The 115,343-nt window shown below is 62.3% G+C and carries 97 protein-coding genes, 4 tRNA genes and 2 pseudogenes (2 of these 103 running past the window's edge); 54 read left to right on the forward strand and 49 right to left on the reverse strand.

Annotated features, from left to right (window positions below; translation table 11 throughout):
- The 11 genes from JFU04_RS18405 to JFU04_RS18455 all read right to left on the reverse strand — a co-directional run.
- Window positions 1–457 carry the 5' portion of a GNAT family N-acetyltransferase gene (locus tag JFU04_RS18405; RefSeq protein ID WP_240435240.1) on the reverse strand. Its footprint begins 68 nt before the window's first position, so the window shows 457 of its 525 coding nt (coding positions 1–457); its start codon is at window positions 455–457; its stop codon lies beyond the left edge, outside the window.
- Window positions 458–557: 100 nt separating this feature from the next.
- Complete coding sequence (locus JFU04_RS18410) at window positions 558–2,432, reverse strand: SurA N-terminal domain-containing protein (RefSeq protein WP_120449037.1); 1,875 nt, start codon at window positions 2,430–2,432, stop codon at window positions 558–560.
- 231 nt (window positions 2,433–2,663) lie between these two features.
- On the reverse strand, window positions 2,664–2,936 hold the full coding sequence (locus tag JFU04_RS18415) for an HU family DNA-binding protein (RefSeq protein WP_003174819.1): 273 nt from the start codon (window positions 2,934–2,936) through the stop codon (window positions 2,664–2,666).
- Window positions 2,937–3,084: 148 nt separating this feature from the next.
- Window positions 3,085–5,481: an endopeptidase La gene (gene lon, locus JFU04_RS18420; RefSeq protein WP_065901165.1), complete on the reverse strand. Its 2,397-nt coding sequence runs from the start codon at window positions 5,479–5,481 to the stop codon at window positions 3,085–3,087.
- Between the two features lie 162 nt (window positions 5,482–5,643).
- Window positions 5,644–6,927 (reverse strand): ATP-dependent Clp protease ATP-binding subunit ClpX, encoded by a 1,284-nt coding sequence (gene clpX, locus JFU04_RS18425; RefSeq protein WP_010209414.1) that lies wholly within the window; start codon window positions 6,925–6,927, stop codon window positions 5,644–5,646.
- A gap of 112 nt (window positions 6,928–7,039) precedes the next feature.
- Window positions 7,040–7,675: an ATP-dependent Clp endopeptidase proteolytic subunit ClpP gene (gene clpP, locus JFU04_RS18430; RefSeq protein WP_065901167.1), complete on the reverse strand. Its 636-nt coding sequence runs from the start codon at window positions 7,673–7,675 to the stop codon at window positions 7,040–7,042.
- 91 nt (window positions 7,676–7,766) lie between these two features.
- On the reverse strand, window positions 7,767–9,077 hold the full coding sequence (tig, locus tag JFU04_RS18435) for a trigger factor (RefSeq protein ID WP_065901169.1): 1,311 nt from the start codon (window positions 9,075–9,077) through the stop codon (window positions 7,767–7,769).
- Between the two features lie 398 nt (window positions 9,078–9,475).
- Window positions 9,476–9,551 (reverse strand) — tRNA-His (locus JFU04_RS18440).
- Window positions 9,552–9,627: 76 nt separating this feature from the next.
- A tRNA-Leu gene (locus tag JFU04_RS18445) sits at window positions 9,628–9,712 on the reverse strand.
- Between the two features lie 56 nt (window positions 9,713–9,768).
- Window positions 9,769–9,844, reverse strand: a tRNA-His gene (locus JFU04_RS18450).
- Between the two features lie 32 nt (window positions 9,845–9,876).
- Window positions 9,877–9,953, reverse strand: a tRNA-Arg gene (locus tag JFU04_RS18455).
- A 275-nt stretch (window positions 9,954–10,228) separates the two neighbouring features.
- On the opposite strand from JFU04_RS18455, the gene folD reads away from it, so the two are divergent.
- A complete protein-coding gene (gene folD, locus JFU04_RS18460) occupies window positions 10,229–11,083 on the forward strand; it encodes a bifunctional methylenetetrahydrofolate dehydrogenase/methenyltetrahydrofolate cyclohydrolase FolD (protein ID WP_106803348.1) in 855 nt (284 codons plus the stop codon).
- Window positions 11,084–11,292: 209 nt separating this feature from the next.
- Window positions 11,293–12,216 carry a D-alanyl-D-alanine endopeptidase gene (pbpG, locus tag JFU04_RS18465; RefSeq protein ID WP_065901174.1) on the forward strand — a complete coding sequence of 308 codons (924 nt, stop codon included), beginning with the start codon at window positions 11,293–11,295 and terminating at the stop codon, window positions 12,214–12,216.
- 157 nt (window positions 12,217–12,373) lie between these two features.
- Here pbpG and JFU04_RS18470 read toward each other — a convergent pair whose 3' ends face one another.
- Window positions 12,374–13,036, reverse strand: coding sequence for a C39 family peptidase (locus tag JFU04_RS18470; protein WP_201145267.1), 663 nt, complete (start codon window positions 13,034–13,036; stop codon window positions 12,374–12,376).
- A gap of 211 nt (window positions 13,037–13,247) precedes the next feature.
- Here JFU04_RS18470 and JFU04_RS18475 point away from each other — a divergent pair, with 211 nt between their 5' ends.
- On the forward strand, window positions 13,248–13,409 hold the full coding sequence (locus tag JFU04_RS18475; protein WP_162946106.1) for a hypothetical protein: 162 nt from the start codon (window positions 13,248–13,250) through the stop codon (window positions 13,407–13,409).
- On the opposite strand, the gene JFU04_RS18480 is transcribed toward JFU04_RS18475, so the two are convergent.
- A complete protein-coding gene (locus tag JFU04_RS18480; protein WP_065901180.1) occupies window positions 13,406–13,816 on the reverse strand; it encodes a PA0061/PA0062 family lipoprotein in 411 nt (136 codons plus the stop codon). The two genes, JFU04_RS18475 and JFU04_RS18480, sit on opposite strands and share 4 nt — an antisense overlap.
- Before the next feature lie 219 nt (window positions 13,817–14,035).
- Here JFU04_RS18480 and JFU04_RS18485 point away from each other — a divergent pair, with 219 nt between their 5' ends.
- The 3 genes from JFU04_RS18485 to JFU04_RS18495 are packed head-to-tail and all read left to right on the forward strand — an operon-like array spanning window position 14,036 to window position 19,818.
- Window positions 14,036–17,257, forward strand: coding sequence for an efflux RND transporter permease subunit (locus JFU04_RS18485; protein ID WP_201145269.1), 3,222 nt, complete (start codon window positions 14,036–14,038; stop codon window positions 17,255–17,257).
- Entirely contained in the window at window positions 17,247–18,416 is a 1,170-nt protein-coding gene (locus JFU04_RS18490; protein ID WP_106803346.1) for an efflux RND transporter periplasmic adaptor subunit, read from the forward strand. The genes JFU04_RS18485 and JFU04_RS18490 overlap by 11 nt, the downstream gene beginning before the upstream one ends.
- The gene (locus tag JFU04_RS18495) at window positions 18,400–19,818 is read left to right on the forward strand and encodes an efflux transporter outer membrane subunit (RefSeq protein ID WP_201145271.1); all 1,419 of its coding nucleotides are present in this window, start codon (window positions 18,400–18,402) and stop codon (window positions 19,816–19,818) included. The genes JFU04_RS18490 and JFU04_RS18495 overlap by 17 nt, the downstream gene beginning before the upstream one ends.
- Window positions 19,819–20,473: 655 nt before the next feature.
- On the opposite strand, the gene JFU04_RS18500 is transcribed toward JFU04_RS18495, so the two are convergent.
- A complete protein-coding gene (locus tag JFU04_RS18500) occupies window positions 20,474–22,324 on the reverse strand; it encodes a P-loop ATPase, Sll1717 family (RefSeq protein ID WP_242485917.1) in 1,851 nt (616 codons plus the stop codon).
- A gap of 268 nt (window positions 22,325–22,592) precedes the next feature.
- On the opposite strand from JFU04_RS18500, the gene JFU04_RS18505 reads away from it, so the two are divergent.
- Entirely contained in the window at window positions 22,593–22,883 is a 291-nt protein-coding gene (locus tag JFU04_RS18505) for a DUF6124 family protein (RefSeq protein WP_207200667.1), read from the forward strand.
- Window positions 22,884–23,021: 138 nt separating this feature from the next.
- Here JFU04_RS18505 and JFU04_RS18510 read toward each other — a convergent pair whose 3' ends face one another.
- Together JFU04_RS18510 and JFU04_RS18515 are read right to left on the reverse strand one after the other, a co-directional pair.
- Window positions 23,022–24,305: a Zn-dependent hydrolase gene (locus JFU04_RS18510; RefSeq protein ID WP_201145273.1), complete on the reverse strand. Its 1,284-nt coding sequence runs from the start codon at window positions 24,303–24,305 to the stop codon at window positions 23,022–23,024.
- Window positions 24,306–24,482: 177 nt separating this feature from the next.
- A complete protein-coding gene (locus JFU04_RS18515; RefSeq protein ID WP_065901195.1) occupies window positions 24,483–25,970 on the reverse strand; it encodes an NCS1 family nucleobase:cation symporter-1 in 1,488 nt (495 codons plus the stop codon).
- 590 nt (window positions 25,971–26,560) lie between these two features.
- On the opposite strand from JFU04_RS18515, the gene hydA reads away from it, so the two are divergent.
- The 3 genes from hydA (at window position 26,561) to preA (ending at window position 30,805) form a co-directional block, all read left to right on the forward strand.
- A complete protein-coding gene (gene hydA / locus JFU04_RS18520) occupies window positions 26,561–28,000 on the forward strand; it encodes a dihydropyrimidinase (protein WP_120449044.1) in 1,440 nt (479 codons plus the stop codon).
- Window positions 28,001–28,163: 163 nt separating this feature from the next.
- A complete protein-coding gene (locus tag JFU04_RS18525) occupies window positions 28,164–29,531 on the forward strand; it encodes an FAD-dependent oxidoreductase (RefSeq protein WP_201145275.1) in 1,368 nt (455 codons plus the stop codon).
- Window positions 29,531–30,805, forward strand: coding sequence for an NAD-dependent dihydropyrimidine dehydrogenase subunit PreA (preA, locus tag JFU04_RS18530; protein WP_201145277.1), 1,275 nt, complete (start codon window positions 29,531–29,533; stop codon window positions 30,803–30,805). The genes JFU04_RS18525 and preA overlap by 1 nt, the downstream gene beginning before the upstream one ends.
- A gap of 118 nt (window positions 30,806–30,923) precedes the next feature.
- Here the strand turns inward: preA and JFU04_RS18535 are convergent, their stop codons facing one another.
- A complete protein-coding gene (locus JFU04_RS18535; protein ID WP_027606227.1) occupies window positions 30,924–31,544 on the reverse strand; it encodes a TetR/AcrR family transcriptional regulator in 621 nt (206 codons plus the stop codon).
- Window positions 31,545–31,687: 143 nt separating this feature from the next.
- Here JFU04_RS18535 and JFU04_RS18540 point away from each other — a divergent pair, with 143 nt between their 5' ends.
- From JFU04_RS18540 to JFU04_RS18585, 10 genes are all read left to right on the forward strand, one after another.
- Window positions 31,688–32,137 (forward strand): GNAT family N-acetyltransferase, encoded by a 450-nt coding sequence (locus tag JFU04_RS18540; protein WP_201145279.1) that lies wholly within the window; start codon window positions 31,688–31,690, stop codon window positions 32,135–32,137.
- A gap of 12 nt (window positions 32,138–32,149) precedes the next feature.
- A complete protein-coding gene (gene copC, locus JFU04_RS18545; RefSeq protein WP_106803342.1) occupies window positions 32,150–32,515 on the forward strand; it encodes a copper homeostasis periplasmic binding protein CopC in 366 nt (121 codons plus the stop codon).
- A gap of 3 nt (window positions 32,516–32,518) precedes the next feature.
- Window positions 32,519–33,376 carry a copper homeostasis membrane protein CopD gene (gene copD / locus JFU04_RS18550; protein ID WP_106803341.1) on the forward strand — a complete coding sequence of 286 codons (858 nt, stop codon included), beginning with the start codon at window positions 32,519–32,521 and terminating at the stop codon, window positions 33,374–33,376.
- Between the two features lie 860 nt (window positions 33,377–34,236).
- Window positions 34,237–35,499, forward strand: a complete 1,263-nt coding sequence (locus JFU04_RS18555) for an OprD family porin (protein WP_065903880.1) — start codon at window positions 34,237–34,239, stop codon at window positions 35,497–35,499.
- A 187-nt stretch (window positions 35,500–35,686) separates the two neighbouring features.
- Window positions 35,687–36,511 (forward strand): NAD-dependent epimerase/dehydratase family protein, encoded by an 825-nt coding sequence (locus tag JFU04_RS18560; protein WP_201145281.1) that lies wholly within the window; start codon window positions 35,687–35,689, stop codon window positions 36,509–36,511.
- 30 nt (window positions 36,512–36,541) lie between these two features.
- Window positions 36,542–37,417 (forward strand): SMP-30/gluconolactonase/LRE family protein, encoded by an 876-nt coding sequence (locus tag JFU04_RS18565; protein ID WP_201145283.1) that lies wholly within the window; start codon window positions 36,542–36,544, stop codon window positions 37,415–37,417.
- A 50-nt stretch (window positions 37,418–37,467) separates the two neighbouring features.
- Window positions 37,468–38,439, forward strand: coding sequence for a TRAP transporter substrate-binding protein (locus JFU04_RS18570; RefSeq protein WP_106803336.1), 972 nt, complete (start codon window positions 37,468–37,470; stop codon window positions 38,437–38,439).
- Window positions 38,440–38,504: 65 nt separating this feature from the next.
- Entirely contained in the window at window positions 38,505–39,032 is a 528-nt protein-coding gene (locus JFU04_RS18575) for a TRAP transporter small permease (protein WP_106803335.1), read from the forward strand.
- A gap of 1 nt (window position 39,033) precedes the next feature.
- Window positions 39,034–40,314: a TRAP transporter large permease gene (locus JFU04_RS18580; RefSeq protein WP_065903895.1), complete on the forward strand. Its 1,281-nt coding sequence runs from the start codon at window positions 39,034–39,036 to the stop codon at window positions 40,312–40,314.
- Window positions 40,315–40,408: 94 nt separating this feature from the next.
- Complete coding sequence (locus tag JFU04_RS18585; RefSeq protein WP_201145284.1) at window positions 40,409–41,266, forward strand: aldose 1-epimerase; 858 nt, start codon at window positions 40,409–40,411, stop codon at window positions 41,264–41,266.
- 39 nt (window positions 41,267–41,305) lie between these two features.
- Here the strand turns inward: JFU04_RS18585 and JFU04_RS18590 are convergent, their stop codons facing one another.
- The 10 genes from JFU04_RS18590 to pedF form a co-directional block, all read right to left on the reverse strand.
- Window positions 41,306–42,454, reverse strand: coding sequence for an HlyD family secretion protein (locus tag JFU04_RS18590; RefSeq protein WP_106803333.1), 1,149 nt, complete (start codon window positions 42,452–42,454; stop codon window positions 41,306–41,308).
- Window positions 42,451–44,097 (reverse strand): MFS transporter, encoded by a 1,647-nt coding sequence (locus JFU04_RS18595; protein ID WP_201145286.1) that lies wholly within the window; start codon window positions 44,095–44,097, stop codon window positions 42,451–42,453. Before JFU04_RS18595 ends, JFU04_RS18590 begins: the two co-directional genes overlap by 4 nt.
- A gap of 147 nt (window positions 44,098–44,244) precedes the next feature.
- The gene (locus JFU04_RS18600; RefSeq protein WP_201145288.1) at window positions 44,245–45,723 is read right to left on the reverse strand and encodes a DASS family sodium-coupled anion symporter; all 1,479 of its coding nucleotides are present in this window, start codon (window positions 45,721–45,723) and stop codon (window positions 44,245–44,247) included.
- Window positions 45,724–45,809: 86 nt separating this feature from the next.
- Window positions 45,810–47,180: an ATP-binding response regulator gene (locus JFU04_RS18605; protein WP_201145290.1), complete on the reverse strand. Its 1,371-nt coding sequence runs from the start codon at window positions 47,178–47,180 to the stop codon at window positions 45,810–45,812.
- The gene (gene ercA, locus JFU04_RS18610) at window positions 47,164–48,327 is read right to left on the reverse strand and encodes an alcohol dehydrogenase-like regulatory protein ErcA (RefSeq protein WP_065903913.1); all 1,164 of its coding nucleotides are present in this window, start codon (window positions 48,325–48,327) and stop codon (window positions 47,164–47,166) included. The genes JFU04_RS18605 and ercA overlap by 17 nt, the downstream gene beginning before the upstream one ends.
- Before the next feature lie 104 nt (window positions 48,328–48,431).
- A complete protein-coding gene (gene pqqA / locus JFU04_RS18615) occupies window positions 48,432–48,503 on the reverse strand; it encodes a pyrroloquinoline quinone precursor peptide PqqA (protein WP_106805631.1) in 72 nt (23 codons plus the stop codon).
- A 179-nt stretch (window positions 48,504–48,682) separates the two neighbouring features.
- Entirely contained in the window at window positions 48,683–50,203 is a 1,521-nt protein-coding gene (exaC, locus tag JFU04_RS18620) for an acetaldehyde dehydrogenase ExaC (RefSeq protein ID WP_120449056.1), read from the reverse strand.
- A gap of 29 nt (window positions 50,204–50,232) precedes the next feature.
- Window positions 50,233–51,159 (reverse strand): quinoprotein relay system zinc metallohydrolase 1, encoded by a 927-nt coding sequence (locus JFU04_RS18625; protein ID WP_201146427.1) that lies wholly within the window; start codon window positions 51,157–51,159, stop codon window positions 50,233–50,235.
- Window positions 51,160–51,161: 2 nt separating this feature from the next.
- The gene (locus JFU04_RS18630) at window positions 51,162–51,905 is read right to left on the reverse strand and encodes a quinoprotein dehydrogenase-associated SoxYZ-like carrier (protein ID WP_120449058.1); all 744 of its coding nucleotides are present in this window, start codon (window positions 51,903–51,905) and stop codon (window positions 51,162–51,164) included.
- 3 nt (window positions 51,906–51,908) lie between these two features.
- Window positions 51,909–52,370, reverse strand: coding sequence for a cytochrome c-550 PedF (pedF, locus tag JFU04_RS18635; protein WP_065903930.1), 462 nt, complete (start codon window positions 52,368–52,370; stop codon window positions 51,909–51,911).
- 254 nt (window positions 52,371–52,624) lie between these two features.
- Between pedF and exaA the strand changes: the two genes are divergently transcribed.
- Both exaA and JFU04_RS18645 read left to right on the forward strand, forming a co-directional pair.
- Window positions 52,625–54,517, forward strand: a complete 1,893-nt coding sequence (exaA, locus tag JFU04_RS18640) for a quinoprotein ethanol dehydrogenase (RefSeq protein WP_065903934.1) — start codon at window positions 52,625–52,627, stop codon at window positions 54,515–54,517.
- Window positions 54,518–54,660: 143 nt separating this feature from the next.
- Window positions 54,661–55,308, forward strand: a complete 648-nt coding sequence (locus JFU04_RS18645; protein ID WP_065903937.1) for a pentapeptide repeat-containing protein — start codon at window positions 54,661–54,663, stop codon at window positions 55,306–55,308.
- Window positions 55,309–55,438: 130 nt separating this feature from the next.
- On the opposite strand, the gene JFU04_RS18650 is transcribed toward JFU04_RS18645, so the two are convergent.
- On the reverse strand, window positions 55,439–56,065 hold the full coding sequence (locus tag JFU04_RS18650; protein WP_201145292.1) for a response regulator: 627 nt from the start codon (window positions 56,063–56,065) through the stop codon (window positions 55,439–55,441).
- A 153-nt stretch (window positions 56,066–56,218) separates the two neighbouring features.
- On the opposite strand from JFU04_RS18650, the gene JFU04_RS18655 reads away from it, so the two are divergent.
- Both JFU04_RS18655 and JFU04_RS18660 read left to right on the forward strand, forming a co-directional pair.
- Window positions 56,219–56,758 carry a PQQ-dependent catabolism-associated CXXCW motif protein gene (locus JFU04_RS18655; protein WP_201145294.1) on the forward strand — a complete coding sequence of 180 codons (540 nt, stop codon included), beginning with the start codon at window positions 56,219–56,221 and terminating at the stop codon, window positions 56,756–56,758.
- A gap of 27 nt (window positions 56,759–56,785) precedes the next feature.
- Entirely contained in the window at window positions 56,786–57,451 is a 666-nt protein-coding gene (locus JFU04_RS18660; RefSeq protein ID WP_065903944.1) for a response regulator transcription factor, read from the forward strand.
- 19 nt (window positions 57,452–57,470) lie between these two features.
- Here the strand turns inward: JFU04_RS18660 and JFU04_RS18665 are convergent, their stop codons facing one another.
- The 5 genes from JFU04_RS18665 to JFU04_RS18685 form a co-directional block, all read right to left on the reverse strand.
- Window positions 57,471–59,423 (reverse strand): NahK/ErcS family hybrid sensor histidine kinase/response regulator, encoded by a 1,953-nt coding sequence (locus JFU04_RS18665; RefSeq protein ID WP_201145296.1) that lies wholly within the window; start codon window positions 59,421–59,423, stop codon window positions 57,471–57,473.
- Window positions 59,365–60,510, reverse strand: coding sequence for a nitric oxide-sensing protein NosP (gene nosP / locus JFU04_RS18670; protein WP_065903949.1), 1,146 nt, complete (start codon window positions 60,508–60,510; stop codon window positions 59,365–59,367). The genes JFU04_RS18665 and nosP overlap by 59 nt, the downstream gene beginning before the upstream one ends.
- A 120-nt stretch (window positions 60,511–60,630) precedes the next feature.
- Complete coding sequence (locus JFU04_RS18675) at window positions 60,631–61,437, reverse strand: sulfite exporter TauE/SafE family protein (protein ID WP_201145298.1); 807 nt, start codon at window positions 61,435–61,437, stop codon at window positions 60,631–60,633.
- Window positions 61,438–62,682 (reverse strand): NAD(P)/FAD-dependent oxidoreductase, encoded by a 1,245-nt coding sequence (locus JFU04_RS18680; protein ID WP_201145300.1) that lies wholly within the window; start codon window positions 62,680–62,682, stop codon window positions 61,438–61,440.
- 50 nt (window positions 62,683–62,732) lie between these two features.
- Window positions 62,733–63,068, reverse strand: a complete 336-nt coding sequence (locus tag JFU04_RS18685; RefSeq protein ID WP_053256978.1) for an ArsR/SmtB family transcription factor — start codon at window positions 63,066–63,068, stop codon at window positions 62,733–62,735.
- A 94-nt stretch (window positions 63,069–63,162) separates the two neighbouring features.
- Between JFU04_RS18685 and JFU04_RS18690 the strand changes: the two genes are divergently transcribed.
- On the forward strand, window positions 63,163–64,026 hold the full coding sequence (locus tag JFU04_RS18690) for an MBL fold metallo-hydrolase (protein ID WP_106803322.1): 864 nt from the start codon (window positions 63,163–63,165) through the stop codon (window positions 64,024–64,026).
- Window positions 64,027–64,565: 539 nt separating this feature from the next.
- On the opposite strand, the gene bkdR is transcribed toward JFU04_RS18690, so the two are convergent.
- The gene (gene bkdR, locus JFU04_RS18695) at window positions 64,566–65,054 is read right to left on the reverse strand and encodes a Bkd operon transcriptional regulator BkdR (protein ID WP_056861361.1); all 489 of its coding nucleotides are present in this window, start codon (window positions 65,052–65,054) and stop codon (window positions 64,566–64,568) included.
- 195 nt (window positions 65,055–65,249) lie between these two features.
- Here bkdR and JFU04_RS18700 point away from each other — a divergent pair, with 195 nt between their 5' ends.
- From JFU04_RS18700 to JFU04_RS18720, 5 genes are all read left to right on the forward strand, one after another.
- Window positions 65,250–66,485, forward strand: a complete 1,236-nt coding sequence (locus JFU04_RS18700) for a 3-methyl-2-oxobutanoate dehydrogenase (2-methylpropanoyl-transferring) subunit alpha (protein WP_065903960.1) — start codon at window positions 65,250–65,252, stop codon at window positions 66,483–66,485.
- A gap of 1 nt (window position 66,486) precedes the next feature.
- The gene (locus tag JFU04_RS18705) at window positions 66,487–67,545 is read left to right on the forward strand and encodes an alpha-ketoacid dehydrogenase subunit beta (RefSeq protein ID WP_065903963.1); all 1,059 of its coding nucleotides are present in this window, start codon (window positions 66,487–66,489) and stop codon (window positions 67,543–67,545) included.
- Window positions 67,546–68,802: a dihydrolipoamide acetyltransferase family protein gene (locus JFU04_RS18710; protein WP_201145302.1), complete on the forward strand. Its 1,257-nt coding sequence runs from the start codon at window positions 67,546–67,548 to the stop codon at window positions 68,800–68,802. It begins immediately after the preceding gene.
- 4 nt (window positions 68,803–68,806) lie between these two features.
- Window positions 68,807–70,186 (forward strand): dihydrolipoyl dehydrogenase, encoded by a 1,380-nt coding sequence (lpdA, locus tag JFU04_RS18715; protein WP_201145304.1) that lies wholly within the window; start codon window positions 68,807–68,809, stop codon window positions 70,184–70,186.
- 225 nt (window positions 70,187–70,411) lie between these two features.
- Window positions 70,412–71,431 carry a branched-chain amino acid aminotransferase gene (locus JFU04_RS18720; RefSeq protein WP_201145306.1) on the forward strand — a complete coding sequence of 340 codons (1,020 nt, stop codon included), beginning with the start codon at window positions 70,412–70,414 and terminating at the stop codon, window positions 71,429–71,431.
- A 116-nt stretch (window positions 71,432–71,547) separates the two neighbouring features.
- On the opposite strand, the gene JFU04_RS18725 is transcribed toward JFU04_RS18720, so the two are convergent.
- On the reverse strand, window positions 71,548–72,444 hold the full coding sequence (locus JFU04_RS18725) for a GNAT family acetyltransferase (protein WP_083221379.1): 897 nt from the start codon (window positions 72,442–72,444) through the stop codon (window positions 71,548–71,550).
- Between the two features lie 285 nt (window positions 72,445–72,729).
- On the opposite strand from JFU04_RS18725, the gene ctlX reads away from it, so the two are divergent.
- From ctlX to JFU04_RS18760, 7 genes and pseudogenes are all read left to right on the forward strand, one after another.
- Window positions 72,730–73,656, forward strand: a complete 927-nt coding sequence (gene ctlX / locus JFU04_RS18730) for a citrulline utilization hydrolase CtlX (RefSeq protein WP_065903973.1) — start codon at window positions 72,730–72,732, stop codon at window positions 73,654–73,656.
- 11 nt (window positions 73,657–73,667) lie between these two features.
- Complete coding sequence (locus tag JFU04_RS18735) at window positions 73,668–74,714, forward strand: ornithine cyclodeaminase (RefSeq protein WP_065903976.1); 1,047 nt, start codon at window positions 73,668–73,670, stop codon at window positions 74,712–74,714.
- Window positions 74,715–75,091: 377 nt separating this feature from the next.
- Window positions 75,092–75,870, forward strand: a pseudogene (locus JFU04_RS18740) (ABC transporter substrate-binding protein).
- A gap of 169 nt (window positions 75,871–76,039) precedes the next feature.
- The gene (locus JFU04_RS18745) at window positions 76,040–76,741 is read left to right on the forward strand and encodes an ABC transporter permease (RefSeq protein WP_065903981.1); all 702 of its coding nucleotides are present in this window, start codon (window positions 76,040–76,042) and stop codon (window positions 76,739–76,741) included.
- Entirely contained in the window at window positions 76,738–77,451 is a 714-nt protein-coding gene (locus JFU04_RS18750) for an ABC transporter permease (protein ID WP_065903984.1), read from the forward strand. Before JFU04_RS18745 ends, JFU04_RS18750 begins: the two co-directional genes overlap by 4 nt.
- 3 nt (window positions 77,452–77,454) lie before the next feature.
- The gene (locus JFU04_RS18755) at window positions 77,455–78,285 is read left to right on the forward strand and encodes an ABC transporter ATP-binding protein (RefSeq protein WP_065903988.1); all 831 of its coding nucleotides are present in this window, start codon (window positions 77,455–77,457) and stop codon (window positions 78,283–78,285) included.
- Between the two features lie 5 nt (window positions 78,286–78,290).
- The gene (locus JFU04_RS18760) at window positions 78,291–78,788 is read left to right on the forward strand and encodes an Lrp/AsnC family transcriptional regulator (protein WP_065903991.1); all 498 of its coding nucleotides are present in this window, start codon (window positions 78,291–78,293) and stop codon (window positions 78,786–78,788) included.
- Between the two features lie 864 nt (window positions 78,789–79,652).
- Here JFU04_RS18760 and JFU04_RS18765 read toward each other — a convergent pair.
- The 4 genes from JFU04_RS18765 to JFU04_RS18780 form a co-directional block, all read right to left on the reverse strand.
- Entirely contained in the window at window positions 79,653–80,534 is an 882-nt protein-coding gene (locus JFU04_RS18765; protein WP_201145308.1) for a TIGR03915 family putative DNA repair protein, read from the reverse strand.
- On the reverse strand, window positions 80,531–81,751 hold the full coding sequence (locus JFU04_RS18770; protein WP_201145310.1) for a putative DNA modification/repair radical SAM protein: 1,221 nt from the start codon (window positions 81,749–81,751) through the stop codon (window positions 80,531–80,533). The genes JFU04_RS18765 and JFU04_RS18770 overlap by 4 nt, the downstream gene beginning before the upstream one ends.
- Window positions 81,752–81,887: 136 nt before the next feature.
- Entirely contained in the window at window positions 81,888–83,225 is a 1,338-nt protein-coding gene (locus JFU04_RS18775) for a lysine N(6)-hydroxylase/L-ornithine N(5)-oxygenase family protein (RefSeq protein ID WP_065903997.1), read from the reverse strand.
- Window positions 83,226–83,344: 119 nt separating this feature from the next.
- A complete protein-coding gene (locus JFU04_RS18780; RefSeq protein ID WP_065904000.1) occupies window positions 83,345–83,827 on the reverse strand; it encodes a sigma-70 family RNA polymerase sigma factor in 483 nt (160 codons plus the stop codon).
- A gap of 256 nt (window positions 83,828–84,083) precedes the next feature.
- Between JFU04_RS18780 and JFU04_RS18785 the strand changes: the two genes are divergently transcribed.
- The 15 genes from JFU04_RS18785 to JFU04_RS18855 all read left to right on the forward strand — a co-directional run bounded on the left by JFU04_RS18785 (window position 84,084) and on the right by JFU04_RS18855 (window position 101,517).
- A complete protein-coding gene (locus JFU04_RS18785; RefSeq protein ID WP_201145312.1) occupies window positions 84,084–85,253 on the forward strand; it encodes an efflux RND transporter periplasmic adaptor subunit in 1,170 nt (389 codons plus the stop codon).
- 1 nt (window position 85,254) lies between these two features.
- Entirely contained in the window at window positions 85,255–87,228 is a 1,974-nt protein-coding gene (locus JFU04_RS18790; RefSeq protein ID WP_065904006.1) for a MacB family efflux pump subunit, read from the forward strand.
- Between the two features lie 43 nt (window positions 87,229–87,271).
- The gene (locus JFU04_RS18795; protein ID WP_120450779.1) at window positions 87,272–88,636 is read left to right on the forward strand and encodes an efflux transporter outer membrane subunit; all 1,365 of its coding nucleotides are present in this window, start codon (window positions 87,272–87,274) and stop codon (window positions 88,634–88,636) included.
- Window positions 88,637–88,739: 103 nt separating this feature from the next.
- Window positions 88,740–89,489, forward strand: coding sequence for an alpha/beta fold hydrolase (locus tag JFU04_RS18800; RefSeq protein ID WP_201145314.1), 750 nt, complete (start codon window positions 88,740–88,742; stop codon window positions 89,487–89,489).
- Between the two features lie 107 nt (window positions 89,490–89,596).
- Window positions 89,597–90,364, forward strand: coding sequence for a FadR/GntR family transcriptional regulator (locus JFU04_RS18805; RefSeq protein WP_065904017.1), 768 nt, complete (start codon window positions 89,597–89,599; stop codon window positions 90,362–90,364).
- Window positions 90,365–90,574: 210 nt separating this feature from the next.
- Complete coding sequence (locus JFU04_RS18810; RefSeq protein WP_065904020.1) at window positions 90,575–91,777, forward strand: ABC transporter substrate-binding protein; 1,203 nt, start codon at window positions 90,575–90,577, stop codon at window positions 91,775–91,777.
- A gap of 61 nt (window positions 91,778–91,838) precedes the next feature.
- On the forward strand, window positions 91,839–92,699 hold the full coding sequence (locus JFU04_RS18815; protein ID WP_015884776.1) for a branched-chain amino acid ABC transporter permease: 861 nt from the start codon (window positions 91,839–91,841) through the stop codon (window positions 92,697–92,699).
- A gap of 1 nt (window position 92,700) precedes the next feature.
- Window positions 92,701–93,711 carry a branched-chain amino acid ABC transporter permease gene (locus JFU04_RS18820; RefSeq protein WP_065904023.1) on the forward strand — a complete coding sequence of 337 codons (1,011 nt, stop codon included), beginning with the start codon at window positions 92,701–92,703 and terminating at the stop codon, window positions 93,709–93,711.
- Entirely contained in the window at window positions 93,708–94,457 is a 750-nt protein-coding gene (locus JFU04_RS18825) for an ABC transporter ATP-binding protein (RefSeq protein WP_015884778.1), read from the forward strand. Before JFU04_RS18820 ends, JFU04_RS18825 begins: the two co-directional genes overlap by 4 nt.
- Window positions 94,457–95,152 carry an ABC transporter ATP-binding protein gene (locus JFU04_RS18830; protein ID WP_106803310.1) on the forward strand — a complete coding sequence of 232 codons (696 nt, stop codon included), beginning with the start codon at window positions 94,457–94,459 and terminating at the stop codon, window positions 95,150–95,152. The genes JFU04_RS18825 and JFU04_RS18830 overlap by 1 nt, the downstream gene beginning before the upstream one ends.
- Before the next feature lie 13 nt (window positions 95,153–95,165).
- Entirely contained in the window at window positions 95,166–96,434 is a 1,269-nt protein-coding gene (locus tag JFU04_RS18835) for a Zn-dependent hydrolase (RefSeq protein ID WP_201145316.1), read from the forward strand.
- Window positions 96,431–97,828 (forward strand): amidase, encoded by a 1,398-nt coding sequence (locus tag JFU04_RS18840; protein ID WP_201145318.1) that lies wholly within the window; start codon window positions 96,431–96,433, stop codon window positions 97,826–97,828. The genes JFU04_RS18835 and JFU04_RS18840 overlap by 4 nt, the downstream gene beginning before the upstream one ends.
- A gap of 971 nt (window positions 97,829–98,799) precedes the next feature.
- Window positions 98,800–99,663, forward strand: coding sequence for a LysR family transcriptional regulator (locus tag JFU04_RS18845; protein ID WP_065904037.1), 864 nt, complete (start codon window positions 98,800–98,802; stop codon window positions 99,661–99,663).
- 82 nt (window positions 99,664–99,745) lie between these two features.
- The gene (locus tag JFU04_RS18850) at window positions 99,746–100,423 is read left to right on the forward strand and encodes a sterol desaturase family protein (RefSeq protein WP_201145320.1); all 678 of its coding nucleotides are present in this window, start codon (window positions 99,746–99,748) and stop codon (window positions 100,421–100,423) included.
- Window positions 100,420–101,517 (forward strand): SMP-30/gluconolactonase/LRE family protein, encoded by a 1,098-nt coding sequence (locus JFU04_RS18855; RefSeq protein WP_201145322.1) that lies wholly within the window; start codon window positions 100,420–100,422, stop codon window positions 101,515–101,517. Before JFU04_RS18850 ends, JFU04_RS18855 begins: the two co-directional genes overlap by 4 nt.
- Before the next feature lie 59 nt (window positions 101,518–101,576).
- Here the strand turns inward: JFU04_RS18855 and JFU04_RS18860 are convergent, their stop codons facing one another.
- From JFU04_RS18860 to JFU04_RS18885, 6 genes and pseudogenes are all read right to left on the reverse strand, one after another.
- Complete coding sequence (locus tag JFU04_RS18860; protein WP_201145324.1) at window positions 101,577–103,091, reverse strand: hypothetical protein; 1,515 nt, start codon at window positions 103,089–103,091, stop codon at window positions 101,577–101,579.
- 117 nt (window positions 103,092–103,208) lie between these two features.
- The gene (locus JFU04_RS18865; RefSeq protein WP_201145326.1) at window positions 103,209–103,586 is read right to left on the reverse strand and encodes a hypothetical protein; all 378 of its coding nucleotides are present in this window, start codon (window positions 103,584–103,586) and stop codon (window positions 103,209–103,211) included.
- Window positions 103,587–103,588: 2 nt separating this feature from the next.
- Window positions 103,589–104,583: pseudogene (locus tag JFU04_RS18870) on the reverse strand (hypothetical protein).
- A gap of 137 nt (window positions 104,584–104,720) precedes the next feature.
- A complete protein-coding gene (locus JFU04_RS18875; RefSeq protein WP_201145328.1) occupies window positions 104,721–105,785 on the reverse strand; it encodes a lipocalin-like domain-containing protein in 1,065 nt (354 codons plus the stop codon).
- Entirely contained in the window at window positions 105,775–108,237 is a 2,463-nt protein-coding gene (locus JFU04_RS18880; RefSeq protein ID WP_201145330.1) for an FtsX-like permease family protein, read from the reverse strand. Before JFU04_RS18880 ends, JFU04_RS18875 begins: the two co-directional genes overlap by 11 nt.
- Window positions 108,234–108,893 carry an ABC transporter ATP-binding protein gene (locus JFU04_RS18885; protein ID WP_065904059.1) on the reverse strand — a complete coding sequence of 220 codons (660 nt, stop codon included), beginning with the start codon at window positions 108,891–108,893 and terminating at the stop codon, window positions 108,234–108,236. The genes JFU04_RS18880 and JFU04_RS18885 overlap by 4 nt, the downstream gene beginning before the upstream one ends.
- 271 nt (window positions 108,894–109,164) lie before the next feature.
- Here JFU04_RS18885 and pmrG point away from each other — a divergent pair, with 271 nt between their 5' ends.
- Together pmrG and arnT are read left to right on the forward strand one after the other, a co-directional pair.
- A complete protein-coding gene (gene pmrG, locus JFU04_RS18890; protein ID WP_201145332.1) occupies window positions 109,165–109,845 on the forward strand; it encodes a lipopolysaccharide core heptose(II)-phosphate phosphatase PmrG in 681 nt (226 codons plus the stop codon).
- A 185-nt stretch (window positions 109,846–110,030) separates the two neighbouring features.
- On the forward strand, window positions 110,031–111,689 hold the full coding sequence (gene arnT / locus JFU04_RS18895) for a lipid IV(A) 4-amino-4-deoxy-L-arabinosyltransferase (RefSeq protein WP_106803301.1): 1,659 nt from the start codon (window positions 110,031–110,033) through the stop codon (window positions 111,687–111,689).
- Between the two features lie 2 nt (window positions 111,690–111,691).
- Here arnT and JFU04_RS18900 read toward each other — a convergent pair whose 3' ends face one another.
- The 4 genes from JFU04_RS18900 to JFU04_RS18915 all read right to left on the reverse strand — a co-directional run.
- Window positions 111,692–112,612 carry an ATP-binding cassette domain-containing protein gene (locus JFU04_RS18900; protein WP_201145333.1) on the reverse strand — a complete coding sequence of 307 codons (921 nt, stop codon included), beginning with the start codon at window positions 112,610–112,612 and terminating at the stop codon, window positions 111,692–111,694.
- Window positions 112,613–112,757: 145 nt separating this feature from the next.
- A complete protein-coding gene (locus JFU04_RS18905) occupies window positions 112,758–113,594 on the reverse strand; it encodes an alpha/beta fold hydrolase (RefSeq protein ID WP_201145335.1) in 837 nt (278 codons plus the stop codon).
- Window positions 113,591–115,255, reverse strand: coding sequence for an ABC transporter ATP-binding protein (locus JFU04_RS18910; RefSeq protein ID WP_201145337.1), 1,665 nt, complete (start codon window positions 115,253–115,255; stop codon window positions 113,591–113,593). The genes JFU04_RS18905 and JFU04_RS18910 overlap by 4 nt, the downstream gene beginning before the upstream one ends.
- Window positions 115,252–115,343, reverse strand: the final stretch of a protein-coding gene (locus tag JFU04_RS18915) for an ABC transporter permease (RefSeq protein WP_201145339.1). The gene runs 736 nt beyond the window's last position; only the last 92 of its 828 coding nucleotides appear in the window; its start codon lies off the right edge, out of view; the stop codon is at window positions 115,252–115,254. Before JFU04_RS18915 ends, JFU04_RS18910 begins: the two co-directional genes overlap by 4 nt.

Raw genomic sequence — 115,343 nt, forward strand, 5'->3', positions numbered from 1 at the left:
CGCACGACTCATAAAAACCCACCAGGTCACCTGTGCCGCCGGCGTAGCAGTCCACCCGCAGGCGCGTGACACCGGCTGCGCGCGCCTGGTCATCGGCGAATGCCAACAGGCGCCGCCCCAGGCCGCGTACACGGGGGTCGCGCGCGGCGATCAACAATCGCACATACACCTCCGGCTCGGCCGCCGCTGGCACATAAGGCATCGGCTCGCCCAGCACCAGTGCAGCCAGGATCTGCCCCGTGGGGGCCTCTACCACCCAGGCACCCGGCAGTGCGCAGGCTTGCGACACTTGCGCGACTCGACGGGGCGAGGCCGACCAGGGCTCAGTGCCCCATTGATGGTTATTGCCCAGGCGTGCGAACCACTCAATCACCTCGTCAAACACCTGCAGCACCGCAGGAACATCCGCCTCAGTGGCGCGACGGATCACCCAGCCTTCCTGTTCCTGAATCAACACGCGTGAACCTCCTTGCTCGACGATTGCGAACCCCCAGTCTAGCGCACAAAAAAAAGCCCCCGGTCATCGCTGGCCGGGGGCTTTCTTATTCAAACCGCCATCAGTACTTCTTGATGTCGGCCTTGGTTTCCAACTGCTTGCGGTACGCCGCGAAGTCCTGCTGGCCGACACGGGAAGCGAGGAAGCGGCGGTATTGCGCTTTTTCTTCTTCCGATGGGGCTGCGGCTTCATTGACGCCGTTCAAGCGCACGATCACCAGGCTACCGTCAGCCAGGGTCACGGTGGTAAAGGTCGGCTTGTCCTTGGCCGCAGGCTTGGGCATGCGGAACAGGGCTTGCAGCACGGCCGGGTCAATCGCTTCCTGGCTACGGGTAGCCGCTTCAGTGACTTTCCAGGCCTGACCATCGATCGGTTGGTTCAGCGGGGTCTTGCCATCACGCAGGCTGGCGATCAACTCGTCGGCATGCGTCTTGGCAGCGGCGCTGGCGCGCTCCTTGATCATCTGTGCACGGATCGGCGCAGCAACGCTTTCCAGCGGCAGTTGCGCAGGTTTGCGGTGCTCTTTGGCACGCAGCACGATGATGGTTTCCGGGTCGAGTTCGATGGCGCTGCTGTTGGCACCTTCATCCAGGACTTCCGGGCTGAACGCAGCGGTGACCACGGCACGGTTGGCCGCAACGCCTTCGCCACCTTCACGGCCAAACGGCGCGGAGGTGTGCACGGTCAGCTTCAGGTCGGACGCTGGCTGGGCCAGGTCAGAGGCTTCGAATGCCGCATCTTCCAATTGCTTGGTCGCTTCGACAAAACGCTGCTCGACCTGCTGGGTCTTGAGCTCGCGGGTCAGCTTGTCCTTCAGGCTGGCGAACGTCGGCACTTGCGGTGCCTCAACGCCCAACAACTTGATCAAGTGCCAACCGAAGGTGCTGCGCACCGGCGCCGAAACCTGGTCCTTGTTCAACGCGTACAAGGCGGTTTCAAAATCCGGGTCGTAGACGCCAGGGCCGGCAAAGCCGAGGTCGCCGCCATTGTTGGCCGAACCTGGATCCTGGGAGAACTCCTTGGCCAGGGCTTCGAACGACTCGCCCTTGGCCAGACGCGCCTGGATTTCCTCGATCTTGGCCTTGGCTTGCGCGTCGGTGACCTTGTCGTTGACTTCAATCAGGATGTGCGCCGCACGACGCTGTTCAGCGAGGTTGGCGGTTTCTTTCTGATAGGCCGCCTGCAACTCCTCGTCCTTGACCGCAACCTGGTCGAAGAAGGACGACTTCTTCAACTCCAGATAGTCGATGACCACCTGGTCCGGGGTCATGAACTCCTTGGCGTGCTGGTCGTAGTAAGCCTTGACCTCGTCGTCGGTGAGTTTCACCGCGCCAGGGTTGGCCTTGATGTTGACGGTGGCGAAATCGCGGGTCTGCTTCTCCAGACGGGCAAAAGCGTTCACCTCGGCGTCGGTCACGAAACCGCTGCCGGCGATGCCTGCGCGAACCTGGCCGATGAGCATTTCCTGGGTCAGCATCTGACGGAACTGCAGTCGGCTGTAGCCCAGTTGACGGATCACCTGGTCAAAGCGTTCGGCACTGAACTTGCCGTCCACCTGGAATTCCGGCGTCTGCAGGATGACCTGGTCCAGTGCTGCTTCAGAGAAGCCGAACTTGGAATCAGCCGCGCCTTGCAGCAGCAACTTGCGATCGATCAGGCCCTTGAGGGCGGCGTCGCGCAGCAGTTTTTCGTCGAGCAGCGAAGCATCGAAATCCTTGCCCAGCTGTTGCATCAGTTGGCGACGTTGCATGTCGACAGCCTGGCTCAGTTCGGTCTGGGTGATTTCTTCACCGTTGACCTTGGCCACGTCCTGCTTGGTGTTGGTCGAAGCCTGAAAAATAGCCTCGATACCGGTGAACGCCATCAAAGCGACGATGATCCCGATAATGGTCTTGGCAATCCAGCCTTGTGAATTGTCCCTGATATTTTGCAGCATGCGTCCCCCAGAAACGGTTGAACTTCAAAAATTGGCAACCGTGGAGCGTGGGTAGAGTCCGGATAGAAGAAAGGCGCATCCGAGGATGCGCCTTCTCGTAACTGGCGGAGCGGACGGGGGTTTGAACCCACACCCCCGGCGTGGCGACCCGATGGATACGTGGGTCAGCTGCCGCTCCGCTGCCAGGCCAGACCTGCGTCCGACCCGGGTAGGCAAAGGCTTGATCGAAGCTTAGTTAACGGCTTCTTTCAGGGCTTTACCGGCTTTGAAACCTGGTTTCTTGGCAGCAGCGATTTGCAGTGCTTTGCCAGTCTGTGGGTTACGGCCAGTGCGAGCTGGGCGGTCAGTCACAGAGAAAGTACCGAAGCCTACCAGTACTACGGAGTCGCCGGCCTTCAGAGCGCCAGTGACGGATTCGATTACTGCATCCAGCGCACGGCCAGCAGCAGCTTTCGGGATATCAGCGGATGCAGCGATAGCATCAATCAGTTCCGACTTGTTCACTCTAAGTCCCCTTATATATCTATTGAGTATGATTCTAAGTTTTTTGGTGAAAGCAAAAACCAGTGCTGAATGGCCTACAGACACTTAAGAGCCGCTTTATAACAAGGGCTCTAAAAAGCTGTCAAGGAAGCCCCCAGGCTTCAACACATTAATGCGTGCTAATTCTTTCCTTGGAATCAGACTCGCGCTTTTCGTCCTTAGCGACTATCTCCGGAGCCACATCCGGCAAGGGCTCCGGCGCGTATTGCAGCGCAATTTGCAGGACCTCGTCAATCCATTTAACCGGTTTAATCTGAAGATCCTGCTTGATGTTGTCAGGAATTTCCTTCAGATCGCGAACATTCTCTTCAGGAATGATCACGGTCTTGATTCCACCCCGGTGTGCAGCGAGTAATTTCTCTTTCAAACCACCGATAGCCAATACCTGGCCACGCAGGGTAATTTCCCCGGTCATGGCGACATCGGCGCGCACCGGAATACCGGTCAATGCCGACACCAGGGCCGTGCACATGCCTACGCCTGCGCTAGGGCCGTCTTTGGGCGTAGCCCCTTCCGGCATGTGGATGTGGGTGTCGTGCTTCTCGTGGAAGTCCAGGGGGATCCCCAGGCTCCTTGCGCGGCTGCGCACCACGGTCTGCGCGGCGGTAATCGATTCGACCATCACATCGCCCAGCGAACCGGTCTTGATCAACTGGCCCTTGCCCGGGATCACTGCTGCTTCAATGGTCAGCAATTCGCCGCCCACCTGGGTCCACGCCAGGCCAGTCACCTGCCCTACCTGGTCCTGCTGCTCGGCCAGGCCGTAGCGGAATTTACGCACACCCAGGAAGTGCTCCAGGGAGTCGGCCGTGACCTTCACCGAGAAGCGTTTTTCCAGCGCATGTTCCTTGACTGCCTTGCGGCAGATCTTCGCGATCTGGCGCTCAAGGCCGCGCACACCGGCCTCGCGGGTGTAGTAACGAACGATGTCGCGGATCGTCTCGACCTCGAATTCGATCTCGCCCTTCTTCAGGCCGTTGGCCGAAATCTGCTTGGGCGCGAGGTATTTGACGGCGATGTTGATCTTCTCGTCTTCGGTGTAACCCGGCAGACGAATCACCTCCATCCGGTCCAGCAGCGCTGGCGGGATATTCATCGAGTTGGAGGTGCACAGGAACATCACGTCGGAGAGGTCGTAGTCGACTTCCAGGTAATGGTCGTTGAAATTGTGGTTCTGCTCGGGGTCGAGCACCTCGAGCAATGCCGAGGCCGGATCGCCGCGCATGTCGCTGCCCATCTTGTCGATTTCATCGAGCAGGAACAGCGGGTTGCGCACGCCCACTTTCGTCATCTTTTGAATCAATCTTCCTGGCATCGAACCGATGTAGGTACGGCGATGACCACGGATTTCCGCTTCGTCACGCACGCCACCGAGGGCCATGCGCACGAATTTCCGGTTGGTGGCATTGGCAATGGACTCGGCCAGGGAGGTTTTACCCACACCAGGCGGCCCTACCAGGCACAGCACCGGGCCACGAATCTTCTTCACGCGCTTTTGCACGGCGAGGTATTCGAGGATGCGCTCTTTGACTTCTTCGAGGCCGTAGTGGTCGGCATCCAGGATGTCCTCGGCGCGCGCCAGGTCCAGGCGTACCTTGGTCTGGGCCTTCCACGGCACTTGCACCAGCCAGTCGATGTAGGAGCGAACCACAGTGGCTTCAGCGGACATCGGCGACATTTGCTTGAGCTTGTTCAGCTCGGCATTGGCCTTGGTCAGCGCGTCTTTCGGCAGGCCGGCGGCATCGATGCGCTTTTTCAGCTCTTCGATTTCGTTGTGGCCTTCCTCGCTGTCGCCGAGCTCCTTCTGAATGGCCTTCATCTGCTCATTCAGGTAGTACTCGCGCTGGCTGCGCTCCATTTGTTTCTTCACACGACCACGGATGCGCTTCTCAACCTGCAGCAGGTCGATTTCGGCATCCAGCAGCGCCAGCACGTGTTCGACACGGGCCGGCAGGTCGATGATTTCGAGGATGTCCTGCTTCTGCTCGATCTTCAGCGCCATGTGCGCAGCCATGGTGTCGACCAGGCGGCTTGGCTCATCGATGCTGTTAAGCGAAGACAGCACTTCAGCCGGGACTTTCTTGCCCAGCTGCACATACTGCTCGAACTGCGAGAGCAGGCTGCGGACAAAGACTTCGGATTCGCGCTCAGGGGCTTCGACTTCGTCGATCAGCGCCACTTCGGCGCGCAGGTGGCCGTCCACCTCCATGAAGCGCTCGACCGCACCGCGTTGCTCGCCTTCAACCAGCACCTTGACGGTGCCATCAGGCAGTTTGAGCAGTTGCAGTACGGTGGCAATGGTACCGACGCGATACAGGGCATCTTCGCCAGGATCATCATCGGCAGGATTTCTCTGGGCCAACAGCAGGATCTGCTTGTCGCCCGTCATCGCGGCCTCGAGGGCTTCGATAGACTTCTCGCGCCCCACGAACAGCGGGATAACCATGTGCGGATAGACGACGACATCACGCAACGGCAGGAGAGGCAATTCGATGGTTGTCTTCATGATTTCGCCTCTATGACAGTTGAAAAGTACGCTTGAAACCAAGATGGGGGCTGCGTGTAAAAAAAACAAGCTCAATGCTGGCAGTTACACGCAGTAAAAAATCTTCATGAAAAACAAAGGGGCCCCTAAAGGCCCCTTGTTTGTACCGAAACTGCGAAACGCTTACGCGTCTGGCGCAGCCTTGGCAGCCGGCTCACTGTTTTCGTAGATATACAGTGGCTTGGACTTGCCTTCTATAACGCTTTCATCGATCACCACTTTACTCACCTCGGACTGCGAGGGGATTTCGTACATGGTGTCGAGCAACACGCCTTCGAGAATCGAGCGCAGGCCACGTGCACCGGTCTTGCGCTCCAGTGCCCGCTTGGCCACCGATTTGAGCGCGTCGGTACGGAACTCGAGGTCTACACCTTCCATTTCGAACAGCTTCGCGTATTGCTTGGTCAGGGCGTTCTTCGGCTCGGTGAGGATCTGAATCAGAGCAGCCTCATCCAGCTCGTCCAACGTGGCCAGGACCGGCAGACGGCCGACGAATTCCGGGATCAGACCGAACTTGACCAGATCGTCAGGCTCGACTTCACGCAGGGACTCGCCCACTTTCTTGCCTTCTTCCTTGCTGCGCACTTCTGCACTGAAACCGATACCGCCACGGGTGGAACGCTGCTGGATAACCTTCTCCAGACCCGAGAACGCACCGCCACAGATGAACAGGATGTTGCGCGTATCAACCTGAAGGAATTCCTGCTGCGGATGCTTGCGGCCGCCTTGTGGCGGTACGGAAGCGACCGTGCCTTCAATCAGTTTCAACAGGGCCTGCTGCACGCCTTCACCGGAAACATCCCGGGTGATCGACGGGTTGTCGGACTTGCGCGAGATCTTGTCGATTTCGTCGATGTAGACAATACCCATCTGGGCTTTCTCTACGTCGTAGTCACATTTCTGCAGCAGTTTCTGAATGATGTTCTCGACGTCCTCACCCACGTAGCCAGCCTCGGTGAGGGTGGTTGCGTCGGCGATGGTGAACGGAACGTTCAGCAGGCGAGCGAGGGTTTCTGCAAGCAGGGTCTTACCCGAGCCTGTAGGACCGATCAGCAAGATGTTGCTTTTGCCGAGTTCGACTTCGTCGCCTTTCTTGTCACGCTGGTTCAAGCGCTTGTAGTGGTTGTACACCGCTACGGCCAGAACCTTCTTTGCACGCTCTTGACCGATGACATACTGGTCAAGGATGCCGCTGATTTCTTTAGGCGAAGGCAATTTATGCGCGCTGCTTTCGGCCTGTGCTTCCTGCACCTCCTCACGGATGATGTCATTGCACAGGTCGACGCACTCGTCGCAGATAAAGACCGAGGGGCCGGCAATCAATTTGCGTACTTCATGCTGGCTTTTGCCACAGAAGGAGCAATAGAGCAGCTTGCCGTTGTCCTCGCCGTTGCGGGTGTCAGTCATTCGTTCGATCCAAATCCGATAGGCTTGCAACACAAGATGAAGGCTTATGCGGGCTTTTTCAAGCCCGCCGATGATCGGACATGCCGACCAGCCCTATTTTGAGCGGCTTATATTAAGCGGGGCGCTTTTCGATCACTGCGTCGATCAACCCGTAATCACGCGCGACTTCGGCGCTCATGAAGTTGTCGCGGTTGGTGTCGCGCTCGATTTCTTCCAGGGTGCGCCCGCTGTGCTTGGCCATCAGCGTGTTGAGACGCTCGCGGATGAAGAGGATTTCCTTGGCGTGGATTTCGATGTCCGACGCCTGGCCCTGGAAACCGCCCAGTGGCTGGTGAATCATCACGCGCGAGTTCGGCAGGCAGAAACGCTTGCCGTGGGCCCCTGCGGTGAGCAGGAACGCGCCCATGCTGCAGGCCTGGCCGATGCAAGTGGTCGATACATTCGGCTTGATGAACTGCATGGTGTCGTAGATCGACATGCCCGCCGTCACCGAACCGCCAGGTGAGTTGATGTAGAGATGGATGTCCTTGTCCGGGTTTTCCGCTTCAAGGAACAGCAGTTGCGCACAGATCAGGTTGGCCATGTAGTCCTCTACCGGGCCCACCAGAAAGATCACTCGCTCCTTGAGCAGGCGCGAGTAGATGTCGTAGGCGCGTTCGCCACGAGCGGACTGCTCGACAACCATCGGGACCAGGCCGCCTGCGGCCTGGATATCAGAGTTCTGCTGAATATAGGAATTACGGAACATGCTCTGCAGTTACTCCCAAATAGTCATGTCTTGAAAACGCATAAGCCAGCGCGAGGCTGGCTTATGGTTGAATTTCCAACGAGTTGGACAATCAGTCGGCTTGTGCTGCTTCCGCCGGTTTGACTGCTTCTTCGTAAGAGACCGCTTTGTCGGTCACCTTAGCCTTCTGCAGAACAGTATCCACAACTTGTTCTTCCAGCACAACCGAACGTACTTCGTTCAGCTGCTGGTCGTTCTTGTAGTACCAAGCCACGACCTGCTCAGGCTCCTGGTAGGCCGAAGCCATTTCCTGGATCATTTCACGAACGCGATCTTCGTCAGGCTTGAGGTCGAACTGCTTGACCACTTCAGCCACGATCAGCCCCAGCACGACGCGGCGCTTGGCTTGTTCTTCGAACAGCTCGGCCGGCAGTTGGTCAGGCTTGATGTTGCCACCGAACTGCTGCACAGCTTGCACGCGCAGGCGGTCCACTTCGTTGGACAGCAGGGCCTTAGGCACCTCGATCGGGTTGGCGGCCAGCAGACCGTCCATGACCTGGTTCTTGACCTTGGACTTGATGGCCTGGCGCAGTTCGCGCTCCATGTTCTTGCGAACTTCGGTGCGGAAGCCTTCGATGCCGGTTTCCTTGATACCGAATTGAGCGAAGAATTCTTCGTTCAGTTCTGGCAGCTTAGGCTCGGAAACGCTGTTGACGGTCACGGTGAACTCGGCGGCTTTGCCAGCCAGGTCCAGGTTCTGGTAGTCAGCCGGGAAAGTCAGGTTCAGAACGCGCTCTTCGCCCGCCTTCGCGCCAACAAGGCCGTCTTCGAAGCCAGGGATCATGCGGTTGGAACCCAGCACCAGCTGAGTACCCTTGGCGGAGCCGCCAGCGAACACTTCGCCGTCAACCTTGCCAACGAAATCGATGTTCAGCTGGTCTTCGTTCTGGGCAGCACGGTCGACCACTTCGAAACGGGTGTTCTGCTTGCGCAGGATTTCCAGCATGTTGTCCAGGTCGGAATCAGCTACTTCAGCGCTCAGGCGCTCGATAGCGATACCTTCGAAACCTGCCACTTCAAACTCTGGGAACACTTCGAATACGGCAACGTATTCCAGGTCCTTGCCCGCTTCCAGGGACTTCGGCTCGATCGAAGGCGAGCCAGCCGGGTTCAGCTTTTGCTCGACAACTGCTTCATAGAAGGAAGCCTGGATCACGTCGCCTACCGCTTCCTGACGCGCATCAGCACCAAAACGGCGCTTGATTTCGCTCATTGGCACTTTGCCTGGACGGAAACCAGCGATCTTGGCCTTTTGGGCAGTCTGCTGCAGACGCTTGTTGACCGCAGTCTCGATACGCTCTGCCGGCACGGTGATGCTCAGGCGGCGCTCGAGAGCAGTAGTATTTTCAACAGAAACTTGCATGGATATTCCTCGTTGCACAGACGTTAGCCGGCCATTTCCGACCCCAATCAAGGGCATGCATTCTAGTGGGTCAAACTCAAGAAGTCACCCTACTGAGAATACGCCCGAAAACAGCCGGCAATTTATCGGTACGAAGGCACTGATGTACCTCGCCCCGGTGACAAATACAGCCCATCACGCCAGGGCTCTGCGCCGCCCCTTCTATATATAGAAGAAGTCGTCATCCATCTCCCTGACGGCCAACCCTCAAACAGGGCCAGCAGGCAGCGCGGCATCATCGAGACACATAAATACGACGAAACGCCTGCCCTTGCGACCCACTACCTGCAGCCGCCGAATATTCGAACCGCTAAAACCAAAAAAGGCGCCAGACTGTTAAATCTGGCGCCTTTCGAATATGGGGTGGACGAAGGGGATCGAACCCTCGACAACGGGAGTCACAATCCCGTGCTCTACCAACTGAGCTACGCCCACCATATTGCGTTAACAAAGAAACCAAACCACTTCTTTGTCGAGCCTTACCCACCTGACGGAGGGACAAAGCTTTTATTGGTGCGGATGAAGAGACTCGAACTCTTACGCCTCGCGGCGCTGGAACCTAAATCCAGTGTGTCTACCAATTCCACCACATCCGCGCTTGAAGCTCTTAAAGCAAAGGCGCCAGATGATTAATCTGGCGCCTTTCAAAATATGGGGTGGACGAAGGGGATCGAACCCTCGACAACGGGAGTCACAATCCCGTGCTCTACCAACTGAGCTACGCCCACCATATAGCGCTACTTGTGCCAAAGCTGCCTAATGGCGCACCCGGCAGGACTCGAACCTGCGACCATCCGCTTAGAAGGCGGATGCTCTATCCAGCTGAGCTACGGGCGCCTGATTAATCTGTACTCTATAAGGACTACAAACTAAGTGCTTCCAGCCTTGCAGAACAACAATCCTGCTCGACCTTCTTAACCAGTGCTAGGCTGTGCCCGACAAGTGCGACGAATAGTATAGAGGGTCCTGAAACCCGTCAAATCTTTTTTGAAAAAAATTCATTTTATTTAAGGGGTTAGGCCAATTTGCAGACCAAGCGCCTTTGCCCTCACGGCTTGGCATGCGAGAATGCGCGCACTTTTCTTCCCCCTCTCGATGGTTAATCACGCGTAATGACTGCACAACTTATCGACGGCAAATCAATCGCCGCCAGCCTGCGCCAGCAGATCGCCAAACGAGTCACCGAGCGTAGCCAGCAAGGCCTGCGCACGCCTGGCCTCGCGGTGATCCTGGTCGGCAGCGATCCTGCCTCTCAGGTTTATGTCTCGCACAAGCGTAAAGACTGTGAAGAGGTCGGCTTTATCTCCAAGGCCTACGACCTGCCTGCCGACACCACCCAGCAGGCGCTCACCGACCTGATCGACGGTCTCAACGATGACCCGAGCATCGACGGCATCTTGCTGCAACTGCCGCTGCCTGAGCACCTGGACGCCTCCAAGCTGCTCGAGCGCATTCGCCCGGACAAGGACGTCGACGGTTTCCACCCGTATAACGTCGGCCGCCTGGCCCAGCGCATCCCGTTGCTGCGCCCGTGCACCCCCAAAGGCATCATGACCCTGCTGGAAAGCACCGGTGTCGACCTCTATGGTTTGGACGCCGTCATCGTCGGCGCCTCCAACATCGTTGGCCGCCCAATGGCGATGGAGCTGCTGCTGGCCGGCTGCACCGTCACCGTCACCCACCGCTTCACCAAGGACCTTGCCGGCCACGTCGGCCGCGCGGACCTGGTCGTGGTCGCTGCCGGCAAGCCGGGGCTGGTCAAGGGCGAGTGGATCAAGGAAGGCGCGATCGTCATCGACGTCGGCATCAACCGCCAGGAAGACGGCAAGCTGGTCGGCGACGTAGTCTACGAGACTGCCCTGCCCCGCGCCGGCTGGATTACGCCGGTACCCGGCGGCGTTGGCCCGATGACCCGTGCCTGCCTGCTGGAAAACACCCTGTACGCGGCAGAGTCGCTGCACGACTAATAACCAGCCGTGCTGAAAAAGCCCTGCCTTATCGCAGGGCTTTTTATTGCCCGCAATAAAACCTGTTTTTTCTTTGTTTTTAAGTACTTTCGTCTGGTTTTAGAAGAACATTCGACAGTCTCTCGTCCATACTCCTAAAATGTAACGGCATTTGTCATATAACCCGTTTCACAACGGTATTTCCTTACTTTTTTAGCGAGTTCATCCGCGTGAAAATTCGTCTTTCTATTGTCAGCCTATTGTTTGCGTTCACAGGCACCTTCGCGCACGCCGCCGAAACCACCCAGGCCCCGCGTGATACGTCCAAACTGCAAATTGCTTCCGGCAGCGCCATGCTGGTGGATCTGCAGACCAACAAGGTCATCTATTCCAGCAACCCCGACGTGGTGGTGCCCATCGCCTCGGTGAGCAAGCTGATGACCGGCCTGATCGTGCTTGAAGCCAAGCAGAACATGGATGAATACATCGACATCAACATCACCGACACCCCGGAGATGAAAGGTGTTTTTTCGCGCGTGAAGATCGGCAGCCAGATGCCGCGCAAGGAAATGCTGCTGATTGCCCTGATGTCCTCGGAAAACCGCGCGGCCGCGAGCCTGGCGCATCACTATCCGGGCGGTTACGCGGCCTTTATTGCCGCCATGAACGCCAAGGCCAAGGCCCTGGGCATGACCAGCACCCACTACGTCGAGCCGACGGGCCTGTCGATTCATAACGTGTCGACCGCCCGCGACCTCAGCAAGCTGTTGGCGTATGCGCGCAAATTCCCGATGCTCAGCCAGCTGAGCACCACCAAGGAAAAGACCGTAGCGTTCCGCAAGCCCAACTACACCCTCGGTTTCTCCAACACCGACCACTTGATCAACCGCGCCAACTGGGACATCAAGCTGACCAAGACCGGCTTCACCAACCAGGCCGGCCACTGCCTGGTGCTGGTGACCAGCATGGGTAACCGCCCGGTATCGCTGGTGATCCTGGATGCCTTCGGCAAATTCACCCACTTCGCCGATGCCAGCCGTATCCGCAATTGGGTCGAGACCGGCAAGAGCGGCTCGGTGCCGGACGTGGCACTGCGCTACAAGGCCGACAAAAACCTCAAGAACCGTCCGAACGCGGCAGAAGCCAGTCGTTGACCGCACCTTGATGTGAGCGCTGTCTTGTGGGGGCTGGCTCGTGTGGGAGCTGGCTTGCCTGCGATAGCATCACCGCAGTATCACTGCTCCCCCTCAGTGCCCGCATCGCGGGCACGCCCGACTCCCACGCAAGCCGGTTCTCACTGAATGCTTGCGGTTAGTTTTTTTCCGCCAGCACCTTGAGCGCCTGCGCCGCGGCCTGCTCCTGCCCGGCCTGGGCCGTGGCGTTGGCAGCATCTCGCCAGCGCTGAGCGTCGACATTCGCCGGTAACTGGCTTGGGCGCTGGATGAGGATTGCCCAATGCCCGGCGCTGCTCCACTTCGATTCAAAATCACTGAAGCTCATCAACAGCCGCCGGTCCATGCCTGAGCGCAGCAGTATCGTGCTCTTCTGCTGGTTGAACCCGACCACGACCACGTAGTGCGCGTCAGACCACAGCCCGCCGCCAATGCGCGCCATCACCGGGTAACCCGCCGCCACTTGCGCCAGCACCGCCGTCAGCTTGGCATCCAACGGGTACACCATCAGGCCGTACTCACGCGCCAGTACCTGCATGTTGCGTTCAAGGTCGGCTTCACCGCCCGGCAAGTGCAGCGGCTTATCCAGCAAGCCCGGTGTCATGACAATGCCTTGTTGCGACAGCATGCTGGCTAAAGCCGTAGGACCGCTCTGATAAGCCTCGCTGCGAAATGTCGGCACGCCATTGAGCTCGACCCGCTCGGGCAGGCCCGGCAATTTCGAGGGGTGGCTGGAACAGGCCGCAAGCCCTATGGCAACAGCCAGCAACAAAGAGGTTTTAACGTTCGAGCGTAACCGCAATTTTTTACTCTCTTGATCAATGGCCGTTGAAGGCCCTGATCATAGGACGCTCTGCCACACGGGTATAGCCCACAGGCGCAGTAAAGGGTCAGTGATAGAGCAAAGAAGTTGGTTGGACACGACCATTGGTCAATAGCAGGCAACCGCCAGATAGCTAGACTGTCCATTGAGAAGACTGTGTGTGCCCCCTGAGGGGCGAAAGGAGGCCCGAATGAGCCTTGCAACGACGATTTTCCTGTTGATCTGCGGTTGGCTGGCGGTAGCCGGCGCCATGTTGTGGGGGGTGTTGCGCATCACCCGTCGGCACCATCACCCCCACGTCAAACCCGCGGCACCCGCCAAGCCTCACAAGGCCGCGGTGCGCCACGCCTAGCCAGGCATGCAATTGAAGTCCTGAGTGGCAGCAACCTCCTTGCCGTGACCATCCTTGAGCGAGGCGCGCACGGTAGTGCCCAGGCTCGATTCGACCAGGGTGTAATGCTCACCGGCCTTGAAGTTTTTATATTCGACACGCCCCTGGCAATCCTGCTGATTGTCGTCGCCCGGCTCCTCCTCGAATAACGTCACATCCAGCCGATGATCCCCCGGGGTCACCTCGAAGAAGCGTCCGTCATCCACACGCTTGCCGTCCACGCGCTCGGCCATCAGGTCGTTCGGCGCTTCCTCCTTCAAACCAATCCAGGCTTCGCTCGGGTCAGCCTTGGGGATCGGGCCGGCACACGCCGACAACAACAGTACGGCACCAAGGGCAGGAATCAACAACAGCGGTTTAAGTGACATGGCAGGGCTCCAAAGGACATCAGTAAAAATACGCGGCGAAAGGTGTCGCCTCCGATGGGCTACAAGCTTGGGGAGCCATCCTTTGTAGAACAAATGAATACATATGAAACGATCTTCAGCCCTTAACTAAATGTTCCTTCACCTGGCTGAAAGGTGCGTGTTAGGTGGGTCGGGCAAGACTGCCGGGGTTTGCAATCCTGCTCCTCTGGAGGTTCACGCATGCTCGGGCTGGTAAAGACCGCACTGCAAAAGCCGTACACGTTTATCGTGTTGGCCATATTCATCTGCATCATCGGGCCGATGGCGGCCCTGCGTACCCCCACTGATGTTTTCCCCGATATCGGCATCCCCGTGGTCGCCGTGGTGTGGCAGTACAACGGCCTGTCACCGGACGCCATGGCGGGCCGGGTGATCTACACCTACGAACGCTCCCTGAGCACCACCGTCAACGACATCGAACACATCGAATCGCAATCGCTGCCCGGCATGGGCATCGTCAAGATTTTCTTCCAACCGGGCGTCGACATCCGCACGGCCAACGCGCAAGTGACGGCGGTTTCACAAACCGTGCTGAAGCAGATGCCACCGGGCATCACGCCGCCGCTGATCCTCAACTACAGCGCCTCCACGGTGCCGATCCTGCAAATGGCGTTCTCCAGCCCCAGCCTCTCGGAAGCCAAGATCCGCGACCTGGTGCAGAACAACATCCGCCTGCCCTTGAGCGCCCTGCCCGGCCTCGCCATGCCCACGCCAATGGGCGGCAAGCAACGCCAGATCACCCTCGACCTCGACCCCCAGGCGCTGGCTGCCAAAGGCTTGTCGGCACAGGACGTGGGCAATGCCCTGGCCCTGCAGAACCAGATCATCCCGGTGGGCACCGCCAAGCTCGGTCCCAACGAATACACGATCCTGCTCAACAACAGTCCCAAGGCGATCGACGAGCTCAACGACCTGCCGATCAAGACTGTCGACGGCGCGCTGATCACCATCGGCCAAGTGGCCCACGTGCGTGACGGTTCGCCGCCGCAGACCAACATCGTGCGCGTCGACGGCCACCGTGCGGTGCTGATGCCGGCGTTGAAAAACGGCAGCATCTCGACCCTGTCGATCATCGACGGCATCCGCCAGATGCTGCCGCGCATCAACGAAACCCTGCCGCCGTCGCTGAAGACTTCGCTGCTCGGTGACGCCTCGGTATTCGTCAAGCAATCGGTAGGCAGCGTGGCCCAGGAAGGCATCATCGCCGCGCTGCTGACCAGTGCGATGATCCTGCTGTTTCTCGGCAGCTGGCGCTCGACGCTGATCATCGCCGCGTCGATTCCGCTGGCGGTGCTGTCGGCCATCGCGCTGCTGGCAGTCAGCGGGCAGACCCTCAACGTGATGACTCTCGGCGGGCTGGCGTTGGCCGTGGGGATCCTGGTGGACGATGCCACGGTGACCATCGAAAACATCAACTGGCACCTGGAGCAAGGCAAGGCGGTGAAGACCGCGATTCTCGACGGCGCTGCGCAGATCGTCGGCCCGGCGTTTGTCTCGCTGCTGTGCATCTGCATCGTGTTCGTGCCGATGTTCCTGCTGCAAGGCATCGCCGGCTACCTGTTCCGGCCAATGGCGCTGGCGGTGATCTTCGCCATGGCCAGTTCGTTCATCCTCTCGCGTACCCTGGTGCCGACCCTGGCGATGTTCCTGCTCAAGCCGCACGTGCCGGAGCAAGGCGCAGGGCATCATCCGGAAGACCAATTCATCAACCACCACGAAGGTGAGCAGCACCGCAAGCCACGCAATCGCGCGCTGCAAGCGGTGTTGAATTTCCAGCAGGGATTCGAGCGTCACTTCTCGAATATCCGCGACACCTACCACGGCCTGCTGCTGTTGGCGCTGGGCAATCGCAAGCGCTTTATCGTCGGCTTCCTGGCCTGTGTGCTCGCCTCGTTCCTGTTGCTACCAAGCCTGGGCCAGGACTTCTTCCCGGCCACCGATGCCGGCGCCCTGGCGCTGCATGTGCGCTTGCCACTGGGCACGCGCATCGAAGAAAGCGCGGCGGCCTTCGACCGGATTGAAGCGCGGATTCGTGAAGTGATCCCCGCTGAACAGCTGGACACCATCGTCGACAACATCGGCATTCCGCTGAGCGGCATCGACATGGCCTACAGCAGCAGCGGCACCATCGGCCCGCAGGATGGTGACATCCAGGTCACCTTGAAAAAGGATCACGCGCCGACCGCCGACTTCGTGAAGAAACTGCGCGAAGCCCTGCCGCAAAGTTTCCCCGGCAGCCACTTCGCGTTCCTGCCGGCGGATATCAGCAGCCAGATCCTCAACTTCGGTGCGCCGGCGCCGCTGGACGTGAAGATCTCCGGGCGCAGCGATGAAGAAAACCGCGCCTACGCCGTGGAGCTTGAGCGTCGCCTGCAGCATGTACCGGGCATCGCTGACCTGCGCATCCAGCAGTCCACCGGTTACCCGTCGCTGCAGGTGAATGTTGATCGCATGCGGGCCAATGGCCTGGGTATCACCGAGCGCGACGTGACCAACAGCATGGTCGCCTCCCTCGCCGGCAGCTCGCAGACCGCGCCGACCTTCTGGCTGAACCCGGCCAATGGCGTGTCGTATTCGATTGTCGCCGCGACCCCGCAGTACCGTCTCGACAGCCTGCCGTCGCTGGAAGCCTTGCCGGTCACCGGTGCCGATGGCCAGTCGCAGATCCTCGGCGGCGTGGCGAGCATATCGCGCGTGCAAAGCCCGGCAGTGGTGACTCACTACAACATCGAACCGACCCTGGATTTGTACGCCAACGTCCAGGGCCGCGACCTCGGCGGCGTCGCCCGCGACGTGCAGAAAGTGCTGGATGACACCGCGTCCATGCGCCCCAAGGGTGCGGTGATCAGCCTGCATGGGCAGATCGACGCGCTGCATGAAGCCTTCAGCGGCCTGAGCTTCGGCCTGCTCGGCGCGGTGGTGCTGATCTACCTGCTGATCGTGGTCAACTTTCAGTCCTGGGCCGACCCGTTCGTGATCATCACCGCGTTGCCGGCGGCGCTGGCAGGGATCGTGTGGATGCTGTTCCTCAGTGGAACCTCGCTGTCGGTGCCGGCCCTCACCGGCGCCATCCTGTGCATGGGCGTGGCCACCGCCAACTCGATCCTGGTGGTGAGTTTCTGCCGCGAACGCCTGGCCGAACATGGCGACGCCCTGAAGGCGGCCATGGAGGCCGGCTACACGCGCTTCAGGCCGGTGTGCATGACCGCCCTGGCGATGATCATCGGCATGTTGCCGCTGGCCATTTCCGAGGAGCAGAACGCCCCGCTCGGCCGGGCCGTGATCGGTGGCTTGATCTTCGCCACCATTGCCACTTTGTTGTTTGTTCCCGTGGTCTTCAGCCTGGTCCACGGTCGTCACTCTACTCGCGCAGCTGCTGGAGAAACCCCACATGTCGTCTGATCACAAACCCTCGCGCAAGCGTCTGATGCTCATGGGTGTCGGCGGCCTGACACTGGCCGCCCTGTTGGTCGCCAACGGCCTGCATGCCCGCACGATGCACGAACAATCGGTGACCGCGTGGACCGAAACCGCCGCCATCCCGCAAGTGATGGTGTTCCAGCCGCAGCAGAACGCGGCCGGTGACACCCTGCGCCTGCCCGCCCACCTCGACGCCTGGAGCAAGGCGCCGATCCATGCCCGGGTCAGCGGTTATTTGAAGGACTGGAAAGTCGACATCGGCAGCCAGGTCAAGGCCGGGCAAGTCCTCGCCGAAATCGACAGCCCCGACCTCGACCAGCAATTGGCCCAGACCCACGCCCGCCTGATCCAGGAACAAGCCAACGCGCGCCTGGCAGAAACCACCGCCACGCGCTGGCAAAACCTGTTGGCGAGCCACTCGGTGTCGCGCCAGGAGGCCGATGAAAAATCCTCCAACGCCGCGGCGGCCAAAGCCAACGCCGAGGCGGCTGCAGCCGATTACGCACGGCTGTCGGCCCTGGAAAGCTACAAGACCATCCGCGCGCCGTTTGCCGGCACCATCACCGCCCGCAATACCGATATCGGCCAGTTGATCAAGGCCGATACCGACAGCGATCCGGAGCTGTTCAACATCGCCGACACCCACCAATTGCGCCTCTACGTGCCGGTGCCGCAGAACTACGCGGCGGTCATCCACCCCGGACTCGAAGCCGAACTGACGGTGCCCGAGCACCCTGGCGAGCACTTCAAGGCACGCCTGATCGGTGACTCTACCGCCATCGACCGCCGCTCCGGCACGCTGCTCGCGCAGTTCGTCGCCGACAACCCCAACGGCGAATTGCTGCCCGGTGACTACGCCGAAGCCACCTTGCCGATTCCAGCGGATACCCATGGTGTGAGCATCCCGGCCAGCGCGCTGATCTTCCGCGCCCAAGGCACCCAGGTGGCGGTGCTGGACGCACAGAATCACGTGCACTTGCAGGACATCCATATCGGCCTCGACCTCGGCGAGCGCCTGGTGATCGATCAAGGCCTGAAACCCGCCGACCGCATCGTCGACAACCCGCCCGACGCCCTGCGCGAAGGCGACCCGGTGCAACTCGCCGATGCCTCCGGAGGTGCGCATGCGCCCAAGGCTTAAGCCCCTCGCGGCCCTGATGCTGCTGGCGTTGCAAGGTTGCTCGATGGCGCCCACCTACACAGTGCCCACGGTGGACCTGCCGGCCGGCTACCGCGAGCAGACCAGCGACGGCCCGTGGCACAGCGCGCAACCGTCCGATCAATTGGCTCCCGAATGGTGGAAGCTCTACAACGATGCACGCCTGGATGGCCTGCAACAGCAACTGCTCAAGGCCAACCCGGACCTGGCGGCAGCGCTGGCGCACTTCGATGCGTCCCAGGCGTATGCCAGCCAATTGCATGCGGGGCTGTTCCCGCAGATCACCACCAGTGCGCAGCCGTTGCGCCAGCGTCAATCCGACTCGCGACCGCTGCGCGGCGACACGCAGCCTTCGGTGTACAACAGCAACACGGCAGGATTTTCCCTGAGCTACGACCTCGACCTGTGGGGCAAGATCCGCAACCAGGTCGCGGCCGGTGATGCCCAGGCGCAAGCCTCCGGCGATGACCTCGCGGTGGCGCGGCTGAGCCTGCAACATCAACTCGCGAGCCTGTATGTGCAGCTCAACGGGCTGGATGCACAGAGCCGGATTCTCAACAGCTCGCTGGAGGATTTCAGCCAGGCCCTGCAACTGACGCGCAGTCGTTATGAGGGGCAGATCGCCTCCGAGCTGGACCTGACCCGCGCGCAGAATCAACTGGCCGAAGCCAAGGCGCAACTGGATGAAGTGCGCGGGCAACGCAACCTCACCGAGCATGCCATTGGGGAGTTGGTGGGGGTGGCGGCCAGCAACTTCACGTTGCCGCCCAGCAAGCAGTTGATTGCCCTGCCGGGGATTCCGTCGCAGCTGCCGAGCCACCTGCTGCAACGGCGTCCGGACATCGCGGCGGCAGAACGCCGGGTGTTTGCCGCCAATGCGAATATCGGCGTGGCCAAGGCAGCGTGGTACCCGGATTTCAGTTTGACCGGGCTGATCGGCGGCCAGACGCAAGGGGTTGGCAACCTGCTGTCCGCTGGCAATCGGTATTGGGCGCTGGGGCCGTTGGTGAATCTGCCGATCTTTGATGGCGGACGCCTGAGCGCCAATGAACGCCAGGCCAAGGCCGAGTTTGAAGAGGCCTCGGCGCAGTACCGCAGCCATGTATTGAAAGCCGTGCGCGAGGTGGAGGACAACCTCGCGCAACTGCGGGATTTGCAGCAGGAAGCACAGGATGAGCAAGCAGCGGCGGATGCGGCGCAGCATACCCAGGCCCTGGCGATGAACAGCTATCAGGCGGGGGCGGTGAGCTACCTGGATGTGGTGACCGCGCAGACGGCGGCGTTGCAGGCACAGCGGACATTGCAAGCGGTGCAGACGCGGCAGTTGCAGGCGAGCGTGGGATTGGTGACCGCGTTAGGCGGCGGCTGGCAACCCGGCGCCTGACTGATCGCCTCCCTGTGGTGAGCAGACCTGCCCTGCATTGACTGTGGTGAGCAGGCTTGCCCTGCATTGCTGTGGTGAGCAGACCTACCCTGCGTTGCCTGTGGTGAGCAGGCTTGCCCTGCGTTGGGCTGCGAAGCGGCCCCCAATCCAGACATGAGTTCTTTCAGCAAGAACCTCAGCGTCTTTACTGGGGCTGCTTCGCAGCCCAACGCAGGGCAAGCCTGCTCACCACAACAGCCGACTTCGAGTTCGGCGACGAAGATTGTGTCGTGCCCTGCTCCGCTGTTGCAGGTGAGCGTGGGGCTGGTGACGCGTCAGGCGGGGCCTGAGCGCTTCCCTGTGGTGAGCAGGCTTGCCCTGCGTTGGGCTGCGAAGCGGCCCCAATCCAGACATGAGTTCTTTCAGGAAGAACCTCAGCGTCTTTACTAGGGCTGCTTCGCAGCCCAACGCAGGGCAAGCCTGCTCACCACAACAGCCGACTTCGAGTTCGGCGATGAAGAGCGCGTCGTGCCCTGCCCCGCTGTTGCAGGCGAGCGTGGGGTTGGTGACGGCGTTAGGCGGCTGGGAACCCGGCGCCTGACAAGCATGATGAGGTAATGAAATGTAAAAGAGGCCTCACTAACCATTACAAAGGGAGGCTATGAAAAATGCATTATCAGTCCAGAGCTTCGGCCTCGTAAATTTCATGCTGATCCGCAATAATGTCTAACGCTCGGTGAAGCATTTTGTGAACTTTTAGATGTTCCGCGCGTTTAATTTCACCTCTAGTTGCTGAAGTCTGGTCAACATAGGACCAGATATAGGTCTCCCCCGCACTAGCCTTTATCCCTATAGCCCCAACCCGATACAAGCAAGACAGTAGACTTATCAGAACATCTGACTCTTTGATTCCAGAAGCCCCGTAATACTTTTTAACCATTACCACGCACGGATCAACTACTTTTCCGTCATCTAGAGAAATCATGACTTCTTCTAACCTTGCCTCTTTGATCATAGACTTAGTAAAAGTCGCTTTAACACCCCGAATAATCTCGACCGTATCGTCAAAGCTAGGATATATCTCACCCCACTCTTCCTTTAATGATTTAAGTCTCTTCCCAGAATACTGAGCCTCCGCGGCCAGTAGGGCTCTCCAAGAAATACGTTCCCGCTCAGACGCAATCAAAAAGCTTTCGTTGACAAACTGCAAAATATCTCTTGGCCGACGAAGAGTACGCTCTATAATAAAGTCCATAGAAGTTTGCCCACCACCTTTCCGGGGCTTAGGAAAAACATCATCAAACGTTACTAAGGCTTTTGTATATTGGCTCTTGAAAACTTCATTAATTCTAAGCTCAACTAGCCTAGTCAGCTCTTCGGGAGACCAAGTCAAATTCAAAATATACGACTCATATTTTTCCTCCTGAAAACCAGAGTCTCGAGTCATATCAAAAACAAGATCAAGTAAATCCTTTCTAAGCGCGGCAATTATCTTAATCTGCCGAATTTTCCGAAACGTCTTTATCTCCTCAATCAAAGCTCTAATGAAACGAACTCTGGTTTCTGTGGCAGCCCACTCTTCGTCCAACTGATCAATTAGCAAATAAAACTTTTTTTGCGGATCAGAGAATGAATACTCAGAAAGAAGGTCTAAAACTTCATTAAGCTTTTTAATCTGAAGACCACTAACGACTTGGCTAGCCCTCTGTCTTATTTCGATCTTCTCTCCTTCGCTAAGCTTTTCGACACCGGCGTAAGTCAAACTAAGACCGGAATACGCAGCTCCGATAGACGCCTTGGTGTCAGATTCTAACTTCTTCGTAATCTCCTTCAGATGCTCCTCTGTATCCAGCCAAAACTTATTACCCCACTCATTGAAATACTCAATTGCCTTCCTCTTAGCGAGATCTCGACTAAAAGAGTTCAATAAACTTTCGACAAAGCCCCGACTATCACATTCTGACTTTATATCATATCGAAGCTTTAAAAGTTCAACAGTTAATACATGCCTCCACAACAGCCGATAAAACAAGTCCAGCTTAATCCCTAAAGCATCAAAAAACTGAATAATATCCGAATACTCTAAAAACCTGATTGAGATATCATTCGGATCAAGTTTTACAGATTTTTGCGCTGTAGCTGCAACCTTATAAAGCAGAGCGCTTTTCCCAGACCCAGTCCTTCCAAGAACAATCGACTCAGGGGAGTCAACATCTAATAGCTGTCGTAAATATCCATTATCAACAAAACAACGGCTTAGCAACTCTGTATCAGCCTCAGCATCCAGTGCGCCAACTCTTAGATTTCGAGATATTTTTATTTTCTTCTCGTCCATCACTACCCCCTGCCCATAAGGCGATAAGCCACTATAGACCGCAACACCAATAAAGCCATTTTTCGGAATGATTTTCTGCACACACAAATGTTTCAAAAAATTTTGAAGACTTTCTCGCATGAGAAAACATGATTTTGCATTTTCTACAATCGCGCTTTTGAGTGATTTTAGAACAAAGATTCCAAGCTCCAAAGGAGCGATTTTTCCGACAAACTTTTAGGCTTGCCGCTTGGAATCCATATCCCCAATCTTCGTCAGTCGCTGCCAATTCAGCGACCGGACGTGAGAAATCCGAATTATTCCATTGGCCCAAAAGCGCTCACCGTATACAGTGCAGGCGCTTTTTCTGTGCTCGATGTTATGGCGGCTGTGCGCGGGCACGCTTCGGCGTTGCCGGGTTCCTGAAGGCTTGGTTTTCTCACTCAGCGTACAGCTGCCACCCACTGTCCTTGAGAAAGACTTGGTGGTAGCCCTTAATTCTCCAGGAACTACAATCTTCATCAAAGACAGCCCAAACCCGCCCTCAGATTCAAACCTCCTCTTCACCCTTCGCCCCGACTTCGACACCGAAACCCTGCTGGTCAATGCCTCCCAGGATCTCGATTCCATCAATGCCATCGCCGCGAACCTGGCGTTTGAAATTGAAGGACCACAACGCAATGTAGTGCTGGGGATTTGTCGGATGGTCGAGGGAGTTCGACTGTCGGTGGATCGAGTAGTAGATGGCACCAGCCAGGCACGGAAGCAGTAACAGCGTCTCCTGTGTTGATCATTCCCACGCTCCGCGTGGGAATGCATCCTGTGACGCTCTGCGTCACGACCTCAAGAACCGACGCGAAGCGTCTGGGGGCATTCCCATGCACAGCGTGGGAACGATGATGACGGCCTTTCAGGCAGCGAGTTTGCCGCTGGCAATCGCCGCCGACGCCGCCACCATCGCCCGCAACAACACCGCGCAGCCCGCCGCCAGGTCATCCGGCGCGGCGTTCTCGATTTCGTTGTGGCTGATCCCGCCTTCGCACGGTACGAAGATCATCCCCGCCGGGCCGAGTTCGGCGACGAAGATTGCGTCGTGCCCTGCCCCGCTGACGATGTCCATGTTCGACAGGCCCAGGCCATTAGCGGCGTCGCGCACAGCGTCCACGCAGCCCTTGTCGAAGTACAGCGGAGGGAAGTCGGCGGTGGGTTCCATCTCGAAACTCAGGCCGTGCTTGGCACAGGTCTCATCGATCACCTTGCGCACCTGGGCAATCATCGAATCCAGGCGCGCCGGTTCCAGGTGACGAAAGTCCAGGGTCATGCGCACTTCACCGGGGATGACATTGCGTGAGCCTGGATAGGCCTGCAGGCAACCGACGGTCCCGCAGGCATGCGGCTGATGCCCCAGCGCCGCCGCATTCACCGCCGCCACCACTGCCGCCGCGCCGACCAGGGCATCCTTGCGCAGGTGCATCGGCGTTGGCCCCGCATGCGCTTCGACACCGCGCAGTTTCAGGTCAAACCACTTTTGCCCGAGGGCGCCGAGCACCACGCCGATGGTCTTTTTCTCATCCTCGAGAATCGGCCCTTGTTCGATGTGCGCTTCGAAATACGCCCCGACCTTGTGGCCGCTGACCTCCCGCGTGCCGGCATAGCCAATCGCGTTCAGCGCATCGCCAACGCTGACGCCGTCCACGTCGACCTTGGCCAGGGTGTCCGCCAGGCTGAATTTCTCGGCGAACACCCCGGAGCCCATCATGCACGGCGGGAAGCGCGAGCCTTCCTCGTTGGTCCACACCACCACTTCCAGCGGCGCCTCGGTTTCCAGCTTGAGATCATTGAGGGTGCGCAGCACTTCCACGCCCGCCAGCACGCCGAAGCAACCATCGAACTTGCCGCCGGTGGGTTGGGTATCGATATGGCTGCCGGTCATCACCGGTGGCAGGTTGGGATTGCGCCCGGGGCGGCGGGCGAAGATATTGCCGATGCCGTCGATAGTCACCGTGCAGCCGGCATCTTCGCACCACTGCACGAACAGGTCGCGGGCCTTGCGGTCGAGGTCGGTGAGGGCCAGGCGGCACACGCCGCCCTTGGGGGTGGCGCCGAGCTTGGCCAGGTCCATCAGCGACTGCCACAAGCGATCGCGGTTGATGTGCTGATGGGTCGATTGCAGAACGTCGAGGGCAGCGTTCATGGGGATCTCCTCAGGCTGTATTTGTTATGAATAGACTCGATTCCAACCATGGAATGGGGTCACACATGTGGAAGCGGGCCTCTCGCGAAGAGGCCGTGACAGTCGCCGCAGATATCGCCTGCAAGACCGCATTCGCGAGCACGCCCGCTGCCACATTTGGATTGCATTTCAACGCCTTTAAAGCGGGGATTTGGCCGTAACCGGACTGATGCCACGCTTGGCATTCAGGCCGTAATACAACAAACCGCCCAACGCCGAGCCGGTGAACCAGCCGTAGCTGTAGAACCAGCTGAATGCATCGCTGCCCAGCGACAGCAAGGTCAGTACCACCGGCACGCCGAAGGCGATAAAGCCACTCCAGTTCCACGCCGGGTACACGTCGTCGCGGTACAGGCCCGCCAGGTCCAGCTGCTGCCGCCGGGTGATGAAGTAGTCCACCACCATGATCCCGGCGATGGGGCCCAGCAGGCTCGAGTAGCCCAGCAGCCAGTTGGAATACACGGTTTCCAGGCTGACGTCGGAGACAATCAGGCCGAGCTTTTTCAGCAGTTCATGGCCCATCAGTGCCAGCCCGACCAGCCCGGTGAGGATCACCGCCGTGGTGCGGTTGATCAGCTTGGGGGCGATGTTCTGGAAGTCGTTGGTGGGCGAGACGATGTTCGCCGCCGTGTTGGTGGACAGCGTGGCGATAATGATCAGCGCCATGGCGATGGCCACCCACACCGGGCTCTGGATATGGCCGATCAGGGTCACCGGGTCGGACACGCTGACGCCCACCAGTTTCACCGAGGCGGCGGTCATGATCACGCCGAGGGCAGCGAACAGGAACATGGTCAGCGGCAGGCCGAAAATCTGCCCGAGGATCTGGTCCTTCTGGCTCTTGGCGTAGCGGCTGAAGTCGGGAATATTCAACGACAACGTGGCCCAGAAACCCACCATCGCAGTGAGGCCGGCCATGAAGTAACCGGTGAGGCTCGCCCCTTCAGGCCGCTTGGGTGGAATCGCCATCAGCTCGCTGATCGACACGTTCGGCATCGCCCACACCAGCAGGCCGATCCCCACCGCCACCAGCAACGGCGCCGACAGGGTTTCCAGGCGCTTGATCGACTCGGCGCCGCGCAGCACCACCCACAGGTTGAGGGTCCAGAAGATCATGAAGCCGATCACTTCACCGGTGCCGCCGAGGGATTTCCAACCCTCGAAAATCGAGCCGAGAAACAGGTGGATTGCCAGCCCGCCAAACATCGTCTGGATACCGAACCAACCGCAGGCCACCAGCGCGCGAATCAGACACGGCACATTGGAGCCGAGGATGCCGAAGGACGACCGCAGCAGCACCGGGAACGGAATACCGTACTTGGTGCCAGGGAACGCATTGAGGGTCAGCGGGACCAGCACCACGATATTGGCCAGCAGGATCGCCATCAGCGCCTCGCCCACCGACAAGCCGAAATACGCGGTAAGCACGCCGCCCAAGGTGTAGGTCGGCACGCAGATCGACATGCCCACCCACAACGCGGTGATGTGCCACTTGTTCCAAGTGCGCTCATGCACCTTGGTCGGTGCCATGTCGTGGTTGTAGCGGGGGCTGTCGAGGACGTCGGGGCCGGCGTCGAGTTCGTACAGGCCGTTGCGTTCAATGACTTGCGATCTGTTCTGTTGCATGGCCGCTCCACGGTTTTTTCGAATTATTGTTGCTCGCCTGCACTTCAATGCAGGCGGCCGGAGTACCTCGTGAACAACATGACATCACGGGTCCGGCCAGCCGCCACTGCACTCAATAACCGTGCCGACAACCGTAACCGAACCCACACCGCTTATATAACGTGCTGATGTTAATCAGCTTTCCGATTGCGCCTTCGGTACTTGCCGCGTTACTCAGGCTAAATAACGTGGAAGTTGCCCGAACGATCAGGAGTCAATCTGGTGCACCACAATTATTTTTATTTCCCACTGCCGTCAAGCGGCATATCTCAAGCGTCTGATTTGCAATAAGAAATGTTGCTCAATTTACGAACCTGTCAAGTGCGTCAAAATGGTGAGACGCCGCTACATTTTGGTGACTTTGATATTTTATCTTTATAAATCAGTTACTTATTTAAGTTATAAGCTTAAGAAAAATCTTCTTGCTCAATCGAAAAACTCGGGCTAGTTTCTATTCCTGTCACCGATGACAGGAATTAACCGACCATCGGCAAGCAGCATTACAACACTTAGAACTGGCACAAGCCGGTCAAGCCTGTGAGGAACTCGACATGTCGCTGTTGATCCGTGGCGCCACCGTAATTACCCATGATGAAAGTTACAGAGCCGACGTGTTATGCGCAGGCGGTCTAATCCGCGCTATTGGCACTGATCTGGATATTCCCGCCGGCACCGAGATACTCGATGGCAGCGGCCGATACTTGATGCCCGGCGGCATCGATCCCCACACCCATATGCAACTGCCCTTCATGGGCACCGTGGCCAGCGAAGACTTTTTCAGTGGCACGGCGGCGGGTCTGGCGGGGGGCACCACGTCGATCATCGACTTTGTGATCCCCAACCCGCAGCAGTCCTTGCTGGAAGCCTTTCACCAGTGGCGCGGCTGGGCAGAAAAGTCGGCCGCCGACTACGGTTTTCACGTGGCGATCACCTGGTGGAGCGAACAGGTGCGCGAGGAAATGGCCGAGTTGGTCAGCCACCACGGCATCAACAGCTTCAAGCACTTCATGGCCTACAAGAACGCGATCATGGCGGCCGATGACACCCTGGTCGCCAGCTTCGAACGCTGCCTGGAACTCGGCGCGGTGCCCACCGTGCATGCGGAAAACGGCGAGCTGGTGTACCACTTGCAGCGCAAGCTGATGGCCCAGGGCATCACCGGCCCGGAAGCGCATCCGCTGTCGCGGCCGTCCCAGGTGGAAGGCGAGGCAGCCAGCCGCGCCATCCGCATCGCCGAGACCATCGGCACGCCGCTGTACCTGGTGCATGTGTCCACCCAGGAAGCGCTGGATGAAATCACCTACGCCCGTGGCAAAGGCCAGGCGGTGTACGGCGAAGTGCTCGCCGGCCATCTGCTGCTGGACGACAGCGTCTACCAGCATCCCGACTGGCAGACCGCCGCCGGCTACGTGATGAGCCCGCCCTTCCGCCCGCGCGGGCATCAGGAAGCCCTGTGGCGCGGCCTGCAGTCGGGCAACCTGCACACCACCGCCACCGACCACTGCTGCTTCTGCGCCGAGCAGAAAGCGGCTGGCCGTGACGACTTCAGCAAGATCCCCAACGGCACCGCCGGTATCGAAGACCGCATGGCGCTGCTGTGGGACGAAGGGGTCAACACCGGGCGCCTGTCGATGCAGGATTTCGTCGCGCTGACCTCTACCAACACCGCGAAGATCTTCAACCTCTACCCGCGCAAAGGCGCGATCCGTGTAGGCGCCGATGCTGACCTGGTGCTGTGGGACCCCGAGGGCACCCGGACTATTTCGGCAAAGACCCATCACCAGCAGGTCGACTTCAACATCTTCGAAGGCAAGACCGTGCGCGGTGTGCCGAGCCACACCATCAGCCAGGGCAAGCTGGTCTGGGCCGATGGCGACCTGCGCGCCGAGCGCGGTGCCGGGCGCTACGTCGAGCGGCCGGCGTATCCGGCGGTGTTCGAGCAACTGAGCAAGCGGGCCGAGCGTTCCAGGCCCACTGCTGTGAAACGCTGAAAGCGGCCTTCGGCCGATCGCGGGCAAGCCCAGCTCCCACATTTCCTGAAGTGTGAACACATTCAAATGTGGGAGCTGGCTTGCCTGCGAAGAGGCCGGCACAGGCAACAAAAAAACGATTGCCCATCAGAGGCAGCACCTCAATAACCGTGAGGCCACTACCGTGATCCAGACCCTGACCCACCTCCCCCATCCCCATGAAGATGGGCCGACACTCGCCAGCCATTTCACCGACCTGGCGCCGCCGCTGAACGCCCGCCAGGCCCAGCTGGAAGCCTCGCGCTGCCTGTATTGCTACGACGCGCCGTGCGTCAATGCGTGTCCCAGCGAGATCGATATCCCGTCGTTCATCCGCAATATTCACACCGAAAACGTGCAAGGCGCGGCCCAGAAGATTCTCTCGGCGAATATCCTCGGCGGCAGCTGTGCGCGGGTCTGCCCCACGGAGATCCTGTGCCAGCAGGCCTGCGTGCGTAACAACGCCGAAGAGTGCGCCCCGGTGCTGATCGGCCTGTTGCAACGCTACGCCATCGACAACGCGCACTTCAGTGAACACCCATTCCAGCGCGCCGCATCGACCGGCAAGCGCATCGCCGTGGTGGGCGCAGGACCTGCCGGTCTGGCCTGCGCCCATCGCGCGGCGCTGCACGGCCATGACGTGGTGATTTTCGAAGCCCGCGAAAAAGCCGGCGGCTTGAATGAATACGGCATCGCCAAATACAAACTGGTGGATGACTTCGCCCAGCAGGAACTGGATTTCCTCCTGCAGATCGGCGGTATCGAAATTCGTCACGGCCAACGCCTGGGCGACAACCTGACCTTGAGCGAACTGCACCAGCAATTCGACTCGGTGTTCCTCGGCCTCGGCCTGGCGGCAAGCAAACAGCTGGGCCTGCCCCATGAGGACGCCCCCGGCCTGCTCGCCGCCACCGACTACATCCGCGAACTGCGCCAGGCCGATGACCTCACTCAACTGCCACTGGCCGACCGCTGCATCGTGCTTGGCGCCGGCAATACCGCGATCGACATGGCCGTGCAAATGGCTCGCCTCGGTGCCCGCGATGTCAACCTGGTGTACCGCCGTGGCCTGACTGACATGGGCGCCACTCACCATGAGCAAGACATCGCCAAGGCCAATCAGGTACGCCTGCTGACCTGGGCACAGCCCGAAGCCGTCTTGCTGGACGATCAGGGCCAGGTACGCGGCATGCGTTTTTTGCGCACGCGCATGGAAAACGGTCGACTGCAGCCTACCGGCGAAACCTTCGAGCTGGCCGCCGATGCCATCTTCAAGGCTATCGGCCAGGGCTTCGACAACGGTGCGCTGCAGGATCCACTCGCCCAGCAACTGCATCGCGTGGGCGAGCGGATCTTTGTCGATGAACAGCTGCAAACCAGCATTCCCGGGATCTATGCCGGCGGCGACTGCGTCAGCCTCGGTCAGGACCTCACCGTGCAGGCGGTGCAACACGGCAAGCTGGCCGCCGAAGCCATGCACGCCCAACTCATGCTGAATGTGGAGGCTGCGTAATGGCCGATCTCTCGATTGTGTTCGCCGGTATCAAGGCCCCCAACCCATTCTGGCTGGCTTCCGCGCCGCCCACCGACAAGGCCTACAACGTGGTCCGCGCCTTCGAAGCGGGCTGGGGCGGCGTGGTGTGGAAGACCCTGGGTGAAGACCCGGCGGCGGTCAATGTGTCGTCACGCTACTCGGCGCACTACGGCGCCAACCGCGAAGTGCTGGGTATCAACAATATCGAACTGATCACTGACCGCTCGCTGGAGATCAACCTGCGGGAAATCACCCAGGTGAAAAAGGACTGGCCCGACCGCGCGCTGATCGTGTCGCTGATGGTGCCGTGTGTTGAAGAGTCCTGGAAAAACATCCTGCCGCAGGTGGAAGCCACCGGATGCGACGGCATCGAGCTGAACTTCGGCTGCCCCCACGGCATGCCCGAACGCGGCATGGGCGCGGCGGTGGGCCAGGTGCCGGAATATGTGGAACAGGTGACCCGCTGGTGCAAGACCTATTGCTCGCTGCCGGTGATCGTCAAGCTCACGCCGAACATCACCGACATCCGGGTGGCGGCGCGTGCAGCGTATCGCGGGGGTGCGGACGCGGTGTCGCTGATCAACACCATCAATTCCATTACCAGCGTCGACCTGGAGCGCATGGTCGCGCTGCCGGTGGTCGGTACCCAGAGCACCCACGGCGGCTACTGCGGTTCAGCCGTGAAGCCGATTGCACTGAACATGGTCGCCGAAATCGCCCGCGACCCACAGACCCAGGGCCTGCCGATCTGCGGCATTGGCGGCATCGGCAACTGGCGCGATGCAGCAGAATTCGTCGCCCTCGGCTGCGGCGCGGTGCAGGTGTGCACAGCGGCGATGCTGCACGGGTTCCGCATTGTTGAAGAGATGAAGGATGGGCTGTCGCGGTGGATGGACAGTCAGGGTTACCAGAGCCTGCAGGAATTTTCCGGGCGAGCGGTGGGCAACACCACGGACTGGAAGTACCTGGACATCAACTATCAGGTCATCGCCAAGATCGACCAGGCCGCCTGTATCGGCTGCGGGCGTTGCCATATTGCCTGTGAGGACACTTCGCACCAGGCCATCGCGAGCTTGAAGTTGGCCGATGGCACGCACCAATACGAGGTGATCGACGATGAGTGCGTGGGCTGCAACCTGTGCCAGATCACCTGCCCGGTGGCGGACTGCATCGAGATGGTGCCGATCGAGACGGGCAAGCCGTTCCTGAATTGGACGCAGGATCCGCGCAACCCCTACCGGGAGGCGGTGTAGCCCTTTATATGATCGTTCCCACGCTCCGCGTGGGAATGCCTCACTGGACGCTCTGCGTCCGCGCTTGCAACGCGCAGCGCCCCTGGCTCAATTCCCGCGCGCAGCGTAGGAACGAGCATCACGGCTCCAACCCGATCCCACGCAAAATCACACTGGTCACCGTCTGAATCGCCTTTTCGAACTGCATGTCCGACAGCGGCTGGTGATCATTCAGAATCTTCACCTGATGATCGAAGTCGGCGTAGTGCTGGGTCGACGCCCAGATCATGTACAGCAGGCTCGACGGTTCCACCGGCAGGATGCGTTTGTCCTCCACCCATTGGCGAATTTTCGCTTCCTTCATCTTGGCCCAGTCGTACAGGCTTTCATCCAGTGCCTCACCCAGTGTCGGCGCGCCGTGGATGATTTCGTTGGCCCAGACTTTCGAGCCATACGGCCGCGTGCGCGAGCGTTGCATCTTGGCGCGGATGTAGCTGCTGAGCACGACGCGCGGATCATCGAAGGTCTCGAAGCTCAGTGCATCCTGCTTCCACACTTCCAACAGGTCGAACAGCACCGCGCTGTACAGCTCGCTTTTGGTGGTGAAGTAGTAATGCAGGTTGGAGCGCGGCAGTTGCACTTCTTCGGCGATGTCGGCCATGGCGGTGCTGCCATAGCCCTTTTCGGCGAAGATTTTCTCCGCCGCCAACAGGATTTTTTCGACGTTGACCCGACGAATTCCACTCTTGTGATTGCCCATAAGGGCTCCCTGACAACAACTTGGCTTAAAGACTACCATCGGCTCTAGATCGCGGCGACAGGCCACAATGAAACTTCTTACGCGAAGCTTTCGCGCATAAATAGGATTGGTTAGGATCGCGATCCCTATGAAGGATCATTGCCATGAGTATTCGACCTCGCCTGGCCACCGACGACCCCGTGCTGGGCGCACTGTGGGAGCGTTCGGTGCGGGCCACCCATGACTTCCTCCCCGAGGATGACATCCAGCGTTTGCTGCCGCTGGTGCGCGACACTTACCTGCCGATGCCGGCACTCGACACGTGGGTGTTCGAGGATGACGCCGGCATCGCCGGCTTCATCGCCACCGGCGGACACAATGTGGAGATGTTGTTTATCGACCCCGACCGCCGTGGCCAGGGCATCGGCCGCCAACTGCTGGACCACGCCCGCGCCCGTCACGATACCCTCACGGTGGACGTGAACGAACAGAATCCGCAGGCCGTGGGCTTCTACCTGCACTATGGTTTCATCCAGGTCGCGCGCTCGCCGCTGGATGGCGAAGGCAAGCCCTTTCCCTTGCTGCACATGGCTATACCGACTCATCAACCCTGAAGGTACTGAACAATGCTGATCAAGAACACGTTGACCGCCGTCGCCCTGCTCGCCTCGCTGCTGGGCGCCTCGGCGGCGTTCGCGCATGCGCACCTCAAGAGTTCGACGCCAGCGGCTGACAGCACCGTCGCCGCGCCTGCCGACCTGCGCCTGAGCTTCAGCGAAGGTGTCGAAGCCACGTTTACCAAAGTCTCCCTGAGCAAGGACGGCACCGAAGTCGCGATCAAGGGCCTGGAAACTCCCGACGCCGACAAGAAGACCCTGGTAGTCACCCCTGCCGCCCCGCTGGCAGCCGGCAATTACAAAGTGGTGTGGAATGCCGTGTCGGTCGACACCCATAAGAGCAACGGTGAATACAGCTTCAAGGTCGGCCAATAACCCATGGCAACGCTGCTGGTGCTGTGCCGTTTTTTGCATTTCATCGTCGTGCTGCTGATGTTCGGGGCCTGTGCATTCAGGCCCTGGCTATTAGGCGCTGGAGCGCAACCGACACTGGACCGGCAGCTATTGCGCATCACGCGCGCCCTCGCCTGGCTGGGCCTGGGCTCCGGCGTGGCGTGGTTGCTGTTGATCACCGCGAGCATGGCCGGCAGTTGGCAGGCAGCCCTGCAACCGGCCACCGTGCAATTGGTGCTGGGCAAGACCTTCTTTGGCCAAGTGTGGGTCTGGCACCTGTTGCTGAACCTGTTGCTGGTGATTGCGCTGCTCAAACCCTGGCCCGCCCTGCGCCTACCGTTGACCGCCTTGCTGCTGGCGACCCTCGCCCCGGTCGGCCATGGCGCCATGCTCGATGGGCTCAGCGGTCAATTGTTGATCCTCAACCAGGTGGTGCATCTGGTCTGCGTGGGCGCCTGGCTCGGTGGATTGTTGCTGCTGGTGTTGATCCTCAGGCAACCGCAAAGGCCCAGCCTGGAACCGATCCTCAGGCGTTTCAGCGGCGTCGGTTATGGCCTGGTCGCCGGTTTGCTGGTGACGGGCTTGATCAACGTGCGCGTGCTCACCGGGCAACTGTGGCCCACGCCGTTGTTCAATGGCTTCGCGCTGATCCTGTTGATCAAGGTGATGCTGGTCCTGGGCATGTTGGCGCTGGCCTTGCTGAACCGATTGCGCCTTGATCGCGGCGAACAGCACCTGGGCAGTTTGAAAGCCAGCGTGATGCTGGAATGGTTACTAGGTGTTTCAGCAGTAGCCGCCGTTTCCCTGCTCGGCACCCTTCCGCCGATGGTCATGGCCAACTGAATCCACGGCAGGCGCGTGTCGTACTCGATCAAATGTGGGGCGTGCCCGGGATATTGCCGGGCCTTGCGCGGCCGGCGTGGACGCCGCATTCCCCCATGCGGGAGCGGGCTTGCTCGCGAAAGCGCTGGTTCAGTCGATATTTCCGGTGACTGATACACCGCCTTCGCGGGCAAGCCCGCTCCCACATTTTTGAGCGGTGTGAAGCCTCGGGCGTGGTTGCGCGGTTGAAATCGCCAGGCCTTGCGCCGTAAGCATGGACGACCCATTCCCCAATGTGGGAGCGGGCTTGCCCGCGAAAGCGCTGGCTCAGTCGATATTTCCGGTGACTGATACACCGCCTTCGCGGGCAAGCCCGCTCCCACATTTTTGAGCGGTGTGAAGCCTCGGGCGTGGTTGCGCGGTTGAAATCGCCAGGCCTTGCGCCGTAAGCATGGACGACCCATTCCCCAATGTGGGAGCGGGCTTGCTCGCGAAAGCGCTGCTTCAGTCGCTATTTCCAGTGACTGACACACCGCCTTCGCGAGCAAGCCCGCTCCCACATTTTTTGATCGGTGTGAAGCCTGGGGTTAGGTTGCGCGGTTGAAATCGCTGAGCCTTGCGCCGCAAGCATGGACGACCCATCCCCCAATGTGGGAGCGGGCTTGCCCGCGAAAGCACTAGTTCAGTCGCTATTTCCGGTGACTGACACACCGCCTTCGCGAGCCCCCCTACTCCCACCCCGTCGGTGTGTGTCTCGGCTCAATCACGCAGTCATCGTATAACTTCTGCTTGACACCCCTCGAAAACCTCGCAAATATTCGCTCCAATGTTGTACGACGACGTACGACAAATAATAAAAACAACAAAAAGGGAGCTTCACTGTGAGTCAATTCGCCCGCAATTCCTCCGCGCGTATCGGCCTGATCGGTCTTGGCAGCCTGGCATTGACCCTGCCCCTCGGTGCCCAGGCAGAAGGTTTTCTCGACGACGCCAAGGCCACGCTCAACCTGCGCAACGCCTACTTCAACCGCAACTTCACCAACCCGACCAACCCCCAGGCCAAGGCCGAAGAGTGGACGCAGAACTTCATTCTCGACGCCAAGTCCGGCTACACCCAGGGCGCTGTCGGCTTCGGGATCGACGTGCTGGGCCTGTACTCGCAGAAGCTCGATGGCGGTAAAGGCACCGCGGGCACCCAGTTGTTGCCAACGCACGACGACGGCCGCCCCGCCGATAACTTCGGGCGCCTGGGCGTAGCGCTGAAAACCAAGCTGTCGAAGACCGAACTGAAAGTCGGCGAATGGATGCCGGTGCTGCCGATCCTGCGCTCCGACGACGGCCGCTCGCTGCCCCAGACCTTTCGTGGCGGCCAGGTCACCTCGAATGAAATCGCCGGCCTGACCCTCTACGGCGGGCAATTTCGCGGCAACAGCCCGCGCAACGACGCGAGCATGGAAGACATGTTCATGAACGGCAAAGCGGCGTTCACTTCGGACCGTTTCAACTTCGGCGGCGGCGAATACACCTTCAATGACAAACGCACCCAGGTCGGCGTGTGGTACGCCGAACTCAGCGATATCTACCAGCAGCAGTACATCAACCTGACCCACAGCCAGCCGGTCGGCGACTGGACCCTGGGCGCCAACCTCGGCTTCTTCAACGGCAAGGAAGACGGCAGCGCCCTCGCCGGCGACCTCGACAACAAGACCGCCTTCGCCCTGCTCTCGGCCAAGTACCTGGGCAACACCTTCTACGTGGGCCTGCAGAAGCTCACCGGCGACAGTGTGTGGATGAAGGTCAACGGCACCAGCGGCGGCACCCTGGCCAACGACAGCTACAACGCGAGCTACGACAACGTGAAGGAAAAGTCCTGGCAGGTACGCCATGATTTCAACTTCGTGGTCCTCGGCATTCCCGGGCTGACCATGATGAACCGCTACATCAGCGGCAGTAACGTGCACACCGGGGCGATCACCGACGGCAAGGAATGGGGCCGCGAATCGGAGCTGGCCTACACCGTGCAAAGCGGTGCGCTGAAGGACCTGAATCTGCGGTGGCGCAATGCGACCATGCGTCGGGACTTCAGCAACAACGAGTTCGATGAAAACCGGATCTTCATCAGCTACCCGATCTCCCTGTTGTAACCCGCGGATACACTTTAGGTAGGCGCGGGCTTGCCGGCGATGGCAGCTCAATAGTCACCACCGACCGTGGGGCCACCATCGCTGGCAAGCCAGCACCGGCAAGGAAGGCGTGTGTTGACAAGCCAGGGAATCAATCACGATACTTCCACCTAGTCATACGACAACCTACAACAACAATGGAACCCCCATGATCACGACCACCTCCACACCCGTTCCATTCAACCGCCTGCTGCTCACCGGTGCCGCTGGCGGCCTGGGCAAAGTCTTGCGCGAACGCCTGCGTCCGTACGCCAAGGTGCTGCGCCTGTCGGACATCGCCGAGATGGCTCCGGCCGCGGATGCTAGCGAAGAAGTGCAACTTTGTGACCTCTCCGACAAACAAGCGGTGCACCACCTGGTGGAAGGCGTCGATGCCATCCTGCATTTTGGCGGGGTGTCGGTAGAGCGTTCGTTCGAGGAAGTGCTCGGGGCGAATATCAGCGGGATTTTCCATGTCTACGAAGCCGCGCGTCGCCACGGCGTGAAGCGCGTGATCTTCGCCAGTTCCAACCATGTGATCGGCTTCTACAAGCAGGGCGAAAAAATCGACGCACATTCCCCGCGTCGCCCGGACAGCTACTACGGCTTGTCCAAGTCCTACGGCGAAGACATGGCCAGTTTCTACTTCGACCGCTACGGCATCGAGACCGTGAGCATCCGCATCGGCTCCTCGTTCCCGGAACCGCAGAACCGCCGGATGATGCACACCTGGCTGAGCTTCGATGACCTGACCCAACTCCTCGAACGCGCGCTGTATACGCCGAATGTCGGCCACACCGTGGTCTACGGCATGTCGGATAACCTCGACACCTGGTGGGACAATCGCTACGCCGCGCACCTGGGTTTCGCCCCCAAGGACAACTCCGAAGTGTTTCGCGCCCAGGTCGAAGCCCAGCCACCGGTAGCCGCCGATGACCCGGCCAAGGTCTACCAGGGCGGCGCGTTCTGCGCGGCGGGGCCGTTCGGTGACTGAAGCCAGACCAACCCAAGGGAATGAGTGGCCATGACTGCAGAATTGATTGTCGACGCCCGCAATGCCGTGGGCGAATGCCCGGTGTGGGTGCCTGAAGAAAACGCCCTGTACTGGGTGGATATCCCCAACGGCGGCCTGCAACGCTGGGGCGCCGCGACCGGGCATATCGCCGCGTGGAAAGCCCCGCAGGCACTCGCCTGCATCGCGCGCACCAGCGCCGGCAACTGGGTCGCCGGCCTGCAAAGTGGCTTCTTCCAGCTTACCCCGCACAACGACGGCAGCCTCGACACCACGCCCCTGGCCAGTGTCGAGCACCCGCGTGCGGACATGCGCCTCAACGATGGCCGCTGTGATCGCCAGGGCCGCTTCTGGGCCGGCAGCATGGTGCTGGACATGAGCCTGAACGCAGCCGAGGGCATCCTCTACCGCTTTGCCACCGGCAGCGCACCGCAGGCGCTGCTGGATGGGTTCATCACCCTCAACGGCCTGGCCTTCAGCCCCGATGGCCGCACGATGTACGCCTCGGACTCGCACCCGCTGGTGCAGCAGATCTGGGCCTTCGACTACGACACCGAGACCGGCACGCCGTCCAATCGCCGCGTATTCGTCGACATGCACCAGCACCCCGGCCGCCCCGACGGCGCGGCAGTGGATGCCGAGGGCTGCTACTGGATCTGCGCCAACGACGCCGGGCTGGTTCACCGCTTTACCCCCGACGGTCGTCTGGACCGCTCCCTGAGCGTGCCGGTGAAGAAACCCACCATGTGCGCCTTCGGCGGCAGTCGCCTGGACACCCTGTTCGTCACCTCGATCCGCGACGATCAGAGTGAGCAGTCACTGTCAGGCGGCGTGTTCGCCCTCAACCCCGGCGTTACCGGATTGCCGGAGCCCACCTTCACCCTCTAGCTGCATTGCTGTGCCTTGAATACAACAATAACAAGACGGAGACACACCCCATGGACTTCAAACGCACTTTGCTCGTCGCTGCACTTCCCCTGACGTTCCTCTTCACCGGCGCGGCCCACGCGCTGGAAATCAAATTCGCCGACATCCACCCCGCCGGCTACCCCACCGTGGTTGCCGAAGAAAACATGGGCAAGGCCCTGACCAAGGAAAGCAACGGCGAACTGACCTTCAAGTACTTCCCGGGCGGCGTCCTGGGTTCCGAGAAGGAAGTGGTCGAACAGGCCCAGGTCGGGGCGATCCAGATGACCCGCGTCAGCCTCGGCATCGTCGGCCCGGTGGTGCCGGACGTGAACGTGTTCAACCTGCCGTTCGTGTTCCGCGACCAGGCGCACATGCGCAAGGTCATCGATGGCGAGATTGGCGACGAGATCCTTGCCAAGATCACCGACTCCGAGTTCGGCCTGGTCGCCCTGGCCTGGATGGATGGCGGCACGCGCAACCTCTACACCAAGAAACCGGTGCGCAAGATCGAAGACCTCAAGGGCATGAAGATTCGCGTGCAGGGCAACCCGCTGTTCATCGACGCCTTCAATGAAATGGGGGCCAACGGCATCGCCATGGACACCGGCGAGATTTTCAGTGCCCTGCAGACCGGGGTGATCGACGGCGCGGAAAACAACCCGCCGACCCTGCTGGAACACAACCACTACCAGAACGCCAAGTACTACACCCTCACCGAGCACCTGATTTTGCCCGAGCCCATCGTGATGTCGAAAATCACCTGGAACAAGCTCACCCCCGCGCAGCAGGTCATGGTGAAAAACGCCGCCAAGGTCGCCCAGGCCGACGAGCGCGTGCTGTGGGACAAGAAGTCCGCCAGCAGTGAGGAGAAACTCAAGGCCGCCGGCGTCGAGTTCATCACCGTCGACAAAAAACCGTTCTATGACGCGACCGCTCCCGTGCGCGCCAAGTACGGCCAGGCGTACGCCGACATCATCAAGCGCATCGACGCCGTCGAGTAATCACCCTCCTCCTCCAGCAAGGCCAGGCGCGGTCGGCATCGACGCGCCCGGTTACGGTGAACGCCATGAAGAATTTGCTGCTGCGCATCAATGATCGCCTCTACATGACCTGCATCTGGGTCGCCGGCCTCTCGGTATTGGGAGTGGCACTGATCATCCCCTGGGGCATCTTCGCCCGCTACATCCTCGGCACCGGCTCCAGCTGGCCGGAACCCACCGCCATCCTGTTGATGCTGGTGTTCACCTTCATCGGCGCCGCTGCGAGCTACCGCGCCGGCGCGCACATGTCGGTGGCGATGATCACCGACCGCCTGCCGCCGCGCCAACGCCAGGTAGTCGGCATCGTCTCGCAACTGTTGATGGCGACGATCTGCCTGTTCATGACGATCTGGGGCAGCAAGCTGTGCCTGTCCACCTGGAACCAGTTCATGAGCGCCATCCCGACCCTGCGCGTGGGCATCACCTATATGCCGATCCCGATTGGCGGGCTGCTGACCCTGGTGTTCGTGCTGGAAAAACTCCTGTTGGGCGACCAGAGCCAGCGGCGCGTGGTGCGCTTTGACCTGGTAGAAGAAAGCGAAGGGGCGGCTTGATATGGATGCGTTGATTCTGTTGGGCAGCTTTATCGCCTTGATCCTGATCGGCATGCCGGTGGCCTACGCCCTCGGGCTGTCGGCGCTGATTGGCGCGTGGTGGATCGACATTCCCTTCCAGGCCCTGATGATCCAGGTGGCGGGCGGGGTGAATAAATTCTCGCTGATGGCGATCCCGTTCTTCGTCCTGGCCGGGGCGATCATGGCCGAGGGCGGCATGTCGCGGCGGCTGGTGGCGTTTGCCGGCGTGCTGGTCGGGTTTGTGCGCGGTGGCCTGTCCCTGGTGAACATCATGGCCTCGACGTTCTTCGGCGCGATCTCGGGTTCGTCGGTGGCCGACACGGCGTCGGTCGGCTCGGTGCTGATCCCGGAAATGGAGCGCCGTGGCTATCCACGCGAATTCGCCACCGCGGTGACCATCAGCGGCTCGGTACAAGCGCTGCTGACCCCGCCCAGCCACAACTCGGTGCTCTACTCGCTGGCCGCCGGCGGCACCGTTTCCATCGCCTCGCTGTTCATGGCCGGCGTGGTCCCGGGCTTGCTGATGAGCGCGTGCCTGATGGTGCTGTGCCTGATCTTCGCGAAGAAACGCGATTACCCCAAGGGCGAAGTCATTCCCTTGAAGCAGGCACTGAAAATCTGCGCCGATGCACTGTGGGGCCTGATGGCCATGGTGATCATCCTCGGCGGCATCCTCTCGGGTATCTTCACTGCCACCGAGTCCGCCGCGATCGCGGTGCTGTGGGCATTCTTCGTGACCATGTTCATCTACCGCGACTACAAATGGAGCGAGCTGCCCAAGCTGATGCACCGTACGGTGCGCACCATTTCCATCGTGATGATCCTGATCGCCTTCGCCGCCAGCTTCGGCTACATCATGACCCTGATGCAGATCCCGGCGAAGATCACCACGATGTTCCTGACCCTGTCGGACAACCGCTACGTGATCCTGATGTGCATCAACATGATGCTGCTGTTGCTCGGCACGGTGATGGACATGGCGCCGCTGATCCTGATCCTTACGCCGATCCTGTTGCCGGTAATCCTCGGCATCGGTGTCGACCCGGTGCACTTTGGCATGATCATGCTGGTCAACCTCGGCATCGGCCTGATCACCCCGCCGGTGGGCGCGGTGCTGTTCGTGGGTGCGGCGGTGGGCAAGGTCAGCATCGAGAAAACCGTGAAGGCGCTGCTGCCGTTCTATGCCGTACTGTTCCTGGTGTTGATGGCGGTGACCTACATTCCGGCGTTGTCGCTGTGGCTGCCAAGCGTGGTGTTATAACGCTCTGCGTAGGAATACAGCCTGTGACGCCCTCCCCTGCAGGCGCCGGCAAGCCAGCGCCTGCAGGCAGCTTTCATTTCGAGGTGAACCTGTGATGCTGGAACTCAGAGACGACCTGACCGTGCTGACCCTGGCGCCCGCCGTAGGGGGCAGCATCGTCAACTGGAGCGTGCGCGCCAGCGGGCAGCCGCTGCTGCGGCATAGCGATGAGCAGGCGATCGCTACCGGGTTGCCGGGCAAGCTGGGGTGCTATCCGTTGGCGCCCTGGTCCAATCGGATTGCCGAAGGCGGTTTCGACACCCCGGATGGCTGGCTGGCGCTGACACCGAACAGCCCGCTCGACCCGCTGCCGATTCATGGTTCGGCCTGGCAGCAGGTGTGGCAGGTGGTCAGCCAGTCGGCGGATGAGGTGGTGCTGGCGGTGGAGTGCGACACACCGTTTGCCTATCGCGCCGAGCAGCGGTTTCGCCTGGGCGGCGGCGAATTGAGCATCGAACTGCGCGTCACGCATCTGGCCGACAAGGCCGCGTGGCATGGGTTGGGCTTGCACCCCTACTTACCGCGCCGGCCGGCCACGCGCTTGCAGGCCAACGCCGAGCAGGTGTGGATGAGTGATGCATCCAAGCTGCCGACGGGGCTCGCTCCGCTGCCGGCGGACTGGGATTTCCGCCAGCTCAAGGCGCTGCCGGAGCGCCTGGTGGACAATGGCTTTTGCCAATGGGATGGGCAGTGCCGGATCGAGCAGCCGGAGCTGGGCTATGCGCTGGAATGCCGAGCCACCGGCGCCGACTACTTCCTGCTGTTCTGCCCACCGGGGCTGGGATTTTTCTGCATCGAACCGGTAAGCCATCCGGTGAATGCGCATCACCTGCCGGGACGGCCCGGGTTGAAACTGTTGGAACAGGGCCAATCGACTCAACTCGATTTCACCCTTAAATACCTTCCCCTGTAGGCGCCCGGCTGGCCGACTCCTACAGGGTGGCTGGGGTGGTCAGGGCGGGCTGTTTTTCAGGCGCCCTGCCGTGTCGATACTCACCACCACCGACAAACCCGGCCGCAGCCGCTCGCTCTCGGCCTGATCCGGATCCACGGTAATCCGCACCGGCACCCGCTGGGCGATCTTCACGAAGTTGCCGGTGGCGTTGTCCGCCTGCAACAGGCTGAACTCCGAGCCGGTCGCCGGGGAAATATGCTGCACCGTGCCGCGAAACTTGCGGTGGTTGAGCGCATCCACGGTGAAGGTCACCGGCTGGCCGACCTGCACATTGTCCATCTGGGTTTCTTTCATATTGGCGATCACCCACAACTGGTGGGGCACCAGCGCCATCAACTGCGCGCCGGAATTGACGAAGGCGCCAAGGCGCACGCCAATCTGCCCCAGCTGGCCGTCACGCGGCGCGGTGATGCGGGTGTTGGACAAATCAATCCGCGCCAGCTCCACGGCCGCCTCGGCACTGGCCACCGCCGCTTCCAGGGAGCCGCGATTGACGATCACCGTCTGCAGGTCCTGCCGCGCAATCTCCAGGCTGGCCTGGGCCTGGGCCACGGCGGCGATGGTCTGCGCATTCGCGGCACGGGTCACGTCCAGCTCGCGCTTGGACACCGAACCGTCGCTGATCAGTTCTTCATTGCGGCGCAGGTCGGCGGTGCTCTTGCGCGCCTGGGCCTGGCTGTCCACCAAGGCGGCCTGGCGCAGCTTGATGGTCGCTTCGGCACTGTTGCGTTGCTGCACCACATTGGCCAGCGAAGCCTTCTGCACCGCCAGTTGCGCCAGCGCCTGGTCGAGGCGCTGCTTGTAGATGCGGTCATCGAGGCGCACCAGCAGGTCGCCGGCCTTGACGTACTGGAAGTCCTGCACCGGCACTTCGAACACATACCCGCTGAGTTGCGGGCCGATGATCGTTACCTGGCCGCGCACCAGGGCGTTCTCGGTGGTTTCCACGGCGCTGCTGAACGGCGGCAATTGCCAGGCATACAACACGATCAGCACGCCGATGATGGCAATCGCGGCGAAGCCAAGCGACGAGATGATGCGCACCCGCAGCGAGCGCGGCTCAGTCACGCTCGCGCCGGGCGGCGCGGTGCCTTCCGGGGTGGAGGCAATGGCATTGGTGGTCGTGGTGGTGGTCGTTTCGGTCATGAAGTGGCGCCGCTGGGTTGAACGGAAGGGGCTGCTGCCTTGGTGGTGCTCATCAGCCACAGACTGCGGATAAAGATCCAGATCATGGTGAGGATAGCGATGATCGCGATCAGCATGAACACATCGTTGTAAGCCATCACATTCGCCTCACGCGTGGCCGCCGTGGCCAGGCTGCGAATGCCCATGAGGTTGCGCAATTCCGGGTCGGCGATCACCCCGCCGTAGGCCGAGCCACCGCTCTGCACCCGCGCGGCCACACGCGGGTCGAGCAGGCTCAGGTGCTCGACGATCATGCTCGAATGGAACTTCTCGCGCACGATCTGGAAGGTGCCGAGCAACGCTGCGCCAATCAGGCCGCCGAGGTTCTGGCAGATCCCGAACATCACCGAGAAACTCACCAGGTTGCGCGGGTTGGTCAGCACGTTGCGGGTGCCCAGCACCATGGTCGGGCCCAGGAAGAACGTGCCGCCAAAGCCTAGCAGGAACTGGCTGATGTACATGTTCTGCGGCCGGGTCAGGTTGCTGGAAAAACTGTCCATCACCGACCCCACGGCCATCAGCGCCAGCGAGATGATCAGCGGCATCAGCAGGTGCGCCGGGTTGATCGTCAGCGCACTGACGACCAGCCCGGCAATCGCCCCGGCCAGCATCACCACGTACAGGGTGTGCATCTGCTCGTAGCTCATGTTCAACATCTGCATGAACCCCACGGCGCCGGTGGACTGCTCCGACAGCACCATGCGAATCAACACCACGGCGAGCGCCAGGCGGATCATCACCCCACTGCCGAGCCAACGGGTCATCAGCAACGGGTTGGCGCGGTTATGCTCGATCGCCAGGCCGGCCATGATCAGCACCAGCGAACAGGCCGAGGCGACGCCGATCCACGGTGCTTCCAGCCACCAGTCGATGCGCCCCAGCGACAACACGGCGCAGAGCAAGGCGACCCCGGTGGCAAGGATGCCGAAGGTCAGGAAATCGAGTTTTTCAAAGGTCTTGAAGCGATCGCCAGGCGGCAACTTGAGCAGGAACACGCACCCCAGGCAGATCAGGGCCATGCCCAGTTCGAACAGGTACAGGCCACGCCACTCGGCGATTTGCAGCAAATCCTCGGAGAACAGCCGCGCCAACGGCAGCGCCAGTTGCGCGGTGCCCAGCCCCAGCACCAGGGCTTTCATCCGCCATTTGGCCGGGAACGCCTGGATCATGTAGTACAACCCCAGCGAACTGAGCGCCGCGCCGACCATCCCGTGGGCCGCCCGCACCGCGATGGCCGAGCTGAGGTCGTTGACGAACAAATGGCCGAAGGTCACCAGCGCATACAGCACCAGGAACACTTCGGTGAACGCGCGCAGGCCGAACTGCTGGCGAAACTTCACCAGCAGCAGGTTCATGCACACGTTGGTCATCACATAGGCGGCGGGCAGCCAGGCCATTTCCGCCGTTGTCGCGCCCAGGGCGCCTTGCAGGTATTGCAGGTTGGCGATGACCAGCGCATTGCCGAGTCCGCCGGTAATCGCCACCAGCACGCCGACCAGCGCAAACAGCCAGCGTTTGTGCGTGGGGTGCAGCGGCGTCGACGGCGAGCCAGGCAGGCTCGGTCGCTCGTGGGGCTGCCAGGTGTGGGGGGTGTATTTGTCCATTCGGTGACCTAGATGACCCGGCGGGGGACGCCGGTAAAACCATTACTCAGGGAGTAGTAAACCTGAGCGGAGTTCATCTTGCCATCTCGAGGGTGCAATTGATCCCAGCAGCGCGCCTGCCAGACAAATGCCGGCGCAGATTCCAGCTCAGATCCAGCCGAGCCAACTCCAGTACGTGGCGGCGAAGATCAGCATGAGGCCATAGCCGAGCAGCGTCACCAGAATCCCCACCTTGGCAAACTGGCGCGCCGTGAACGTGCCGGTCCCCAGGCACACCATGTTCTGCGGCGCATTGATCGGCAGGATAAACCCGTAGCTCATCACAAACCCGAGCAGCATGGTCATCCCCAGGCGGCTGAACTCACCCGGCAAGGTCTGCAACACCGCGATCAGGATCGGCAACAACGCCGAGGTCAAGGCCGTGGCACTGGCAAAGCCCAGGTGGATCACAATCAGGAAGGCCCCGAGGATGGCGAATACGCCCAGCGGCCCGAGCTGATCCAACCCGGTGTGCGTCACCACCTGCGCGCCCAGCCACTGCCCGGCCTGGGTGGTCAGCAGCGCCGTACCGAGGCTGATGCCGACGCCAAACACAATCACCGTGCCCCACGGAATACGCGACTGCACGTCCTTCCAGGTCATCACGCCCAGCCCCGGCAGCAGCAGGAACACCAGGCCTGCGTAGGTGGTCGAGGTGGTGTCGAAACTGTGCAACCGGCCCTCGGTGGCCCACGCCAGCAACAGCAGCACCGAGACACTCAATAGGCGCTTCTGCGGCCCGGTAATCGGCCCGATGTCCACCAGCGACTGCGCCACGGCCTCCTGGCCGCCGGGGATGCTGTCGGTTTCCGGCGGCAGCAACTTGAGCACCAAAAACAGCAGCACCGCCGACATGATCACCGCCCACGGCGCGCCGGCGATCAGCCAGTCGAGCCACGACACACGCTGGCCGAGCATCTTGTCCATGAAGCCGACCGTCAGCAGGTTCTGTGCCGCGGCAGTCTGGATGCCGACGTTCCAGATGCTGGTGCCCTGCGCGACCACGATCATGATCCCGGCGGCAATGTTCGAGCGCTTGTCGACGCCGAAGGCGGCAATCACACCCATCATGATCGGCACCACGCAGGCACTGCGCGCGGTAGCGCTGGGCACCACCAGACTGAGCAAAATGGTCACCGCAATCGCCCCCAACAGGATGCGCCGGGTACTGGTACCGATGCGGCTGAGGGTGACCAGCGCGATACGCCGATCCAGGCCGGTGTGGGTCATCGCTGCGGCAATGAACAGCGCCCCCGCCACCAGCGCCAGCGCCGGGTTGGCGAAGCCGGTCAGCGCCATGCTGATCGCCGGGCTGGAGCCGATCAGGTGCGCAGGGTCCTGCAGCGACGGCGCGGTGCCGAGCAAAAACGCCATCAGCGAAGTGATCATGATCGCGCTGGCTTCATAGGACACCGCCTCGGTGATCCACACCACCACGGCAAAGGCGAGGATCGCCAGCATCCGGTGCCCGGCCACCGGCAAGTCCGCCGGCAGCGGCAACAGCAGCACGCCGACCATCACCAGCACGGCGACCACCAGGCCCAGGGGCAACTTGAAGGATGCAGCGGTTGTTGCGGGGGCGTTCATGCGGTACTCCGTAGGCCTTCCATTCAGGCCGGGAGCATGGCGCATAAGGTCGCAGGGTGTGTTGACGGGTATCAACGCGCCGGGCGTCAGGCGAGTAATTGGCTCAATACCGCGCGCAACTTGCCGGGCTTGACCGGTTTATTCAGCAGCGGCGCCTCCAGGCGGCGCAGCGCGCGGCGGCACTGGTCGGTGCGATCGGCGGTGATGATCACCGCCGGGATCTTCTGCTCGAAGTGCTCACGCAGATGATTGACCACTGCACAGCCGACCACCCCATGGTCAAGGTGATAGTCGGCCAGGATCAACTCCGGCGCCCTGCCCTGCAGCGCCAGCAAGGCCCCCGCCTGATCAGTGGCGGTGACCACCTCGCAGCCCCACTGGCCGAGCAGCGCGCGCATGCTTTCGAGGATGCTCACTTCGTTGTCGATCACCAGCAAGCGCCGTCCCGGCAGCGGGTTACCGGTGCTGGGCGCGACGGGCAGTTGGCTGATCGCCAGTGGCATTTCGTCGCTCAGCGGCACCTCGATACTGAACATCGAACCGCGCCCCGGCCAGGACCGCACCGCCACCGGGTAGCCGAGAATATCGGCGATACGCTCGACAATCGCCAGGCCCAGCCCTACCCCCTTGCGGTCCGACGCGCGACCGACGTCGAGCTGGTTGAATTCCAGAAAGATCGAACCCAACCGATCCGCCGCAATCCCGCGCCCGGTGTCCCACACCTCCAGGCGCAGGCGATCACCGCGCCGGCGCGCGCCAAGGAGGATGCAGCCCTCATCGGTATAGCGGCAGGCATTGCTGAGGAAGTTGCGCAAAATCCGCGTCAACAGCCGCAAGTCGGTACGGATCGCATACCCGCCGGTACGCGCGCGCAGGTTGAGGCCGGCTGCCTGGGCCACCGACTGGAACTCCGACACCAGCGGCGCAAACAACTCATCCAGGCGATACAGCGCCACGTCCGGCTTGACCGCCGCCTGGTCGAGCCGCGAGATATCCAGCAGGTCGGTGAGCAAGTCCTCGGCGCCCTCCAGGGCCTGGTGGGTGCGTTCCACCAGTACCTGCTCGACGCTCGGCAAGTTGCGCTCGCGCAAGGTCGAGATCAGCAGCCGCGCGGCGTTCAGCGGTTGCAGCAGGTCATGGCTGGCGGCGGCGAGGTATTTGTCCTTGCTGCGATTGGCGGCCTGGGCGGCGTCGCGGGCGTCGCGCAGGTCCTGTTCGATCTGCTCGCGCTGGGCGATCTGCTGTTGCAGGTTGAGGTTGGCCTCCAGCAGCTCGTCGGTGCGCGCGGCGACCCGCTGCTCCAGTTCGTCGTTGAGGCGGATGTAGCGATTGCGCTCGGCCTCCAACTCGTCGAGCCGCGCGGTGAGTTCCGGGTAATGGCTCTTGCGCGCCGACTGGTCGCCCAGCCCCAGCAGCCCGGCCAGGGCGCGCTGTTGCGCGTCAGAGAGCTTCGCCATAGACGACCTCGACATCACGCTGGCTGGACTCGCGCGGGTTGGTGAGGATGCACGGGTCATGCATCGCATGCTGGGACAGAAACGGGATGTCGGCCATGCGCACGCCGTGCAGGCCGAGCGTCTCGTTGAAACCGATCGCGTGCTTGAGCGCAATCAGGTGCTCTACCAGCCGCGCGCAGATCTGCCGATGGTTGAGGCCACGGCAGTCGATGCCGAAGGTCTCGGCAATCACCTTGAACCGCTCCGGCGCCGAGCTGTAGTTGAACGCAACGACGTGCTCCACCAATACCGCGTTGCACAGGCCGTGGGGCAAGTCGAGGAAGCCGCCCAGGCTGTGGGACATGGCGTGCACCGCGCCGAGGATCGCATTCGAAAACGCCAGCCCGGCCTGCATGCTGCCGAGCATGATTTTCTCGCGCAGGGCAATGTCGCCGGGGTTGGCGATCATCTGCACCAGGTTGCCGTTGATCAGGCGCATCGCCTCGAGCGCGTGAGGGTCGGTAAGCGGGCCATGCCCGGTGGAGACGAACGCCTCGATGGCATGCACCAGCGCGTCGATGCCGGTACAGGCGGACAGGAACGGGTCCATGCTCGCGGTGGTTTCCGGGTCGATCAGCGACACGTCCGGCACCACCGCCTTGCTGACGATGGAGAACTTCATGCGTTCCTGTTGGTTGGAGATGATCACGAACTGCGACACGTCCGCCGAGGTGCCGGCCGTGGTGGGAATGAGGATCAAGGGCGGGCTGGGCACGCGAATGGTGTCCACGCCTTCGAACTCGAGGATGCTGCGCCCATGGGCGACCACAATGCCGATGGCCTTGCCGCAGTCCATCGGGCTGCCGCCGCCGATGGCCACGATCACGTCGCAATGATTTTCGCGGTACACCTCGGCACCGAGCATCACTTCTTCGACGCGCGGGTTGGGCGATACGGCGGTGTACAGGCAGTAGTCGATACCGAGGGCTTGCAGGCTGGCTTCGACATCGGCGACCCAGCCGGCGGCAATCACGCCGGGGTCGCTGACCACCAGCACCTTGCGCGCGCCGAACGTCTTGGCGTAATTGCCGACGTTATGCCGGCAGCCGGCGCCGAAGATGATTTCAGGCGAGACGAATTTACGCAGGAGGCTCAGGTTTGGGCTCATTGTTAAGCCTGTTTCTTATTATTTTGGAAGATGCGCTCCACACTAACCGATCCGGCCGCGAAAGCAATCAGACCAAAGAGGCATCTTCCCTGCAGCACGCCAGATCAGCGGCTGGCGAAGTACATCGTCACTTCGAAGCCGATACGCAGGTCGGTGAAAGCGGGTTTGATCCACATGGGGAGCGTCCTCTTGTTGTGCCGGAAGATTCCGGTGAATCCATTAATGCACGCAGGATGGGCGAGGCGAATGCTACTTTCGAAGCAACCCTCACCCTGCATTAGTCGCGCAGGTACAACGATCGAATGGTAGGAGCCGGCAAGCCGGCTCCCACAGGTGCTTGCCCTTCAGGTCAGGATCAGAAGAAACCCAGCGGGTTGATGTCATAGCTCACCAGCAGGTTCTTGGTCTGCTGATAGTGGTCCAGCATCATCTTGTGGTTCTCACGCCCCACACCCGACTTCTTGTAGCCACCGAACGCCGCGTGCGCCGGGTACAGGTGATAGCAGTTGGTCCACACCCGACCCGCCTTGATCGCCCGGCCCATGCGGTAGGCACGGTTGATGTCGCGGGTCCACAGCCCGGCGCCCAGGCCGAACTCACTGTCGTTGGCAATCGCGAGTGCCTCGGCCTCGTCCTTGAAGGTGGTCACGCCCACCACCGGGCCGAAGATTTCTTCCTGGAACACGCGCATCTTGTTGTGGCCCTTGAGCAGGGTCGGCTGGATGTAATAGCCGCTGGACAAATCCCCCTCCAAGCGCTCGGCCGCGCCGCCGGTCAGCAGCACCGCACCCTCCTCCTGGGCGATTTTCAGGTAGGAGAGGATCTTGTCGAATTGCTGCTCGGACGCCTGCGCGCCGACCATGGTCTCGGTGTCCAGCGGGTTGCCACGCTTGATCTTGACGATCTTCTTCATGACCTCGGCCATGAACGCTTCGTAGATCGACTCCTGCACCAGCGCCCGCGACGGGCAGGTGCACACTTCGCCCTGGTTGAAGAACGCCAGCACCAGCCCTTCGGCGGCTTTTTCGATGAATTGCGGCTCGGCCTGCATGATGTCTTCGAAGAAAATATTCGGCGACTTGCCGCCCAGCTCCACGGTGGACGGAATGATGTTCTCGGCGGCGGCATGCATGATGTGCGCACCCACCGGAGTCGAGCCGGTAAAGGCGATCTTGGCGATGCGCTTGCTGGTGGCCAGTGCCTCGCCCGCCTCGCGGCCAAAGCCCTGGACGATGTTCAGCACGCCCGGCGGCAGCAGGTCGCCGACCAGCTCGGCAAACACCATGATCGACAGGGGCGTCTGCTCGGCCGGCTTGAGCACGATGCAGTTGCCGGCAGCCAGCGCCGGGGCGAGTTTCCACGCGGCCATCAGCAGCGGGAAATTCCACGGAATGATCTGCCCGACCACGCCCAGCGGCTCGTGGAAATGATAAGCGGCGGTCAGCTCGTTGATCTCGGCGGCACCGCCTTCCTGGGCGCGGATGCAGCCGGCGAAATAGCGAAAATGGTCGGCGGCCAGCGGCACATCGGCGTTGAGTGTTTCGCGCACGGCCTTGCCGTTGTCCCAGGTTTCGGTCACGGCCAGCACTTCGAGGTGCTGCTCGATGCGGTCGGCGATCTTCAGCAGCACCAGGGCACGGTCCTGGGCCGAGGTCTTGCCCCAGGCGTCGGCGGCGGCATGCGCAGCGTCGAGGGCCTTGTCGATATCGGCGGCGGTCGAGCGCGGGAATTCGGCGATCGCCTCACCGGTGACCGGCGAAGTGTTGGTGAAGTACTCGCCATTGACCGGCGCGACGAACTCACCGCCGATGTAGTTGCCATAGCGCGGCTTGAAGCTGACGACGGCGCCGGGGGTGCCAGGTTGTGCGTAGATCATGGTGAGGCCTCTGTCTGTTGTGGGTATTGTCAGGGGTTGATGCGTTGCATCTGCGTGCGTTCGTATTGCGGGTACAGATGGGTCACGCTGCGGACCAGTTCATAGCGGCTGAGGTTGATCGCCGCGAAACGTGCAGGGATCGGGCTGCGGATCAGCTCCGGCATGTCACTGCCGCGTGCAGCGGCGTCACGCAGCAATTGATCGAGCCAGGTGAGGTAGTCGCGCATCTGCTCCAGCGGTTTGGCGTCGGTCGCCACGGGGCCGTGGCCAGGCACGATCAGGGTCCAGGGCAAGCCTTGCAGGGTGGCGATATCGCTCAGCCACACGGCCAGGCCCGGAGAGTGCGGGGTGGTGAGCGCACGCTGGTAGAACACCAGGTCACCGGCGAACAACACCCCCGTCTTCCGGTCGAGGATCGCCAGGTCCGCGCCGGTATGACCGCGTAGCTGCAGCAATTGCAGATCGTGACTGCCGAAGGTCTTCACACCCGGCTGCAGGGTTTCACCGGGCAGCACCACTTCGGTGCCGCGCATCCAGTCACCGACCAGGCGATAGAGGTTCTCGGCCAGGCTGTCGCCCTGTTCGTGCAGTAACGCGGTGGTGCCGGCGAGTGCACCAATCGGCACGTCCTTGAACGCCTGGTTACCCAGGGCATGGTCGGGGTGGTGGTGAGTCAACAACACCTGGATCACCGGTTTGTCGGTGACCCGGGCGATGGCCTGGCGCAACGCTTCGCCGTAGCGCCGGGACGGCCCGGTGTCGATCACCACCACACCGGGCTCGGTGACGATAAACCCGACATTGACGATGTTGCCGCCATTGTCCTTGGCGAAATTGTCGGTGCTGCCTTCGAGCAACCAGGTGTTGTCGGCGATCAGCCGCGGCTTGAGGGCGTAATCCAGCTCGGCCAGCACCGGCAGGCTGAACAGGATCAGCCATAAGAGTGTCCAGCGCAGGGTCATGGGATGGCCGCCTCGAACTGGCTGCCGCTGGTGTCGCGCAGGGTCAGGCGCGTGGGGCCGGTCGCCTGGATATCAAAGGCAAGGCTGGGGTTTTCGCTGACAGCGGGAAACAGCTCCAGCGTCGCCAATAACTGACCGTCGGCGCCGCGGAGTTCGGCCATGTTGATAAAGAATTCGGGAATGCCGCTGACCATGCCGTTATCCATCGGGTGCGCGACTTGCAACTTGACGCGGCTGAATTCGGCGCGCGGGTAGCGTCCGCCGAACACTTCGCCGAGGTGCTCTTCCCAACCCGCCTGGGTGCGCACCACGCTGGGTGCGGTGCAGCCGCCGCCGGCTGCATCGATCAGGGTCGAGCCGACATGCCAGAGGCCGTCCCTGGTCAGCACCGCTGCGCGCAACGGCGTGGCCTGTTCGATGCGAATCCGGATCGACAGCCACGGCAGCACACCCTCGCGGGGCTGGAAGTCGACGATTTTCGGCAACGGGTTCAACTCGGCCCAGGCGAGGATTTTCACCACCTCGCCCTTGAACGCGCGGGCGTCGATTTCCAGCGGCACCTGGCGCGCATCTTCGGCGAACGGCGGGGCCAGCAGCTTGACGCGCGCGTCGAACACGAAGGGCGCATTGTCGAGAAACCGCTGGTGGTAGTAATCCCACATCACCGACGGCACCGGGTCCACGGGCGCGCCCCAGGCCAGCATCGGCAACCAGCAGATCCACACCCCGCGCAGGCGCATGCCCTACTCCTCGACGTGCACGCTGTCGAGGTAGGTGCGCACCGCCCACAGGGCTTCCTGGCTCAGGTAGTCGGCCATTTTCGGCATGTAGACCCGGCCATCGCGCACCGCACCGTGGCGCACCCGTTCGACAAACCATTCATCGCCGGCGTCGCCCACATCGAGCATACGCAGGTCGGGTGCGATCCCGCCGGACTTGGCTTCCAGGCCATGGCAGGCGGCGCAGTTCTGGTTGTAGGCCGAGGCACCGACTTCCACCGCCTTGTCGTGCTCGGGCGAGGTGCGATAGGGGTTGGTGGCGGCCCAGCCATCGGCGTCCAGCGGCACGCCGGCGTCCTTGATCGGGGTCAGGCCCTTGGTTTCCACGGCGGTCGGTGTGACGTTGCCGTGGGCCATGACGGCACCGGCACCGAGTACCCCGGCAAACAGGCAGGCGGTCATCCAGGCGTTGCGTTTTGTTGTCATTATTTTTTCCCTCAGGAGTGCACGCAAAACCTCTTGGCAGAGGCTATGGCAACCATCTTAGGAAGCGCTCGGCGGCACCCGTATGCTGCTTTGGTGGTCGGGTTCTCATCCGTTGGTAGCAGGCCTTGTGGGGCACTGCTAAATCAGAGGCGGTTCGGGAAATTGTCCCGGCAACACCGGGACTTTTTCCGTATTCGCACGCCCATGGACGTCGCACCCTGTGCAGGCCAAAACCTCCACTGGGAACTGCAACCATGACAATAAGATCGCTACCCGCCCTCTCACCCTTGAGCCTTGCCCTGCAAGCCTTTCTGCTGGTGGGCAGCCTGTCCCTCAGTGCTGCCAGCCATGCCGCTGCCGAACCCGCGAAGCAGACGCGCAACGTCACCTGGGAAGACATCGCCAACGACCACCTGACTACAAAGGACGTGCTGCAATACGGCATGGGCACCAACGCCCAGCGCTGGAGCCCGCTGGCCCAGGTCAATGACAAGAACGTGTTCAAGCTCACGCCTGCCTGGTCCTACTCGTTCGGCGACGAGAAACAGCGCGGCCAGGAATCCCAGGCCATCGTCAGCGACGGCGTGGTCTACGTCACCGGTTCCTACTCCCGCGTGTTCGCCCTCGACGCGAAGACCGGCAAACGCCTGTGGACCTACAACCACCGCCTGCCCGACAACATTCGCCCGTGCTGTGACGTGGTCAACCGTGGCGCGGCGATCTTCGGCGACAAGATCTACTTCGGCACCCTCGATGCGCGCCTGATCGCCCTCGACAAGAACACCGGCAAAGTGGTGTGGAACAAGAAATTCGGCGACCACGCCGCCGGCTACACCATGACCGGCGCCCCGGTGCTGATCAAGGACAAGGTCAGCGGCAAGGTGCTGCTGATCCACGGCAGCTCCGGCGATGAGTTCGGCGTGGTCGGCCAGCTGTATGCGCGCGACCCGGACACCGGCGAAGAAGTGTGGATGCGCCCGTTCGTGGAAGGCCACATGGGCCGCCTGAACGGCAAGGACAGCACCCCGACCGGCGACGTCAAGGCGCCATCGTGGCCGGATGACCCGACCACCGAAACCGGCAAGGTCGAGGCCTGGAGCCACGGCGGCGGCGCACCTTGGCAGAGCGCGAGCTTCGATGCCGAGACCAACACCATCATCGTCGGCGCCGGCAACCCGGGCCCGTGGAACACCTGGGCGCGGACCTCCAAGGACGGCAACCCACACGATTTCGACAGCCTCTACACCTCCGGCCAGGTCGGCGTCGACCCGAGCACCGGCGAAGTGAAGTGGTTCTACCAGCACACCCCGAACGATGCCTGGGACTTCTCCGGCAACAACGAACTGGTGCTGTTCGACTACAAGGACAAGGACGGCAAAGTCACCAAGGCTACCGGCCACGCCGACCGCAACGGCTTTTTCTATGTGGTCGACCGCACCAACGGCAAACTGCAGAACGCTTTCCCGTTCGTCGACAACATCACCTGGGCCAGCCATATCGACCTGAAGACCGGGCGTCCGGTGGAAAACGAAGGCCAGCGTCCGGCCAAACCGCTGCCGGGTGAAACCAAGGGCAAGCCGGTGGAAGTCTCGCCGCCGTTCCTGGGCGGCAAAAACTGGAACCCCATGGCCTACAGCCAGGACACCGGCCTGTTCTACATCCCGGGCAACCAGTGGAAAGAGGAATACTGGACCGAAGAGGTCAACTACAAGAAAGGCTCGGCGTACCTGGGCATGGGTTTTCGCATCAAGCGCATGTATGACGACCACGTCGGCACGTTGCGCGCGATGAACCCGACCACCGGCAAAGTGGTGTGGGAACACAAGGAACACCTGCCACTGTGGGCCGGCGTACTGGCAACCAAGGGCAACCTGGTGTTCACCGGCACCGGCGACGGCTTCTTCAAGGCCTTCGACGCGAAAACCGGCAAGGAGCTGTGGAAGTTCCAGACCGGCAGCGGCATCGTCTCGCCGCCGATCACCTGGGAACAGGATGGCGAGCAGTACATCGGCGTCACCGTCGGTTATGGCGGCGCGGTGCCGTTGTGGGGCGGCGACATGGCCGAGCTGACCAAGCCGGTGGCACAAGGGGGTTCGTTCTGGGTGTTCAAGATCCCGAGCTGGGACCTGAAAACCGCCCAGAAGTAACCCCTCAGAGAATGCGGGGTCGCCTTTTGTGGCGAGCGGGCATGCCCCGCGCTGGGCTGCGAAGCGGCCCCGGCATTCTTCCTGTCGCATCGGCTGCTGCGCAGTCGGTGCGACAGGTACCCCGCCACCTTCGAGGTCTCGTCATGAAATACCTGCCCTTGTTACTCCTGCTGTCCCTGCCCCTGGCCCACGCCGACGATGGCGACGACGCGCCCCTGGTGATCAACGGCTGCACCATCGCCGAACACAGCCAGTGCCCTGGCGCCAATCTCAAGGGCGCCAACCTGAGCAATCAGAACCTGAGCAAGATGAACCTGGCCGGCGCTGACTTGCGCGAGGCCGATCTGCGCCACGCCAACCTCGACCTGGCCAACCTGGAAAAAGCCCAGCTGCAAGGCGCCAACCTGACCCGCGCGAGCCTGCAGCAGAGCAACCTGCGCCTGGCCAATTTCACCGACGCGACGTTGATGGCGATCCAGGGCTGGGGCCTCTTCGCCCAGGGGGCGCAATTCGAGAATGCCAACCTCAGTGCGGCCTACCTGCAATTTGCGCGGCTGTCCGGAGCCAAGCTGCACAAGGCCAACCTGCGCGCGGCGGACCTGGAAATGACCTGGCTGAGCAAGGCCGACCTGCAAGGGGCGGACCTGCGCGATGCAAATCTGCAGGAAGCCAAGTTCGGTGAAAGCAATCTGGAAAACGCCACCCTGACCGGTGCGCGCCAGCATTACGGGAACTTCCAGGACGCGAACATGGAAGGCTGCAAGGACTGCCCCACCACCTGGGATCGCTAGAACGCCGCGGATCAACATGTGGGAGCGGGCTCGCTCGCGAAAGCGCTGGGTCAGTCAGCACTCCTGATACTGACACCGCGTATTCGCGAGCAAACCCGCTCCCACAGGGGCCGCGTGCATCAGGTAGAGATCAGCCCGCCACTCGTACTACGCCCATATCGATGCCCAGGTGGACCAGTTCGGCATGGGAACTCACCTGCAATTTACTCTTGAGCAAGGTCAGGTGGTTGGACACGGTCTTGCTGCTGATACTCAGCTGGGCCGCGATCGAGCGTGCCGGGGTGCCTTTGGCGAGCATCAGGAAAATCTCCAGCTCGCGCTGGGTCATGCCTTGCAGGCGACGGTCGGTGGGGTGATAGGCCAGTTGCGTGGCCAGGTCCTGTTCGATGTAGGTGTGGCCGTCGAGGATGCGCTGCACCGCCTCAAGCATCACCGCCGGCGAGGCGTTTTTGGTCAGGTAACCGGCGGCGCCGGCGTCCAGGGCCTGGCGCACCACCGGCAGTTCCGCGTGCTGGCTGAAGAACAATACGCGCAACTGCGGCAGGCGCTGGCGCAGGCGGCGGGTGGTTTCCAGGCCGCTGATCCCCGGCAGGCCGAAGCCGATGATCACCAGCGCGGGCACCGCCTCGTGCACCCGCGCCAGGGCCTCCTCGCCGCTCGCCGCTTCACGGACCACCACGCCCGGCAGCCCGGCGCGCAGCAGGCCGGCATACCCCAGGCGGACCACGGCGTGATCATCGACCAGCAGGATGTTCATAGTGCCTCCAATGGCAGCGTATCTTCCCCATGCTAGAACCCCGGGGTCTGCCGCGACCTACTACTTTGGTACTGGTTTTGCTGTCTATCGTCGCATTCCCAAGGCAGCGCGACTCACGTGTAATGGGCGCATAACGATAAGGATTGCCTTGCCATGCTGCCCGCTCGACTGCCCCTCGCGGCACTGCTGTGCCTGTTCGTCGGCTACACCTGCGCCGACACCCCGCTGTTTTCCGCCGAAGGCTACCGTCTCAGCCTGTACCGCAGCCCTACGCCCGACCAACTGCCAGGCGCGACGATTGTCGACACCCCGGCCCTGCAAACCCTGCTGCGCCAGACGCCCGCACCGGTGCTGGTCGATGTGTACCGCCGCCAATGGCTGCAAGGCCGCTTCATCGAGGACCAGCCGCATGCCAACGTGCCCGGCAGCCACTGGCTGGCCAATACCGGCGACGGCGACCTCACGCCGGAATGGCAGGGTTATTTCGTGCGGCACCTGTACAAATACACCCACGGCGACCTGAACCGGCCGCTGGTGTTCTACTGCCGCGCCGATTGCTGGCTGAGTTGGAACGCGGTAAAACGAGCCGCCAACCTGGGCTATACCTCTGTGTATTGGTACCGCGATGGCTTGGACGCATGGGAAGCGGCGAAACTGCCAGTGACGGCTGCAGCACCCGAACCCTTTGAATAAAAATCCACAACAAGAAGGTGAACGGCCATGTACAAAATTCTGATTGCCGACGATCACCCGCTGTTTCGCGAGGCGATCCATAACGTCATCAGCGACGGGTTCCCCGGCAGCGACGTGATGGAAACCGCCGACCTTGACAGTGCCCTCGCCCTGACCCAGGAACACGACGACCTCGACCTGATCCTGCTCGACCTGAACATGCCCGGCATGCACGGCCTCAATGGCCTGATCAACCTGCGCAACGAATCGCCGACCATCCCGGTGGTGATTGTCTCCGCCGAGCAGGACAAGCAGATCGTGCTGCAGGCCATCACCTATGGCGCCGTGGGATTTATCACCAAGTCTTCGCCGCGCCTGCAAATGACCGAGGCGATCCAGCAGATTCTCAACGGCAATGTGTACCTGCCACCGGACATCATCCGCACCCAGAAGCCCGGCACGCACCGGCGCCTCAACGAAAACCCCGGCTTCGCCCCCGAGCTACTGCAAGCCCTGACCCGCAAGCAGCTGCTGGTGCTGGAGCGCATGACCAAGGGCGAGTCGAACAAGCAGATCGCCTACACCCTGGAGATTGCCGAGACCACGGTGAAGGCTCACGTGTCGGCGATCCTGCGCAAATTGAATGTGCATAACCGGGTGCAGGCGATCCTCAGTGCCGGCGACATTGATTTCGGCTCGTACCTGCGCCGCTGATCCTGCCCAACTCCCCGGCCTACAGGGCGACGTGTTGGCCGAGCAAGTGACTCATCGCCGTCTTGAGCTTCATCGGCCGCACCGGCTTGTGCATCAGCGTGTGCCCCAGCTCGCGGATCTGCAGCTTCAACTCATTGCTGTAGTTGGCGGTGATCATCATCGCCGGGATCGCACGACCGCGCCGGGCGTTGATGCGGGCGACGGCGTCCACGCCGTTCTGGTCGTGGTCGAGGTGGTAGTCGGCGATCAGCAGGTCCGCCTCGGCATGGTAGTTGTCCACTTGCCGCGCCAGGTCCTGCTCTGACAACGCCGTCACCACGCAACAGCCCCAGCCTTCGAGCAAGGTGCGCATTCCCGCGCAGATCGCCGCATCGTTATCCAGCACCCACACCCGCGCGCCCTGCAGGCGCTCCAGCAGCGGCTCACTCATGCACGGTATCGGCAAGGACCTGGGCGCGGTGGTGCTCAACGGCACCTCCACCGAAAACATCGAGCCCTGGCCCGGCCAGGACCTGACGCTGATGCGATGGCCGAGTATCCCGGCGATTTTCTCCACGATCGCCAGCCCCAGGCCCAAGCCGCGATCCTGGTCCGGGCGCTGCACATCACCGCGCTTGAACTCCTGGAAAATCTCCTCCAGCCGCTCCTCGGCAATGCCCATGCCGCTGTCCCACACCTGGATCAACACGCGCTGGTGCTGGCGCCGGCAGCCCAGCACCACGCGGCCCTTGTAGGTGTAGCGAATCGCGTTGCTGAGCAGGTTGCGCAGGATCCGCGCGAGCAGCTGGATGTCACTGTGCACCAGCGCCGAGCAGCCGACAAAATGCAGCTGCAGGCCTTCGCTGCGGGCCAGCTCGGTGTACTCCGCCGCCAGGTTATCGAGCAATTCGCTCAGGGCGAACGGGGCGATATCGGCCTTGATCACCCCGGCATCCAGCTTGGAAATATCCACCAGGGTGCCCAGCAGGTTTTCCACGTCTTCCAGGGAATTGCTCACGTTGCGCACCAGGGTTTCGCTGGGGCGTTCCAGTAATGCACTGGTAAACAGCCGCGCCGCGTTCAGCGGTTGCAAGAGGTCGTGGCTGACGGCGGCGAGGAATTTGGTTTTCGACAGGTTGGCCTGCTCGGCCTCGCGCTTGGCCTCGCGCAGGCGTGCTTCCATGCGCCGGCGCTCATCGATTTCCTTCAACAACTGGCCGTTGAGCGAGGTCAGTTCCGAGGTGCGCTGGGCCACGCGCTGCTCCAGGTGCTGATAGGCCTGGTGCAGGGCTTCGGCGGTGCGCCGGCGTTCGGTGATGTCGCGGATCAGCACGAAAATCCCCACCACTTCACCGTTGGCGAGCATGTTCGGCACATAGGAGCGCAGCATGTAGCGCTCCTGGTTATTGATGTTGGTCTCGGCGAACTCAAAGGTCACGCTTTCCCCGGCCAGGGCGCGGGCGACGTAGGCATCCAGGCGTTGGCAATGCTGCTCGCTGTGGACTTCGCGCAGGCTCTGGCCAAGCATCATCCCGCGCGGCCAGCAGTACCATTCTTCATAGACTTTATTGGTGAACTCGTAGACCAGGTCGGCATTCAGGTAGCCGATCAGGGCCGGCACGTTGTCGGTGATCAGGCGAATCCAGCGCTCGCTGGCCTGGGCCTGCTGCGCCGCTATCTGTTCGCCGCGCAGGGCTTCGGCACGCAGCCGGGCGTTGATCAGCAGGTGGTTGCTGGCCTTGAGTTCGGCCATCGCCTGATTCAGCGCGTCGGTGCGTTCGCGGACTTGCTCGGCCAGCACCACCGAATGCTGAAAGGTGGTGTAGGGGTTGTTGCCCTGGGCCATGCCGGACTCGATGCGCTCGATCAGCGCCGCATTGATCCGCGCCAGCTTGTGGTTGTCCTGTTGCAGCCGGACGACCTCGGCGAGCAGCTCAGCGCCGGCCACGGGCAATGGCGACCCCGGTGAAGGTCTGGTTGATGTGCATGCCATTGAACTGTTCTCCGTAGGTGTTGAACCCCATCACCCGCTGGTCACGCAGCAAGCCACCGATCTGTTCCAGGGTGCCGGTGTCTTCCAGCTCCAGGCGGCGCAGGAAGCAGTCGCAGCCGATGGTCAGCAGCAGGTCGCCGAGGCGCGCGTGCAGGCCATCGAACAGGCCTTGCAGGTTCGGCAGGATCGGCCCGGGCTTCATCACGGTGAGGACGATGCCGTTTTCCACCGCGCAGTAGAAACTCAGGCTCAGGTCGGCGTGCACTTGCTGGATCGCGCGCACGTAGTACTGGTCGTGGATGCGCACCGCGAGGGGGTGGGCGGCGAAGAGGCGGTGGTCGAGGTCGGCCACGGCCACGCCGATGTGCCGCGCGTACTCCTCGGCGGCGGGTTCGGCATTGAGCTCGAACACCCGGCGTGACGGGCTGTCGGCGCCGGTCACCACCAGCTTCTCGGTGCGCGGCAGGATGTGGTGGGTGGTGAAGACCTCGAAGTCCAGCCAGGTGTTGACCAGCACCACCACTGCCGCGCCGCTGTGGAAGGCGCCGTTGAAGTACACGTGGGTGTCGGTGAGGAAGTTGTCATCACCGGCCGAACCGCCGAAGTGCGGGATGTCGCCGAGCGCCGCGCTGAGGGCGGCGAGCACCATTTCTTCACGGCTGGACAGGCCATCGAGCAAGGTCAGGGCGAAGGTATTGCCTTTGATCGGCGCCAGGGTATTGCTGCGACAGCCGCCGACCAGCCGCTCGACCATGTCCTGGGCGTTGATCAGGCTGAAGTGTTCAACCTGGTCGATGAGTTCGGTGGCAATGGAGAAGTGCGCGTGATTGAACCCCACCGCCGTGATGCAATTGCGGCCATAACCTTGGGGCGTGATCTCGCCGGCACTGGTGCAACCCACCACACGCACACTGCCAAAGCACTGCTGCAGGGCCTGGCCGAGTGCCTGGAGGTCGTAGGAAGCGGAACAGAAAAACAGCACGAACCCCAGGTACGGATGCAGCAGTTGCCGCGCCAACTCCTCGGCCGCCTGCCCGGCATCGGCGGCCTGGGACATGGCACTGACTACGCCTTCACTGTTGTGCATCGCTGGTTCCCCCTCTGAAGCATGAGTGTACGAAGGCCTGGGGGTGGGACCTATGCTACTTGGGTACTGGGTGGGGGGATGCGATGGGATGAATTGGCGTGGCGTCGCAGGCGTTTCACATCAGACCGCCGCCTTGACCAACATGCCGGCCGCCACCAGCACGCACAGGCTGGCAAACCCGACCTGCAGGGTCCGCGCGGGGATCACCGAGCACAGGCGCCGGCCGATCAACATGCCGACAATGCTCGCGGCGATGAACACCCAGCCCATCGGCTCGATGCGCACACCGGCGTGGAACGCGCCGACCACGCCGATCAGCGAGATCAGGCTGATCACCATCAGCGAAGTGGCGACGATGCCGCGCATCTGCACATCGGTGAGTTGCTTGAACGCCGGCACGATCAGGAAGCCACCGCCGACCCCGAGCAGGCCGGACACGGCGCCCGTGACCGCACCAAGGGCGGCGAGTGTCGCGCTGCACTTGGCGGTCCAGGCCAGGCGCCCGGTCTGCTGGTCGAGCATGCAGTTCTTCTGGCCCCAGGACGCGGCGCCATGGTCACTCGGCCCGGCGTCGACCTTTTCGCGCTGCAACATGCGCCAGGCCACCAGCACCATCAGCGCGCTGAACAGGCCCATCAGCAGGGCTTCCGGCATCTGGTGGGCAAGGAACACCCCCAGCGGCGAGAACAGCGCGCCGAGCAAGGCGATCAACAGCGCGGCACGGTACCGCACCAGGCCATGGCGCAGGCCGTCAATCGCGCCCACCGCCGCCGCTGCGCCCACCGCCAGCAAGGACACGGGCGCGGCCTGGGTCATGCTCAGGCCCAACCCGAGCACCAACGCCGGCACGCCAAGGATGCCGCCGCCCGCGCCGGTCAAGCCCATGACCAGGCCCATCAAGATGCCTAAAACACTCGCCAGCAGCATTCAGTCCACCTTGCTCAAGCGGGTCAGCCACTCGCGACCCTTGAGCATGCCGTTCCAGTAGAACCACGGCAGCAACGTCGCCTTGAGGAACCACATCGAACGCCGCGCGCGGGTCGGGTCGAGGGGAAAGGTCGGCAACAGCTTGCCGCCATAACCGAACTCGGCCAGCACCACCTTGCCCTTCTCCACCGTCAGCGGGCAGGAGCCGTAGCCGTCGTATTTGAGCGGCAATGGCGCCTGTTTGCGCAGGGCGAGCAGGTTTTCGGCGACCACCACGATTTGCTTGCGCACGGCGGCAGCGGTCTTGGCATTGGTGGTGCCGCACACATCGCCCAGCCCGAAAATGTGCGGGTAGCGCAGGTGTTGCAGGCTATGGGGGTTCACTTCGCACCAACCGGCGGCGTCGGCCAGCGCGCTCTGGTGGATAAACTCCGGTGCGACCTGGGGTGGCACCACGTGCAGCAGGTCGAAGGATTTCTCGACCACGGTGACGTTGCCCTCGGCATCCTTCACGTCGAACCAGGCCTTGCGTGCCGGGCCGTCGACTTTCACCAGGTTGGCATTGAATGCCAGGCGGGCGTTGTACTTCTCCACGTATTTCATCAGCGGCGGCACGAAGGTCGCGACCCCAAACAGCGCCGCGCCGGCGAGGTTGAATTCGACGTCGATATTGTTCAGATGGCCTTGCTTGAGCCAATGGTCGCAGGACAGGTACAGGGCCTTCTGCGGTGCGCCCGCGCATTTGATCGGCATCGCCGGCTGGGTAAAGATCGCCTTGCCGCCCTTCAATTGCTGCACCAACTGCCAGGTGTAGGCCGCGTACTGATAGCTGTAGTTGGAGGTCACGCCATTGCGGCCCAGCGTGTCCTGCAGCCCCTCGATCTTCTCCCAGGCCAGGCGCAGGCCGGGGCAGACGATGAGGTTTTGCCAAGTCACGCGCTGGCCGTTGTCGAGTATCAGGGTGTGTTCGTCGGGCAACAGCTCGGTGACCGCAGCCTGCACCCAGGTCACGCCATTGGGCAGCACATCGGCCAGCGGGCGGCGGGTCTTTTCCAGGTCATAGGCACCGCCGCCCACCAACGTCCAGGCCGGCTGGTAGCAATGGTGGTCGCTGGGTTCGATCAGGGTGATGTTCAGGTGGGGGTCGCGCTTGAGCAGGCTGGCCAGCAGGCCGATGCCTGCCGAACCGCCGCCGATGACTACGATATCGCCACTGATGGTAGGGCCCCAGTGTTGGTCATTCATGGTCGATCGCCTTTCTTATACATGCACACAAGGGTCGCTGCCGGATGGCGTCACGCCCAGCTTTTCATGACCGCGCCGCAGTACAGCCCGGACAAGGTCTTCATCACTTGGATCACTTCGTGGCTGGCCAGCCCGTAGAAGATGTATTTGCCTTCCCGACGGGTGGCGACCAACCCTTCATCGCGCAAGATGCCCAACTGTTGTGACAGCGTCGGTTGGCGCACGCCGGTCATGGTTTCCAGCTCGCCGACGTTGCGCTCGCCCTGGGTCAGCTGGCAGAGGATCAACAAACGGTCCTCGTTGGCCAGCGCCTTGAGCAAGGAACAGGCCTTGGACGCCGATGCGCGCAACTGGGCGACTTCGCCCTCACTCAGAGTAGATTCCATTTGCCTCGGGTCCTTTCTGTCACTTAAGCTCAAAACATTATGTGTAAATGTAAACTGATTGTAACCACTTTTTTCTTCACCAGGGACCGCCGCCATGCCAGCGTTGATTCAAGCCTTTCTGGACGAGGCATCGTCGACCTACACCTACGTCGTGCATGAAACCGACGGTGGCCCCTGCGCCATCGTTGACTCGGTGCTCAACTACGACCCGGCTTCGGGGCGCACCGACACGGCCCAGGCCGACAAGGTCATCGCCTTCGTCCGCGAGCACGACCTGCACGTGCAATGGCTGCTGGAAACCCACGCGCACGCCGATCACCTGTCCGCGGCGCCGTACCTGCGTCGCCTCCTGGGCGGCAAGATTGCCATCGGCGCGTCCATCAGCAAGGTGCAGGGCGTCTTCAAGCACCTGTTCAACCTGGAGCCGGAGTTTCGCGTGGACGGCTCGCAGTTCGACCACCTGTTTGCGCCGGACGAGGTGTTTCATATCGGTAACCTCAAAGCCCAGGCGCTGCACGTGCCGGGGCATACGCCGGCGGACATGGCTTACCTGATCGACGACCAGTTGATCCTGGTGGGCGACACGTTGTTCATGCCGGACGTGGGCACGGCGCGCTGCGACTTCCCCGGCGGCGATGCGCGGCAGTTGTATGCGTCGATGCGCAAGCTCTTGGCGTTTCCCCCGCAGACCCAGCTGTATGTGTGCCATGACTATCCGCCCGAGGGCCGCGAGGCCAAGTGCCTGACAACCGTAGCCGAGCAGCGCGCGGGCAATATTCATGTGCATGACGGGGTCGATGAGAATGCGTTTGTCGAGATGCGCACCACGCGCGATGCCGGGCTGGGGATGCCGACATTGCTGCTGCCGGCGATCCAGGTGAACGTGCGCGCGGGCAATCTGCCGCCGGCTGAGGAGAATGGCGTGACGTACCTGAAGATCCCCCTCAACCAACTGTAAAAACATTGATCCCGAGTGGGAGCTGGCTTGCCTGCGATGGCGGTGTATCAGGTGCAGATAAGCTGGCTGGCCCAGCGCTTTCGCAGGCAAGCCCACATTTGATCTGCTTACACCCGGGAGCTCGAGGCATACGGATCCCCCTGTGGGAGCGGGCTTGCTCGCGAAGGCGGGCTGGCAGTTGATGCAGTGGGTGCCTGACCCACCGCTTTCGCAGGCAAGCCAGCTCCCACATTTGATCTCCATACACCCGGGAATCCGAGTCATACCCGGATCCCCCTGTGGGAGCGGGCTTGCTCGCGAAGGCGGGCTGTCAGTTGATGCATTCGGTGCCTGACCCACCGCTTTCGCAGGCAGCCAGCTCCCACCGTTGATCTGCGTACACCTGGGAGCCCCGAGTCATACCCGGATCCCCTGTGGGAGCGGGCTTGCTCGCGAAGGCGATCCGTCAGGTGGTGCATTCGGCGACTGATCCAGCGCTTTCGCAGGCAAGCCAGCTCCCACATGTTGGGCTGTGTTTGGATCTGTGAGAGCGGTGTCAATCAGTTGCCGAGGCTGATGCCATTGGCCGGCAGCGGCAGCGCGGTTTTGTAGCGCACTTGCTTGAGCGCAAAGCTGGAGCGGATGTTGGCCACGCCCGGCACCTTGGTCAGGAAATCCATCATGAAGCGCTCCAGCGACTGGATCGTCGGCACCAGCACGCGGATCAGGTAGTCCGGGTCGCCGGCCATCAGGTAGCACTCCATCACCTCGGGACGGTCGGAAATCGCCCCCTCGAACTGCTGCAACGCCAGTTCGTTCTGCTTTTCCAGGCTCACATGGATGAAGACGTTGACGTGCAGCCCCAGCAGGTCGGCATCGAGCAGCGTGACCTGGTCACGAATCAGCCCAAGTTCCTCCATCGCCTTGACTCGGTTGAAACACGGCGTCGGCGACAGGTTGACCGAGCGGGCGAGGTCGGCGTTGGTGATCCGCGCATTCTCTTGCAGGGCGTTGAGAATGCCGATATCGGTACGGTCCAGTTTGCGCATGAGACAAAATCACCTGTTTATTATGTTTATGCAGTTTTTTTATCCGCAAATGATCCCGAGCGCAATGAAACACAGATAAATATTCTTCTACGCCACGCCTATGATTGTTGTAGGACAAGATTTCTTCTACCCGAAGACTGATTGTCAGCTAGCGCGCCCACTACAAGAAATTCACAAGATAGAGCGTAGAAAGCCATGACCCAGCAGTACGAACCACTGCGCCTGCACGTGCCTGAACCCTCAGGCCGCCCCGGCTGCAAGACCGACTTTACCTACCTGCGCCTGACCGACGCCGGCCTGGTGCGCAAACCCGCCATCGACGTAGAACCCGCCGACACCGCCGACCTGGCCAAGGGCCTGATCCGCGTCCTCGACGACCAGGGCCAGGCCCTGGGCCCGTGGGCCGAAGGTGTACCGGTGGAGATCCTGCGCAAAGGCATGCGCGCGATGCTCAAGACGCGCATCTTCGACAACCGCATGGTCGTCGCCCAGCGCCAGAAAAAAATGTCGTTCTACATGCAAAGCCTTGGCGAAGAAGCCATCGGCAGCGCCCAGGCCCTGGCCTTGAACATCGATGACATGTGCTTTCCCACCTACCGCCAGCAAAGCATCCTGATGGCCCGCGACGTGCCGTTGGTGGACCTGATCTGCCAACTGCTGTCCAACGAGCGCGACCCGCTCAAGGGCCGCCAGCTGCCGATCATGTACTCGGTCAAGGACGCGGGTTTCTTCACCATTTCCGGCAACCTCGCCACCCAATTCGTACAAGGTGTGGGCTGGGGCATGGCCTCGGCGATCAAGGGCGATACCAAGATCGCCTCCGCCTGGATCGGCGACGGCGCCACGGCCGAATCGGACTTCCACACCGCCCTCACCTTCGCCCACGTCTACCGCGCGCCGGTGATCCTCAACGTGGTCAACAACCAATGGGCGATCTCCACCTTCCAGGCTATCGCCGGCGGTGAAGCCACCACCTTCGCCGGACGCGGCGTGGGCTGCGGCATCGCTTCCCTGCGGGTCGACGGCAACGATTTCATCGCGGTGTACGCCGCCTCCGCCTGGGCCGCCGAGCGTGCGCGCCGCAACCTCGGCCCGACCCTGATCGAATGGGTCACCTACCGCGCCGGTCCGCACTCAACCTCCGATGATCCGTCCAAATACCGGCCTGCCGACGACTGGAGCCACTTCCCGCTGGGCGACCCGATTGCCCGTCTCAAGCAGCACCTGATCAAGATTGGCCAGTGGTCCGAAGAGGAACACGCGGCGGTCAGCGCTGAACTGGAAGCCGAAGTGATTGCGGCCCAGAAAGAAGCCGAACAGTACGGCACCCTGGCCGGTGGCCAGATTCCAAGCGCCGCGACCATGTTCGAAGACGTCTATAAAGAGATGCCGGAGCACTTGAAGCGCCAGCGTCAAGAGTTGGGGATCTGACATGAACGATCACAACAACAGCATCGAATTGGAAACCGCCATGACCACCACCACCATGACCATGATCCAGGCCCTGCGCTCGGCCATGGATGTGATGCTTGAGCGTGACGACAATGTGGTGGTATTCGGCCAGGACGTCGGTTACTTCGGCGGCGTATTCCGTTGCACCGAAGGCTTGCAGACCAAGTACGGCAGTTCGCGGGTGTTCGACGCGCCCATCTCCGAAAGCGGCATTATCGGCGTTGCCGTGGGCATGGGCGCCTATGGCCTGCGTCCGGTGGCAGAAATCCAGTTCGCCGACTACGTCTACCCGGCGACCGACCAGATCATCTCCGAAGCCGCGCGCCTGCGTTATCGCTCGGCCGGCCAGTTCACTGCGCCGCTGACCATGCGCATGCCTTGCGGCGGCGGCATCTACGGCGGCCAGACCCACAGCCAGAGTATCGAAGCGGTCTTCACCCAGGTCTGCGGCCTGCGCACCGTGATGCCGTCCAACCCGTATGACGCCAAGGGCCTGCTGATCGCCTCGATCGAAAACGATGACCCGGTGATCTTCCTCGAGCCCAAGCGCCTGTACAACGGCCCGTTCGACGGCCACCACGACCGCCCGGTTACGCCGTGGTCCAAGCACCCGCAAGCGCAAGTGCCGGACGGTTACTACACCGTGCCGCTGGACGTGGCCGCCATCGTGCGTCCGGGCTCGGCCGTCACCGTGCTGACCTACGGTACCACCGTGTATGTGTCGCAAGTTGCCGCCGAGGAAACCGGTATCGATGCCGAAGTCATCGACCTGCGCAGCCTGTGGCCACTGGACCTGGAAACCATCGTCAAGTCGGTGAAAAAGACCGGCCGTTGCGTGGTGGTGCATGAAGCCACCCGCACCTGCGGCTTTGGTGCCGAGTTGGTGTCGCTGGTGCAGGAGCATTGCTTCCATCACCTGGAAGCGCCGATCGAACGCGTCACCGGTTGGGACACCCCCTACCCGCACGCGCAGGAGTGGGCGTATTTCCCAGGGCCGTCCCGAGTGGGCGCGGCGTTGAAACGGGTCATGGAGGTCTGAATGGGCACGCACGTTATCAAGATGCCGGACATTGGCGAAGGCATCGCGGAAGTTGAACTGTCGGTATGGCACGTGAAGGTCGGCGACATGGTCGTCGAAGACCAGGTGCTGGCAGATGTAATGACCGACAAGGCGATGGTGGACATTCCCTCGCCGGTGCACGGCAAGGTGATTGCACTCGGCGGCGAGCCGGGTGAAGTCATGGCCGTGGGCAGTATCTTGATCAGTATTGAAGTCGAAGGCGCCGGTAACGCCAAGGAAGCGCCCGCGGTAAGTGAACCGGTGAAAGCCGCTGCCGTGGTCGAAGCCAAACCGGCGCCGGTTGAAAGCAAGCCGGCACCGGCAGTCATCAAGGCCCAGGCGCCCGTGGCGCGTGAAGCCGACGAACGCCCGCTGGCCTCCCCCGCCGTGCGCAAGCATGCGCTGGATGCCGGGATCCAGCTGCGCCTGGTCCAGGGCTCCGGCCCGGCGGGGCGCATTCTGCACGAAGACCTGGAAGCGTACTTACTGCAGCGCCCGGCGCACCATCACAGCGCTGCCAACCCCTACGCCGAACGCACCAGCGAAGAACAGATCCCGGTGATCGGCATGCGCCGCAAGATCGCCCAGCGCATGCAGGATGCCACCCGGCGCGCCGCGCATTTCAGCTACGTGGAAGAGATCGACGTCACCGCCCTCGACGAGCTGCGCGTGCACCTCAACGAGAAGCATGGCGCCACCCGCGGCAAGCTGACCCTGCTGCCGTTTATCGTGCGGGCGATGGTCGTGGCGTTGCGCGACTTCCCGCAGATCAACGCGCGCTATGACGACGAAGCCCAGGTCATCACCCGCCTCGGCGCGGTGCATGTGGGTGTCGCCACCCAGAGCGACGTCGGCCTGATGGTACCGGTGGTGCGACACGCCGAAGCCCGCAGCCTGTGGGGCAACGCCGAGGAAATCGCGCGCCTGGCCACGGCCGCACGCAATGGCAAGGCCAGCCGCGATGAATTGTCGGGTTCGACCATTACCCTGACCAGCCTGGGCGCGCTCGGCGGCATCGTCAGCACCCCGGTGCTGAACTTGCCCGAAGTGGCCATCGTCGGCGTCAACCGCATCGTTGAGCGGCCGATGGTGGTCAAGGGCCAGATCGTGGTGCGCAAGATGATGAACCTCTCCAGCTCCTTCGATCACCGCGTGGTCGATGGCATGGACGCGGCGCAATTCATCCAGGCCATCCGTGGCCTGCTCGAACAACCCGCCAGCCTGTTCCTGGAGTAAGGGCATGACTCAGACATTGAATACCACGCTGCTGATCATCGGCGGCGGACCTGGCGGTTATGTAGCAGCGATCCGAGCTGGCCAGCTGGGCATCCCGACCATCCTGGTGGAAGGCCAGGCGCTGGGCGGCACCTGCCTGAACATCGGCTGCATCCCGTCCAAGGCCCTGATCCACGTGGCCGAACAGTTCCAGCAAACCATCCACCACAGCCAGGGCTCGCAACTGGGCATCGAAGTGGACGTGCCAACCCTGGACATCCGCAAGAGCGTGGAATGGAAAGATGGCATCGTCGACCGCCTGACCACCGGCGTTGCCGCGCTGCTGAAGAAGCACAAGGTGCAGGTGATCCACGGCTGGGCCAAGGTGGTGGACGGCAAGACCGTCGACGTCGGCGACCAGCGCATCCAGTGCGAGCACCTGCTGCTGACCACCGGTTCGAAAAGCGTCAACCTGCCGATGTTGCCGATTGGCGGGCCGATCATTTCCTCCACCGAGGCCCTGGCGCCAACTCGCGTGCCCAAGCGCCTGATCGTGGTCGGTGGCGGTTATATCGGCCTGGAACTGGGGATTGCCTATCGCAAGCTTGGCGCGCAAGTCAGCGTCGTCGAAGCCCAGGACCGCATCCTGCCCGCCTACGACGCCGAGCTGACCCAGCCGGTGGCCGAATCCCTCAAGCACCTGGGCGTGAAGCTGTACCTCAAGCACAGCGTCACCGGGTTCGACGACAATAGCCTGCAGGTCCGCGATCCGAATGGCGACACCGTGTCGCTGGACGCCGACCAGGTACTGGTTGCCGTGGGTCGCAGACCCAACACCCAGGGCTGGAACCTCGAGGCACTGAACCTGGAAATGAATGGCGCCGCGATCAAGATCGACAGCCGTTGCCAGACCAGCATGCGCAATGTGTGGGCGATCGGCGACCTCAGCGGCGAACCGATGCTCGCGCACCGCGCCATGGCCCAGGGTGAAATGGTCGCCGAACTGATCAGCGGCAAGTCCCGCGAATTCAACCCGGCCGCCATCCCGGCTGTGTGTTTCACCGACCCCGAGCTGGTGGTGGTCGGCAAGACCCCGGACGAGGCCAAGGCGGCCGGACTGGATTGCATCGTGTCGAGTTTCCCGTTCGCGGCGAATGGCCGGGCCATGACCCTGGAGTCGAAAACCGGCTTCGTGCGGGTGGTGGCGCGGCGGGACAATCACCTGATCGTCGGCTGGCAGGCCGTGGGCGTCGGCGTGTCCGAGCTGTCCACCGCCTTCGGCCTGAGCCTGGAAATGGGCGCGCGCCTGGAAGACGTGGCCGGCACCATCCACGCCCATCCGACGCTCGGCGAAGCCGTGCAGGAAGCCGCTTTAAGGGCCCTGGGCCACGCGCTGCACCTTTAACAACCGCGGTGAGGCCATCGCAGGCAAGCCAGCTCCCACAGGTAAAATGCATTGCAAATGGGGGCGCTGGCTTGCCTGCGATAGCGGTGGATCAGCCAATACAGCTGCTGAATGGCCCGCCCACCCGCTCCCACACCGGCCAAGAATGAAGTATTGTTGCGCCCATCCAGAAAAAACCGACAAGCCTGCCTTCGACCAGGCGGTTGACCAGAGATAGAGGGTGTCATGGGTAACGAAAGCATCAATTGGGACAAGCTGGGTTTTGACTACATCAAGACCGACAAACGGTTTCTCCAGGTCTGGAAAGACGGCGAGTGGCAAAAAGGCACCCTGACCGACGACAACGTGCTGCACATCAGCGAGGGCTCCACCGCCCTGCACTATGGCCAGCAGTGCTTCGAAGGCCTCAAGGCCTACCGTTGCAAGGACGGCTCGATCAACCTGTTCCGCCCGGACCAGAACGCCGCCCGCATGCAACGCAGCTGCGCCCGCCTGCTGATGCCACATGTGTCGACCGAAGACTTCATTGAAGCCTGCAAACAAGTGGTCAAGGCCAACGAGCGCTTCATCCCGCCGTACGGCAGTGGCGGCGCGCTGTACCTGCGCCCGTTCGTGATCGGCACCGGTGACAACATCGGCGTGCGTACCGCGCCGGAGTTCATCTTCTCGGTGTTCGCGATCCCGGTCGGTGCCTATTTCAAGGGCGGCCTGGTACCGCACAACTTCCAGATCTCCACCTTCGACCGCGCCGCGCCACAGGGCACCGGTGCCGCCAAGGTCGGTGGCAACTACGCCGCCAGCCTGATGCCGGGTTCCGAAGCGAAGAAATCCGGCTTCGCCGACGCGATCTACCTGGACCCGATGACCCACTCGAAGATCGAGGAAGTCGGCTCGGCGAACTTCTTCGGGATCACCCACGACAACAAGTTCATCACGCCGAAGTCGCCTTCGGTGCTGCCAGGCATCACCCGCCTGTCGTTGATCGAACTGGCCAAGACCCGCCTGGGCCTGGAAGTGATCGAGGGCGAAGTGTTCATCGACAAACTGGCGGACTTCAAGGAAGCCGGCGCCTGCGGCACTGCCGCCGTGATCTCGCCAATCGGCGGCATCCAGTACAACGGCAAGCTGCACGTGTTCCACAGCGAAACCGAAGTCGGCCCGATCACCCAGCAGCTCTACAAAGAGCTGACCGGCGTGCAAACCGGCGAGATTGAAGCCCCGGCGGGCTGGATCGTCAAGGTCTGACAGCCCACAGCCGGCTGAGCCACACGACCCTGTAGGAGCCGGCTTGCCGGCGATGGCTACCTTGAATACTGAATTGGATTCAAGGGCCTCATCGCCGGCAGCCGGCTCCTACCGGTTTATGCCCCGCTCTTGGGGATGTTCGCGGCAATCTTCTTGCCCATGCTTATCCTCGCCTCCACCCCATACCCCAACGCCTCGTAGAACCCCGCCACCGCCTCGTTGCCACTGGTGACCTGCAGATTGATCTTCATGCAGCCCAGGGCCGTCAATGCCTGCTCGGCATAGCGCACCAGCGAGGAACCCAGGCCATGACGCCGATAATCAGCGTGCACGGCTACCGAATACAGCCAGCCGCGATGGCCGTCGTAGCCGGCCAGAATCGTGCCGATCACCACCTTCTTATCCGTTGCCACGAAAAACAGCCCATCGTTGACGGCCAGCTTCTTATCAATAGCCAGGGTTGGCAGGTTGTGCGCGGTGTCATACCCGAATGCCTCCTGCCACAACGCCACCACCTGCGCCCGGTGCTGGCGGTCGCGATAAAGCCCGATGGGATGGCGCGACAACAGCGTCTTCTCCATCACCAAGGTGCGCTCGTTGCCGTGGTAAACATCGCGGACCGTTTGAAACCCCAGCTTGGTATAGAACGGTTCGGCGGTCAGCGAAGACGGCACACTCAACACCGTCACCCCGGCCTCGCGGGCGCGCACTTCGATTTCAATCATCAACAGCCGGCCAATGCCCTGCCCTTGCAGCGCCGGATTGACGAACACCGAGCGCACCACATTGGCGTCCAGGGCGGCCGTGGCGACAATCACCTGCTCCTGCACCGCCACCAGCACCACCCGGCGCGTCAGCAATGCCAGCACTGCATCGGGGGTGAAGTTAGCCGCTACCCGGGCAATCACATCCGCGGGGTAATCCCGCGCATTGCTGCTGTGCAAGGCCGCCAGGATGACCTGGCTGATTCCCTCGGCATCGGCGGGTTGGGCAGTACGGACAGCGGTCGACATAATTGCTCCTTGCTGCGGCGGTTTGGCAGACGCCACCATACCAATGTGGGAGCGGGCTTGCTCGCGAATGCGCAGTGTCAGTCAGCCAATCCAGTACTGACAGCCCCCATTCGCGAGCAAGCCCGCTCCCACCTTTCGACCCTGCTCCACCCCTTACAGCCGATTCGGCTGCCTCACCCACCTTTTCAGCTTTCCCGGCTGAGCCACCCCTTCGTTTCAGCCGGGATTCATCCCGCACAAGCGACAAAATAGCGCCACTGCTCAACCCCATGGATCCGTGCACCCATGCAAACCACCAACACCGTCCTGATGATTCGCCCGGCGCGCTTTGCCTTCAACCCGGACACCGCGATCAACAACCGTTTCCAGCGCCCGCCCCTGGACCCGCTCAGTGCACAGCACAAAGCGCTGGAAGAGTTCGATGGCTATGTCGACACCCTGCGCCAGCATGGCGTGGAAGTCCTGGTGGTGCAGGACACGCCGGCGCCCCACACTCCCGATTCGATTTTCCCCAACAACTGGTGGAGCAGCCACGCCGACGGCAGCCTGGTGCTGTACCCGATGGAAGGCCAGAACCGACGACTGGAGCGCAACAAAGGCGTGCTGCAAGTGCTGGAACAGCGCTTTGCGATCAAGCACACCATCGACCTGAGTCACCTCGAACAACAGAACATCTTCCTCGAAGGCACCGGCAGCATGGTGCTCGACCGCCAGCATCGCATCAGCTACGCCTGCCACTCCGGGCGCACCCACCACGACGCCCTGCGCCAGTTCGCCGAACGCCTCGACTACCAACTGTGCGTGTTCCACGCCGTCGACCGCCACCACGCGCCGATCTACCACAGCAACGTGATGATGAGCGTCGGCCGCGACCTCTCGGTGGTGTGCCTGCAAGCCCTGCCCCATGCCGACGAGCGCCAGGCCCTGGAACGCTCCCTGCGTGACACCGGCAAAGACATCCTCGCCCTCGACTTCGACCAGCTCGAAGCCTTCGCCGGCAACATGCTTGAAGTCCACGACCGCGACGGCCAGCCGCTGCTGGTGATGTCGGCCAGCGCCTGGGGTGCCCTACAACCGGCCCAGCGTGCGCACGTGGAACGCCACACCCGGCCGGTGGTGGTGAACATCGACAACATCGAACGCATCGGCGGCGGCAGTGCCCGCTGCATGCTGGCCGAAGTGCATCTGCCGGCCCGTCCCTCATTTCAATAAGGAGTCTTGCCATGACCCGTTATATCGACGTCAACGATCTCAGCTACCTGGTCTCGCAAAAAGGCCTGCAAACCTGCATCACCGAGATGGCCGAGTACATCCGCGCCGACTACCTGCGCTGGCAGGATTTCGAGAAGTGCGCGCGCCTGGCCAACCACTCGCCGGACGGTGTGATCGAGCTGATGCCGGTCTCGGACGCCTCGCTGTATGCCTTCAAGTACGTCAACGGCCACCCGAAGAACACCCTGGCCGGAATGCTCACCGTCATGGCCTTCGGCGCCCTGGGTGACGTCGACACCGGCAAGCCGGTGCTGCTGGCGGAGATGACCCTGACCACGGCAATCCGTACCGCCGCGACGTCGGCGCTGGTCGCCCGCTACCTGGCCCGCGACAACAGCCGCAGCATGGCGTTGATCGGCAATGGCTCGCAGAGTGAGTTCCAGGCCCTGGCCTTCCACGCCATGCTCGGCATCAACGAAATCCGCCTGTTCGATATCGACCCCAAGGCCACCGCCAAGCTGGCGGCCAACCTCAAGGCCTTCCCGGCGATCAAAGTGATCCTCGCCGGCAGCGTGGCGGAAGCGGTCAAGGGTGCGGACATCGTCACCACCGTCACTGCCGACAAGGCCTACGCCACCATCCTCACCGATGACATGATCGAACCCGGCATGCACCTCAACGCCGTGGGCGGCGACTGCCCGGGCAAGACCGAGCTAGACCGACGTATCGTCGAGCGCGCCCGCGTGATCGTCGAGTACGAACCGCAAAGCCGTATCGAAGGTGAAATCCAGCACATGCCGGAAGATTCGCCGGTGACCGAGCTGTGGCAGGTGATCAACGGCCAACAGCCCGGCCGCGAGAATGCGCGCCAGGTAACCCTGTTCGATTCGGTCGGTTTTGCCATCGAAGACTACTCGGCCCTGCGCTACGTCCTGGACGTGGCCAAGGCGCTGGACGTGGGCAGCGAACTGGAACTGGTACCGGACCTCGCCGACCCGAAAGACCTGTTTGCGCGCTTGGCCCAACAACCCCGCGTACAGCAGAAAAAGCGCGCCTGAGACCGCTCTGGCCTGCCGCTTTGCGCCGGGGGCAGGCCAGAATTGAGGGGGTCAAAAGCCGATTCAGCGGGTGCGGCAGCCGATTCCGCTGCATTGGCAGTTTTAACAGCGCAATTTGCGCTTTAACCCCCAACCAAACGACACAAAAAACGCACCACTATGAAGCATTCTCTGTGCCGAGCGGGTTGCCCGCCACGGGCAGTGAAGCTGCCCGTACATGCAACACGAACGACTCAAAAGACGCGGTGACAGGATTGAGGACTGCTGCGCAGTCCAAGGGGGGCGAGCCCCCTCGCCACGAAGAGCCCTGCACCCTGGAAAACATTGCTTGATCCGTTTACTGCCCTGACATCAATTACAAAATATAGGGAATACACATGACTCCACTGCGATCACTTTTCGCTGCATTGCTGTTGCCACTGTGTGCAACCGCTGCCCACGCCCAGGATTGGCAAGAAATCCGCTTCGGCGTATTCCCCGAGTATCCCCCTTCGAATCCGTGGCCGCCGATGGCAGCCTGCAAGGCTTCGATATCGAATTGGGCAACGCCATCTGTGCCAAGCTCGAGGTCAAATGCACCTGGGTGCACAACGAATTCGACGGCATGATCCCGGCCCTGCGCGCGCGCAAATTCGACGCCATCATGTCGTCCATGGCCGTGACCCCGGCACGCGAGAAAGTCATCGACTTCAGCGACCGGTTGTTCCTCAGCCCAACGTCGGTGATCACCCGCAAAAACGCCGACTTTGGCGACACCCCGCAATCCCTCAAAGGCAAGCAGGTCGGCGTGCTGCAAGGCTCGCTGCAGGAAGCCTATGCCCGCGCGCAACTGGCCAAGCTGGGTGCGCAGATCAAGGCGTACCAGTCCCAGGAGCAAAACTACGCCGACCTGCAGAACGGCCGCCTCGATGCCACCCTGACCGACAAGCTCGAAGCCCAGCTCAACTTCCTGTCCAAGCCTGAAGGCGCCGACTTCAAGACCGGCCCGGCCTTCAAGGACCCGACCCTGCCGCTGGACATCGCCATGGGCCTGCGCAAGAACGACCAGGCGTTGCGCGAGCTGATCAACAAAGGCATCGCCGCCGTCCAGGCCGATGGCACCTACGCCAAGATCCAGAAGAAGTACTTCGGCGACCAGGACATCTACAACGAGTGATGCCAACGCCTCACCCCTGTAGGACCTGGCCGGTGCGCAAGGAGCTTGCCGCCGATGACGGCGTGTCAGTCGACACTGGTATGGACTGACCCACTGCTATCGGGGGCAAGCTCCCTCACGCATCAGCCGGCTGCTACAAGGGTCGTCTGCGCCCTTTAGAGACTCTCCCATGAACGAATTCCTCAACCTGCAAGGCTACGGCCCGATGCTGGCCCAGGGCGCCTGGATGACGCTCAAGCTGGCGTTCCTCGCGCTGGCCCTGAGCCTCTCCCTCGGCCTGATCGCGGCTGGCGCCAAACTCTCCAGCGCCAAATGGCTAAGGGTGCCAGCCACGCTCTACACCACGCTGATCCGCAGCGTGCCGGACCTGGTGCTGATCCTGCTGATCTTCTATAGCCTGCAACTGTGGCTCAACGACCTGAGCGAAGTGTTCGGCTGGGACTACTTTGAAATCGACCCATTTACCGCCGGGGTCATCACCCTGGGCTTTATCTACGGCGCGTATTTCACCGAGAACTTTCGCGGTGCGATCCTCAGCGTGCCGGTCGGCCAACTCGAAGCGGCCACCGCCTACGGCCTGAGCCGCTGGCAGCGCTTTCACCTGGTGCTGTTCCCGCAACTGATGCGCTTTGCCCTGCCGGGCCTGGGCAATAACTGGCTGGTGCTGCTCAAGTCCACCGCGCTGGTGTCGATCATCGGCCTGTCAGACCTGGTCAAGGCCGCGCAAAACGCTGGCAAGACCACCAACGAGCCGCTGTATTTCCTGATCCTCGCCGGCCTGGTGTACCTGGTGATCACCACCCTGTCCAACCGCATCTTCAAGCGCCTTGAGCGGCGCTACAACCTCGGCATCAAGGGGATGGCGCGATGATCGAACTGTTCCAGCAATACGGCCTGGCCTATCTGTTCAGTGATGGCGCGGGGCTGTCCGGCGTCGCCATGACCCTGTGGCTGTTCATTATCTCGGTGGTGTTCGGCTTCGTCCTGTCGATCCCGCTGGCACTCGCGCGCGTCTCGGAGCACTTCTGGCTGCGCTGGCCGGTGGAGGTCTATACCTACCTGTTTCGCGGCACGCCGCTGTATATCCAACTGCTGATTTGCTACACCGGGCTGTACAGCCTGGAGGTGGTGCAGGACAACGCCCTGCTCAACCAGTTTTTCCGCAACGCGCTCAACTGCACCTTGCTGGCGTTCGTGCTGAATACCTGCGCCTACACCGTGGAAATCTTCGCCGGCGCAATCCGCAACATTCCCCATGGCGAAATCGAAGCCGCACGCGCCTACGGCCTGCACGGCTGGCGTCTCAACCTGTTTGTGGTGGTCCCCGCTGCCTTGCGCCGTGCGTTGCCGGCCTACAGCAACGAAATGATCCTGATGCTGCACGCCACGTCGCTGGCGTTTACCGCCACCGTCGCCGACATCCTCAAGGTGGCCCGCGATGCCAACGCCGAGACGTTCCTGACGTTCCAGGCCTTCGGCATCGCCGCCCTGCTCTACATGCTGCTGTCCTTTGCACTGGTGGGCCTGTTCCGACTGGCCGAACGTCGCTGGATGCGTTTTCTTGTTCCTACCCGAGGCTAACCCATGAATCAGTCCGCGCAGGCCCTGGCCACTTATCCGGTCGACATACCCGTCAGCAAAACTGCAACGGCGGCCGTCAAGCTGCAAGTCGAAGGCATCCATAAACGCTACGGCGAACACGAAGTGCTCAAGGGCGTGTCCCTCAACGCACGCAACGGCGATGTGATCAGCCTGATCGGCGCCAGTGGCTCGGGCAAGAGCACGATGCTGCGCTGCATCAACTTTCTCGAACAACCCGATGCCGGGGTGATCACCCTGGACGGCATCAGCATCGAAATGCGCCAGGGCCGCGCCGGCACCCGCGCGCCGCACCAGGAGCAACTGCAGAATCTGCGCACGCGCCTGGCCATGGTGTTCCAGCACTTCAACCTGTGGAGCCACATGACCGTGCTGGAAAACATCACCATGGCGCCGCGCCGGGTGCTTGGCGTGAGTGCCGCCGACGCGGAAAAACGTGCACGCATGTACCTCGACAAGGTCGGTCTGCCCGGCCGTGTGGCGGATCAATACCCGGCGTTCCTGTCCGGTGGCCAGCAGCAGCGCGTGGCTATCGCACGCGCATTGGCGATGGAGCCGGAAATCATTCTGTTCGATGAGCCGACGTCGGCACTCGACCCGGAACTTGTAGGAGAAGTCCTCAAAGTCATACAGACGTTGGCCGAGGAAGGTCGTACCATGCTGATGGTCACCCACGAGATGGGCTTTGCCCGCCAGGTGTCCAGCCAAGTGTTGTTTTTGCACCAGGGTCGGGTCGAGGAACAAGGCGGCGCCGAGATTCTCGACCACCCCAGCAGTGAGCGCTTGCAGCAATTCCTTTCCAACCGTTTGAAGTGAAACCCATGGATACCAAGGCCAACGGACCCCATTCTTCCCCTGCGCTGGACCGCATCGACGAGGCAATCATCGACGTACTGCGCCATCAGGGACGTATCACCTACGAAAAGCTCTCGTCGCTGGTGCACCTCACGCCCAGGCCCTGCCTGGAACGGGTGCGCAAGCTGGAGCGACGCGGGGTGATCCGTGGATATGGGGCGATCATCGATGTGCAGATGGTCTCACCGGGGCTGTCGCTGCTGGTGCTGGTGGCCTTGTCCAACCAGAGTGGCCGCTCGGCGCAAAAGGCTTTCGAAGCCTGCATCAAGGCCTGTCCGCAGGTGTTCGAATGCCAGTTGATCAGCGGGCCGTTCGACTACAGCCTGCGCATGCGCTGCCGCGACATGGAACACTACCGGGTGCTGACCGAGACCTGGTTGAACAATGATGAATTGCACATCGACAAGCTGGTCGCGCACCCGGAGTTGGCGGTGGTCAAGAACACCGCCACCGAACTGACCTGAGGCCCCCCCTGCCTGGACCATGAAGATCCCGTATGTGTGTATGTGGGATTGGGTGCCGACCAATATCCGAGCGGGCGATACCACCCGGTTCCAACCTTGGAACACAACTAAAGGTGGGAGCGGGCTTGCTCGCGAAGGCGGTAGATCAGCCAGCTTCTTCAGCGACTGATACACCGCCTTCGCGGGCAAGCCCGCTCCCACAGTTTTGATCACTGTTCGGGCTGGGGATTGGGGCTACATCCGAGCTGGCGACACAACCCGGTTCTGACCTTGGAATACAACCCAATGTGGGAGCGGGCTTGCTCGCGAAGGCGGTAGATCAGCCACCTTCTTCAGCGACTGATACACCGCTTTCGCGAGCAAGCCCGCTCCCACAGTTTTGATCGCTGTTCGGGCTGGGGATTGGGGGCTTGCCAATATCCGAGCTGGTGATACAACCCGGTTCCAACCTTAGAATACAAGCAAAGGTGGGAGCGGGCTTGCTCGCGAAGGCGGTAGATCAGCCACCCTCTTCAGCGACTGATACACCGCTTTCGCGGGCAAGCCCGCTCCCACAGTTTTGATCACTGTTCGGGCTGGGAATTGGGGGGCTTGCCAATATCCGAGCTGGCGATACAACCCTGTTCCAACCTTGGAATACAACTAAAGGTGGGAGCGGGCTTGCTCGCGAAGGCGGTAGATCAGCCACCTTCTTCAGCGACTGATACACCGCCTTCGCGGGCAAGCCCGCTCCCACAGTTTTGATCGCTGTTCGGGCTGGGGACTGGGGGCTTGCCAATATCCGAGCTGGCGATACAACCCGGTTCCAACCTTGGAATACAACCCAATGTGGGAGCTGGCTTGCCTGCGATAGCGGCGCACCCGTCAACGTTGATCCAACTGACCCGCCGCCATCGCCGGCAAGCCAGCGCCGCCATTGATCGGATTGGCTATTCTCTTTCCGGGTCGGGCTCCAATCAGCTTTGCCTGCCCATCCTTCTGCTTGCCCGTGCGCGCCTCGCTGATCAATCCCGGGATCAACTTGCCCTCCGGCAGGTTCTTCCAGAACCGGCTGGGCAAGTGGCCTTCCATGACCTTGGGGTTCAAGCGCGCCGGGTTGAAGATGTGGCTGTAGTAGGTCAACCACATGGCACTGTGCGGGTCTTCGATATTCTGCGCCAGTTGCTGCCAGGCCTCGGGGCACTCGCGCTGATGAATCAACTGTTCGCCGTCGTAATACACCCCATCCAGCGGCGTAGCGATCATCCAGCGATGGCGTCCCATGCGCCCGATAAAGTGCTGGCTCGCGCTTTTCAGGATGTCATGGGCCGGCTCATGCCAGGCGACGTACTCCGGCAACTCCGGGCCCGCCTCTGCTGGCACGGCGATAAAGCGCACAAACGCGTGCAAGTGATGGGCCTCGCGACTCACCTGCTTGATCCGCCGCTGCAGCTCGCTGCCGAGCTTGTCCCCCGCCAGCATCGCGGTGCGGTCGCCATGGCTGACGCGCCATAACACCTCATACAACAGGCTCCAGCGCTGATCGCCGTGGTAACAGGCAGCCGATTCGAGCAACTCCAGGAGTGCCTTGGGAATCCGCGCCTGGAACGGACCAAGCCCCGCCGGAATCGGCTCGTCGGTGGCAAACAGGTCCGCCACCTCGGCCTCGCCCCAGCTCACCTGGCTGGGGTCGACCTGATGGCTGAGCAACCAGCGCGCCTGCTCGCGCCAGGTGCTGAAGAGGTTGGCGCATTCGAGGCTGATCATCCCCACAGCCCCATCTGTTGCGGTTGCGGGCGGTCGCGCAATTGTTCGCGCAGCAGCACGCTGGTGCTGTCGGCCTGCTGCGGGTGGTAATCGCTGGTGATGAAAAACGGCTTGGCCTTGGCCAGCACGCAGCGCATGCGCGCCAGGTCTTCGAAGCGGATCTTGCGCTCACGCCGCAGGTCGACCAGGCGTTGGGTGGTGCGCAGGCCAATGCCGGGAATACGGGCGATGAGCGTCGGCTCGGCGCGGTTGAGGTCCAGCGGGAACACGTCGCGATGTTCCAGCGCCCAGGCCAACTTGGGGTCGATGTCCAGGGCCAGGTGGCCGGGGCCCTGGAACAACTCACCGGCACTGAAGCCGTAGCTGCGCAGCAGGAAGTCCGCCTGGTACAAGCGGTGCTCGCGCATCAATGGCGGCGCGGCCAGCGGCACGCTTTTCGGGCTGTTGGGGATCGGGCTGAAAGCCGAGTAATACACGCGGCGCAGCTTGAAGTTGCCGTACAGCGCCTCGGCCCCATGAAGGATGGTGCTGTCGTCGGTATCATCGGCGCCGACGATCATCTGCGTGCTCTGCCCGGCCGGGGCAAAACGCGGCGCGCGCGGTTCGTTGAGCACCGTCTGTTCGCCGGTGAAGATGGTCTGCATGGCCTGCTTGATCGAGCCGATCTGTTTCTCCGGCGCCAGTGTCTGCAGGCTGGCATCGGTGGGCAACTCGATATTCACACTCAGCCGATCGGCGTAGCGCCCGGCCTCGGCGATCAGCGCCGGATCAGCCTCGGGGATGGTCTTGAGGTGGATGTAGCCGCGAAAATCATGCTCTTCGCGCAGCAATTTGGCCACGCGGACGAGCTGCTCCATGGTGTAGTCGGCCGAACGGATGATGCCCGAGCTGAGAAACAGCCCGCTGACGCAATTGCGCCGGTAGAAATCCAGGGTCAGGGTCACCACCTCCTCCGGGCTGAAACGCGCGCGGGGCACATCGCTGGAACGGCGGTTGACGCAGTATTGGCAGTCGTAGAGACAGAAGTTGGTGAGCAGCACCTTGAGCAGCGACACACAGCGCCCGTCCGGGGTATAGCTGTGGCAGATGCCCATGCCGTCGGTGGAACCCAGCCCCGCCTTGCCCTCCGAGCTGCGCTTGGGCGCGCCGCTGCTCGCGCAGGAGGCGTCGTACTTGGCGGCGTCGGCGAGGATGCTGAGTTTTTCGATCAACTGCATGGAGGGCTACCGATACTGGTTTTTTGTACAGTATCAGCGAGCAATCCCGAATACCAGCCTGGAATGATGACTGGTAGGCGCGGGGCTCGTCGTATCGTCGCACCGCGGCGATTCGACAAGCCAGGCTTCTAAAGTGTCAGCTGGCGGTGGCGAGCAACAGGTCCTGCACCGAACGCGCGTTGCCGCGATGCCGGTCCAGCGCATGCAGCGACGCCGCGATCTCGTCCGCGCGGATCGGCAGCACCGACAGCAAGGTATCGCTCAAGCCGTGGCTGGCCTGGCTGAAGCCCTGGATGTAGATGCCGGCCTTGCAGCGCTCGTCGGTGACGATACGGTAATCGCGGCTGACTTCGAAGTCGCCCATATAGGCTTCCAGCGGTGCCAGCAGTTCGCGGTGCATCTGGCGCTCGTAGCCGGTGGCCAGGATCACGGCGTCGTAATGGTGGACGCTGGTTTCGCCGTTGGCGTTGTTGCGCAAGGCCAGTTCGATACCCAGCGGACCCGGCGTGGCCTTCTCGACCACGGTCATGGTGCGGAAGGCCTGGCGGGCGATGCCGGAGACTTTCTGGCGGTAGAAAATCCCGTAGATGCGCTCGATCAGGTCCAGGTCCACCACCGAATAGTTGGTGTTCTGGTACTCGGCGACCAGTCGCTCACGCTCCGCGCCGACTTGCTGGAACACCAGGTCGGTAAAGGCCGGCGAGAACACTTCGTTGACGAACGGGCTGTCGTCGGCCGGCTTCAGCGCCGAGCCGCGCAGGATCATGTCGACCTGCACCGACGGGAAGCTGTCGTTGAGGTCGATAAAGGCTTCGGCCGCGCTCTGGCCACCGCCGATGATCGCAATGCGCATGGCCTTGCCGTCGACGCAGGGCTGCGAGGCCATGCGCTCCAGGTATTGGGAGTGGTGGAACACCCGGCTGTCGCCCTTGAGCGCCTTGAACGCGTCGGGAATACGCGGCGTGCCGCCGGCGCTGACCACCACCGAACGGGTGGTGCGCACATGCTGCTCGCCCAGCGCATCGCGGGAGATCACGCGCAACGCCTCGACGTGCTGCTGGTGCAGGATCGGCTCGATCGCCAGCACTTCCTCACCGTAGCGCGCCTGGGCCTGGAACTGCCCCGCGACCCAGCGCAGGTAGTCGTTGTACTCCATGCGGCACGGGTAAAAGGTGCCCAGGTTGATGAAATCCACCAGGCGGTCGTGGGCTTTCAGGTAATTGACGAAGGAGTACGGGCTGGTGGGGTTGCGCAGGGTTACCAGGTCCTTGAGGAAGGAAATCTGCAGCTCGCTCTGGGTCACCAGGGTATTGCCGTGCCAGCGGTAGTCAGCCTGTTTGTCGAGAAACAGCACGTCCAGTTTGCCCTGGGCCTTTTCGCGCTCCTGCAGGGCGATGGCCAGCGCCAGGTTCGAAGGGCCGAAACCGATACCGATCAGGTCGTGAACCGCGGGCGAAGCAATTGCCTGTGTCATTCCAGTGTCCTCTGGATAAGCCCCTTGGCGGTGGGGCGGGAATACCTTCAAGACCTGCACAACAGGTCATGTGTTGATAGGAAACGAGGACAGTGAAATAAAATTTAACTGATCGGTGATCAGTGCGCGTCCCACTCGCGCATCCGCACCCGGCAGTGCTTCATCGCGTTGACGATGTGTTTTTCCACCAGCGCACGGGAAATGCACAGGCGCTCGGCGATCTGCACGTGGGTCAATCCGTCGAGCTTGCGCAGCATGAAACTGTCGCGGCACGCCGCCGGCAGCTCGGCGAGGGCGCGTTCGAGCAGTTCCAGGCGCTGGCCGTGGTCGTGGGTGGCGTGGGGCGAACAGGGGGCGAAGCGTTCTTCGCTGTCCAGCACATCCAGCGGCTCGACCTGGCGCAAGGCGTTGCGCCGATGGCCGTCGATCACCAGGTTCAGGGCGGTGCGGTATAAAAAGGCGCGGGGTTGTTCGATGGGGGTGTCGCTGGAACGTTCCAGCACCCGGACATAAGCGTCATGCACCACATCCTCGGCAACCTGGCGGTTGCCCAGCTTGGCGTTGAGGAAACACACCAGCTCGCGATAGTAGTTTTCCAACATGACTCCCGACCGCCGAGTGGCGGCATTAGGTCCTTGAGTGCGAAAAAGACAGCGTATGAGGTAATGGCAGTTTGGGTGCGTGCAATTTATAGTAATTCTCATCTACTTTTAAAGCAGACTTGCACCGATGGACGATTATTTTTCTTCAAAGGACCTGTAACCGCGTGTGTAACAGCCTAAATCCCCGGGCAATTCTCTCGTTTAACTGTCAGCTCTGCGCAACTGCGCTCCGAACTTTCCTGGCTGGAACCTAAGCATGAAACGCCCTCGCCCTGCCCGACGCGCCTTGCTTGTTATCGCGTGCCTGATCCCCCTCATCGCCGTTGCCGCCTGGCAAGTGTTGCCGCCGGGGCGTGACACGCTCACCACCGTCACCGTCAGCCGCGGCAATATCGAAAACAGCGTCACGGCCCTCGGCACCCTGCAACCGCGTCGATATGTGGACGTGGGCGCCCAGGCCTCCGGGCAGATCCGCAGGATTCACGTCGAAGCCGGCGATCAGGTCCAGGAAGGCCAGTTGCTGGTGGAAATCGACCCGTCCACGCAAAAGGCCAAGCTCGACGCCAGCCGCTACGCCATCGAAAACCTCAAGGCCCAGTTGCAGGAGCAGAAAGCCCAGCACGAACTGGCGCGCCAGAAATACCAGCGCCAGCAGCGCCTGGCGGCCGGCAACGCGACCCGTGAAGAAGATGTGCAAACCGCCAAGGCCGAATTGAGCGCGACCCAGGCGCGGATGGACATGTTCCAGGCGCAGATCCTCCAGGCCCAGGCCAGCCTGCGCAGCGACGAAGCGGAACTGGGCTATACGCGCATTTATGCGCCGATGACCGGCACCGTGGTGGCGGTGGACGCGCGGGTCGGCCAGACCCTCAACGCCCAACAGCAGACGCCGTTGATCCTGCGTATCGCCAAGTTGTCGCCGATGACCGTGTGGGCGGAAGTCTCGGAAGCCGACATTGGCCACGTCAAACCCGGCATGACCGCCTATTTCACCACCCTGAGCGGCGGCAACCGGCGCTGGACCAGCACCGTGCGGCAAATCCTGCCGATCCCGCCCAAGCCGTTGAATGAAACCCAGGGCAGCGGCAGCCCCAACAGCTCCAACAAAAGCGGCAGCGGCCGCGTGGTGCTCTACACCGTGCTGCTGGATGTGGACAACAGCGACAATGCCTTGATGGCCGAAATGACCACCCAGGTGTTCTTTGTCGCGGGCGCCGTGAAGGACGCGCTCACCGTGCCGGTCGCTGCGTTGCAGGGCACCTCGAGCGCCGATAGGCAGATTGCCCGCGTAGTGGCGGCAAACGGGCGCATCGAGGAGCGCGAAGTGCGCCTGGGCATCAGTGATCGCCTGCGCGTCGAAGTGCTCGACGGCCTGCATGAAGGCGATCACCTGCTGATCGGCCCGGCCGACGGCAACGGGGGTTGAGGTGACCACGCCCCTGATCGAACTCAAGCACATCCGCAAATCCTACGGCGGCGGCGACAGCCCGCAGGTCGACGTCTTGCGCGGCATCGACCTGTCGATCCACGCCGGGGAATTCGTCGCGATTGTCGGCGCGTCCGGCTCCGGCAAGTCCACTTTAATGAATATCCTCGGCTGCCTCGACCGGCCCACAACCGGCGACTACCTGTTCGCCGGCGAAAATGTCGCGCACCTGGACAGCGATGAGCTGGCCTGGCTGCGCCGTGAAGCGTTCGGCTTCGTGTTCCAGGGCTACCACCTGATCCCGTCGGGTTCGGCCCAGGAAAACGTCGAGATGCCGGCGATTTATGCCGGCATCAGCGCCGCCGAACGGCACGCGCGCGCCAAGGCCCTGCTCACCCGCCTGGGCCTGGCCGACCGCACCGGCAACCGTCCGCACCAGTTGTCCGGCGGCCAGCAGCAGCGCGTGTCGATTGCCCGCGCCTTGATGAATGGCGGGCACATTATCCTCGCAGATGAACCCACCGGCGCCCTCGACAGCCACAGCGGCGCTGAGGTGATGACCTTGCTCGATGAGCTGGCGAGCCAAGGCCACGTGGTGATCCTGATCACCCATGACCGCGAAGTCGCGGCGCGGGCCAATCGCATCATCGAGATTCGCGACGGCCTGATCATCAGCGATTCGGCCGAGGCCGACAGCTACGTCCCCGCACCCGCCAGCAACGGCGCCTTGCAGGCCGTGGACCTGCGCCAGCGCCTGGCCGACGGCGCCGAGCACAACGGCGCCTGGAAAGCCGAACTGATCGACGCGGTGCAGGCCGCCTGGCGGGTGATGTGGATCAACCGTTTCCGCACGGCGCTGACCCTGCTGGGCATCATCATCGGCGTGGCGTCGGTGGTGGTGATGCTGGCGGTCGGTGAAGGCAGCAAGCGCCAGGTCATGGCACAGATGGGCGCGTTCGGCTCCAACATTCTTTACCTCAGCGGTTCGTCGCCCAACCCGCGCACGCCGCTGGGTATCGTCACCCTCAATGACGTCGCGGCGCTGGCGGCACTGCCGCAGGTCAAGCGCATCATGCCGGTCAACGGCACCGAGGCCGGGGTGCGTTTTGGCAATGTCGACTACATGGCCTATGTGGGCGGCAATGACACCAACTTCCCGGATATTTTCAACTGGCCGGTGGTTGAGGGCAGTTATTTCACCGCCGCCGATGAGCGCGCCGGTGCCACGGTGGCGGTGATTGGCCACCGCATCCGCGAAAAGCTGTTCAAGGGCCAGGTCAACCCGATCGGCCAGTACATCCTGATCGAGAACGTGCCGTTCCAGGTGATCGGCGTGCTCGCGGAAAAAGGCGCCAGTTCCGGCAACAAGGACAGCGACGACCGCATCGCCATCCCCTACACCGCCGCCAGCGTGCGCCTGTTTGGCAGCTACAACCCCGAATACGTGGTGATCGCCGCCGCCGATGCGCGCAAGGTCCACGAGGCCGAGGTGGCCATCGACGCGCTGATGCAAAAGCTGCACAACGGCAAGCGCGACTACGAGTTGACCAACAACGCCGCGATGATCCAGGCCGAGGCGCGCACCCAAAACACGCTGTCGTTGATGCTCGGCTCGATTGCGGCGATTTCGCTGTTGGTCGGCGGCATCGGCGTGATGAACATCATGCTCATGACGGTGCGCGAGCGGACCCGCGAAATCGGCATCCGCATGGCCACCGGCGCGCGCCAGCGCGACATCCTGCGCCAGTTCCTCACCGAGGCGGTGATGCTCTCGGTGGTCGGCGGCCTGTGCGGCATCGCCCTGGCCCTGCTGGTGGGCGGCGTGCTGGTGCTGGCCAAGGTGGCGGTCCAGTTTTCCCTGGTGGCGGTCCTTGGCGCATTTGGTTGCGCGCTGGTCACCGGCGTCGTATTCGGCTTTATGCCGGCCCGTAAAGCTGCCCGGCTCGATCCGGTTAAGGCATTGACCAGTGAATAAACCATCCCTGCCCACGCACCTGTCCCTGCTCAGCCTGTGCCTGATGTTGAGCGCCTGCACCGGCAGTCCTGGCGCCATCGACAGCGGTATTGCGCCGCCGGCCGCCTGGCAATTTGCCGAGCGCGACGCGACCCAGGCCACCAACCAGCGCTGGTGGACGCACTTTGGCAGCCCGCAACTCAATCGCCTGGTCGACCAGGCGCGGCGTGACAGTTTCGACGTCGCCGCCGCCATGGCCAGGGTCCGCCAGGCCCAGGCCAGCGCAGTGATTGCCGGCGCGCCGCTGCTGCCCGAGGTCAAGCTGAATCTCGACACCAGCCGCCAGAAACTGCTGCGCGGCAAGGGCGGACCGAGCCTGGACGCGTCGCAAAGCGATGAGGTTGTCGACAACTTCGGCGCCAACCTCACCGCCAGTTATGAAGTGGATTTCTGGGGTGGCCGCGCGGCTGCGCGCGACAGCGCCCTGCACAGCCTGCGGGCCAGCGAGTTTGACCAGGCGACGGTGGAACTGACCTTGCTTGCCAATGTGGCCGACCGCTACGCGCAAACCCTGGCAGCCGTTGAGCGCGAACAGATTGCCCAGCTCAACCTGGCGAACGCGCGCAACGTGCTCGACCTGGTGCAGACGCGCTACGACGCCGGCTCCGCCACGGCCCTGGAACTGGCCCAGCAGAAAAGCCTGGTGGCCAGCCAACAACGGCAATTGCCGCTGATCGAGCAATTGGCCGAAGAGTCGCGGATCACCCTCGCGGCGCTCCTCGGCCAACCGGTGCAAGCCCTCGACCTGGGCGCCGAACCATTCCAGGCACTGAGCTGGCCGACCATCGGCGCTGGCCTGCCCAGCCAATTGCTCAGTCGGCGCCCCGACATCGCCAAGGCCGAGGCGCAGCTGGCGGCGGCACAAGCCGACGTCACCGTGGCGCGGGCGGCCATGCTGCCGGCCGTGACTCTCGGTGCGACCCTTGGCTCGGACGCCTACAAAGCCGCAGAAATGCTGCGCAGCCCGTACTACACGCTGACCGCCGGGCTGGTCGGGCCGATCTTCAACAACGGCCGTTTAAGCGCCGAGCGCGACAAGGCCCGCGCCCGCCAGGATGAACTGCTGCAAACCTATCGAGGCGCGATCATCAACGGCTTTGCCGATGTGGAAAAAGCCCTCAGCAGCATCACCCGCCTCGACCAGCAGCGCGAATGGCAAAGCGAAGAGCTGCAACAGGCGCAGACCGCGTTCCAGATCGCCGAGAGTCGCTACCAGGCAGGCGCCGAGGACTTGCTGACAGTGCTGGAGACCCAACGCACGCTGTACGCGGCCCAGGACTTGAACGTGCAACTGCGGCTGTCGCGCCTGCAGGCCAGCATCGCCTTGTACAAAGCGCTGGGGGGCGGCTGGGAGACTGATATCCGCTAAACAAAACTCCACTTTCGTACACGAGCTGTTTTCTCGACCTACATTCTTCAACCCAGGTCCTTGGTAAAAAAGCCGCCATCACACGGCTGCCCAGGACCTCCTGATGACTGTTGCAAAACACCTCGCTTGTGGCGGTATCTGGCTGATGGCAAGCACCGCCCTGGCCCAGCCACTCATCACCGAAAGCGCCATCGACTGGCTGCTCGACTGCCCCATCCCCCAGGTCGAACACCTGGACCCCGAAGTGCTGGCGCGCACCCAATGCGGCGTCGTCAGTGTCCCGCGCAACTACGCCGCGCCGCGCCAAGGCAACCTGCGCCTGTATGTCACCCGTGTCGGCGCGCGCGATCCGCTGAGCCGTGAAGGCGTAGTGTTCGCCCAGGCTGGCGACACCACCCGGCGCAACCGCAGCGGCACCTTCGCCGTGCAACTGGCCAGCCGCTGGGGTGCCTATTCCAACCAGGCTTATCGCACGCTGCTCAATCGCTATGACGTGATCGAACTCAGCCCGCGCGACCTCAAGCACAAGAATGGTCTTGAGCAGGCCGTGCGCGACATGGAATTCGTGCGGGCCCAACTCGGTGACGCGCAGCTGCACTACCTCGGTAACGCCGGCGCCACGCGCTTGGGCAGCCGCTACGGCGCGCTGTTTCCCGACCGCGTCGCGCGCATGGTGCTGGTGAATGCCGCGCCCGGCGAAAAGGCCGCGCCCCGGGTTGCACAATTGCACCTCAAGGACACCGCCACGCCAGGCCCCAGCGGCTGCGTCAACCAATGGGTGGGCGACTTCCTTGCCTATGGCAAGCAGCCGCCGGCGTCGACGCGCTGCCTCGATTCAGGCGCTTGGGAGTAGCGCGCCGTTTGCGACCTGTTGCGGCCGAAAACGACACCCTGCGTTGACGCTGCGACCCAATCGTTATTAAGTGCTATTTATCCGCATTAATACGATAAATCGAACCCATGCTAAGCCGCCCGCTACGACGCAAACGCCAGAAGCTGTCCGATGTGATTGTCGAGTCGGTCAAGCGCTCTATCGTCACCGATGCACTCAAGCCCGGCGATCGCCTGCCCACCGAGCGCGAGCTGATGGAAAGCTTCCAGTGCTCCAAGGGCTCGGCCCGCGAGGCGCTCAAGGCGCTGGAAGTCGAGGGCCTGGTGAGCACGCGCACCGGCCCCAGCGGCGGCGCCTACCTCAACCAGGCGGGCACCGAGCCGGCCAGCCGCGCCTTGCGCAACTACCTGCACTTCCAGCATCTGGATGGCGAGCAGGTCTACCAGTTGCGCAAGGTCATCGAAGTGGAACTGGCCGTCTCGGTACTCGGGCGCCTGAGTGAAGACGACTACCAGGCCCTGCAGGACAACGTGGATTTCTGCAGCGCGCCGGAAGACAGCGAGGCCGGCCAGCGTGAACAGCGCCTGGCGGAACTGGAGTTCCACAACCTGCTGGCCAAGGCATGCCCCAACCCGTTGCTGAGCTTCATGGCGCAGTTCCTCAATGACCTGCTGCGTGACCTGGTGGTGCTGAAAAAGGCCTACAAGCCCAAGCGCAAGCAGTTCGACGCGGCCAACCTCGACTATCACAAACAGTTGCTGAGCGCGTTTCGCGCCGGCGATGAAAAAGCCGTGCGCAGCCTGATGCACGAACACATGTGCGACGCCGAACACCACATGACCGCGCTGGAAGGCCAGGTCAGCCCGCATTTTCTACTGGAGTTCGATCACTCTTAACAACACCACAGACCCAGTGTGGGAGCGGGCTTGCTCGCGAATGCGCGGGGTCAGCAAAGCATCCGGAGACTGATGCACTGCATTCGCGAGCAAGCCCGCCCGCACATTTTCTGACCGCGTTTCGCCTCAATAAAAAGGCCTGCCCACAGGCCCTGCTCCACCGTATCGCCATTGCTACTCCTGCCAATAACTAAACCAGGGAGTCACCCCATGCAGCGTCGTACGTTGTTGAAAGCCAGTCTCACCGCCGCCGCCGCCCTCAGCCTTCCGCTGAGCGTGCGTTCGGCATTCGCCGCCGAGCCCTTTACCTTTTACGGCCTCAAGTCCATGTCCGGCGCCTTTGCCAGCTATGGCAAGTTTGCCGACATGGGTTCGCGGCTGGCGGTGGAACAGCACCCCGAAGTGCTCGGTCGCCCGCTGAATTACAAGGTGATCGACACCGAAGGCAACGCCGGCAAGGCCGTGCGCAAGGTCCAGGAAGCCATCCAGCAGGACGGCGCGCGGTTCTTCCAGGGGTGCACGCTGTCGTCGTCGGCGCTGGCCGTGGCCAAGGAAGTGGACAAGGTCGGCGGCGTGTTCATGACCCCGGTGGGTGCCGACGAAGTCACCGGCAAGGACTGCAACAAGGCGACGTTCCGCTGGTCGGTGCCGACCTACGGCGCGATCCGCGAAACCATGGTGCCGCTGATCAAGCTGCTGCCGGACGCCAAGCGCTGGTACACCATCACCCCGCAATACGTGTTCGGTGAAGCCCTGCTCGAAGGCGCCAAAAATGTCCTCAAGGAACACGGCCTGGAGCACGTGGGCAACAGCTATCACTCGTTGCAGGAACAGGAATTCTCCGGCTACCTGACCAACGCCATCTCCACCAAGCCCGACGTGCTGGTGCTGCTGAATTTCGGCAGCCAGTCGTCCAACACCCTGCGCCAGGCGGTGAACTTCGGCATCAAGGAGCGCATGAAAGTGCTGCTGGTGTGGTCTGCCGGTCTCGATCAATTCCAGGAACTGGGCAGCGATGTGCTCGAAGGCGTGTATCTCGGCGCGCAGTACTGGCACCAGGTCGACACCCCGCTCAACCGCGAGCTGGTCAAGCTGACCCAGGCCAAGTACGGCATCAACCCCACCTACCCGCTGGCCGCTGACTACATCAGCACCAAGGTCATGCTCGAAACCATCATCGCCACCGGCAGCTTCGACGGGCCGACCGTGGCCAAGGCCATGCAAGGCCTGAGCTACGAAGGCCCGACCGGCAAGGAATCGATCCGCGCCGGCGACCACCAGGTGATCAAGGACTACTACCTGCTGATCGGCAAGGCCGCCGGCGACATGGCCGACAAGGACGACCTGGCCAAGGTGCTCAGCGCCGGCCAGTCCTTCCCGCCGGTGGACGCCACGGGCTGCACGCTCGCCTGACCCGCTGACTCGCTAAACACGACAGGGCCGCGTTCGCGGCCGCCTGTCCGAGGGTTTCTGCATGCTTAATCTTTATCTGTTCCAGATACTCAACGGCCTGGGATTGGGGATGATCTACTTCCTGATCGCGGTCGGGCTGACGATAATTTTCGGCCTGCTCAACTTCGTCAACTTCGCCCACGGTGCGTTCTTCCTGCTGGGCGCCTACATCTGCTACACCGCCGTGAGCCTCACCGGCAACTTCTGGCTGGCCCTGCTGATCGCGCCGCTGGTGGTGGCTGCGTTGGCGTGGGTGATCGAGCGCCTGTTAATCCAACGGATTTACCACCTGCCACACATGTTCCAGATCCTCGTCACCCTGGGGATCGCGCTGATCATCCAGGAAGCCAGCGTGATGATCTGGGGCCCGGTGGGCAAGAGCGTCGCCGTGCCGGAACTGCTGCGCGGGGTGCTGGTGGTCGGCGACTTCGTCTACCCCTACTACCGACTGTTCCTCATCGTGTTTTCCGGGCTGGTCGGCCTGGGCCTGTGGCTGCTGCTGGAACGCACGCGCTTCGGCGCACTGGTGCGCGCCGGCAGTGAAAGCACCGAAACCGTGTCGCTGCTGGGCACGAATATCTTCCGCCTGTTTTCCATGACCTTCGCCCTCGGCGTGGCGCTGGCCGGTGTCGCCGGCGTGCTGTTTGCGCCGTTGCGCGGCGCGCAGCCCTTTGTCGGCCCGGAGATCCTCGGCGTGGCCTTCGTGGTCGTGGTGATCGGCGGCATGGGCTCGTTCAGCGGTGCGCTGGTCGGCGGTTTGCTGGTGGGCGTGGTGCAGAGCCTGATGACCACACTCTGGCCCCAAGGCGCGAGCCTGATGATCTACGGCGCAATGGCCGTGGTGATTCTGGTGCGCCCTTACGGCCTGTTCGGGAGAGCCTGACATGAGCGAGAAAAATCCGCTGCCGTTTGCCAAGACCCAATCCAAAGCCATGTTGCTGTGGGTACTCGCGGTGCTGATCGGCCTGCCCTTGGTGCTGCCCTCGGCGACCCTGGCCACCGAGATCCTGATCTTTGCCATGGCCGCCCTCGCCTGCAACCTGTTGCTCGGCTACACCGGGCTGCTGTCGTTTGGCCAAGGCATCTTCTTCGGCGCCGGCGCCTATTGCGCGGCGCTGCTGATGATTCATCTGCAACTGGGCCTGTTCACCGCGTTGCTCGGTGCTGCCGTGGCCGGTGGCTTCCTGGCCTTGCTGGTGGGCGCCCTGGCGATCCGGCGCACCGGCATCTACTTCGTGATGCTGACCTTGGCGTTCAGCCAGATGGCCTACTTCGTGGCCTACACCTTGAGCGACTGGACCGGTGGCGACAACGGCCTGCTCAGCGTGCCGCGCCCGGAAATCCGCCTCGGCGACACCGTGCTGCTGTCGCTGGCCGACGCCCGTGCGTTCTATGGGTTTGTCGCGGTGCTGTTCCTGCTGATCTTCATCGGCGCACGCCGGGTGATCGCTTCGCCATTCGGCAGCACGCTGATGGCGATCCGCGAAAACGAAACCCGCGCCTCGGCCATCGGCTACGACACCCGCCACTTCAAGATCCTGGTGTTCGTGCTGTCCGGCGCGGTCACCGGCATCGCCGGCGCGCTGTACGCGATGCTTCTGCACTTCGTGCCGCTGTCGAATATCGACCTGGCGATGTCCGAGAACATCCTGATCATGACCATCGTCGGCGGCACCGGCTCGCTGTTCGGCTCATTGCTGGGGGCCGGTTCCATCGTACTGCTGGGGGATTTTCTCTCCGACCTGTGGCCGCGCTGGCTGATGCTGCTGGGGGTGATCCTGATCCTGGTGGTGATCTTCATGCGCGGCGGGTTGTGGGGAGGCCTGGCGTCGCTGTTCGAGAAGGTGCGAGGCCCGCGCAAGGCCGCTGTCATCACCAAGGAGGAAGTGCTATGAGCATCCTGCTGGAAACCAAAGACCTGGAACTGGCCTACGGCGCGTTCCATGCGGTGAATGGCGTGAACCTCAAGGTCGAAGCCGGCACCATCCACACCATCATCGGCCCCAATGGCGCGGGCAAGACCAGCCTGTTTCATTGCCTGACCGGTGAGCGCCAGGCCACTGCCGGGGCGATCCACTTCGACGGCAAGAACCTGATGCGCAAGCCCGCCCACGGCCGCGTCGGCCTGGGCATGGCGCGCTCGTTCCAGCTCACCAGCCTGTTCCAGAACCTCAGCGTGCGCGAGAACCTGCGCCTGGCTGCACAGGGTCGCGACGGTGCCCGCGCGCTGAACTTCTGGCGCCGGGTCGACAGCAAGCGCGAACACCTGGAGATGGCCGACCAGGTGCTCGAGCGCCTGCAGCTCAGCGCGCGTGCCGACACCTTGGCCGGCGAGCTTTCCCATGGCCAGCAACGCGTGCTGGAGGTGGGCATGTCGATCTGCTCGAAACCGAAACTGTTGATGCTCGACGAGCCCACCTCGGGCATGGGCATCGATGACATTCCGATCATGACCCAGCTGATCAGCGACCTCGGCCGCGACCACACGGTGCTGCTGATCGAACACAACATGAGCATTGTCATGTCGATCAGCCAACGCATCACGGTGATGAGCCACGGGCAGATCCTGGTGGAAGGCACGCCGGAATTCGTGCGGGCCGATGAACGTGTGCGCACGGCTTATCTTGGGGAGGCTGCCTGATGCTGATCGTCGACAATATCCATTCCTACTACGACAAGAGCCACGTGCTCGAAGGCGTGTCGCTGACCGTCAACCCCGGCGAGCTGGTGACGCTGCTGGGGCGCAACGGCGCCGGCAAGACCACCACGCTGCGCAGCATTCTCGGGATCATCTGCCCACGCCAGGGCCAGATTCACTTCAACGGCCAGGCACTGGTGGGCCAGAAGATCTTTGAAATCGCGCGCCAGGGCTTGGCACTGGTGCCGGAGAACCGCGGGATTTTCCGCCTGCTCACCGTCGAGGAAAACCTGCGCATCGCCGCGCGCAAGACCAGCCGCTGGCAGCTGGAAGACGTCTACGGCATGTTCCCGCGCCTCAAGGAGCGGCGCAAAAACGCCGGCCACGCGCTGTCCGGCGGCGAGCAGCAGATGCTCGCCATCGCCCGCGCCCTGCTCAACGATCCCAAGCTGCTGATCCTCGACGAACCCACCGAAGGCCTCGCCCCGGTGATCGTCGACGAGCTGGTGAAGATCCTGCGCAAGGTCAAGGACGACGGCCTCCCCGTGCTGCTGGTGGAACAGAACCTGATGGTCTGCGACAAGCTCGCCGACCGCCATTACGTGCTCGAACAGGGCCGCGTGGTCTACGAGGGCAGCGCCGCCGCCTTCCGCGCCGACCCGACCATCAAGAACCGCTACCTGGCCCTGAGCGCCTGACCGGAGAACACTGATGAATAGCTTTGCGCAACCGCTCCAGAGCAATGCCCCACTGATCAATCGCGACCGCCTGTGGCAATCGCTGATGGACCTCGCCCAACTCGGCGCTACGGTCAAGGGCGGCGTGTGCCGCCTGGCCCTCACCGACCTCGATCGCCAGGCCCGCGACTTGTTTGTGCAGTGGTGCGAGGCCGCCGGGTGCAGCGTGAGTGTCGACGCCATCGGCAATATTTTTGCGCGTCGCCCTGGGCGCAACCCGGCCCTGGCGCCGGTGATGACTGGCAGCCATATCGACACCCAGCCTACCGGTGGCAAGTTCGACGGCTGCTACGGTGTGATGGCCGGGCTGGAAGTGATCCGTACCCTCAATGATCTCAACATCGAAACCCAGGCGCCGATCGAGGTGGTGGTCTGGACCAACGAGGAAGGCTCGCGCTTTCCGCCCTGCATGATGGGCTCCGGGGTGTTTGCCGGGAAATTCGACCTGCAGGACACGCTCGACAAGCTCGACGACCAGGGCCTGTCGGTGGGCGCCGAGCTGCAGCGCATCGGCTATGCCGGTTCCCGTGCGGTGCTCGGCCATCCCGTGGGGGCGTATTTCGAGGCGCATATCGAGCAGGGCCCGGTGCTGGAAGACCAGGCCACCACGATTGGCGTGGTGATGGGTTGCCTGGGCCAGAAGTGGTTCGACCTGACCCTCACCGGCGTCGAAGCCCACGCCGGCCCGACGCCGATGCACCTGCGCAAGGACGCCCTGGTCGGCGCCGCCGAGGTGGTCAGCGCGGTCAACCGCATCGCTCACCAGCAGCAACCTCACGCCTGTGGCACCGTCGGCTGCCTGAGCCTGCACCCCGGCTCGCGCAATGTGATTCCCGGCCAGGTGCACATGACCCTCGACTTGCGCCACCTGCATGCGGACAAGCTGCAAGCGATGGTCGATGAAGTGCGCAGCGTGATCGAAGCCAGCGCGGCCCGGCATGGGTTGACGTTCGAGCTGACGCCGACCGCCGACTTCCCGCCCCTGGACTTCGCCCCGGCGTGCGTCAACGCCGTGCGCGACGCGGCAGGCGCGCTGGGTTTGAGCCACATAGACATCGTCAGCGGTGCCGGGCATGACGCGATTTTCGTCGCCGAACTCGGCCCGGCCGGGATGATTTTCGTGCCGTGCGAAGGCGGCATCAGCCACAACGAAATCGAAAACGCCGCGCCGGATGACCTCGCGGCAGGCTGCGCGGTGCTGTTGCGCGCCATGGTCAATGCGGCGCAGGGGGACCGGGCATGAGTGAGATGGGCCAACTGACGGCGGTGCAACTGCTGCAGCATTTTCGCGACAAGACCTTGTCACCAGTGGACGTCACCGAGGACGCCCTGCTGCGTATCGAACGCTACAACCCGGTGGTGAACGCCTACTGCCACGTCGACCCCGAAGGCGCGCTGCAGGCTGCGCGAGCCTCGGAACAGCGTTGGTTCAGGGGCCAGCCCTGCGGCGCGCTGGACGGTGTACCGGCGTCGATCAAGGACCTCACGCTGACAATCGGCATGCCCACCCGCAAGGGCTCGCGCACCTCATCCGCCGAAGGGCCGTGGGACGTCGACGCGCCGTTCTCCGCCTTGATGCGCAAGGCCGGCGCCGTGCTGCTGGGCAAGACCACCACCCCGGAGTTCGGCTGGAAAGGCGTGACCGACAACCCGCTGTACGGCATCACGCGCAACCCGTGGGACACACGCACCACGGCGGGCGGTTCGTCCGGCGGCGCCGGTGCAGCAGCGGCGTTGAACCTCGGCGTATTGCACCAGGGCAGCGATGCCGGCGGCTCGATCCGGATTCCGTGCGCGTTTACCGGCACTTTCGGGATCAAGCCGACGTTCGGTTATGTGCCGCAGTGGCCGGCCAGTTCCATGACGATTCTGTCGCACCTGGGGCCGATGACCCGCACCGTGGAAGACAGCGTGTTGATGCTGCAGACCATCGCCCAGCCGGACGCGCGGGACGGCCTGATCGGCGCGCCGCGGACGACGCCCTGGTTGACGGGCGCTGCGGACCTCAAAGGGTTGCGCGTGGCCTATAGCCCGACGTTCGGCTATGTGAAGGTCGATCCGCAGGTTGCGAGGGTCGTGGCCCAGGCAGTCGAGGGATTGGTGCAATTGGGCGCCCATGTCGAGCAGATCGATCCAGGCTTCAGCGACCCACTGGAAGTGTTCAATACCCTGTGGGCCGCCGGTGCCGCGCGCCTGACCGGCGCCATGAGTGATGCGCAAAAACAGCTGCTGGACCCCGGTCTGTTGCGCATCGCACAACGCGGTGAACAGCTAACCCTTGGCGACTTCAACGACGCCCTCGAAGCCCGCGCGGCGCTGGTGGCGAAGATGGCCGCGTTCCATGAGCATTACGACATACTGGTGTCGCCGATGCTGCCGATCACCGCGTTCGACGCCGGGCACAACGTGCCGCCGGCTTCCGGGATGCAGGCATGGATGGAGTGGACGCCGTTTACCTACCCGTTCAACCTGACCCAGCAACCGGCGGCATCGGTGCCATGCGGGCTGGCGGCGAATGGTCTGCCGGTAGGGTTGCATGTGGTGGGCGCGCGGTTTGCCGATGAACAGGTACTGAAGGTCTGCCAGGTGTACGCCAAAGCGTTCCCCACACCGCACTTGCAAGCGCCGCAGACCTGAAGTGGACTCAACTGGGGGGGCTTTCGGAGGTGGCAGGTCAGCCAACCCCCCTATCGCCCATGCCGCCGCCTTCGTAGCCTCGCCAAGGCTCGGCAGCTCCCACACTTGAGCTGCGTCGCGCCGGCTACTGCGATGCCACAGGGGATTGAAATAAGGCCGACACCGCCAACCCCCTGTGGGAGTTGTCGAGCTTTAGCGAGGCTGCGAAAGCGGTGTGCCAGGCGCAGAAAACGCCAGCAATACCGCCGCCTTCGTAGCCTCGCTGGGGCTCGACAACTCCCACACTTGAGCTTCGTCGCGCCGACTACTGCGATGCCACAGGGAATTGAAATAAGCGCGACTCCGCAAATCCCCTGTGGGAGTTGTCGAGCCCCAGCAGGCTGCGAAAGCGGTGTCTCAGGCGCAGAAAATGCCAGCAATACCTCCACCTTCGCAGCCTCGCCAAGGCTCGACAACTCCCACACTTGGGCTGCGTCGCGCCAACTACTGCGATGCCACAGGGAATTGAAATAAGCGCGACTCCGCAAATCCCCTGTGGGAGTTGTCGAGCTTTAGCGAGGCTGCGAAAGCGGTGTCTCAGGCGCAGAAAATGCCAGCAATACCGCCGCCTTCGCAGCCTCGCCAAGCCTCGACAACTCCCACACTTGAGCTGCGTCGCGTCTTACATGGCGATCACACAAGGGGTTGAAATCAGGCCGACACCGCCAATTCCCTGTGGGAGTTGTCGAGCTTTAGCGAGGCTGCGAAAGCGGTGTCTCTGGCGCAGAAAATGCCAGCAATACCGCCGCCTTCGCAGCCTCGCCAAGGCTCGACAACTCCCACACTTGGGCTTCGTCGCGCCGGCTACTGCGATGCCACAGGGGATTGAAATCAGGCCGACACCGCCAATCCCCTGTGGAAGCTGTAGTGGGCACCGGCCCCGGTCTTGATCGCATTCCATTACACTGTGCCCATTCATTCCCGGGGGTTTCATGGACATCGAACTGGCACGCACTTTCCTCGAAATCACCCGCTGCGGCAGTCTCGCCGCCGCGGCCGAGAAGCTGCACGTTACCCAGACCGCCATCACCGCGCGGGTCAAGAGCCTGGAAAGCCAGTTGGGCAGCACGCTGTTTATCCGCAACCGCGCCGGTGCGCGTCTGACCGCCGACGGCGAGGCCTTTGTGGTGTACGCCAACCAGCTGCTGCAAACCTGGGAAGCCGCGCGGCGTGACCTGCCGTTGCCCGATGGCTATCGCAACGTGCTGCATATCGGCGGTGAGGTGAGCCTGTGTAACCCACTGATGCTCGGTTGGGCCCAGGCCCTGCGCGAACAGATCCCTGGGCACGCGCTGCGCACCGAAGTGCGTGAGGGCGAATACCTGCTGCGCCAACTCGAACTCGGTGTGCTCGATGCCGCGCTGGTGTTCCAACCCCAATATTGGCCTGGGCTGCAGGTCGAGCAGGTGCTGGAAGAAAAACTCATCCTGGTGCAGTTGGTGAGCAAGCCGGACCCGTACGTGTACATCGACTGGGGCCCGGGCTTTCGCCAGCAGCATGACGCCGCCCTGCCCGACCGGGCCCGTGCCGCGCTGAGTTTCAACCTCGGGCCGCTGGCGTTGCAGTACATCCTGGAGAATGGCGGCGCCGGCTACTTCCGCACGCGGGTGGTGCAAAGCTACCTGGACAGCGGCGTGATGCAGCGCGTGCCCAAGGCCCCGGAATTCAACTTCCCGACCTTCGTGGTGTATTCGCGGGCGCGCGACTCGGCAGTGCTGCAACAGGCCCTGGCGTTGCTGCGTGACGTGGTCAAGGCCGAGAGTGACTGGTCGCAACGCTGGGACCCCTTGATTTAACCCGCGCACGGGGCAAAAACTCGCACAATTGCGCGCACCAACTAAGCTCAGTTTCCAATAAAAAAACCCTGAGCTGCCCGCCATGCCCCATCCCACCGAGACCTTCCGCGCACGTTACCGCGCGGCCGTCAGCCCCCTCTACAACCCCTGGCTGCACGCCAGCTTCGTCCTCGGTTATGGGGCGTTGTGCATCACCCTGGCCTGGTCCTCCACGGAAAACATCACCGCGCTCCAGTGGCTGAGCGTTCCCCTGACCCTGGTGTTTTTCAACCTGTGCATCTACCTCGTGCACCGTCACCTCGGCCACCACAAACACGCCCTCGCCCGCTTGTTCTACGCCCGCCACACCGGCGATCACCACAGTTTCTTCACCCCCGGGCACATGACCTACGACAGCCCCAGGGACTGGCGCGTGATCCTGTTCCCGGCCTGGCTGATCGTGCTGCACAGCCTGGCAATCACGCTGCCCGCCTGGTGGCTGCTCAAGCAACTGAGTCCCAACGTCGCCGGGCTGTTTGCCGGCTGCATGATTCTCGGCTACTTGCTGTACGAAGTGTTCCACGCCTGCGAGCACTTGCCTGTCGAGCACCCGCTGGTGCGCCTGCCGTGGATTCGCCAGATGCACCGCCTGCACGCGCTGCATCACCGCCGCGAGCTGATGCAGGGGCGCAACTTCAATATCGTCATGCCGCTGATGGATTACCTGTTCGGCACCCTGTACTGGGAGCCCGGCGCCCACGACAACCAGGAATCGTCATGAGTACCCGTCCCAGAAAACTGCGTCATCTGCTGTTTGTGTTGCTGCTGGTGGTGATCGCGTTTCTGCTGCTGATGCCCACCAAGGTGCAACCGGTGAACTGGACACCGCCCAAGGCGCCCTCCCTGCAGGACGGCGCCTACGCGGAAAACCAACGCCTCAAGGGCGTGCAGAAAATCGGTGCCCAGGGCATCGACGGGCCCGAGGCGTTGCTGATGGATGCCCAGGGATTGCTGATCAGCGGGCTGCACGACGGGCGCATCATCCGTACCTCGCCCGACAGCCGCAGCCTGGAAGTGCTGGCCAATACCGGCGGGCGCCCGCTGGGCATGGCGCTGCACCCGGATGGGCGCTTGATCATTGCCGACGGGATCAAGGGCTTGCTCGCACTCGACGCCCATCGCCAACTGACGTCGCTGAGCACCGCCGCCAATGGCGTGCCCTTTGGCTTTACCGATGACGTCACGGTGGATGCCAGCGGGCGTTATGCCTACTTCAGCGATGCTTCAAGCCGCTGGGGTTATGGCCAGGACGGCGAGGCAGTGATCGAGCACGGCGGCGACGGCCGGCTGCTGCGCTATGACTTCAGCAACGGCAACACCGAGGTATTGCTCGACCAGTTGCAATTCGCCAACGGCGTGGCCCTGGGGCCGGAGGAAAACTATGTACTGGTAAATGAAACCGGTGCCTATCGCATCAGCCGCTATTGGCTCAAGGGCGAGCGCGCTGGGCAGCACGACCTGTTTATCGACAACCTGCCCGGTCTGCCGGACAACCTCAGCTTCAACGGCCAGGACCGCTTCTGGGTGGCACTTTACTCGCCGCGCAATCCACTGCTGGACAGTTTTGCCGGCTACCCACTGCTGCGCAAAGTCATGGTGCGGGCGCTGATGGTGGTGCCCAAGCCGATCGAGCGCAAAGCCTTCGTGCTGGGGCTGGACACCGACGGTAACGTCATCGCCAACCTGCAGGATGGCAGCACCGGCAATTACTCGCCGATCACCACCGCCCGGGAGTATGGCGAGTGGCTGTACCTGGGTTCGCTGAAGAGCACGAGCATGGCGCGCCTGCCGTTGAAGCTGGCGTTGGCGCCATAACGCAAAAAGGGCATACAGGCGCCTGGCCTGTATGCCCTGGGTACTACGGGTCAATCATGTCAGCTCTTGGTGCTGCTCAGCAGGGTCTGCTTGCACAGGTGGCCAAAACTGACGAACTGGGTATTCTCGCCACCGACACCGATGCCCGGGTATTCCAGCACTTCCATGCGCCACACGCCGTAGTTGAAGTCGGTACGCCAGGTGTTGTTGTAGCCCTGGGAGTAATCGACAAAGGTGGTCTGGAAATCACCGCCGCTGCACGCGCCCACATTGATCGTGCCAGAGGCTTGCCCCGAGCTGTCGGTCGCTGCCGAATACGCCTTGTAGACGATGTCGCCGTTGGCCGGGTCGATCCGCTGGTCGAGATAGACGATCGGGTGCAGGCCCACCAGCGGTGCACCGGTGCTGTCCGACAGGCCCATGGTCCAGGTCAGGTCCCGATAGGCTTGGGTGGTCATGTAGCCATAGCCCACGTTGGAAGCCGAATACGGGATGCGCAACACGTTCGCCTCGCCCTTCACATCCGGGCTGTTGACCCGCGGGTTGGAACCAAACGACAGGTTGTACTTGCCCGTCGCGCTCCACGGCTCATTGGGGTGCTGGTTCGGCCGCACACGCACCTTGACTACGCCACCGACGCCCGGGCTGGGGATCGAGGTCGACACGACGTTGGCACCCACGGTGACCCACTGGCCGCCATCGAAACGCTCGAGGATCCACTTGTTACGCGTGCTGCCACTGGCCGCATCGGCCGTCAGCGCAATACCGACACTTTGCCCACGGACGGCGGTGAAATCGAAGTAATCGACGTCATCCAGGCTGTCGGCATTGCCGTTGATGTAGTTCAGAGTGTCCGGCAGTTGGAAGGCTGTGTCCGGGGTGTCATTGGGCTCATAGGCGTCGAGGTTGGTATCGACCGCAACCCCGAACTGAAAGCTCGACCCCTGGACCGCCGCGTTGGCCTCCATGAACCAGTAGTAGTCACCGGCCGGCACCACGCCGCCAAGGCTTTCATCGCCGGTGCCGGGGTTATTGGAAGTGCCCAGGGGCAGCGGATTGCCCTGGCCATCGTCCTGGAACAGCGACAACGACATATCGGTGCCTGCGGTCTGGTTGACCAGCAGAACGTTGATCCGCGCTTTCTGCGGCAGGTTGAAGTGGTAGCACAGCAGGTCGCCGGTTTGTACGCCATTGATCGTGTAGAGAGAGTTGATATCCAGCGTCTGTTCACAACCCTGGACCAGCGCGGCCTGTACGGCGGGTGCCGACTGGGCCGTGGCTTTTTGTACCTTGGTCACCCTGGCCGGCGCGGTGTTGTCTTCGACCACCGAATCGGCTTTCGCCTTGGCGGCAAACAATGGTTTCTTCTGCTGGGCCCCCGCCAGCAGTTGCTGCTTGAGGGCAGCCGTCGCCTTGTTGGCGTTGATCTTCACAGCGCTTTTCAAGCTGTGCTTGACCGTGGGAGAAGCCGCTTGCGCAGCCAGGTGAGGGTATTGTTCAGCGAGGGCAAAGGCCGAGACAAAGCAGGTGGCCGCCATGGCCGCGCCCAGCATGAGAGCTTTTTTCGATTTCATTTTTTATCCATCCATAGTTAAAAACTGAAGGTCAGGTGACATCCGGTCACCTGGGATGGAATGTAGGATAAGACTGGATGGATGTACAGTATTTTTATGAAAAAAATGCAGCCCCTTTCAGATGGGGATGTCGGCCCATCTACGCCAAACAGTCCAAACGACTGTTGCGATAACCCAAATAAAGCCAACGTAATAGGGCCACAACACCCAACGCTTCAGTCCTAATGGAACAGACGCCAGCTCGGCCTCGGTCACAACACCTGCTTTCACATAGCGTGCCGAGTCAGATAGGAAATCAAACATCAACAGCATGCGGTATTGCCTGTCGATCCATCGGTTTCGTCTCCAGAATCGCTTATTGGCGCGGACCCTTTCGTTATGACTGAAATAACCTTCCACCTCGTCGAGTTTTGTATATTCGGCAAACAGCGCCAGCCCCAAAACGACAAACGCCCCAACAAAATGCACAATGGTGAAGGCAAGAAAAAACGACACGATTAAGCCCCCTCTGGCTCGAAGATCAAATCACCGTTGACCTCCAGGATCTTTCCACCCAATAAGGCACCTTCATCACCTAGACCAGAGCCTACCGCCTGCCCACCCGCAGCGCCGCCAATAACTGCGCACGCAAGCGCACCTTGGCCCTTCATCGAAATACCCAAAAATAGGTGACAAGCACGAAGAGCGAAGGCTGCACCATACTTTCCCCCGACAGCCGCCCCCGCCACTCCCCCACCAACCTCCCCGTCTCAACATATTTCGCCCTTCTGCACTGCGCCTCCCGTCCCGTCACACACGCCTCCTTGATCTCCAGCCCGGTCACGCCCACATCCAGCGCGATGCCAATGAAAGTCCCTTTACCCAACCACTTCGACATCTGCGCAATCTCGCGCATGCGCTGTGCATATCCCGCAATCTCGCCTTTATGCAGATAGCTCCTGGTCGAAATCCCCAGCACCTTCTTCAACGACTCATTGCCCTGCAACCCCGTGCCGAACCGTGCCGCGCCTTGCAGTTGCAGATCCAAGCGCCGGAACAAGGCCTGGCGCTGTTTGATAAAGCCGTCCCGGTCCAACGCACCGTCCTTCAAGCGCTGATGCAACCGCTCGATGCCCTCCAGGGTCTGCGCCATCTCATTCAGATGCCGCGACCAGGCCGATGTCGCACTGCCGATACCCATCGAGCCGTAGGCCATGAAGCTCTGCAGCAAGTCATAGTTGCCGATCAATTCCCTGCCCGCCGAGGTATCCATTTCCAGGTTGCGGCGAACGGTTTCGGCATGGCGCATCAACCAGGCTTCCTCGCCCGAACAGCTCACGCTGTACGGATCGGGAATAATCACCAATTGACCCGGCGCGACCAGGCCGGGGCGCAGGTGACGGTTGAGCACATCAAAATGATCGGAGCGCTGCTGGCTCGGAGCGCCGCCCATGAGGCGGGATTTCAAATGGGTGTAGTCCGTTGTGCGGTCGTTGATATAGCTCTGCGCCATGCCCTACATCCGAGATGCAAAGAAGATGGCGTCGAAATATAAGCAAGCACCTACGCCCCGAACACAAGCGCAGGTGGGTCGAATTGCATTTGGGAAGTTGCCTACTTCACGAAGAAACAGCGCCTACAGAAACAACCCTAATAACCGGTCATTTCCAGGTAACCCACCCCACCGTCGAACCGCACGGGTCCTTCCCAGTACGGAATGCTCAGGTTCATCCAGGCGTTGGGGTTGACGGCCTCAGGGGTGATGTCGAGGTGCTTGCCGGGAATTTTCAGGGACCAGCGCGTAGGCAGCTTGCGCCCGTCGAGCGTCGTGGTGTCCAACGGGGTCAGTTGGATATCGGCGTTGTGCAGGGTTTGCGTGTGGCCTTCGTGGTCGATCCAGGTGCCGGTCAGGTAGGACCCACCATCGGTTTGCCGCACCCGAAACAGCATCAACTGCTCGCCACGGTCCAGGTGCAGGGAGAACCAGTCCCAGCCGGTCTGGCTCGCGCTCAGGGGTTGACTGCTCCATTCGCGATCCAGCCATGCCGGGCCCGTGACTTCATACACCTGGCCGTCGATGCTCACGCTGCCGCTGGCACTGAAAAACGGCTGGCTGTAGTAGTACGAGGCCTGGCCCTGGTCGGATTTGCGGCTGTAGCCGTTATCACCCTGCAGCACCAGCGGGCGGCTGGAAGTCAGGTGCAGGTCATAGGCAAAGTGCGCGCCGCTCGCCTTGAGTTGCATATCGGCCAAGGGGCTCAAGGCACCGGGGCGGCTGGCGAAGTTCCAGTCGTCGATCCAGGCGTTGAACGGCACGGCCTGGGCGCCAGCCTGGCCGACGCCGCCGCGCGCGTAGCGTTCGGCGGCGTAATGGCGGGTGGCTGAGGTGACGGCGGCGTGGCCGAGCCAGACTGTCGCGTCCTGCCAGCCGGTTTGCGTCGGCCCGGCCTTGAGGGCGTTGCGAAACAGCGTCCATTGCACGCCAAACACGTTGCCCTGCGCATCCTTGAGGTTGGCGGTGACGTACCACCATTCAATGCGAAAGCCAGCATGCGGCCCATGGTCCTCGGGAAAACTGAAGACCTTGCCCGGCACTACCTGGCTGAAGTCCGCCGCATCGCTGCCCAGGCCGGCGAAACTTTCCGGTGGTGCGGGCGCCTGGTCGCACGCGCTCACCAGTAACAGCGCCAGCCACAGCAAGGATTTAATCTTCATGCGCAAACATCCTCAACAGGTCCGCCGGACGGCTGCGGTACAACTGCCACAACGGCCAGGCCGAGGCCAGCAACGTGGCGAGCAATGCCAGCCCGAGCAATTGCGCCAGCTGCCAAGGAAACACCTGCAGGGGCAGGCGCCAGCCAAACGCTTGCACGTTGATTACCGCATCCAGGCACCACGCCAGCAGCAAGCCCAGGGGCAATGCCAGGATCAGCGTGAGCACCGCCAGCAGCCAGGTCTGGCCCAGGTTCAGCAGCATCAATTGGCGGCGCGTCACGCCCAGCGCCCATAGCGGTGCGAGTTGGCCCAGGCGGCTTTGACTCTGGGTCAGCAGGCTGATGAACAGTGCCACCCCGGCCACGCCGAGGGTGAGGCTGTTCAGCGCCGCGGTGGCGGCAAAGGTGCGCTCGAACACCTGGCTCGACCAGCCCTTGAGCTGCTGTTGATCGACGATGCGGCTGTCTTCCAGGGCAAAGGCCCGTTGCACCGCCTGGACCAGCGGCGGCACATCCGCCGGCAACACCCGCAGGTTGAACCGCGCCGGTGACAGCGTCGGCCAGTGAGCCAGCAGGTGTGCGGCATTGACCAGCATGTGGCCCTTGGGGTTGCCATAATCGGCGTAGATCCCCACCAGCGTCGGTGACCACACGCCCTGCGGCGTGGGAATGCTCAGCGTGTCGCCCAGCTTGATCGCCAGCCGCCGCGCCAATTGCTCGCTGAGCATCAACGTGTCGTGGTGCTGCAACTGATCCCACGGCTCACTCACCGCCTCCAGCAATGGCCAGTGCTGGCGATAGGTCGGGTCATCGACCACGCCAAACAGATCCGCCGGCCAGCCCTGCAATTGCACGGCGACCTGCCAGGTCGGCAGCACGGTCTGCACGAGCGGTTGTTGCTTCAACCAAGTGTTGAGTTGTTCGGCCTGGGCCGGGGTCTGGGGATTGAGGTACAGCTCGGCGGTGAGGCGCTGCTCCAGCCAGTTATTGAAGGTGTGACGAAAACCCGAGGTCATCGAGCCCGCGCCGATATTCGCTGCCAGCGCCAACAGCAGGGCCATCAGCGCCAGGCTCAAGGCCGGCAATTGCTGGCGACAGTCGGCGAGAAACCATTGGCCGAGCACCGAGCGGCTACGTCCCAGTACCGCTTTGAGCAAGGCATTGAGCAGTACCGGCAAACCCAAGGCGGCGCCGAGCAGCAGCGCGGCCATCAGCACAAAGCCGGCCGCCAGGCTATCGCCCAGCCACAGCGCCAGCACCGCGATCAGCAAGGCCGTGCCTGCGACCCAACCCTGGCGTCGCAACCAGCGCCCGTGGGCCTCGTGCCAGGCCTGGGCATTGGCCAGCGCCAGCAACGGCAGGCGCGCCGCCCGCCACAGGCTGCTGGCACCGGCGAGCAAGGCACCGAGCAGGCTCAAGCCGAGTCCCGCCAGCCACCACCCTGGGCTCAGGCTCAACTGCCCTGGCACCTCGGCGCCATACAGGCCGCGCAGGCTGGCCGCCACGTCCGGCAGCAGCAAGCTCGCGAGCAGGTAGCCACTTGCGACGCCGAGCACACCGCCAAGCAACGACAAGGCACCCAGCTCGACCCCCAGGCCGAGGATCAACATGCGTGCGCTCACCCCACAGGCACGCAGGGTGCGCAGCAGCCCGCGCCGTTGCTCAAGGGCCAGGCCGATGGCCGCGTGCACGATAAACAGCCCGACCACGAAGGACAGGAAGCCCAGCGCGTCGAGGTTCAGGTGAAAGCTCTCGGTGAGGCGCGCGAGGTTGTTGTCCTCGCCCTGCTTGAGTTGCAGTTCGACAGGTGGCGTGGGATGGCCGGCGGCAAACGCCTTGTCTACCAGCAGTCGTGACAGTCGGTCGGGCATCGCCAGGAGCGGCTGGGCGAAGCCGATATCAGTAAGCAACAACCCCGGCGCCATGTCCGGCTGGACTTGCAACGGTGGCAGGCGCTGCCCGTTCAGCGTAAGCGGCTGCTCACCGGCGCGCAGCCCCAGGGCCTGCAAGGTCTGCGGCGCGATCCAGGTACGCCCCGGCGGATCGAAGAACGCCAGCATTTGCGCCTGGTTCAGACGCTGCCCCGCCACTGCGCCACTGCCGGGCAGCGACACCGGGTCGATGCCCATCAGTTGCAGGCGCATGTCCTCGTGGCCCTGGAGCTGCACCCGTCCCTGTACCACCGGCGACACCGGCCACCCGGCGCGGCGCAATTGGGCAAACAGCGCCTGCGGGAAACTCGCGCCGTCCGGCGTACTGAGGCTGGCCTGGGGCTCACCGCCGATCAATTGGCTGGCGCGCGCATAACTGTCGCGCGCCTGGCTGTTGAGAGCCTGCACGCCGGTCAACAGAGCGGTGGCCAGCCACAAGCCGGTGAGCACGCTGAAGAACTGCACCGGATGGCGCCGCCAATGGCTGAGCAAGGCGCGCACCGTCCAATAAAACACACTCACGTCGGCACCACCTGTCCGCGATGCAACACCACCTGGCGGTCCAGTCGCGCAGCGATCCGCGGGCTGTGGGTGACCATCAACAGGCTGGTGGGGCTGTCACGCAGCAGGTCCAGCAACAGTTGCAGGACTTCGTCGCTGGTGGCTTCGTCGAGGTTGCCGGTGGGCTCGTCGGCCAACAGCAACCCCGGGCGCGAAGCCAGTGCGCGCCCCACCGCCACCCGTTGCTGTTGGCCACCCGAGAGTTGTTCCGGATAACGCTTGAGCAAGTCACCCAGGCCCAGGCGCTCCACCAGTTGCGCCTGCCACCGGGCATCGAAGCGCCCCGCCAGGCGCGCCTGGAATGCCAGGTTGTCGTCGACGCGCAAACTGCCGATCAGGTTGAACTGCTGGAACACCAGGCCGATTTCAGTGCGTCGCCAATGCGCCAGTTGCGCTTCGCCGAGTTGGTCGAGCCGCTGCTCGCCCACCTGGATGCTGCCGCCGTCCACCCGATCGAGCCCGGCCACCAGGTGCAGCAGCGTGCTCTTGCCGCTGCCGGATTCGCCCATCAACGCCAGGCTGCTGCGCGCGGCCAGGTGCAGGTCGACACCGGCCAACACCGCCAACGGGCCTTGGGGCGTGGCATAGCTTTTGAAAACACCTTGCACCTGCAGCATGGGAACACTCGTGTGAGGGGTGGCCATCGAGAATAACGGCTGGTGATGGCGGCCACGCAAATTTTTCACATGGATTTCACCGGTTGCCCACCCACCGCACTTTAAATTACCGGCCAAGCGTCAGGTATCGGCAACTTGTTAGTTGCCACGCCTGACAACTTTTACCCGCCACGTGTTCAGCGAAAAGACAGCCGTCCTGTGCCAGCCTCAAGTCATACTGCAGGCATTCGCCAACACGTTGCGTCAGCTAACTAATACAACACTGCCAACAGTGCCCAAGGTGAATGAAGTGGTTGACCTGACCCTGACCAAACCACGCTCGCGCAGGGCCGTCATCAAGCGGCTGCAACCGCTGTGGCTGGGGATTGTAGTGATCAGCCTGTTGCTCACCGCCAGCCTGCTGTGGCCGGCGTCACCGCGTGACCTGGGGGTGGGCAACCGCCTGCTGACTTCCCAGGTACTGCCGCTGTGGCGCGACGGCGACCTGATCGTGCTGGTGCGTCATGAAGAGCGCTGCGACCGCTCGTCGAATGCTTGCCTGGGGCCGGTGGAAGGCCTGACGATCAAAGGCAGCCAACAAGCCGAAAACCTCGGCAAGGCCTTCAAGGCACTGGGCATGGACGGCAGCGATGTGCTCGCCAGCCCGGCCATTCGGACCGCCCAGACCCTGCGGTTCATGTTCGGTAAAAACGAGCTGACCTCCGGCCAGCAAGCCGTCTGCGGTGCGGCCATGGGCGAAGAGTTGCTCAGCCACAAGACCCCGGGACGCAACCTGGTGTTCGTCACCCACAGCGGCTGCATCGCCGACTTCGAAACCACCCTGGGTTTCCCCCACGCCACCTTCCCCGAGTACGGCAGCGCGCTGTTCGTGCAAGTCTTGCCCAACGGCAAATTCAAGACCCTGGGCCTGGTCAATAATCAGGACTGGCCGGCCGCGTTAAAACAACTGTAAGTACTTTCCTGCCCGCCGCCACCCTCTATGTTCAGCAAAAAGACAGCCATGTTCTGGCATGTTTAGTTGCGCCTTTTAATTAAGGACGTCATGAATATCTTCTGTCACTCAGTGAACGTTTTGATGTTTTCCGCTATTACTTTCTTACTGCAAATGTTTGCCAGTACACGTCAAGGAGCGACGTTGTGACGATCCGATTCAAACCCCTGCCGTTGTTGTTATTGGCCTTCGCCGCCTTTTACCTGTTGCCGCTGGGCCTGCACGGCCTGTGGACCCCGGACGAAACCCGCTACGCCCAGGTCAGCCAGGAAATGCTGCTGAGCGGCAACTGGGTCGCGCCGCATTACATGGGCATTCGCTATTTCGAAAAACCCGCCGGCGGCTATTGGCTGATCGCCCTGGGCCAGGCCGTGTTTGGCCAGAACCTGTTCGGTGTGCGCATCGCCTCGGCCCTGACCACCGGCTTGAGTGTGCTGCTGGCTTATGTGATCGCCCGCCGCCTGTGGAACACCCCGCGCAAGTCTTTCGCCTGCGCCCTGCTGTACCTGAGCTTTGGCCTGGTGGCCGGGCAAGCCGGGTATTCCAACCTCGATCCGCAATTCACCCTGTGGGTCAACCTCAGCCTGGTTGCCCTGTGGTTTGCCCTCGACAGCACCAGCACCCGTGGACGCCTGCTAGCCTGGGCCGTGGTGGGCCTGGCCTGCGCGATGGGCTTCATGACCAAGGGGTTCCTCGCGTGGGCGTTGCCGGTACTGATTGCCGTGCCCTACATGCTCTGGCAACGGCGCCTGGGCGAATTGCTGCGCTATGGCCCGTTGGCCGTGGGCGTGGCGGTCCTGGTGTGCTTGCCTTGGGTGGTGGCGATCCATCTGCAGGAACCGGACTTCTGGCGCTTCTTTTTCTGGAATGAACACATTCGCCGCTTCAGCGCCGACGATGCGCAGCACGTGCGCCCATGGTGGTTTTTCCTGCCGATCATCGCCGTGTCCTGCCTGCCCTGGGCCGGCCTGCTGCCCTCGACCCTGCGCACCACCTGGCGCGAAAAACGCCAGCCGGCGATCGCCTTCCTGGCCCTGTGGCTGCTGTTGCCACTGGGGTTCTTCAGCCTGAGCAACGGCAAGCTGCCGACCTATATCATGCCGTGCCTGCTGCCCCTGGCGCTGTTGATGGGGCACACGCTGGTCGACCTGCTCGACAACGGCCGCGCACGTACGATCAGCCTCAATGGCCTGCTCAACTTCGCAATCGGCATGGCCGCGATGATCGGCCTGATTTACCTGCAAATCGCCCGACCGCTGTATGGCCACAGCCATGCCGAAATGTTCGGCCTGTCCCTGGCCTTTATCGTGCTGCTGGTGTGGATCCTCAGCAACCTGCTGCAAGCCTTCCGCCCGTTGACGCTGTGGGCGATGCCGACCCTGGGCATTGGCTTGCTGGTGATCCTGTTGCCGGCGAGCATGCCGGCACAGATCGCCGATAACGAAATGCCCGACCAGTTCGTGCTGGAGCATATGAACGAACTGCAGCAAACCCAGGCGTTGCTGGCCAACTCCCTGGAAAACGCCAGCGCCCTGGCCTGGCGCCTCAAGCGCACGCAAGTGTCGCTGTACGACACCGAAGGTGAACTGCGCTACGGCTTGCAGTACGCGGGCTCGATGCACCGCAAGGTGGAACTGGAACAGGTCCAGGCCTGGATCAGCGAGGCCCGCCAGCACGGTTCGGTCGGTGTGCTGATGCGCGTCAACAGCACCAGTGAAATGCGCGAAGCCGGGCAACTGCCGCCAGGCGGCAAGCGTTATCACAAAGGCTATCTGGAATTGATCGTGTATCCGCCGTTGCAGTGAGGTCAGCGCGGTTTGGACGTTGCAGGGCTGACCTCTTCGGTCGGCGCGACGCCGCTGCCCAGCACCTGCTCCTGCACCGCCCGCCCCTCCGCCCGGTTGCGGATAAACCCGGCGCGGGTAAAGCGTTCCAGGAATGGCACCGGCAAGGCTTTGTCCGCTGTCATGGGCGGATGTTCGGCCGTGTCGCCAAACAGGGTGTAAGCCGCGCTCGGCAGATGCCGGGTATTGAGGTCGCCGGTGAGGCGCCCTTGCTGCAGCACAATCGCGCGGTTGGTCACCCGTTGCAGGTCGGACAAGCGTTGCGAGATGCACAGGATCGCCACGCCACGCGCGCGCTGGCTGTCGATCAGCCCGAGCAGGCGTTCGGCGTCGACGGCCGAGAGGGCAGCGGTGGGTTCGTCGAGAATCAGCAGCTTGGGGTGCAGGGCAAACGCGCGCGCCAGCACCAGCAGTTGGCGGTCTGCCTGACCCAGGCGCTCTACCGGGAGTTGCAACGGCAGCTCCAGGCCCAGCCCGGCGGCGATGGCTTCGGCACGTTGCAACAGGCTTTTGCGGTTGAGCAGGAAGTCGGCGTCAGGCTGGCCCAGTTCGTCGAGCAACAGGTTTTCGGCCACGCTCAGCCCCGGCGCGATGGCATCATCGGGACATTGGTGTACCGCCACAATACCAACGCGGCGCGCCGATAGCGGCGAGGTGAAACGTTGGCGCTGCCCCTCGACCCACACTTCGCCAGTGTCCGGCGCGAGGCTGCCGCTGAGGATTTTCACCAGGGTCGACTTGCCCGCGCCGCTGGCCCCCAAAACCGCCACCCCTTCCCCCGGATAAATATCCAGATTGACCTGATCCAGCGCCCGCTGGGCACAGAAGGACTTGCTCAGGTCCAGCAGGCGGACCAGGGGCACGGGGGCAACGAGGTTGCTCATGGCGAATCTCTAAGGCGAAACGATGGCTCATTGCAACGCACGAGGGCGCTGATTTATTCCGCACAACAATGAGTTAGGCCTCGGATTAAATGCATTACCTTATGAACAATCCAATAGCTGAATCGCATAGCAAAAAGATTTTGAGTTATAAGCCCCTTGCCAGCAGTTTGTTGAATGCTTTCAGCACCAAGGCAGGCTTCTCCAGCATCAATTGATGACCACAGGCCTCCAGCAGCTGGAAGTCAGCATTCGGCAACTGCTCAGCCAGCGCCTGGCCACCGCTGGCCGGGGTCAGGCCATCGCTGTCACCGGCCAGCACACTGACCGGCAATGTCAGGCTGGGGATCTGTTGCGCATCTGGCCATTGGGCCTTACTGGTCAGGGCCTTGAACATGTGCAGGCGGTTGCGCTCGGTGAGTTTCTCTTCGTAAGCCACCAGCGCCGGGTCGACCGAGGCATGCCAGGCATGCTTGCGAAAGCCCTTGGCCAAGACCGGGCGCAGCCATTCCAGGAGCCACGCCGGCAAGGCCATCAACCCGCCGTTGACCACAGGGCGGTGAAGGCGCGCGCCCAACAGCAATGCTGCGTCGATGTGCGCGGTGGGCTTGGCCAGCAACGCGCTGAGGCTCAGGCCGGTGCCGAAGGAGTGCGCGACAAGCAGGTTACGCGTGCCGGCGTAGCGCTGCAGGATCGCCAGGTAGTCGGCCACCAGCTCGGACCAGGCGTAGGCCTGGGCATTGCGTGGCCGACCACTGTCGCCATGGCCCAGCAGGTCCCAGGCCACCAGGCTGTAGCCTTCGGCCTTGAGCGCCGGCCATTGCAGGCGCCATTGGTCCTTGTTGCCGCCGGCGCCATGGCAGAAAAACACCACGGTGTCGGCCTGGGTGGTGCCCACGTGGTGGGCAATGCTCAAGGTGCGATTGGGGCGGATTTCCAGCAACTCGCCGCGCACCACGGGTAGATTGGCAAAAGAGAACGTCATACACAGCCTTGGGTAGGCGCCGGTGTGCCGGCGATGAAAGATTCGGACGTGGCAGCGCTCGACAGGGCGCTATCGCCGGCAAGCCGACCGCCACAGTGCAACAAGGTCCGGGTATAGGGATGGCGCGCATCGGCAAACAGCGTCGCCGTGTCGCCCTGCTCGACCACCCGGCCGTTCTGCATCACCGCAATGCGGTCGCACAGACGCGCCGCGACACGCAGGTCATGGGTGATAAAAATGATGCTTAATTTCAGCCGCCGTTGCAGCGACTCCAGCAGTTCCAGGATCTGCACCTGGATCAACGCATCCAGGGCCGAAACGCACTCATCGGCGATCAGCACCTTGGGCTCCACCGCCAAGGCGCGGGCGATGCCGATACGCTGGCGCTGGCCACCGGAGAACTCATGGGGATAGCGTTCGAACGCCGTGGCGGGCAGGCCCACCAGTTCCAGCAAGGCCCGCGCCCGCTGTTCGGCGTCGGCGCGGGTGCGCCCCTGCGCCAACGGTCCGGTCATGATGATGCGCCCGACGGTCTGGCGTGGGTTGAGCGAGGCAAACGGGTCCTGGAAGATCATCTGCACTTCGCTGCGCAACGGGCGCAGGCGGGCTTCGGACAACCCTGCAACGTCCTGGCCCAGCCATTCGATCTGGCCGCTGTCGGCGCGCAGCAAGCGCACCAGGCAGCGGCCCAGGGTGGATTTGCCCGAGCCCGACTCACCGACAATGCCGAGGGTCTCGCCTTCACGGACCTGCAACCCCACGGCGTCCAGCGCCCGCGTGGTGTGCTTGCTCCACCATCCCGTGCGGCGACTGAACACCTTGCCCAGTCGCTCGGCCTTGAGCACCACCGCACCGTCCACCGTGGTGCGCGGTGCCAAGGGTTGGGCCGACACTGCCGCAAGCAATTGCCGCGTGTAGGCGGCCTGCGGCTCGCGCAATACCTGCCGGGCGCTACCCTGCTCTACCACTTGGCCCTTTTCCAGCACCAGCACGCGGTCGGCAATCGCCTCGACCACGGCAAAATCATGCGTGATAAACAGCAGCGCCATGCCCTTGTCCTGCTGGATGCGGCGCAACAGCTCGAGGATCTGCGCCTGGGTGGTCACGTCCAGGGCCGAGGTCGGTTCATCGGCAATCAACAGCGCCGGATCGAACGCCAGGGCCATGGCGATCACCACGCGCTGGCGCTGGCCGCCGGAAAGCTCGAACGGATAAGCCAGGCGCAGGCGTTCAGGGTCCGGCAAGCCGACATAGCCGAGCAACTCCACCACCCGAGCGCGCCGTTCACTGGCGGATTTCACCCCGTGGGCGCGCAGGGTTTCATCGATCTGCTCGCCCACCCGCAACAGCGGGTTCAGCGCGCTCATCGGCTCCTGAAAGACCATGCTGATGTGGCGCCCGCGCAGTTCGCGCATGGCCGCTTCGCTGCGCGCCGCCAGGTCTTCGCCGCGAAACAGGAGTCGCCCGCTTTGCACGCTCAACGGGCGTGGCAACTGGCGCAACAGCGCCTTGGCCAACATCGACTTGCCCGACCCGGACTCGCCCACCACACACAGGCATTCGCCGCTGCGCACCTGCAGCGACAGGTCATACAGCGCATGGCTGCGGTCGGCTCCCGGCGGCAAGGCGATGCGCAGGTGCTCGACACTCAATAACGTCATAGCGACCTCTCTGGTTCAAATGCCACGCGCAGGCCTTCGCCGACCTGATTTACCGCCAGCACGCACAATGCAATTGCCAGCCCCGGCA

The organism is Pseudomonas sp. TH21 (assembly GCF_016651025.1).
In the GTDB taxonomy this organism is placed as follows: Bacteria; Pseudomonadota; Gammaproteobacteria; order Pseudomonadales; family Pseudomonadaceae; genus Aquipseudomonas; species Aquipseudomonas aylmerensis.

What these genes read in the sequence shown, in the direction of transcription:
- JFU04_RS18410 (WP_120449037.1), bottom strand. Translation starts at nt 2,432, where the DNA reads ATGCTGCAAAATATCAGGGACAATTCACAAGGCTGGATTGCCAAGACC.
- lon (WP_065901165.1), bottom strand. Translation starts at nt 5,481, where the DNA reads ATGAAGACAACCATCGAATTGCCTCTCCTGCCGTTGCGTGATGTCGTC.
- clpX (WP_010209414.1), bottom strand. Translation starts at nt 6,927, where the DNA reads ATGACTGACACCCGCAACGGCGAGGACAACGGCAAGCTGCTCTATTGC.
- clpP (WP_065901167.1), bottom strand. Translation starts at nt 7,675, where the DNA reads ATGTTCCGTAATTCCTATATTCAGCAGAACTCTGATATCCAGGCCGCA.
- tig (WP_065901169.1), bottom strand. Translation starts at nt 9,077, where the DNA reads ATGCAAGTTTCTGTTGAAAATACTACTGCTCTCGAGCGCCGCCTGAGC.
- folD (WP_106803348.1), top strand. Translation starts at nt 10,229, where the DNA reads ATGACTGCACAACTTATCGACGGCAAATCAATCGCCGCCAGCCTGCGC.
- JFU04_RS18475 (WP_162946106.1), top strand. Translation starts at nt 13,248, where the DNA reads ATGAGCCTTGCAACGACGATTTTCCTGTTGATCTGCGGTTGGCTGGCG.
- JFU04_RS18480 (WP_065901180.1), bottom strand. Translation starts at nt 13,816, where the DNA reads ATGTCACTTAAACCGCTGTTGTTGATTCCTGCCCTTGGTGCCGTACTG.
- JFU04_RS18485 (WP_201145269.1), top strand. Translation starts at nt 14,036, where the DNA reads ATGCTCGGGCTGGTAAAGACCGCACTGCAAAAGCCGTACACGTTTATC.
- JFU04_RS18490 (WP_106803346.1), top strand. Translation starts at nt 17,247, where the DNA reads ATGTCGTCTGATCACAAACCCTCGCGCAAGCGTCTGATGCTCATGGGT.
- JFU04_RS18495 (WP_201145271.1), top strand. Translation starts at nt 18,400, where the DNA reads ATGCGCCCAAGGCTTAAGCCCCTCGCGGCCCTGATGCTGCTGGCGTTG.
- JFU04_RS18510 (WP_201145273.1), bottom strand. Translation starts at nt 24,305, where the DNA reads ATGAACGCTGCCCTCGACGTTCTGCAATCGACCCATCAGCACATCAAC.
- JFU04_RS18515 (WP_065901195.1), bottom strand. Translation starts at nt 25,970, where the DNA reads ATGCAACAGAACAGATCGCAAGTCATTGAACGCAACGGCCTGTACGAA.
- hydA (WP_120449044.1), top strand. Translation starts at nt 26,561, where the DNA reads ATGTCGCTGTTGATCCGTGGCGCCACCGTAATTACCCATGATGAAAGT.
- preA (WP_201145277.1), top strand. Translation starts at nt 29,531, where the DNA reads ATGGCCGATCTCTCGATTGTGTTCGCCGGTATCAAGGCCCCCAACCCA.
- JFU04_RS18535 (WP_027606227.1), bottom strand. Translation starts at nt 31,544, where the DNA reads ATGGGCAATCACAAGAGTGGAATTCGTCGGGTCAACGTCGAAAAAATC.
- JFU04_RS18540 (WP_201145279.1), top strand. Translation starts at nt 31,688, where the DNA reads ATGAGTATTCGACCTCGCCTGGCCACCGACGACCCCGTGCTGGGCGCA.
- copC (WP_106803342.1), top strand. Translation starts at nt 32,150, where the DNA reads ATGCTGATCAAGAACACGTTGACCGCCGTCGCCCTGCTCGCCTCGCTG.
- copD (WP_106803341.1), top strand. Translation starts at nt 32,519, where the DNA reads ATGGCAACGCTGCTGGTGCTGTGCCGTTTTTTGCATTTCATCGTCGTG.
- JFU04_RS18560 (WP_201145281.1), top strand. Translation starts at nt 35,687, where the DNA reads ATGATCACGACCACCTCCACACCCGTTCCATTCAACCGCCTGCTGCTC.
- JFU04_RS18565 (WP_201145283.1), top strand. Translation starts at nt 36,542, where the DNA reads ATGACTGCAGAATTGATTGTCGACGCCCGCAATGCCGTGGGCGAATGC.
- JFU04_RS18570 (WP_106803336.1), top strand. Translation starts at nt 37,468, where the DNA reads ATGGACTTCAAACGCACTTTGCTCGTCGCTGCACTTCCCCTGACGTTC.
- JFU04_RS18575 (WP_106803335.1), top strand. Translation starts at nt 38,505, where the DNA reads ATGAAGAATTTGCTGCTGCGCATCAATGATCGCCTCTACATGACCTGC.
- JFU04_RS18580 (WP_065903895.1), top strand. Translation starts at nt 39,034, where the DNA reads ATGGATGCGTTGATTCTGTTGGGCAGCTTTATCGCCTTGATCCTGATC.
- JFU04_RS18585 (WP_201145284.1), top strand. Translation starts at nt 40,409, where the DNA reads ATGCTGGAACTCAGAGACGACCTGACCGTGCTGACCCTGGCGCCCGCC.
- JFU04_RS18590 (WP_106803333.1), bottom strand. Translation starts at nt 42,454, where the DNA reads ATGACCGAAACGACCACCACCACGACCACCAATGCCATTGCCTCCACC.
- JFU04_RS18595 (WP_201145286.1), bottom strand. Translation starts at nt 44,097, where the DNA reads ATGGACAAATACACCCCCCACACCTGGCAGCCCCACGAGCGACCGAGC.
- JFU04_RS18600 (WP_201145288.1), bottom strand. Translation starts at nt 45,723, where the DNA reads ATGAACGCCCCCGCAACAACCGCTGCATCCTTCAAGTTGCCCCTGGGC.
- JFU04_RS18605 (WP_201145290.1), bottom strand. Translation starts at nt 47,180, where the DNA reads ATGGCGAAGCTCTCTGACGCGCAACAGCGCGCCCTGGCCGGGCTGCTG.
- ercA (WP_065903913.1), bottom strand. Translation starts at nt 48,327, where the DNA reads ATGAGCCCAAACCTGAGCCTCCTGCGTAAATTCGTCTCGCCTGAAATC.
- exaC (WP_120449056.1), bottom strand. Translation starts at nt 50,203, where the DNA reads ATGATCTACGCACAACCTGGCACCCCCGGCGCCGTCGTCAGCTTCAAG.
- JFU04_RS18630 (WP_120449058.1), bottom strand. Translation starts at nt 51,905, where the DNA reads ATGCGCCTGCGCGGGGTGTGGATCTGCTGGTTGCCGATGCTGGCCTGG.
- pedF (WP_065903930.1), bottom strand. Translation starts at nt 52,370, where the DNA reads ATGACAACAAAACGCAACGCCTGGATGACCGCCTGCCTGTTTGCCGGG.
- exaA (WP_065903934.1), top strand. Translation starts at nt 52,625, where the DNA reads ATGACAATAAGATCGCTACCCGCCCTCTCACCCTTGAGCCTTGCCCTG.
- JFU04_RS18645 (WP_065903937.1), top strand. Translation starts at nt 54,661, where the DNA reads ATGAAATACCTGCCCTTGTTACTCCTGCTGTCCCTGCCCCTGGCCCAC.
- JFU04_RS18650 (WP_201145292.1), bottom strand. Translation starts at nt 56,065, where the DNA reads ATGAACATCCTGCTGGTCGATGATCACGCCGTGGTCCGCCTGGGGTAT.
- JFU04_RS18655 (WP_201145294.1), top strand. Translation starts at nt 56,219, where the DNA reads ATGCTGCCCGCTCGACTGCCCCTCGCGGCACTGCTGTGCCTGTTCGTC.
- JFU04_RS18660 (WP_065903944.1), top strand. Translation starts at nt 56,786, where the DNA reads ATGTACAAAATTCTGATTGCCGACGATCACCCGCTGTTTCGCGAGGCG.
- JFU04_RS18665 (WP_201145296.1), bottom strand. Translation starts at nt 59,423, where the DNA reads ATGGCATGCACATCAACCAGACCTTCACCGGGGTCGCCATTGCCCGTG.
- nosP (WP_065903949.1), bottom strand. Translation starts at nt 60,510, where the DNA reads ATGCACAACAGTGAAGGCGTAGTCAGTGCCATGTCCCAGGCCGCCGAT.
- JFU04_RS18675 (WP_201145298.1), bottom strand. Translation starts at nt 61,437, where the DNA reads ATGCTGCTGGCGAGTGTTTTAGGCATCTTGATGGGCCTGGTCATGGGC.
- JFU04_RS18680 (WP_201145300.1), bottom strand. Translation starts at nt 62,682, where the DNA reads ATGAATGACCAACACTGGGGCCCTACCATCAGTGGCGATATCGTAGTC.
- JFU04_RS18685 (WP_053256978.1), bottom strand. Translation starts at nt 63,068, where the DNA reads ATGGAATCTACTCTGAGTGAGGGCGAAGTCGCCCAGTTGCGCGCATCG.
- JFU04_RS18690 (WP_106803322.1), top strand. Translation starts at nt 63,163, where the DNA reads ATGCCAGCGTTGATTCAAGCCTTTCTGGACGAGGCATCGTCGACCTAC.
- bkdR (WP_056861361.1), bottom strand. Translation starts at nt 65,054, where the DNA reads ATGCGCAAACTGGACCGTACCGATATCGGCATTCTCAACGCCCTGCAA.
- JFU04_RS18700 (WP_065903960.1), top strand. Translation starts at nt 65,250, where the DNA reads ATGACCCAGCAGTACGAACCACTGCGCCTGCACGTGCCTGAACCCTCA.
- JFU04_RS18705 (WP_065903963.1), top strand. Translation starts at nt 66,487, where the DNA reads ATGAACGATCACAACAACAGCATCGAATTGGAAACCGCCATGACCACC.
- JFU04_RS18710 (WP_201145302.1), top strand. Translation starts at nt 67,546, where the DNA reads ATGGGCACGCACGTTATCAAGATGCCGGACATTGGCGAAGGCATCGCG.
- lpdA (WP_201145304.1), top strand. Translation starts at nt 68,807, where the DNA reads ATGACTCAGACATTGAATACCACGCTGCTGATCATCGGCGGCGGACCT.
- JFU04_RS18720 (WP_201145306.1), top strand. Translation starts at nt 70,412, where the DNA reads ATGGGTAACGAAAGCATCAATTGGGACAAGCTGGGTTTTGACTACATC.
- JFU04_RS18725 (WP_083221379.1), bottom strand. Translation starts at nt 72,444, where the DNA reads ATGTCGACCGCTGTCCGTACTGCCCAACCCGCCGATGCCGAGGGAATC.
- ctlX (WP_065903973.1), top strand. Translation starts at nt 72,730, where the DNA reads ATGCAAACCACCAACACCGTCCTGATGATTCGCCCGGCGCGCTTTGCC.
- JFU04_RS18735 (WP_065903976.1), top strand. Translation starts at nt 73,668, where the DNA reads ATGACCCGTTATATCGACGTCAACGATCTCAGCTACCTGGTCTCGCAA.
- JFU04_RS18745 (WP_065903981.1), top strand. Translation starts at nt 76,040, where the DNA reads ATGAACGAATTCCTCAACCTGCAAGGCTACGGCCCGATGCTGGCCCAG.
- JFU04_RS18750 (WP_065903984.1), top strand. Translation starts at nt 76,738, where the DNA reads ATGATCGAACTGTTCCAGCAATACGGCCTGGCCTATCTGTTCAGTGAT.
- JFU04_RS18755 (WP_065903988.1), top strand. Translation starts at nt 77,455, where the DNA reads ATGAATCAGTCCGCGCAGGCCCTGGCCACTTATCCGGTCGACATACCC.
- JFU04_RS18760 (WP_065903991.1), top strand. Translation starts at nt 78,291, where the DNA reads ATGGATACCAAGGCCAACGGACCCCATTCTTCCCCTGCGCTGGACCGC.
- JFU04_RS18765 (WP_201145308.1), bottom strand. Translation starts at nt 80,534, where the DNA reads ATGATCAGCCTCGAATGCGCCAACCTCTTCAGCACCTGGCGCGAGCAG.
- JFU04_RS18770 (WP_201145310.1), bottom strand. Translation starts at nt 81,751, where the DNA reads ATGCAGTTGATCGAAAAACTCAGCATCCTCGCCGACGCCGCCAAGTAC.
- JFU04_RS18775 (WP_065903997.1), bottom strand. Translation starts at nt 83,225, where the DNA reads ATGACACAGGCAATTGCTTCGCCCGCGGTTCACGACCTGATCGGTATC.
- JFU04_RS18780 (WP_065904000.1), bottom strand. Translation starts at nt 83,827, where the DNA reads ATGTTGGAAAACTACTATCGCGAGCTGGTGTGTTTCCTCAACGCCAAG.
- JFU04_RS18785 (WP_201145312.1), top strand. Translation starts at nt 84,084, where the DNA reads ATGAAACGCCCTCGCCCTGCCCGACGCGCCTTGCTTGTTATCGCGTGC.
- JFU04_RS18795 (WP_120450779.1), top strand. Translation starts at nt 87,272, where the DNA reads ATGTTGAGCGCCTGCACCGGCAGTCCTGGCGCCATCGACAGCGGTATT.
- JFU04_RS18800 (WP_201145314.1), top strand. Translation starts at nt 88,740, where the DNA reads ATGACTGTTGCAAAACACCTCGCTTGTGGCGGTATCTGGCTGATGGCA.
- JFU04_RS18805 (WP_065904017.1), top strand. Translation starts at nt 89,597, where the DNA reads ATGCTAAGCCGCCCGCTACGACGCAAACGCCAGAAGCTGTCCGATGTG.
- JFU04_RS18810 (WP_065904020.1), top strand. Translation starts at nt 90,575, where the DNA reads ATGCAGCGTCGTACGTTGTTGAAAGCCAGTCTCACCGCCGCCGCCGCC.
- JFU04_RS18815 (WP_015884776.1), top strand. Translation starts at nt 91,839, where the DNA reads ATGCTTAATCTTTATCTGTTCCAGATACTCAACGGCCTGGGATTGGGG.
- JFU04_RS18820 (WP_065904023.1), top strand. Translation starts at nt 92,701, where the DNA reads ATGAGCGAGAAAAATCCGCTGCCGTTTGCCAAGACCCAATCCAAAGCC.
- JFU04_RS18825 (WP_015884778.1), top strand. Translation starts at nt 93,708, where the DNA reads ATGAGCATCCTGCTGGAAACCAAAGACCTGGAACTGGCCTACGGCGCG.
- JFU04_RS18830 (WP_106803310.1), top strand. Translation starts at nt 94,457, where the DNA reads ATGCTGATCGTCGACAATATCCATTCCTACTACGACAAGAGCCACGTG.
- JFU04_RS18835 (WP_201145316.1), top strand. Translation starts at nt 95,166, where the DNA reads ATGAATAGCTTTGCGCAACCGCTCCAGAGCAATGCCCCACTGATCAAT.
- JFU04_RS18840 (WP_201145318.1), top strand. Translation starts at nt 96,431, where the DNA reads ATGAGTGAGATGGGCCAACTGACGGCGGTGCAACTGCTGCAGCATTTT.
- JFU04_RS18845 (WP_065904037.1), top strand. Translation starts at nt 98,800, where the DNA reads ATGGACATCGAACTGGCACGCACTTTCCTCGAAATCACCCGCTGCGGC.
- JFU04_RS18850 (WP_201145320.1), top strand. Translation starts at nt 99,746, where the DNA reads ATGCCCCATCCCACCGAGACCTTCCGCGCACGTTACCGCGCGGCCGTC.
- JFU04_RS18855 (WP_201145322.1), top strand. Translation starts at nt 100,420, where the DNA reads ATGAGTACCCGTCCCAGAAAACTGCGTCATCTGCTGTTTGTGTTGCTG.
- JFU04_RS18860 (WP_201145324.1), bottom strand. Translation starts at nt 103,091, where the DNA reads ATGAAATCGAAAAAAGCTCTCATGCTGGGCGCGGCCATGGCGGCCACC.
- JFU04_RS18875 (WP_201145328.1), bottom strand. Translation starts at nt 105,785, where the DNA reads ATGAAGATTAAATCCTTGCTGTGGCTGGCGCTGTTACTGGTGAGCGCG.
- JFU04_RS18885 (WP_065904059.1), bottom strand. Translation starts at nt 108,893, where the DNA reads ATGCTGCAGGTGCAAGGTGTTTTCAAAAGCTATGCCACGCCCCAAGGC.
- JFU04_RS18900 (WP_201145333.1), bottom strand. Translation starts at nt 112,612, where the DNA reads ATGAGCAACCTCGTTGCCCCCGTGCCCCTGGTCCGCCTGCTGGACCTG.
- JFU04_RS18905 (WP_201145335.1), bottom strand. Translation starts at nt 113,594, where the DNA reads ATGACGTTCTCTTTTGCCAATCTACCCGTGGTGCGCGGCGAGTTGCTG.
- JFU04_RS18910 (WP_201145337.1), bottom strand. Translation starts at nt 115,255, where the DNA reads ATGACGTTATTGAGTGTCGAGCACCTGCGCATCGCCTTGCCGCCGGGA.